The 111,262-nt window shown below is 64.8% G+C and carries 114 protein-coding genes and 1 pseudogene (2 of these 115 cut by a window edge); 53 read left to right on the top strand and 62 right to left on the bottom strand.

What is annotated here, in order from left to right; genetic code table 11:
• On the top strand, positions 1–1,458 hold the 3' portion of the coding sequence (locus HAP48_RS36085; RefSeq protein ID WP_166204544.1) for an ABC-F family ATP-binding cassette domain-containing protein. The gene continues 405 nt to the left of window position 1, outside the view; 1,458 of the gene's 1,863 nt are visible here — the last part of the coding sequence; its start codon lies beyond the left edge, outside the window; it ends in the stop codon at positions 1,456–1,458.
• 69 nt (positions 1,459–1,527) lie between these two features.
• On the opposite strand, the gene HAP48_RS36080 is transcribed toward HAP48_RS36085, so the two are convergent.
• The 3 genes from HAP48_RS36080 to HAP48_RS36070 all read right to left on the bottom strand — a co-directional run bounded on the left by HAP48_RS36080 (position 1,528) and on the right by HAP48_RS36070 (position 4,171).
• Entirely contained in the window at positions 1,528–2,088 is a 561-nt protein-coding gene (locus HAP48_RS36080) for a hypothetical protein (protein ID WP_166204543.1), read from the bottom strand.
• Between the two features lie 115 nt (positions 2,089–2,203).
• Positions 2,204–2,656 carry a DNA polymerase III subunit chi gene (locus HAP48_RS36075; RefSeq protein WP_166204542.1) on the bottom strand — a complete coding sequence of 151 codons (453 nt, stop codon included), beginning with the start codon at positions 2,654–2,656 and terminating at the stop codon, positions 2,204–2,206.
• 15 nt (positions 2,657–2,671) lie between these two features.
• On the bottom strand, positions 2,672–4,171 hold the full coding sequence (locus tag HAP48_RS36070) for a leucyl aminopeptidase (protein ID WP_166204541.1): 1,500 nt from the start codon (positions 4,169–4,171) through the stop codon (positions 2,672–2,674).
• Positions 4,172–4,529: 358 nt separating this feature from the next.
• Between HAP48_RS36070 and lptF the strand changes: the two genes are divergently transcribed.
• From lptF to HAP48_RS36025, 9 genes are all read left to right on the top strand, one after another.
• Complete coding sequence (gene lptF, locus HAP48_RS36065; protein ID WP_166204540.1) at positions 4,530–5,696, top strand: LPS export ABC transporter permease LptF; 1,167 nt, start codon at positions 4,530–4,532, stop codon at positions 5,694–5,696.
• Complete coding sequence (gene lptG / locus HAP48_RS36060) at positions 5,693–6,790, top strand: LPS export ABC transporter permease LptG (RefSeq protein ID WP_166204539.1); 1,098 nt, start codon at positions 5,693–5,695, stop codon at positions 6,788–6,790. Before lptF ends, lptG begins: the two co-directional genes overlap by 4 nt.
• A gap of 26 nt (positions 6,791–6,816) precedes the next feature.
• The gene (locus HAP48_RS36055; protein WP_166215480.1) at positions 6,817–9,285 is read left to right on the top strand and encodes an LPS-assembly protein LptD; all 2,469 of its coding nucleotides are present in this window, start codon (positions 6,817–6,819) and stop codon (positions 9,283–9,285) included.
• A 79-nt stretch (positions 9,286–9,364) separates the two neighbouring features.
• Positions 9,365–10,312 (top strand): SurA N-terminal domain-containing protein, encoded by a 948-nt coding sequence (locus HAP48_RS36050; protein ID WP_166204538.1) that lies wholly within the window; start codon positions 9,365–9,367, stop codon positions 10,310–10,312.
• 17 nt (positions 10,313–10,329) lie between these two features.
• Complete coding sequence (gene pdxA, locus HAP48_RS36045; RefSeq protein WP_166204537.1) at positions 10,330–11,334, top strand: 4-hydroxythreonine-4-phosphate dehydrogenase PdxA; 1,005 nt, start codon at positions 10,330–10,332, stop codon at positions 11,332–11,334.
• Positions 11,331–12,185 carry a 16S rRNA (adenine(1518)-N(6)/adenine(1519)-N(6))-dimethyltransferase RsmA gene (rsmA, locus tag HAP48_RS36040; protein ID WP_166204536.1) on the top strand — a complete coding sequence of 285 codons (855 nt, stop codon included), beginning with the start codon at positions 11,331–11,333 and terminating at the stop codon, positions 12,183–12,185. The genes pdxA and rsmA overlap by 4 nt, the downstream gene beginning before the upstream one ends.
• 19 nt (positions 12,186–12,204) lie before the next feature.
• Positions 12,205–13,263: an alcohol dehydrogenase gene (locus HAP48_RS36035; protein ID WP_166204535.1), complete on the top strand. Its 1,059-nt coding sequence runs from the start codon at positions 12,205–12,207 to the stop codon at positions 13,261–13,263.
• Positions 13,264–13,496: 233 nt separating this feature from the next.
• Positions 13,497–14,861, top strand: a complete 1,365-nt coding sequence (locus HAP48_RS36030; protein ID WP_166204534.1) for a caspase family protein — start codon at positions 13,497–13,499, stop codon at positions 14,859–14,861.
• Positions 14,862–14,903: 42 nt separating this feature from the next.
• Positions 14,904–15,398, top strand: a complete 495-nt coding sequence (locus HAP48_RS36025; protein WP_166215477.1) for a hypothetical protein — start codon at positions 14,904–14,906, stop codon at positions 15,396–15,398.
• A gap of 66 nt (positions 15,399–15,464) precedes the next feature.
• On the opposite strand, the gene HAP48_RS36020 is transcribed toward HAP48_RS36025, so the two are convergent.
• On the bottom strand, positions 15,465–15,923 hold the full coding sequence (locus tag HAP48_RS36020) for a hypothetical protein (protein WP_166204533.1): 459 nt from the start codon (positions 15,921–15,923) through the stop codon (positions 15,465–15,467).
• 201 nt (positions 15,924–16,124) lie between these two features.
• On the opposite strand from HAP48_RS36020, the gene HAP48_RS36015 reads away from it, so the two are divergent.
• Positions 16,125–17,198, top strand: a complete 1,074-nt coding sequence (locus HAP48_RS36015) for a hypothetical protein (protein WP_166204532.1) — start codon at positions 16,125–16,127, stop codon at positions 17,196–17,198.
• 54 nt (positions 17,199–17,252) lie between these two features.
• Here the strand turns inward: HAP48_RS36015 and gmk are convergent, their stop codons facing one another.
• The 9 genes from gmk to HAP48_RS35970 all read right to left on the bottom strand — a co-directional run bounded on the left by gmk (position 17,253) and on the right by HAP48_RS35970 (position 25,963).
• Positions 17,253–17,906, bottom strand: a complete 654-nt coding sequence (gene gmk / locus HAP48_RS36010) for a guanylate kinase (RefSeq protein WP_175612255.1) — start codon at positions 17,904–17,906, stop codon at positions 17,253–17,255.
• 3 nt (positions 17,907–17,909) lie between these two features.
• Positions 17,910–18,797, bottom strand: coding sequence for a YicC/YloC family endoribonuclease (locus HAP48_RS36005; protein WP_166204530.1), 888 nt, complete (start codon positions 18,795–18,797; stop codon positions 17,910–17,912).
• A 229-nt stretch (positions 18,798–19,026) separates the two neighbouring features.
• Entirely contained in the window at positions 19,027–20,286 is a 1,260-nt protein-coding gene (mltG, locus tag HAP48_RS36000) for an endolytic transglycosylase MltG (RefSeq protein WP_166204529.1), read from the bottom strand.
• Positions 20,287–20,413: 127 nt separating this feature from the next.
• Entirely contained in the window at positions 20,414–21,679 is a 1,266-nt protein-coding gene (gene fabF / locus HAP48_RS35995) for a beta-ketoacyl-ACP synthase II (protein WP_166204528.1), read from the bottom strand.
• A gap of 96 nt (positions 21,680–21,775) precedes the next feature.
• A complete protein-coding gene (locus tag HAP48_RS35990) occupies positions 21,776–22,015 on the bottom strand; it encodes an acyl carrier protein (RefSeq protein WP_011441358.1) in 240 nt (79 codons plus the stop codon).
• A 289-nt stretch (positions 22,016–22,304) separates the two neighbouring features.
• Entirely contained in the window at positions 22,305–23,042 is a 738-nt protein-coding gene (gene fabG, locus HAP48_RS35985; RefSeq protein ID WP_024581467.1) for a 3-oxoacyl-[acyl-carrier-protein] reductase, read from the bottom strand.
• Positions 23,043–23,063: 21 nt separating this feature from the next.
• Positions 23,064–24,017 carry an ACP S-malonyltransferase gene (gene fabD / locus HAP48_RS35980; RefSeq protein WP_166204527.1) on the bottom strand — a complete coding sequence of 318 codons (954 nt, stop codon included), beginning with the start codon at positions 24,015–24,017 and terminating at the stop codon, positions 23,064–23,066.
• Positions 24,018–24,224: 207 nt separating this feature from the next.
• Complete coding sequence (locus tag HAP48_RS35975) at positions 24,225–25,250, bottom strand: fatty acid desaturase family protein (protein WP_166204526.1); 1,026 nt, start codon at positions 25,248–25,250, stop codon at positions 24,225–24,227.
• Positions 25,247–25,963, bottom strand: a complete 717-nt coding sequence (locus tag HAP48_RS35970) for a TetR/AcrR family transcriptional regulator C-terminal domain-containing protein (protein WP_166204525.1) — start codon at positions 25,961–25,963, stop codon at positions 25,247–25,249. The genes HAP48_RS35975 and HAP48_RS35970 overlap by 4 nt, the downstream gene beginning before the upstream one ends.
• Positions 25,964–26,302: 339 nt before the next feature.
• Between HAP48_RS35970 and rpsF the strand changes: the two genes are divergently transcribed.
• The 4 genes from rpsF to rplI all read left to right on the top strand — a co-directional run bounded on the left by rpsF (position 26,303) and on the right by rplI (position 28,760).
• Complete coding sequence (gene rpsF / locus HAP48_RS35965) at positions 26,303–26,767, top strand: 30S ribosomal protein S6 (RefSeq protein ID WP_029083529.1); 465 nt, start codon at positions 26,303–26,305, stop codon at positions 26,765–26,767.
• 6 nt (positions 26,768–26,773) lie between these two features.
• Positions 26,774–27,013, top strand: a complete 240-nt coding sequence (gene rpsR / locus HAP48_RS35960) for a 30S ribosomal protein S18 (protein ID WP_016844287.1) — start codon at positions 26,774–26,776, stop codon at positions 27,011–27,013.
• Between the two features lie 126 nt (positions 27,014–27,139).
• The gene (locus HAP48_RS35955) at positions 27,140–28,108 is read left to right on the top strand and encodes a hypothetical protein (RefSeq protein WP_166204524.1); all 969 of its coding nucleotides are present in this window, start codon (positions 27,140–27,142) and stop codon (positions 28,106–28,108) included.
• A gap of 52 nt (positions 28,109–28,160) precedes the next feature.
• Positions 28,161–28,760 carry a 50S ribosomal protein L9 gene (gene rplI / locus HAP48_RS35950; protein ID WP_166204523.1) on the top strand — a complete coding sequence of 200 codons (600 nt, stop codon included), beginning with the start codon at positions 28,161–28,163 and terminating at the stop codon, positions 28,758–28,760.
• A 40-nt stretch (positions 28,761–28,800) separates the two neighbouring features.
• On the opposite strand, the gene HAP48_RS35945 is transcribed toward rplI, so the two are convergent.
• From HAP48_RS35945 to HAP48_RS35935, 3 genes are all read right to left on the bottom strand, one after another.
• The gene (locus tag HAP48_RS35945) at positions 28,801–29,262 is read right to left on the bottom strand and encodes a PaaI family thioesterase (RefSeq protein ID WP_166204522.1); all 462 of its coding nucleotides are present in this window, start codon (positions 29,260–29,262) and stop codon (positions 28,801–28,803) included.
• Positions 29,259–29,864: a TetR/AcrR family transcriptional regulator gene (locus tag HAP48_RS35940; protein ID WP_166204521.1), complete on the bottom strand. Its 606-nt coding sequence runs from the start codon at positions 29,862–29,864 to the stop codon at positions 29,259–29,261. The genes HAP48_RS35945 and HAP48_RS35940 overlap by 4 nt, the downstream gene beginning before the upstream one ends.
• Positions 29,865–29,956: 92 nt before the next feature.
• On the bottom strand, positions 29,957–30,928 hold the full coding sequence (locus HAP48_RS35935; protein WP_166204520.1) for a hypothetical protein: 972 nt from the start codon (positions 30,926–30,928) through the stop codon (positions 29,957–29,959).
• Positions 30,929–31,186: 258 nt separating this feature from the next.
• On the opposite strand from HAP48_RS35935, the gene HAP48_RS35930 reads away from it, so the two are divergent.
• Positions 31,187–32,440, top strand: coding sequence for an SAM-dependent methyltransferase (locus HAP48_RS35930; RefSeq protein WP_166204519.1), 1,254 nt, complete (start codon positions 31,187–31,189; stop codon positions 32,438–32,440).
• Positions 32,441–32,460: 20 nt separating this feature from the next.
• Here the strand turns inward: HAP48_RS35930 and HAP48_RS35925 are convergent, their stop codons facing one another.
• Positions 32,461–32,682 (bottom strand): hypothetical protein, encoded by a 222-nt coding sequence (locus tag HAP48_RS35925; RefSeq protein WP_166204518.1) that lies wholly within the window; start codon positions 32,680–32,682, stop codon positions 32,461–32,463.
• Between the two features lie 133 nt (positions 32,683–32,815).
• Between HAP48_RS35925 and HAP48_RS50235 the strand changes: the two genes are divergently transcribed.
• From HAP48_RS50235 to HAP48_RS35850, 17 genes are all read left to right on the top strand, one after another.
• The gene (locus tag HAP48_RS50235; protein ID WP_256372062.1) at positions 32,816–32,938 is read left to right on the top strand and encodes a hypothetical protein; all 123 of its coding nucleotides are present in this window, start codon (positions 32,816–32,818) and stop codon (positions 32,936–32,938) included.
• A 292-nt stretch (positions 32,939–33,230) separates the two neighbouring features.
• Positions 33,231–34,736, top strand: a complete 1,506-nt coding sequence (locus HAP48_RS35920; protein ID WP_166204517.1) for a replicative DNA helicase — start codon at positions 33,231–33,233, stop codon at positions 34,734–34,736.
• A 48-nt stretch (positions 34,737–34,784) separates the two neighbouring features.
• The gene (gene alr, locus HAP48_RS35915; protein WP_166204516.1) at positions 34,785–36,116 is read left to right on the top strand and encodes an alanine racemase; all 1,332 of its coding nucleotides are present in this window, start codon (positions 34,785–34,787) and stop codon (positions 36,114–36,116) included.
• A gap of 30 nt (positions 36,117–36,146) precedes the next feature.
• Positions 36,147–36,917, top strand: a complete 771-nt coding sequence (locus HAP48_RS35910) for an exodeoxyribonuclease III (RefSeq protein WP_166215475.1) — start codon at positions 36,147–36,149, stop codon at positions 36,915–36,917.
• Between the two features lie 403 nt (positions 36,918–37,320).
• A complete protein-coding gene (locus HAP48_RS35905) occupies positions 37,321–37,689 on the top strand; it encodes an outer membrane protein (protein WP_166204515.1) in 369 nt (122 codons plus the stop codon).
• A complete protein-coding gene (locus HAP48_RS50230) occupies positions 37,649–37,771 on the top strand; it encodes a hypothetical protein (protein ID WP_275948996.1) in 123 nt (40 codons plus the stop codon). The genes HAP48_RS35905 and HAP48_RS50230 overlap by 41 nt, the downstream gene beginning before the upstream one ends.
• A 130-nt stretch (positions 37,772–37,901) precedes the next feature.
• Positions 37,902–38,627, top strand: a complete 726-nt coding sequence (locus HAP48_RS35900) for a sulfite exporter TauE/SafE family protein (protein WP_166204514.1) — start codon at positions 37,902–37,904, stop codon at positions 38,625–38,627.
• A 363-nt stretch (positions 38,628–38,990) separates the two neighbouring features.
• On the top strand, positions 38,991–39,269 hold the full coding sequence (locus tag HAP48_RS35895) for a hypothetical protein (protein WP_224496750.1): 279 nt from the start codon (positions 38,991–38,993) through the stop codon (positions 39,267–39,269).
• A gap of 159 nt (positions 39,270–39,428) precedes the next feature.
• A complete protein-coding gene (locus HAP48_RS35890; RefSeq protein WP_166204512.1) occupies positions 39,429–40,040 on the top strand; it encodes a hypothetical protein in 612 nt (203 codons plus the stop codon).
• A 96-nt stretch (positions 40,041–40,136) separates the two neighbouring features.
• A complete protein-coding gene (radA, locus tag HAP48_RS35885) occupies positions 40,137–41,618 on the top strand; it encodes a DNA repair protein RadA (protein ID WP_166204511.1) in 1,482 nt (493 codons plus the stop codon).
• Positions 41,619–41,806: 188 nt separating this feature from the next.
• Positions 41,807–42,442 (top strand): CvpA family protein, encoded by a 636-nt coding sequence (locus HAP48_RS35880; protein WP_029083542.1) that lies wholly within the window; start codon positions 41,807–41,809, stop codon positions 42,440–42,442.
• A gap of 34 nt (positions 42,443–42,476) precedes the next feature.
• Positions 42,477–44,018 (top strand): amidophosphoribosyltransferase, encoded by a 1,542-nt coding sequence (gene purF / locus HAP48_RS35875; protein WP_166215473.1) that lies wholly within the window; start codon positions 42,477–42,479, stop codon positions 44,016–44,018.
• Positions 44,019–44,033: 15 nt separating this feature from the next.
• A complete protein-coding gene (locus HAP48_RS35870) occupies positions 44,034–44,177 on the top strand; it encodes a hypothetical protein (protein WP_166204510.1) in 144 nt (47 codons plus the stop codon).
• 89 nt (positions 44,178–44,266) lie between these two features.
• Positions 44,267–45,007, top strand: coding sequence for an SDR family NAD(P)-dependent oxidoreductase (locus tag HAP48_RS35865; RefSeq protein WP_166204509.1), 741 nt, complete (start codon positions 44,267–44,269; stop codon positions 45,005–45,007).
• A 192-nt stretch (positions 45,008–45,199) separates the two neighbouring features.
• A complete protein-coding gene (locus HAP48_RS35860; RefSeq protein ID WP_166204508.1) occupies positions 45,200–46,336 on the top strand; it encodes an NHL repeat-containing protein in 1,137 nt (378 codons plus the stop codon).
• Positions 46,337–46,407: 71 nt separating this feature from the next.
• Positions 46,408–47,538 (top strand): NHL repeat-containing protein, encoded by a 1,131-nt coding sequence (locus tag HAP48_RS35855; protein ID WP_420869914.1) that lies wholly within the window; start codon positions 46,408–46,410, stop codon positions 47,536–47,538.
• A gap of 148 nt (positions 47,539–47,686) precedes the next feature.
• Complete coding sequence (locus tag HAP48_RS35850) at positions 47,687–48,913, top strand: ABC transporter substrate-binding protein (protein WP_166204507.1); 1,227 nt, start codon at positions 47,687–47,689, stop codon at positions 48,911–48,913.
• A gap of 173 nt (positions 48,914–49,086) precedes the next feature.
• Here the strand turns inward: HAP48_RS35850 and HAP48_RS35845 are convergent, their stop codons facing one another.
• Together HAP48_RS35845 and HAP48_RS35840 are read right to left on the bottom strand one after the other, a co-directional pair.
• Complete coding sequence (locus HAP48_RS35845; RefSeq protein ID WP_166204506.1) at positions 49,087–49,653, bottom strand: DUF2147 domain-containing protein; 567 nt, start codon at positions 49,651–49,653, stop codon at positions 49,087–49,089.
• Positions 49,650–50,369, bottom strand: coding sequence for a DUF3313 domain-containing protein (locus tag HAP48_RS35840; RefSeq protein WP_166204505.1), 720 nt, complete (start codon positions 50,367–50,369; stop codon positions 49,650–49,652). Before HAP48_RS35840 ends, HAP48_RS35845 begins: the two co-directional genes overlap by 4 nt.
• 261 nt (positions 50,370–50,630) lie before the next feature.
• Between HAP48_RS35840 and HAP48_RS35835 the strand changes: the two genes are divergently transcribed.
• Complete coding sequence (locus HAP48_RS35835) at positions 50,631–50,969, top strand: DUF1493 family protein (RefSeq protein WP_166204504.1); 339 nt, start codon at positions 50,631–50,633, stop codon at positions 50,967–50,969.
• Here HAP48_RS35835 and HAP48_RS35830 read toward each other — a convergent pair.
• Positions 50,949–51,623, bottom strand: coding sequence for a TetR/AcrR family transcriptional regulator (locus tag HAP48_RS35830; protein ID WP_166204503.1), 675 nt, complete (start codon positions 51,621–51,623; stop codon positions 50,949–50,951). The two genes, HAP48_RS35835 and HAP48_RS35830, sit on opposite strands and share 21 nt — an antisense overlap.
• A 175-nt stretch (positions 51,624–51,798) precedes the next feature.
• On the bottom strand, positions 51,799–52,083 hold the full coding sequence (locus tag HAP48_RS35825; RefSeq protein WP_166204502.1) for a hypothetical protein: 285 nt from the start codon (positions 52,081–52,083) through the stop codon (positions 51,799–51,801).
• Between the two features lie 202 nt (positions 52,084–52,285).
• Between HAP48_RS35825 and HAP48_RS35820 the strand changes: the two genes are divergently transcribed.
• Both HAP48_RS35820 and HAP48_RS35815 read left to right on the top strand, forming a co-directional pair.
• On the top strand, positions 52,286–52,669 hold the full coding sequence (locus HAP48_RS35820; protein ID WP_166204501.1) for a YybH family protein: 384 nt from the start codon (positions 52,286–52,288) through the stop codon (positions 52,667–52,669).
• Positions 52,670–52,756: 87 nt separating this feature from the next.
• On the top strand, positions 52,757–53,908 hold the full coding sequence (locus HAP48_RS35815; protein WP_166204214.1) for an IS110 family RNA-guided transposase: 1,152 nt from the start codon (positions 52,757–52,759) through the stop codon (positions 53,906–53,908).
• A gap of 475 nt (positions 53,909–54,383) precedes the next feature.
• Here HAP48_RS35815 and HAP48_RS35810 read toward each other — a convergent pair whose 3' ends face one another.
• The 9 genes from HAP48_RS35810 to HAP48_RS35770 form a co-directional block, all read right to left on the bottom strand.
• Entirely contained in the window at positions 54,384–55,640 is a 1,257-nt protein-coding gene (locus HAP48_RS35810; RefSeq protein WP_166204500.1) for a TCR/Tet family MFS transporter, read from the bottom strand.
• Positions 55,641–55,689: 49 nt separating this feature from the next.
• Positions 55,690–57,072, bottom strand: a complete 1,383-nt coding sequence (gene der, locus HAP48_RS35805) for a ribosome biogenesis GTPase Der (protein ID WP_166204499.1) — start codon at positions 57,070–57,072, stop codon at positions 55,690–55,692.
• Between the two features lie 140 nt (positions 57,073–57,212).
• Positions 57,213–57,776, bottom strand: coding sequence for a hypothetical protein (locus tag HAP48_RS35800; RefSeq protein ID WP_166204498.1), 564 nt, complete (start codon positions 57,774–57,776; stop codon positions 57,213–57,215).
• 36 nt (positions 57,777–57,812) lie between these two features.
• Entirely contained in the window at positions 57,813–58,469 is a 657-nt protein-coding gene (locus HAP48_RS35795; RefSeq protein WP_166204497.1) for a tetratricopeptide repeat protein, read from the bottom strand.
• A 158-nt stretch (positions 58,470–58,627) separates the two neighbouring features.
• On the bottom strand, positions 58,628–60,220 hold the full coding sequence (locus tag HAP48_RS35790; protein WP_166204496.1) for a class I adenylate-forming enzyme family protein: 1,593 nt from the start codon (positions 60,218–60,220) through the stop codon (positions 58,628–58,630).
• A 10-nt stretch (positions 60,221–60,230) separates the two neighbouring features.
• The gene (gene panB, locus HAP48_RS35785) at positions 60,231–61,052 is read right to left on the bottom strand and encodes a 3-methyl-2-oxobutanoate hydroxymethyltransferase (protein ID WP_166204495.1); all 822 of its coding nucleotides are present in this window, start codon (positions 61,050–61,052) and stop codon (positions 60,231–60,233) included.
• 2 nt (positions 61,053–61,054) lie between these two features.
• Positions 61,055–61,639, bottom strand: coding sequence for an NnrU family protein (locus HAP48_RS35780; RefSeq protein WP_166204494.1), 585 nt, complete (start codon positions 61,637–61,639; stop codon positions 61,055–61,057).
• An 81-nt stretch (positions 61,640–61,720) separates the two neighbouring features.
• Positions 61,721–62,332 (bottom strand): hypothetical protein, encoded by a 612-nt coding sequence (locus HAP48_RS35775; RefSeq protein ID WP_166204493.1) that lies wholly within the window; start codon positions 62,330–62,332, stop codon positions 61,721–61,723.
• 391 nt (positions 62,333–62,723) lie between these two features.
• Positions 62,724–64,343: a peptide chain release factor 3 gene (locus HAP48_RS35770; RefSeq protein WP_166204492.1), complete on the bottom strand. Its 1,620-nt coding sequence runs from the start codon at positions 64,341–64,343 to the stop codon at positions 62,724–62,726.
• A gap of 155 nt (positions 64,344–64,498) precedes the next feature.
• On the opposite strand from HAP48_RS35770, the gene sugE reads away from it, so the two are divergent.
• Positions 64,499–64,813: a quaternary ammonium compound efflux SMR transporter SugE gene (gene sugE / locus HAP48_RS35765; protein WP_166204491.1), complete on the top strand. Its 315-nt coding sequence runs from the start codon at positions 64,499–64,501 to the stop codon at positions 64,811–64,813.
• Positions 64,814–64,876: 63 nt separating this feature from the next.
• Here the strand turns inward: sugE and HAP48_RS35760 are convergent, their stop codons facing one another.
• The 7 genes from HAP48_RS35760 to HAP48_RS35730 all read right to left on the bottom strand — a co-directional run bounded on the left by HAP48_RS35760 (position 64,877) and on the right by HAP48_RS35730 (position 71,426).
• Positions 64,877–65,881 (bottom strand): inorganic phosphate transporter, encoded by a 1,005-nt coding sequence (locus HAP48_RS35760; protein WP_166204490.1) that lies wholly within the window; start codon positions 65,879–65,881, stop codon positions 64,877–64,879.
• 103 nt (positions 65,882–65,984) lie between these two features.
• Entirely contained in the window at positions 65,985–66,629 is a 645-nt protein-coding gene (locus HAP48_RS35755) for a DUF47 domain-containing protein (protein ID WP_166204489.1), read from the bottom strand.
• Between the two features lie 146 nt (positions 66,630–66,775).
• Complete coding sequence (locus HAP48_RS35750; protein ID WP_166204488.1) at positions 66,776–67,744, bottom strand: branched-chain amino acid ABC transporter permease; 969 nt, start codon at positions 67,742–67,744, stop codon at positions 66,776–66,778.
• 1 nt (position 67,745) lies between these two features.
• Positions 67,746–68,609: a branched-chain amino acid ABC transporter permease gene (locus HAP48_RS35745; protein ID WP_050406473.1), complete on the bottom strand. Its 864-nt coding sequence runs from the start codon at positions 68,607–68,609 to the stop codon at positions 67,746–67,748.
• 64 nt (positions 68,610–68,673) lie between these two features.
• On the bottom strand, positions 68,674–69,894 hold the full coding sequence (locus tag HAP48_RS35740; protein ID WP_166204487.1) for an ABC transporter substrate-binding protein: 1,221 nt from the start codon (positions 69,892–69,894) through the stop codon (positions 68,674–68,676).
• Between the two features lie 40 nt (positions 69,895–69,934).
• Positions 69,935–70,678, bottom strand: coding sequence for an ABC transporter ATP-binding protein (locus HAP48_RS35735; RefSeq protein WP_166204486.1), 744 nt, complete (start codon positions 70,676–70,678; stop codon positions 69,935–69,937).
• Positions 70,671–71,426 carry an ABC transporter ATP-binding protein gene (locus HAP48_RS35730; protein WP_024581422.1) on the bottom strand — a complete coding sequence of 252 codons (756 nt, stop codon included), beginning with the start codon at positions 71,424–71,426 and terminating at the stop codon, positions 70,671–70,673. Before HAP48_RS35730 ends, HAP48_RS35735 begins: the two co-directional genes overlap by 8 nt.
• 327 nt (positions 71,427–71,753) lie before the next feature.
• Here HAP48_RS35730 and HAP48_RS35725 point away from each other — a divergent pair, with 327 nt between their 5' ends.
• The gene (locus HAP48_RS35725; RefSeq protein WP_166204485.1) at positions 71,754–72,368 is read left to right on the top strand and encodes a PAS domain-containing protein; all 615 of its coding nucleotides are present in this window, start codon (positions 71,754–71,756) and stop codon (positions 72,366–72,368) included.
• Positions 72,369–72,371: 3 nt separating this feature from the next.
• Entirely contained in the window at positions 72,372–72,989 is a 618-nt protein-coding gene (locus HAP48_RS35720; protein WP_166204484.1) for a hypothetical protein, read from the top strand.
• A gap of 16 nt (positions 72,990–73,005) precedes the next feature.
• Here HAP48_RS35720 and HAP48_RS35715 read toward each other — a convergent pair whose 3' ends face one another.
• The 4 genes from HAP48_RS35715 to HAP48_RS35700 form a co-directional block, all read right to left on the bottom strand.
• On the bottom strand, positions 73,006–73,374 hold the full coding sequence (locus HAP48_RS35715) for an ArsC family reductase (RefSeq protein WP_166204483.1): 369 nt from the start codon (positions 73,372–73,374) through the stop codon (positions 73,006–73,008).
• A gap of 97 nt (positions 73,375–73,471) precedes the next feature.
• Positions 73,472–73,981 (bottom strand): cytochrome P460 family protein, encoded by a 510-nt coding sequence (locus tag HAP48_RS35710; protein ID WP_166204482.1) that lies wholly within the window; start codon positions 73,979–73,981, stop codon positions 73,472–73,474.
• Between the two features lie 19 nt (positions 73,982–74,000).
• Positions 74,001–75,041, bottom strand: coding sequence for an alpha/beta fold hydrolase (locus tag HAP48_RS35705; protein ID WP_166204481.1), 1,041 nt, complete (start codon positions 75,039–75,041; stop codon positions 74,001–74,003).
• A gap of 31 nt (positions 75,042–75,072) precedes the next feature.
• The gene (locus tag HAP48_RS35700) at positions 75,073–75,372 is read right to left on the bottom strand and encodes a hypothetical protein (RefSeq protein WP_224497166.1); all 300 of its coding nucleotides are present in this window, start codon (positions 75,370–75,372) and stop codon (positions 75,073–75,075) included.
• Between HAP48_RS35700 and HAP48_RS35695 the strand changes: the two are divergent.
• Both HAP48_RS35695 and HAP48_RS35690 read left to right on the top strand, forming a co-directional pair.
• Positions 75,253–76,759: pseudogene (locus HAP48_RS35695) on the top strand (winged helix-turn-helix domain-containing protein). The gene HAP48_RS35700 and the pseudogene HAP48_RS35695 overlap by 120 nt on opposite strands.
• A 342-nt stretch (positions 76,760–77,101) precedes the next feature.
• Positions 77,102–77,584, top strand: a complete 483-nt coding sequence (locus HAP48_RS35690; RefSeq protein ID WP_166204480.1) for a lipocalin-like domain-containing protein — start codon at positions 77,102–77,104, stop codon at positions 77,582–77,584.
• Positions 77,585–77,674: 90 nt separating this feature from the next.
• Here the strand turns inward: HAP48_RS35690 and HAP48_RS35685 are convergent, their stop codons facing one another.
• From HAP48_RS35685 to HAP48_RS35675, 3 genes are all read right to left on the bottom strand, one after another.
• Complete coding sequence (locus HAP48_RS35685; protein ID WP_166204479.1) at positions 77,675–78,928, bottom strand: Spy/CpxP family protein refolding chaperone; 1,254 nt, start codon at positions 78,926–78,928, stop codon at positions 77,675–77,677.
• A gap of 427 nt (positions 78,929–79,355) precedes the next feature.
• A complete protein-coding gene (locus HAP48_RS35680) occupies positions 79,356–79,997 on the bottom strand; it encodes a glutathione S-transferase family protein (RefSeq protein WP_166204478.1) in 642 nt (213 codons plus the stop codon).
• Between the two features lie 411 nt (positions 79,998–80,408).
• Complete coding sequence (locus HAP48_RS35675; RefSeq protein WP_166204477.1) at positions 80,409–81,737, bottom strand: dicarboxylate/amino acid:cation symporter; 1,329 nt, start codon at positions 81,735–81,737, stop codon at positions 80,409–80,411.
• A gap of 143 nt (positions 81,738–81,880) precedes the next feature.
• On the opposite strand from HAP48_RS35675, the gene HAP48_RS35670 reads away from it, so the two are divergent.
• Together HAP48_RS35670 and HAP48_RS35665 are read left to right on the top strand one after the other, a co-directional pair.
• Positions 81,881–82,039 carry a DUF5993 family protein gene (locus tag HAP48_RS35670; RefSeq protein ID WP_165445965.1) on the top strand — a complete coding sequence of 53 codons (159 nt, stop codon included), beginning with the start codon at positions 81,881–81,883 and terminating at the stop codon, positions 82,037–82,039.
• Between the two features lie 8 nt (positions 82,040–82,047).
• The gene (locus tag HAP48_RS35665; RefSeq protein WP_166204476.1) at positions 82,048–82,602 is read left to right on the top strand and encodes a disulfide bond formation protein B; all 555 of its coding nucleotides are present in this window, start codon (positions 82,048–82,050) and stop codon (positions 82,600–82,602) included.
• Here the strand turns inward: HAP48_RS35665 and HAP48_RS35660 are convergent.
• Positions 82,599–83,303, bottom strand: a complete 705-nt coding sequence (locus HAP48_RS35660; RefSeq protein ID WP_166204475.1) for a glutathione S-transferase family protein — start codon at positions 83,301–83,303, stop codon at positions 82,599–82,601. The genes HAP48_RS35665 and HAP48_RS35660 overlap by 4 nt on opposite strands.
• A gap of 78 nt (positions 83,304–83,381) precedes the next feature.
• Here HAP48_RS35660 and HAP48_RS35655 point away from each other — a divergent pair, with 78 nt between their 5' ends.
• Positions 83,382–84,263: an SDR family oxidoreductase gene (locus HAP48_RS35655; RefSeq protein ID WP_166204474.1), complete on the top strand. Its 882-nt coding sequence runs from the start codon at positions 83,382–83,384 to the stop codon at positions 84,261–84,263.
• A gap of 177 nt (positions 84,264–84,440) precedes the next feature.
• Here HAP48_RS35655 and HAP48_RS35650 read toward each other — a convergent pair whose 3' ends face one another.
• Together HAP48_RS35650 and HAP48_RS35645 are read right to left on the bottom strand one after the other, a co-directional pair.
• Positions 84,441–84,791 (bottom strand): Lin0512 family protein, encoded by a 351-nt coding sequence (locus HAP48_RS35650; protein WP_166204473.1) that lies wholly within the window; start codon positions 84,789–84,791, stop codon positions 84,441–84,443.
• A gap of 63 nt (positions 84,792–84,854) precedes the next feature.
• Positions 84,855–85,433 carry an MFS transporter gene (locus tag HAP48_RS35645; RefSeq protein WP_224496749.1) on the bottom strand — a complete coding sequence of 193 codons (579 nt, stop codon included), beginning with the start codon at positions 85,431–85,433 and terminating at the stop codon, positions 84,855–84,857.
• Positions 85,434–85,539: 106 nt separating this feature from the next.
• On the opposite strand from HAP48_RS35645, the gene HAP48_RS35640 reads away from it, so the two are divergent.
• Entirely contained in the window at positions 85,540–87,456 is a 1,917-nt protein-coding gene (locus HAP48_RS35640; RefSeq protein WP_166204472.1) for a right-handed parallel beta-helix repeat-containing protein, read from the top strand.
• A gap of 30 nt (positions 87,457–87,486) precedes the next feature.
• Here HAP48_RS35640 and HAP48_RS35635 read toward each other — a convergent pair whose 3' ends face one another.
• Entirely contained in the window at positions 87,487–88,188 is a 702-nt protein-coding gene (locus HAP48_RS35635; protein ID WP_166204471.1) for a GNAT family N-acetyltransferase, read from the bottom strand.
• A 239-nt stretch (positions 88,189–88,427) separates the two neighbouring features.
• Here HAP48_RS35635 and HAP48_RS35630 point away from each other — a divergent pair, with 239 nt between their 5' ends.
• On the top strand, positions 88,428–89,087 hold the full coding sequence (locus HAP48_RS35630; protein WP_166204470.1) for a hypothetical protein: 660 nt from the start codon (positions 88,428–88,430) through the stop codon (positions 89,085–89,087).
• Between the two features lie 210 nt (positions 89,088–89,297).
• On the opposite strand, the gene HAP48_RS35625 is transcribed toward HAP48_RS35630, so the two are convergent.
• Genes HAP48_RS35625 through HAP48_RS35615 form a run of 3 tightly spaced genes read right to left on the bottom strand, consistent with a single transcriptional unit; the run spans position 89,298 to position 90,866 of the window.
• Positions 89,298–89,528 carry a hypothetical protein gene (locus HAP48_RS35625; RefSeq protein ID WP_166204469.1) on the bottom strand — a complete coding sequence of 77 codons (231 nt, stop codon included), beginning with the start codon at positions 89,526–89,528 and terminating at the stop codon, positions 89,298–89,300.
• A 34-nt stretch (positions 89,529–89,562) separates the two neighbouring features.
• On the bottom strand, positions 89,563–90,207 hold the full coding sequence (locus tag HAP48_RS35620; RefSeq protein WP_166204468.1) for an O-methyltransferase: 645 nt from the start codon (positions 90,205–90,207) through the stop codon (positions 89,563–89,565).
• 26 nt (positions 90,208–90,233) lie between these two features.
• Entirely contained in the window at positions 90,234–90,866 is a 633-nt protein-coding gene (locus tag HAP48_RS35615) for a PadR family transcriptional regulator (RefSeq protein ID WP_224496748.1), read from the bottom strand.
• Between the two features lie 185 nt (positions 90,867–91,051).
• Between HAP48_RS35615 and HAP48_RS35610 the strand changes: the two genes are divergently transcribed.
• The gene (locus HAP48_RS35610; RefSeq protein WP_166204467.1) at positions 91,052–91,405 is read left to right on the top strand and encodes an MmcQ/YjbR family DNA-binding protein; all 354 of its coding nucleotides are present in this window, start codon (positions 91,052–91,054) and stop codon (positions 91,403–91,405) included.
• Positions 91,406–91,527: 122 nt separating this feature from the next.
• Here HAP48_RS35610 and HAP48_RS35605 read toward each other — a convergent pair whose 3' ends face one another.
• Complete coding sequence (locus HAP48_RS35605; RefSeq protein ID WP_166204466.1) at positions 91,528–92,094, bottom strand: histidine phosphatase family protein; 567 nt, start codon at positions 92,092–92,094, stop codon at positions 91,528–91,530.
• 89 nt (positions 92,095–92,183) lie between these two features.
• Positions 92,184–93,149 (bottom strand): GlxA family transcriptional regulator, encoded by a 966-nt coding sequence (locus tag HAP48_RS35600; RefSeq protein WP_166204465.1) that lies wholly within the window; start codon positions 93,147–93,149, stop codon positions 92,184–92,186.
• A 206-nt stretch (positions 93,150–93,355) separates the two neighbouring features.
• On the opposite strand from HAP48_RS35600, the gene HAP48_RS35595 reads away from it, so the two are divergent.
• Positions 93,356–93,997, top strand: coding sequence for an HD domain-containing protein (locus tag HAP48_RS35595; RefSeq protein WP_166204464.1), 642 nt, complete (start codon positions 93,356–93,358; stop codon positions 93,995–93,997).
• A 49-nt stretch (positions 93,998–94,046) separates the two neighbouring features.
• Here the strand turns inward: HAP48_RS35595 and HAP48_RS35590 are convergent, their stop codons facing one another.
• Both HAP48_RS35590 and HAP48_RS35585 read right to left on the bottom strand, forming a co-directional pair.
• Positions 94,047–97,385 carry a DEAD/DEAH box helicase gene (locus tag HAP48_RS35590; RefSeq protein WP_166204463.1) on the bottom strand — a complete coding sequence of 1,113 codons (3,339 nt, stop codon included), beginning with the start codon at positions 97,383–97,385 and terminating at the stop codon, positions 94,047–94,049.
• Positions 97,386–97,546: 161 nt separating this feature from the next.
• The gene (locus HAP48_RS35585; RefSeq protein WP_166204462.1) at positions 97,547–98,005 is read right to left on the bottom strand and encodes an SRPBCC family protein; all 459 of its coding nucleotides are present in this window, start codon (positions 98,003–98,005) and stop codon (positions 97,547–97,549) included.
• A gap of 76 nt (positions 98,006–98,081) precedes the next feature.
• Between HAP48_RS35585 and HAP48_RS35580 the strand changes: the two genes are divergently transcribed.
• Positions 98,082–99,173, top strand: a complete 1,092-nt coding sequence (locus HAP48_RS35580; protein ID WP_166215467.1) for an adenylate/guanylate cyclase domain-containing protein — start codon at positions 98,082–98,084, stop codon at positions 99,171–99,173.
• Positions 99,174–99,178: 5 nt separating this feature from the next.
• Here the strand turns inward: HAP48_RS35580 and HAP48_RS35575 are convergent, their stop codons facing one another.
• Positions 99,179–99,427 carry a hypothetical protein gene (locus tag HAP48_RS35575; RefSeq protein ID WP_420869834.1) on the bottom strand — a complete coding sequence of 83 codons (249 nt, stop codon included), beginning with the start codon at positions 99,425–99,427 and terminating at the stop codon, positions 99,179–99,181.
• 92 nt (positions 99,428–99,519) lie between these two features.
• Between HAP48_RS35575 and HAP48_RS35570 the strand changes: the two genes are divergently transcribed.
• Both HAP48_RS35570 and HAP48_RS35565 read left to right on the top strand, forming a co-directional pair.
• Positions 99,520–100,740, top strand: coding sequence for a helix-turn-helix domain-containing protein (locus HAP48_RS35570; RefSeq protein WP_166204461.1), 1,221 nt, complete (start codon positions 99,520–99,522; stop codon positions 100,738–100,740).
• A gap of 125 nt (positions 100,741–100,865) precedes the next feature.
• Positions 100,866–101,510, top strand: coding sequence for a Vgb family protein (locus HAP48_RS35565; protein ID WP_166204460.1), 645 nt, complete (start codon positions 100,866–100,868; stop codon positions 101,508–101,510).
• A 16-nt stretch (positions 101,511–101,526) separates the two neighbouring features.
• Here HAP48_RS35565 and HAP48_RS35560 read toward each other — a convergent pair whose 3' ends face one another.
• From HAP48_RS35560 to HAP48_RS35545, 4 genes are all read right to left on the bottom strand, one after another.
• The gene (locus HAP48_RS35560; RefSeq protein WP_166204459.1) at positions 101,527–102,744 is read right to left on the bottom strand and encodes an MFS transporter; all 1,218 of its coding nucleotides are present in this window, start codon (positions 102,742–102,744) and stop codon (positions 101,527–101,529) included.
• Positions 102,745–102,886: 142 nt separating this feature from the next.
• Positions 102,887–104,053, bottom strand: a complete 1,167-nt coding sequence (locus tag HAP48_RS35555; RefSeq protein ID WP_166204458.1) for an ABC transporter substrate-binding protein — start codon at positions 104,051–104,053, stop codon at positions 102,887–102,889.
• Between the two features lie 16 nt (positions 104,054–104,069).
• Entirely contained in the window at positions 104,070–104,795 is a 726-nt protein-coding gene (locus tag HAP48_RS35550) for a site-2 protease family protein (RefSeq protein ID WP_166204457.1), read from the bottom strand.
• Entirely contained in the window at positions 104,792–105,721 is a 930-nt protein-coding gene (locus tag HAP48_RS35545) for a DUF2167 domain-containing protein (protein WP_224496747.1), read from the bottom strand. The genes HAP48_RS35550 and HAP48_RS35545 overlap by 4 nt, the downstream gene beginning before the upstream one ends.
• A gap of 550 nt (positions 105,722–106,271) precedes the next feature.
• Between HAP48_RS35545 and HAP48_RS35540 the strand changes: the two genes are divergently transcribed.
• Complete coding sequence (locus tag HAP48_RS35540; protein ID WP_166204456.1) at positions 106,272–107,612, top strand: RtcB family protein; 1,341 nt, start codon at positions 106,272–106,274, stop codon at positions 107,610–107,612.
• A 71-nt stretch (positions 107,613–107,683) separates the two neighbouring features.
• On the opposite strand, the gene HAP48_RS35535 is transcribed toward HAP48_RS35540, so the two are convergent.
• Together HAP48_RS35535 and bamA are read right to left on the bottom strand one after the other, a co-directional pair.
• Positions 107,684–108,235: a carboxymuconolactone decarboxylase family protein gene (locus HAP48_RS35535; RefSeq protein WP_166204455.1), complete on the bottom strand. Its 552-nt coding sequence runs from the start codon at positions 108,233–108,235 to the stop codon at positions 107,684–107,686.
• Between the two features lie 121 nt (positions 108,236–108,356).
• Complete coding sequence (gene bamA / locus HAP48_RS35530) at positions 108,357–110,867, bottom strand: outer membrane protein assembly factor BamA (protein ID WP_166204454.1); 2,511 nt, start codon at positions 110,865–110,867, stop codon at positions 108,357–108,359.
• 263 nt (positions 110,868–111,130) lie between these two features.
• Here bamA and HAP48_RS35525 point away from each other — a divergent pair, with 263 nt between their 5' ends.
• Positions 111,131–111,262, top strand: partial view of a response regulator gene (locus tag HAP48_RS35525; protein WP_224496746.1) — the start only. Its footprint extends 615 nt past the window's final position; the window shows 132 of its 747 coding nt (coding positions 1–132); its start codon is at positions 111,131–111,133; its stop codon lies off the right edge, out of view.

Raw genomic sequence — 111,262 nt, 5'->3', positions numbered from 1 at the left:
TCGACATCAGACCAGGCACGGCCATGCGCGGAATTTTCCGGCGGCTGGCGCATGCGCGTGGCGCTGGCGGCGACGCTGTTCTCCGCGCCCGATCTGCTGCTGCTGGACGAACCGACCAACTATCTCGATCTCGAAGGCACGTTGTGGCTGGAGAACCACCTCGCCACCTATCCGCGCACCGTGATCGTGATCAGCCACGACCGCGATCTGCTGGACACCTCGGTCGATCAGATCCTGCACCTCGATCGCGGCAAGCTGACGCTCTACAAGGGCACCTATTCCTCGTTCGAGGAACAGCGCGCCTCACGCGAATTGCTCGACGCCAAGCACGCCAAGCGGCAGGCCGACGAGCGCAAGCGCCTGCAGGATTTCGTCGACCGCTTCAAGGCCAAGGCCTCCAAGGCGCGGCAGGCGCAGTCGCGCGTCAAGATGCTGGAGCGGATGAAGCCGATCACCGCGCTGGTGACCCAGGATGTTCGCGAGATCTCGTTTCCGGCGCCGGAGAAACTGCTGTCGCCGCCGATCATCGCCGTTGATGACGTCTCGGTCGGCTACGAGCCCGGCAAGCCGGTGCTCAACCGTGTGACGCTACGCGTCGACACCGATGACCGCATCGCGCTGCTCGGCTCCAACGGCAACGGCAAGTCGACGCTGGTCAAGCTGCTGGCGGGCAAGCTCGCGCCGTTCTCGGGGAGAATCACCAAGGCGGACAAGCTGTCGGTCGGCTATTTCGCCCAGCATCAGGTCGACGAGCTCAATCTCGACGGCTCACCCTATGATCACATCCGCAAGCTGATGCCCGAAGCGCCGGAGAGCAAGGTGCGCGGCCGCGTCGGCGCGATCGGTTTCTCCGGCAAGGCCGGCGACACGCTGGTGAGGAGCCTGTCGGGCGGCGAGAAGGCGCGGCTGCTGCTTGGGCTTGCGACGTTCTACGGCCCGAACATGATCATCCTGGACGAGCCGACCAACCATCTCGATATCGACAGCCGCGCCGCGCTGGCGGAGGCGATCAACGACTTCCCCGGCGCCGTGATGATGGTCTCGCACGATCGCTATCTGATCGAGGCCTGCGCCGACCGATTGTGGGTCGTGGCCAATCAGACCGTGACCACCTATGACGGCGATCTCGACGACTACCGACGCATGATCCTGTCGGCCAATGACGGCCGCCCGGCATCACGCGAGCGCGTCAAGGAGCCGGCGAGGCCCGAACGCAACCGCAATGACAAGCGCTCTTCGCCGAGGCAACGGATCGCGCAGGCCGAGGCCGAGATCGAGCGCATCAACGGCATCATTGCCAAGATCGATACCGCGCTGGCGCTGCCCGATATTTTCACGCGCGATCCCAAGCAGGCCGCACAGCTGACCAAGGCGCGTGCCGGCGCGGAAAGCGCATTGCAGCGCGCCGAGGAAGAGTGGCTGGAAGCCAGCGCCGAACTTGACGAGGCCGCGAACTAATCTAGGTTGCGATGAAAGATCCCGGCCGGTTCGGCCGGACTACGGCGCCTGCCGATCCGGCGAACCGCCCTAGCTATGCGCGGTCTTTTTCTTCTTCGGCTTGACTGCCTTCGGCTCCGGCGCAGGATCCGGGCCACGCTCGACCGACGTCAAACGCCCCGAGCTGAACGTATAGATACCGGCGCGCGCGCCGCGCGACCAGGTCACGACGGCGACGCGCTCGCCGCCCGGCCCGCTCGACAAGTTCACGCTGTCCGGGGCGCCGATGCCGCGCACGACGTCGCATTCGGTGTGGCCAAGCGCGACGCTGCCGCCCGACGGCTGCGGCGGCGGTGCCGCGGCAGCACCGTCGGCCAGCGCGTTCGCACCGGCGGCACCGGCCGGCGGCACCATGCCCGGACAGCCTCCGTCAGCGCTGACGAGATCATCGTTGGTCACCGGCTTGTCCGGCGTCAGCGGCGGCGATTCGATCGAGATGTTGCGGATGAACACCCGCCCGGGACGCGAAAACCAGTCCGCGTCGCGCGAAAAAATGTCGGATGCACTCGAGCAGCCGGCAAGACCCGGCGCAAGTACCAGCAAGGCCAGCAGCGACTTCCGACTGAATGTTCCGTCTCGCACGATCGACAAGGCTCCTGACCCCTTTAGCTTAAGGGCTTGTCCGAACATCACTTTGCGGCATGACCGTGACCCGCCCAGGAAACCCCGAAGGAAACCTCGAATTATCATTAATTCGTCGATATCGCTATTGGCGGCGTTGCCAGCGCCCCCGCTCATCGGTCTGCCAATAGGTGACCTCGAAGCCGCGCGCTTTGCAAGCGGTCCAGCTTTCCCTGGCTGAAGCCAGCGCGTCGGGGTCGTCACCGTTGAACACGAGCACCACCCGCTCGTAGCTGTCGCAGTCGGCCGGGAGCGCCGCATTGTCGACCAGGAAGCGGACATTGGCCCGGTTCGGGTTACCCTCCTCGATCGACAGGATAATCGGCTGGTCCTGCGCGTCGGCGACCCGCGAGGTCGCGTGCGGCAGGAATGAATCGTCGCTGTAGGTCCACAAATGCGCGTCGAGCGTCTCGGCGCGCTCCTGCGACGTCGATTGCACGACCACGCGCCAGCCGCGCTCGAGTGACTTCTCGAGCAGCGGCGGCAGCACGCTTTCCAGCGTCATGTTCTGCAGATGGTAGAACAGAACCTCGGTCATGCGGCGGCTGACACTTTATTTCTTGGCCTCATAATACTCGGAGACCAGCCGCTCGAGCAGCCGGACGCCATAACCCGATCCCCAGCTCTGATTGATCTCGGTCTTCGGCGCGCCCATCGCGGTGCCGGCGATGTCGAGATGGGCCCAGGGCGTGCCGTCGACGAAACGCTGCAGGAATTGCGCTGCCGTGATCGAGCCGCCATTGCGCCCGCCGGTGTTCTTCATGTCGGCGAATTGCGAGTCGATCTGCTTGTCGTATTCGGGACCGAGCGGCATGCGCCAGACTTTCTCGCCGGTCTCGATACCGACATTGGCCAGGCGCTCGGCGAGCTCGTCATTGTTGGAGAACATGCCGGCGTGGTCGGTGCCGAGCGCGACCATGATCGCGCCGGTCAGCGTTGCGAGATCGACCATGAATTTCGGCTTGAACTTTTTGGCGACGTACCAGAGCACGTCGGCGAGCACGAGGCGCCCCTCGGCGTCGGTGTTGATGATCTCGATGGTCTGGCCCGACATCGAGGTGACGATGTCGCCGGGACGCTGCGCATTGCCGTCGGGCATGTTCTCGACGAGGCCGATGGCGCCGACCGCGTTGACGCGGGCCTTGCGCGCCGCGAGCGCGTGCATCAGCCCGACCACGCAGGCTGCGCCGCCCATGTCACCCTTCATATCCTCCATGCCGCCGGCCGACTTGATGGAGATGCCGCCGGTGTCGAAGCAGACGCCCTTGCCGACGAACGCGACCGGCGCCTCGCTCTTCTTGCCGCCGTTCCAGCGCATGATCACGGTACGACTTGGCCGCGCCGAGCCCTGCCCAACGCCGAGCAGCGCGCCCATGCCGAGCTTGGTCATCGCCTTGACGTCGAGCACCTCGACACTGACGCCGAGCTTGCGAAGCTGGCTGGCGCGACGCGCGAACTCTTCGGGGTACAGCACGTTCGGCGGCTCGTTGACGAGCTCACGCGCCAGGTTCACGCCGTCGACAATGGGCGCTTCGGGCGCGAAGGCCTTCCTCGCGGCAGCAACATCGTCGACCGCAATCGAGACGTCGGCCCGCACGGCGCCGTCCTCGTGCTTCTTCCTGGTCTTGTAGCGGTCGAACTTGTAGGCGCGCAGGCGGATGCCGGTGGCGATCGCCGCCGCCTGGTCCGCCGCCATCGCGGCATCGGGCAGTTCGGCGAAGACGGTCATCGCAGCGCTGCCAGCGTTGAGCTTGCCGGCCGCCAAACCGCCGAATTTGAGAGAATCCTTCTCCTTGAGGTCGGCCGGCTTGCCAGTGCCGATCACGATCAGCCGCTCGACCTTGATTCCCTCGGGCGCCAGGATGTCGAGCGTTGCCCCGCTCTCGCCCTTGAACTGGTTGGCGGCCGCGGCCCGCTTCACCGTCTCGGCGGCAGCTCCCAGCGCCTTCCGGGTGACGGCTCCCAGCTTCAACTGCTCGTCGCAAAAGACCACCAGGATGCCGCGAGCAGACGCGGAGAATGGGACAAAGCCGACCTTGACGGCGTCGGACATAGGAAAATCCTCCAGAACTCAGGGTGTTGCTCGGACCTGAGGCGGTCCTTCCGGCACGCGGGATGAGCATTGCGATAGCGGTCCGGAATGCCCCGGACCGGGCTTGTGACACACTATGACCTGTCGGCCGCGCCGCTGCCAAGCGCCGGAGTGGCCGGAAGGTCACAAAAGCGAATAATTAACCATAAATTAAGCGTGCCTTGGCTCGGCCATTTTGTTGAGGGATCAAAGGGATGGTAGTCAGAGTGTGAGCCGGACGGGTCCGCGGCTCGACCAAAGGGGAACCCGGGTTGACGGGATTGGTCGAAAGCCGTGCGTTTTGGCGTGCGAAGGGGGTCGTGGGGGTCGTGCGGTAGCAATGGGGTCGATCGACAAGTACATCTTCAAAACGACGCTGGCGTCGTTTGCGCTTGTCCTGGTCAGCCTCACCGGCGTGATCTGGATTACGCAGGCGTTGCGCGGCATCGACCTGATGACGAGCCAGGGTCAGACCATCCTGACCTTCCTCGGCATCACCAGTCTCGTGATTCCGGCCCTGGTCCTGATCATCGCCCCGATCGCGCTGATGATCGCGATCTCCCACACGCTGAACAAGCTCGCGACCGATTCCGAGATCATCGTGATGAACGCGGCGGGCTTCTCGCCGTTCCGGCTGTTCCGGCCGTTCTTCTTTGCCACCTGCGTGGTCGCGGCGCTGGTCGCCTTCATCGGCGCCTATCTCGCTCCCGACGGCATGCGCCGAATCAAGCAGTGGGATGCCGAGATCACTGCCGACGTGCTGACCAACATCCTGCAGCCCGGCCGCTTCGCCCAACTCGACCAAAATCTGACGATTCGCATCCGCGAGCGCCTGCCCGGCGGCGTGCTCGGCGGCGTCTTCGTCGACGACCGCCGCGATCCGCAGCAGCGCGTCACCATCGTTGCCGACCACGGCACCGTGCTGAAGAACGAGAGCGGCTCGTATCTCGTGCTGGAGGACGGCAATCTCGAGCGATTCGAAGTCGGCAAGCGCGATCCGACGCTGGTGGTGTTTCAGCGCTACGCCTTCGACATGTCGAAATTCTCGCAAGGCCGCGACGTCACGCTCGGGATTCGCGAACGTTACCTCTGGGAACTGATGTGGCCGGACGAGAACGATCAGACCTATCAACAGCTGTCGGGCCAGTTCTTCGCCGAGCTGCATGATCGCTTCATGGCGCCGATCTATCCGTTCGCGTTCGCGGCCCTCACCTTTGCCTTCCTCGGTGCGCCGCGCACCACGCGCCAAAGCCGCAATTTCTCGATCGGCGGCTCGGTGTTCGCGGTGTTCGGGCTGCGCATGGTCGGATTCGCCTGCTCCGTCATGGCGGTGAAGTCGCCGCTGGCGGCGCTCGTGCAGTATCTGATGCTGTTCGGTGGCATCGGCATCGGCATCTGGATGATCGTCGGCGGCGTAGTCGTCGAGCCGCCGGCGGCGCTGATGGAAGCGATCAACAGGAGCAACGAGCGCATTGCGCGCCTCTTCCGGAGGCCGGCAACCGCATGAGCATGGTGACAAACACGCTCGGGCGTTATTTCGCAGGCCGCTTCGTCGTCGCGGCGGTGGGCGTGTTCGCGGGCATCTTCGTGCTGCTCGTGCTGGTCGATTACATCGAGATGGTGCGCAAGACGTCGGGCCTCGTCGGAGCCTCCGCGATCACGGTCGCGGAGACCTCGCTGTTTCGCGTGCCGCAACTGCTCGAGAAGCTGATGCCGTTCTGCGTGCTGATCGGCGCGATGACCTGCTATCTCGCCTTGTCGCGACGGCTCGAGCTCGTCGTGGCGCGCGCCGCCGGCGTCTCGGCCTGGCAGTTCATCTCGCCGGCGCTGGTCAGTGCGATCGTGCTCGGCGTCTTCGCGACCACGGCCTACAATCCGGTGTCGGCCAATCTGCGCGAACTTTCTAAACGCATGGAGGCCGAGCTGTTCGGCTCGGCGCCGGGCGGCGGCATCCAGGATGCGGCCGGCTTCTGGCTGAACCAGATCAACGACGAGGGTCAGGCGATCATCAATGCCGCCCGCAGCGAGCAGCAGGGCGTCCGGCTGACCGGCCTCACCGTGTTTCGATTCGATACGGCGCTGCAGTTCAAGGAACGAATCGAAGCCCGCGAAGCGGCGCTCGAAGAAGGGCGCTGGGTGTTCAAGGGCGTACGCAGATACACCCTCGACAAGCCTCCGCAGGACCAGGACACCTTCTACCTGACCACCACCCTTACTCCGGCACAGGTGCGCAACAGTTTCTCCACCCCCGAAACTGTGTCCTTTTGGCAACTGCCGACCTACATCCGTTCGTCGGAGAGTTCGGGGTTCGCGACGGCGGGCTATCGCTTGCAGTATCAAAAGCTCATCGCGCAGCCATTTTTGCTGGCTGCGATGGTGATGTTGGCGGCTTCTGTGAGCCTTCGTTTCTTCCGGATGGGCGGCGTGCAGAAGATGGTTTTGAGTGGCGTGGGCGCAGGCTTTCTGCTCTACGTTCTGTCGAAAGTAACTGAAGATTTGAGCAAGGCTGAGTTGATGCATCCCATCGCTGCGGCGTGGTTGCCTGTCGTTGTGGGTAGCCTCACCGGCTTCTTAGCCTTGCTGTACCAGGAGGACGGGTAGTGGCTACCGTCGCCGCCCGCCAGTTGATGTCGCCTGCATTCGGGCGGCGCAGTGCCCTGCGCCGTCAACGGAGCCGCGTGGCCGCGTTTGGCGCCACCATCTCCGCCCTCCTCACCGCGTTCGTCGTGGTCGGCGCGCTCGACATTGTCGTGGCGACGCCGGCGCACGCGCAGTCCTTCACCTACAATCCGCGTCCGCCGAAGCCGACCCGCCCGCCGGCCAAGAACGACGGGCAGATGCTCGTTCAGGCGACCGAGGTCGATTACGACTACAACAACAGCCGCATCTCGGCCGTCGGCAACGTGCAGATGTTCTACAACGGCACCAGCGTGGAGGCCGACAAGGTCATCTACGACCAGAAGACCAAGCGTCTTCATGCCGAAGGCAACATCCGCATGACCGATGCGGAAGGCAAGATCACCTACGCCAACATCATGGATCTCAGCGACGACTACCGCGACGGTTTCGTCGATTCGCTGCGCGTCGATACTGAAGACCAGACCCGGATGGCGGCGACCCGCGCCGATCGGTCCAGCGGCAATTACACGGTGTTCGACAACGGCGTTTATACCGCCTGCGCGCCCTGTAAGGATGATCCGAAGAAGCCGCCGCTCTGGCAGGTCAAGGGCGCGCGCATCATCCATAACCAGACCGAGAAGATGCTCTATTTCGAGAACGCCCAGCTCGAGTTCTTCGGCGTTCCGATGGCCTATCTGCCCTATTTCTCGACACCCGATCCGACCGTGAAGCGCAAGAGCGGCTTCCTGATGCCGGGCTTCACCTCGTACACGGCCTTCGGTTACGGCGTCGAAATCCCCTATTATTGGGCGATCGCGCCTGACATGGACGCTACCTTCAATCCGCGCATCACGTCGCGGCAGGGCGTGCTGTTCCAGAGCGAATTCCGCCAGCGTCTGTCGAGCGGCTCCTATCAGGTTCGGCTCTACGGCATCGACCAGCTCGACCAGGGCGCCTTTACCGGCCAGCCCGGCGATCGCCAATTCCGCTGGGGCGTCGACACCAAGGGCCAGTTCGCGCTGAACGACAAATGGGTCTGGGGCTGGGACGGCGTGGTGCTGTCCGACTACTTCTTCATGTCCGACTACCGGCTCGCCCAGTACAAGGACCCGTTCGGATCCTTCCTGTCGCTGCCCACCGAGGCGATCTCGCAGCTCTATCTGACCGGTGTCGGCGACCGCAGCTACTTTGACGCGCGCGCGATCTACTACCTCAGCTACTCGGGCAACCAGAACCAGGTGCCCGTGGTCGCCCCAGTCGTCGACTACAACAACGTGATCAACAGCCCGATCCTGGGTGGCGAAGTCAGCTACAAGATGAACTTCGTCAACCTGACCCGCGAAACCGCGGTGTTCGATCCGATCACGACGATCGCCAACACCGCTGGCCTGTGCAGTTTGACGTCCGCCGATCCGCTGGCCCGGACGCCGTCGCAGTGCCTGCTGCGCGGCATGCCGGGCACCTACACCAGGCTGACGGCCGAGGCGCAGTGGCGCAAGTCCTACACCGACCCGCTCGGCCAGATCTGGACGCCGTTCGCCAGCATCCGCGCCGACGCCATCAACGCCGACGTCTCGAACCAGCCGGGCGTTTCCAACTTCCTGCCGGTCGGCGACACCCAGACGGTCCGCATGATGCCGACTGTCGGCTTCGAATACCGCTACCCGTTCATCAATGTGCAGCCGTGGGGCACGACCACCGTCGAGCCGATTGCGCAGGTCATCATCCGGCCCAACGAGCCTGATGCCGGCAAGCTTCCGAACGAGGATGCACAGAGCCTGGTGTTCGACACCAGCAACCTGTTCGCGGTCGACAAGTTCTCCGGCTACGATCGCGTCGAAGGCGGCGGCCGCGCCAATGTCGGCGTGCAGGCCACCACGCAGTTCGATCGCGGTGGTAGCGTCAAGACGATGTTCGGGCAGTCCTACCAGATGTTCGGGCTGAATTCGTTCGCGGTCACCGACATGACCAACACCGGTGTCGACTCCGGCCTGCAGAACCCGCGTTCCGATTATGTCGCGAGCGTCGCCTATTCGCCGAACCGCACCTATACGTTCAGCGTGCGCTCGCGGATGGATGAGGAAACCTGGAACATCAACCGGTTCGAGGCCACGGCGAGCGCGAATTTCGACCGCTGGTCGGTCGCCGTCACGTATGGCGATTATGCAGCGCAGCCGGAGCTCGGCTACCTGACGCGCCGCGAAGGCATTCTCACCAGCGGATCGGTCAAGGTGGCGTCGAACTGGGTGGTTCAGGGCGCGGCCCGCTGGGACCTTGAAGCGAACAAAATCAACCAGTATGCGTTCGGCGCGGGCTATGTGGACGACTGCTTCGTGCTGGCGGCCAACTATGTCACTTCCTATACCTATCAGGCGGGCTCGACACCGCCCGTCCTCAGCCACGCGTTCATGTTCCAGATCGGCCTGCGGACGATCGCGCAAACCTCCACGACCAGCAGTTCGGCTGGTGTGCAGTAGCGAGTGAGGGGCTTGGCTTGAATTGCCCGGGGGCCTGTGGCTCCGGCTTGAATTGGTTTAAACGGCTGACATGACAATAATGACGACTGCTAGCCCGCCGACGCGCCGCCATTCCCTGTTGTTGAGTACCGTGCTGGCGCTTGCCCTCCTGCTGGGAGGCGGTGCGCGATTGCACGCCCAGACCATCGCCGTGATGGTCAATGGCGAACCCATCACCAATTACGACATCGAGATGCGCGCCAAGCTGAACGCCCTCACCGGCGGCAAGGCCCCCGATCGAAAGGCCGTCCTCGACGACCTGATCGATGAGAAGCTGAAGATCAAGGAAGCCAAGAAATTTGGCGTCGATCCCTCCGCCAACGATATCGAACAGTCCTACGGCGGAATGGCGCAGCGGATGCGGCTTTCGAACGATCAGCTCACCAAGGTGCTGGAAAGCAAGGGCATCCGCCCGGATACGCTGAAGCAGCGCATCAGGGCCGACATGGTCTGGACCAGCCTGGTCCGCGGCCGCTTCAAGGAAAGCCTGCAGGTCGGCGAAAAGGACGTGAACAACGCGGTCAAGGAGACTGGGGAAGCCGCCGACGCCGAAGCCTTCGAATACAGGATGCAGCCGGTCGTCCTGATCATCCCCCGCGGCGCGCCGCAGTCGGAGTTCGAGGGCCGCCGCAAGGAAGCGGAGAGCCTGCGCGAGCGCGTGACCTCTTGCGAGGAGGCCAACACCTCCTTCAAGTCGATGCGCAACGCCGCGATCCGCGAAATCGTCGTGAAGACCTCGGCCGACCTGCCGCAGGCGCTGCGCGACATCCTGGACAAGACCCCGGTCGGCCACCTCACCCCTCCTGAAGTCACCAAGCAGGGCATCGAAATGGTCGCGCTCTGCGGCAGGAAGGCAACCACCGTGGACACGCCGAAGAAGCGTGAGGTGCGGGACAAGATGTACGTGCAGAAGTACGAGGCGAAGTCGAAGGCCTACCTGCAGGAAGTCCGAAAAGCCGCGATGATCGAATACCCAGGCGGGCGATGATCGACTATCGTTGACGCATGGCTCAACCTCTCGCACTGACATCCGGCGAGCCCGCAGGCATCGGCCCCGACATCACGCTCGCAGCATGGCTGCGCCGCCGCGAACTCGATCTGCCGCCGTTCTACGTGCTCGGCGACCGTGCCTCCCTTGCCGAACGCGCCAGGACGCTCGGGCTTGCCGTCGAGTTTGCCGAGGTCAGCGCCGAGGAGGCGTCCACGGCATTTGCACGCGCCCTGCCCGTCGTTGCGACCGGCAAGGCGGCGACGGCGCGACCGGGCAAGCCGGACGACAGCAGTGCCGCCGCCGCGCTGGCCTCGATCCGTCAGGCCGTCGCCGATGTTGCCTCCGGCAAGGCCGGCGCCGTCGTCACCAATCCGATCGCCAAGAACGTGCTGTACCGCGCCGGCTTCCGTCATCCCGGCCATACCGAATTCCTCGCCGAGCTGGCCGCCCGTAGCGGGCGCGCACCGCAGCCGGTGATGATGCTGTGGTCGCCGGCACTCGCCGTCGTCCCGGTGACGATCCATGTTTCGGTCCGCGAGGCGCTGGCGCAATTGTCGACCGATCTGATCGTGTCGACGGCGCGGATCGTGGTCGCGGACATGAAGGCGCGGTTCGGCCTCGCGGCCCCGCGGCTTGCCATCGCCGGCCTCAATCCGCATGCCGGCGAAGACGGCACGCTCGGCATGGAGGACGTCGAGATCATCGCGCCCGCCGTCGAGATCCTGCGCCGCGACGGCATTGCCGTCCGCGGCCCGCTGCCGGCCGACACCATGTTCCACGCAGCCGCGCGAAAAAACTATGATTGCGCGATCTGCATGTATCACGATCAGGCGCTGATCCCGATCAAGACCGTCGCGTTCGAGGACGCCGTCAACGTCACGCTGGGACTGCCCTTCATCCGGACGTCGCCCGACCACGGCACCGCGTTCGATATCGCCGGCAGCGGCAAGGCCAATCCCTCGAGCCTGATCGCCGCGTTGCGGCTCGCCGCGCGCATGGCAGCCGCGCGCACGACGTGAGCGCGATCGACGATCTGCCACCGCTGCGCGACGTCATTCGCGAGCATTCGCTGTCGGCGCGCAAATCTCTCGGCCAGAATTTCCTGCTCGATCTCAATCTCACCGCGCGGATTGCCCGCGCGGCGGGTCCGCTGGAAGACTCCACCGTGATCGAGGTCGGGCCCGGCCCCGGCGGGTTGACGCGCGCGTTGCTGGCGCTCGGCGCCAAGCGCGTGATCGCCATCGAGCGCGACGAGCGGGCGCTTGCCGCGCTCGACTACATCGTCAAGCGCTATCCCGGCCGCATCGAGATCGTGCATGGCGATGCGCAAGATTTCGATCCACGTCCCCTGCTTGACGGCGGCAAGGCCAAGATCATAGCCAACCTGCCCTACAACATCGCAACCCAGCTCCTGGTCGACTGGCTGTCGATCGAGCCTTGGCCGCCTTGGTACGACACCATGGTGCTGATGTTCCAGCGCGAGGTCGCCGAGCGCATCGTCGCCCATGAGGATGAGGAGGCGTATGGCCGGCTCGCGGTGCTCGCCAACTGGCGCGCCGAGACCAAGATCCTGTTCGACATTTCGCCCGCAGCATTCGTGCCGCAACCGAAGGTCACCTCCTCGGTGGTACGATTGATACCGCGCGCCGCGCCCGAACCGTGCGATCGCCGCATGCTCGAGCAGGTGGCGGCCGCCGCCTTCGGCCAGCGCCGCAAGATGCTGCGCCAGAGCCTGAAATCGCTGTCGGTCGATCCGGCGCGGCTTGCCGCCGCAGCCCATGTCGATGCGACGCGGCGCGCCGAAACCATTCCGGTCGCGGGCTTTGTTGCCATGGCTCGGGAATTGGCCGATATACGGTCCACAAAATAAAACATCAGGAGAAAACGTAATGGCGCGTATGGTCCGCCAATCCCTTGTCAAATTCGATGCGCCGCTGTGCGAAACCATCGTCGACACACCGAAGCCGCAAGGGCGCGAGGTGCTGGTGCGCATCGAACGCTGCGGCCTGTGCCATTCCGATCTCCACATCCAGGACGGATACGCCGATCTCGGCGGCGGCAAGAGGCTCGACACTACCCGCGGCATGACCCTGCCCTTCACGCTCGGCCATGAGATCGCTGGTGTCGTCGACGAGGTCGGTCCCGATGCGCCGAAGGATCTGGTCGGAACGAAGAAGGCGGTCTTCCCGTGGATCGGCTGCGGCCAGTGCCGCGACTGCCTTGCCGGTGACGAGAACCTCTGCGTCAAGCAGCGCTTCCTCGGCGTCTCGATCGACGGCGGCTTTGCCACCCATGTGCTGGTGCCCGACGCAAAATATTTGCTCGATTACGATCCGCTGCCGGTCAATCAGGCCGCCACGCTGATGTGCTCCGGCGTCACCGCCTATGGCGCGCTGAAGCGCCTGGTCGATCGCCCGCGCCAGCGCAATCTGCTGCTGATCGGCCTTGGCGGCGTCGGCATGATGGGCCTGTCGTTCGCGCAAGCGATGTTCAAGCAAAAGATCACGGTCGCCGATCTGAGCCCCGCGGCGCGCGAGACCGCGCTGAAGAACGGTGCCGCAGCCGCCTACGACCCCGCCGAGCCCGATGTCGTCAAGCGCATGCTGAAGGAGAGCGACGGCGGCTTCGACGGTGTCGTCGACTTTGCCGGCAACGAGAAGTCGATGGCGTTTGCGGTCTCCACGGTGGCGCGCGGCGGCAAGATCGTGGTCTCAGGCCTGATGGGCGGCCAGTTCGCGCTGCCGATGGTGCAGTGGGTGTACAAGCGCATGACCATCGAGGGCTTCATGGTGGGCACGCTGGCCGAAGGCCAGGAGCTGATGGCGCTCGCGCGTGCCGGCAAGATCAAGCCGACGCCGATGAAGGAAGAGCCGATGGCCGACGTCCAGAAATGGATCGACGAACTGCGCGCCGGCAAGGTCGTGGGACGCATCGTCCTGAAGAATTAACGCATGATCCGCAAAAGTGTGAAGCGGTTTTCCCTCGCGACAAACGCGGAACGCGTTTGCGCGGAGATCATGCGCACTTGACGAAGACGCCCCGCCGCCGCGCAAGCCCCCGGCGGGGTACTCCCTGTGCGATGCCACTGAGCGCAATTGGTCGCGCCCGGCCGGCCGGACTGCTGCTTTTGTCCTCCCGCGCACGCTGGTAGTCTGCCAGCGAGGCTGAGAGGATCACGGGGATGCACGGGGCTGTGCAAGGCAGGAGCCTGGCGGCAGCGGCGCTGCTGGCGCTGCTGTGGCAGGCATTGATTGGCGTGGCGCAGGCGGCGACCGAAAAGCGCGTCGCGCTGGTGATCGGCAATTCCGCCTACCAGAACGTCACCCGGCTCGATAATCCCCGCAGCGATGCCACGCTGATGTCCGAGACGCTGGCAAGCCTCGGCTTCACCCTGATCGGCGGCCGCGCCCAGCTCGATCTCGACAAGCCGGGCATGGACATCGCCGTCCAGAGCTTCGGCCGGCAGGTGCAGGGCGCCGACGTCGCGCTGTTCTATTACGCCGGCCACGGCATTCAGGTGTCCGGCGCGAACTATTTGGTGCCGGTCAACGCCAACGCCACGCGCGAGGCCGACGTCGATTTCCAGATGCTCGACGTCAACCTGGTGCTCAGGCAGATGCAGGGCTCCGGCACGCGCCTCAACATGGTGATCCTCGATGCCTGCCGGAACAATCCGTTCGGCGGGCGCGGCCTGCGCGCCGCCGACGGCGGCCTGGCGCAAATGCGCGCCCCTGAAGGCACGCTGATCTCCTACGCCACCCAGCCCGGCAACGTGGCGCAGGACGGCACCGACGGCCACAGCCCCTACACAAGGGCGCTGGCCTCTACGATCAGGCTCGCCGGGCTCGACATCTTCCAGACCTTCAACCAGGTCGGGCTTGCCGTGAAGCGCGCGACCGGCGGATCGCAGCAGCCCTGGGTCTCGTCATCGCCGATCGACGGGACCTTCTATTTCGTACCGCCGGCGGCCGCAGCCGAGCAGAAGGTTGCGGTCGCGCCGCAGCCCGAACCGCAATCGCCGGGCACGTTGCGGCCCGATCCCGATCGCATTCAGATCAGGGATCCGGCGTTGCTGCGCGAATTGAGCGACCGGCTCTATGAGCACAATTTCGATCCCGAGCCGATTGACAGCAAGAACGGCATGCGCGCGGCGATCAGCAAATTCCAGGAGAAGGTCGCGATGACGCCGACCGGCGAAGCGACCGAGGGCGTGCTGACACGGCTGCGCAAGATGGAGGACCTGCAGCCCTGGGGATCGATCGTCTATGGCCCCGACGTCGACAAATGGGGCATCTCCTGGAAGCATGCGTCACGGCGCGCCGCGGTCGACGACGCGCGCGCCAAATGCGGCGGCGCCAAATGCACCCTCGAGCTTTCATTCTACGGCTCGCGCTGCGGCGCGTTTGCAATCTCAAGCAAGTCCTGGTCATTGATCCAGCGCGACACGCTCGATCGCGCCAGGACCGCCGCACTTGACGAGTGTGGCAAGGCCGGAAAATCCTGTCGCATTATCGATGCCGTCTGCGCCGACGGCGCCGGACACTGAATTTGCCGACGATCATTTTGGACGAATTTGAGAATGACAAGCATGTTTCACTCGATGCCTCGATCCCTCCTGTTTTCCGCGTTGCTGCTTTCCGCCCTCGGCTCAACGGCTGCGCTTGCGCAGTCCGGCAGCTCGGGCGGCAGCATCGGCAATGACGAGAAGTCGCTGTCCGGCTCGCGCGCTGCGCCGCGCTCGGTCGAGACCGATCGACCGACCCGGCGCAGCAAGCCGGAAGCAGAAGAGCCGCGCCGCGCCGCGCGCAAAAGCGGTGGCGGTGGCGGTAGCGTTGACGGCGCCTGGGTCGTCACGTCAGTCGGTTGCGGCGGCACCGGCTCCGGCGCGGTCGTGATCACGAGCGGTAGGATCATCGGCGAGGGCCTCACCGGCTCCGTCAGCCCCAGCGGCGCGGCGCGCTCCGTCTTCCAGGCCAACGGCTTGACCTCGATCGGGTCGGGTCGTCTGTCCGGCCGCAGCGGCTCGGGCACGTTCCGCCGCTCCGACGGCTGCGGCGGGACCTGGTCCGCCACCAAACAATAGTGACGGCCCGGACCACTGAATTTGCAAATCAAGAATTTGGACACGCCCGACAATGCACACGATGCTTCAGCCGAACGTCCGAATGACCCTGTTCTCTGCCCTGCTCTGCCTCTCAGGTTCAACGGCCGCGCTCGCGCAATCCGGCAGCAGCGGCGGCAGCATCGGCAATGACGAGAAGTCGCTGTCCGGGACCCGACAAGCGCCGCGCGCCGTCGCGCCGTCGAAGCCTGCCCGAAGCTCGGAGGCGCCGCGCCGCGCGACGCGGAAAACCAGCAGCGAGGGCGGCGGTGGCGGCAATTTCGACGGTTCGTGGGTGGTTGTCGCCGAGGGGTCGCTTTGCGGCTCCAGCACCGAACGGCTGGTGATCTCAGGCGGCAGCATTTCGGGAGAGCTGAGTTCCGGACATGTCAGCCCCAATGGGTCCACGACGGGAAGCGGATCGGCCGGCGGCTTGAGCTGGACCAGCTCGGGCCGTTTCTCGGGCCGCAGCGGTTCCGGCTCGTTCGTGCGATCCGACGGATGCAAGGGCCGCTGGTCCGCATCAAAGCGGTAGGCCGTTCCCTATCGACCAGCGAGATTTTCTGGCCACCGGCGCGCCGCAATTGCGGGGTGCCGCAAGCCCCAATTAAGCCCTACCCGTTCCGGATTTGCGGCGCATTGCGACCCAACTCTTTACCGAGATTGGCGTCACCAGCGTTTGCGTAAAAAAGAATACCGGGGACGCGTATGTCAAATCGTTCAGCGAAATTCGCTGCGGCGCTTGCCGCCAGCATCCTGGCCGGCGCCAGCTTCAGCGCCATGGCCCAGACGGCCGCCAATACGGCGAGCACCAATACCGCGAATACGGCGGACACCTGTCTGTCCGCTCCCAAGGCAACCGCGCCTGCGGGAAGGCACTGGTTCTACCATCTCGACCGCACGAAGAAGAAGTGCTGGTATCTCGGTGAGGCCAAGAACGAGACCAAGAACAAGGCTGCCAAGACCGCGACCACGCAGCAGCAGCCGGCCGCCGCGCCCGACACGGCGACGGCCGACGCGGCGCCGCCACCGACCAAGCCGACGCCCCAGCCGGCGATGCGCAAATCGGTCTCCGATGCACATGCCGAATGGCCCTCGCCGCAGGCCGCGGCCGCGCCGGTCGCAGGCCCTGGTGCCGGTCAGGCCGGCGGCGCGGCGGCAACCGATCCGGCGGCGTCTGCTGCGCCGCCCGACGCAACCGCCCAGCCGTCAACCGTGAACACGAGGTGGCTGGATTCGTCGAGCATGGCCGGAACCCGGCACACCGCAGACCAGCCGACCGTGGTCGCGCAGGCGGATACAACGCCGCAACAGGCGGCCGCGCCCGCTCCTGCCGCCTCCGCCACGGCCGAGGCGCCCGCGGAGAAATCGTCGTCCTCGACGCAGATGCTGCTGATCGTGATGGTCGGCGCCCTGGCGCTGGCCGGCCTCGTCAGCGCGTTGGTGTTCGGCCTGACGCGCACGCGGACGCCGCCTTACGAGATCAAGGAGGAGTGGCGCGCGCCCTGGGATTCACTCCACACCGAGCCGGCGCCACCGATGTCCGTGGTCGGCCGGGACCGTCCGCTGCGCCTGTCGGAGGCGGCGCCGCGCCGCTCCGAGACACCGGTGCCGCGCCGCGCCGAAACGCCGGCGGCGCGCCGTGCCGAAACGCCGGCGGCGCGCCGTGCCGAGACGCCGGCTCCGCGCGGCGAGACCGCGCGTGATCTGAATCAAAGGGAGCAAGACAACCAGCAGATCGCAGCCATGCTGCAGCGGCTGGCGCGCAGCGCGGCGAACTAGCGAGGATATGAAGACGTGATGCGATCCCCGCGATCGCATCACGAGCGCGGTCAGCTACTTCTCCAGCTGACGCTGCAGGCCGCGCACGAATTCGGTGAGGCCGGTGCGGCGCTCGCGCTTGAGACGCTCGGCCTTCAGGATCGACTGCACCTCGGCGAAGGCGTCGTCGACGTTCTGGTTGACGACGATGTAATCGTACTCCGCCCAGTGGCTCAGCTCATGGGTGGCGCGGTTCATCCGCCCGCGGATGACCTCCTCCGAGTCCTGCGCGCGGGTATGCAGCCGCTTCTCGAGATCGGCGGCTGACGGCGGCAGGATGAAGACACTGACCACGTCGGCCCGCGCCTTCTCGCGCAACTGCTGGGTGCCCTGCCAATCGATGTCGAACAGCACGTCCTGGCCGGCCGCGAGCGCCACCTCGACCGGCGCGCGTGGCGTGCCGTAGCGATTGTCGAACACGGTGGCCCATTCCAAGAGCTCGCCCTGCTTGGCCATCGCCTCGAACTTCGCCTTGTCGACGAAGAAGTAGTCGCGGCCCTCGACCTCGCCCGGCCGTTTCGCGCGCGTGGTCGCCGACACCGACATTTTCAAATCCGGCATGCGCTCGATCAGCATGCGCGACAGCGTCGTCTTGCCGGCGCCCGAGGGCGACGACAGCACGAACATCAGTCCGCGCCGCTCAACGCCGTCAAAACCCTGCGCCGTCATCATTCACTCCAGATTCTGGACCTGTTCGCGGAACTGCTCGACCACGTTCTTCATCTCAAGTCCGGTATTGGTCAATTCGACGTCGTTCGACTTCGAGCAGCAGGTGTTGACCTCGCGGTTGAACTCCTGGGCGAGGAAGTCGAGCCGCCGTCCCACCGGCCCGCCCTTGCCGATCATCTCGCGCGCCTGGGCGATGTGGGAGGCGATGCGGTCGAGCTCTTCGCGGATGTCGGCCTTGGTGGCGATCAGGATCGCCTCCTGGCTCAGCCGGTCGGCATCGAAGCGATCGGAGGTCTCCAGCAGCGCTGCGATCTGCTCGGCAAGCCGCGCCTTGATCGCATCGGGCTTGCGGCCGGGCGCCGCCTCGGCGCGCCTGGCGAGCCGCTCGATCTCGTCCATCCGCTGCATCAGGATCGCGCCCAGCGCATCGCCTTCGCGGCGGCGCATCTCGACGAGGCTGCTAAGCGCCTGCTCGAACGCCTTCGCCGCCGCCTCGCGTGCCGCCTTGTCCTCGTCCTCGTTGCTGTCAGGCTCGACCACCTCGATGACGCCCTTGATGCCGAGCAGCCCATCGATGCTGGGCGCCACCGCGTCGATCCGCTGCGCGAGCTCACCTGCGACCTTCACGACGGCGGCCAGCACGTCCTCGTTGATGCGGATGGTCTGCGCCGCATCGGTGCGCTTGACGGTAAGATTGGCGTAGACCGTGCCGCGCGACAGCAGCTCGCCGGCGCGCTTCTTGGCGAGGGCTTCCAGTTCGTCCCAGCCCGGCGGCATCCGCAGCCGCAGGTCAAAGCCCTTGGCGTTGACCGATTTCAGCTCCCATTCGAACGTGTAGGGACCGCTTCCGCCATGGCTTCGGGCAAAGCCAGTCATGCTCGACAGCGCCATCGCGTGAAACTCTCCAACAGAAGGATATGGCACTCACCCGGAGCCTAACGAGACTCGGGGGGAGCCGGTGCGACCTTAAAACGGATTCCGTGAAAGTGGAATTACGTCCACCCCCGGAAAATGCAGAGCTGGGGCATGAACCGGAAAAGCGTGAAGCGGTTTTCCGGAAAGATCATGCCCAAACAAGAAGCTAAAGCGCGACGACGATACAGCCCAATCGCATCGGGCCTTAGCGCTGCACGACGGGCGGCGAATTGGTCTGCTGGGCTGCGCCCTGGCGACCGCTGCGCGGCGGCTTCTTCTGATTGGTGGGCTTCGGCGGCGTGGCCGCCGTGGGGTTGTTGTCGGCTGCGCCCGGCGCCACGGCGGCCGGCGCCGGATCATCCGCGGGCTCGACGGTGTCGTTCTGGATCTGCTTCTCCGAGGCGCGCAGCTTGGCGACGTTCTTCGCGTGCTGGTCGTAGGTCTCGGTAAAAGCGTGGCCGCCGGTTCCGTCGGCAACGAAGAACAGGTCGCGGGTGCGCGCCGGATTGGCGGTCGCCTCCAGCGAGGCGCGGCCGGGATTGGCGATCGGTCCGGGCGGCAGGCCGTCGATCACATAGGTGTTGTAGGGCGACGGCTGCGTGATCTCGCTGCGCTTGATCGGGCGCCCCAGCGTGCCCTTGCCGCCCACCAATCCGTAGATGATGGTCGGATCGGACTGCAGCTTCATCTTCTGGCGCATGCGATTGACGAACACGGCGGCGACGCGGCTGCGCTCGTCGGAGCGGCCGGTTTCCTTCTCGACGATCGAGGCCAGCGTCACCAGCTGGTCCGGCGATTTCAGCGGCGTGTCGGTATTGCGGCGCTCCCAGATTTCGGCAAGCACGCGCTTCTGCGCCTGCTGCAGGCGCTGGATCACCTGATCGCGCGTGGTGCCGCGCGGGAATTTGTAGGTCTCCGGCAGCAGCGTACCCTCGCGCGGAATCTCGCGCACCGAGCCGGTGAAGATGTCGTTGTCGGTGAGCCGCGTCACGATCTGCTCCGAGGTCAGACCTTCGGGAATCGTGATGGCGTGCTGCACCACCTTGCCGTCGACGATGGTGGCGATGACGTCGCGCAGGCTGGCGTTCTTCTGGAACGAATATTCGCCGGGCTTGAGGTCGGAGCTCGCCTTGAGCGCAAACACGCCGCCGATGAAGACCCACGGATTGACATTGATGACGCCCTCGCGCGAGAGCACGTCCGCGATGTCGCGCTTGCCGGCGCGCGCGGGGATGTTGACGATCTTGTCTTCCTGCAGCGGGCCCGGGGATTCCAGCGCCTGCTTGCCGTAGTAATATGTAGCGCCCGCGCCGATCATCAGGATGATCAGGATGGTGAAGATGGCATTGCCGACGATCACGAAGGGATTGCGGGCACGATCCGAGCGCTTGGGCGGCGGCGGAACCTGTTCGGGCTCCAACGCGGCACGTGGACTCCTCGGTGAAATGGGCGGCCTCTCACTCATCGATGCAAACCAATATCCTGCCGGTTGAATCGTGGCCAGGCAAACCCCTGCCCTGCCAATAGCATACGCCCGCTATTAGGAGTCACCGCGGAATACGGCAAAACGGTGGACTAGTTCTAAAGACCTACTAATTGGTCACGCGCTGCACGATCACGGAGGCGTTGGTGCCGCCGAAACCGAAGGAATTGGAGAGCGCCACATTGACGTCACGCTTGCGCGACGTATGTGGCACAAGATCGATCGCCGTTTGCACCGACGGGTTGTCGAGATTGATGGTCGGCGGCACCACATTATCGCGAATCGCAAGCACCGCGAAGATCGCCTCGATCGCGCCGGCCGCTCCCAGCAGATGTCCGGTCGCGGACTTGGTCGACGACATCGAAACCTTCGAGGCCGCATTGCCGAGCAGACGCTCGACCGCGCCGAGCTCGATCTCGTCGCCGACCTGCGTCGAGGTGCCATGCGCATTGATGTAGTCGAGATCGGATGCCGCGAGGCCGGCGCGCTTCAGCGCCATGCTCATGCTGCGGAAGCCGCCATTGCCGTCCGGCGGCGGCGAGGTGATGTGAAAGGCATCGCCCGACAGGCCGTAGCCGGTGACCTCGGCGTAGATCTTCGCGCCGCGCTGCCTGGCATGCTCGTATTCCTCGAGCACGAGGACGCCGGCGCCCTCGCCCATTACGAAGCCGTCGCGATCCTTGTCGTACGGCCGCGATGCCTTTTGCGGGGTATCGTTGAAGCCGGTGGACAGCGCGCGCGCCGCGCAGAAGCCGGCGATGCCGATGCGGGAGATCGGCGATTCGGCGCCGCCCGCGAGCATCACGTCGGCATCGCCGAGCGCGATCAGCCGCGCCGCGTCGCCGACCGCATGTGCACCGGTCGAGCACGCCGTGACGACCGCATGATTGGGCCCCTTCAGGCCGTGCTCGATCGAGACGTAGCCGGACGCCAGATTGATCAGGCGGCCCGGAATGAAGAACGGAGAGACCCTGCGCGGTCCGCGCTCCTTCAGCAGCACCGCAGTCTCGGCGATGCCGGTGAGGCCGCCGATGCCGGAGCCGATCATCGTGCCGGTGGCGAACTGGTCCTCATCGGACTTCGGATGCCAATCGGCATCGTCAAGCGCCTGCCTGGCGGCGCACATCGCGTAGAGGATGAAGTCGTCGACCTTGCGCTGGTCCTTCGGCTCCATCCACTGATCGGGATTGAAGGTGCCGTTGGTGCCGTCGCCGCGCGGAATGTAGCAGGCAACCTGGCTCGGCAGGTCGGAGACTTCGAACGTGTCGATCTTCTTGCCGCCGCTCTCGCCTGCGAGGATGCGCGCCCAGGTTGCGTCAACGCCGCAGCCGAGCGGTGTAAGCATGCCCAGCCCCGTGACGACAACCCGTCTCATTTCCACGCCTCCGGCCAGCAATGGGCGGCTAATAGTAAGAAACCGGGGGACCGCTCAACCGCGGTCCGTCCGGCTCCATCAACTCCGCGATCGGCGTCAGCTCTTCGCGTTCTTCTCGAGAAACTTGGTCGCGTCGCCGACGGTGAGAATCGTCTCCGCCGCGTCGTCGGGAATCTCGCAACCGAATTCTTCTTCGAAGGCCATCACGAGCTCGACCGTGTCGAGGCTGTCGGCGCCGAGGTCATCGATGAAGCTCGCGCCATCGACCACCTTCTCGGGTTCGACACCAAGGTGCTCGACCACAATCTTCTTAACCCGCTCGCCAATCTCACTCATCGTTCAACCTCGTTGTTCCATTGGACCCGACCCCAAGACGATACGAGCCATCGTGGTCGTCTCGATTACTCAGTCGCGCATAGTCTTGATTCGGCCCGGTCGTAGCCGACTAAAGCCCCGGCGAACGGCAGGCGTCGCCACGCCAATATACAGGGTTTCAAAATCCTGCAATGGCGTTCTTTGCCCATCCATGGGGGGTTCAGCTATCATACTTCCCAAGCCTTGACTACACGCCTGAACCGGCTCCCGAAAACGGCTTTTCGCCGCATTGCGAGAGCCAGTCAGCAGCTCAAATCATCGCCATCCCGCCGTTGACGTGAATGGTCTGTCCGGTGACGTAGGCAGCCTCGTTCGAGGCCAGATAGACCGCCGCCGCAGCGATGTCCTCGGGCGTTCCAAGCCGCGCCGCAGGAACCTTCGCCAGGATAGTTTCGCGCTGCTTGTCGTTGAGCGCATCCGTCATCGGCGTCTTGATGAAACCCGGCGCGATGCAGTTGGCGGTCACGCCGCGCTTGGCGTATTCGGCACCGAGCGTCTTGATCAGGCCGATGATGCCGGCCTTCGAGGCGGTGTAGTTGCCCTGCCCCGGATTGCCGGTGACGCCGACGATCGAGGTGATCGCGATGATGCGGCCGAAGCGCTTGCGCATCATCAATTTGGTCGCCGCGCGCGCGAGGCGGAATGTCGCGGTCAGGTTGACCGCAATCACGTCGTCCCAATCCTCGTCGCGCAACTGCACGAACAGATTGTCGCGGGTGATGCCGGCGTTCGCGATCAGGATGTCGACCTGGCCCATCGCAGCTTCCGCTGCGGGCACCAAGGCCTCGACATCATCCTTGCTGGAGAGATTGCACGGCAGCACGTGCACGCGCTCGCCGAGCTTGGCCGCAAAGCCGTCCAGCACCTCGCGCCGCGTCCCCGAAATCGCGACCGTCGCGCCCTGCGCGTGCAGCGCCTGCGCGATCGCGCCGCCGATGCCGCCGGTTGCGCCCGTGACGAGCGCCGTCTTGCCAGTCAGATCAAACATCGAATTCTCCTCCCGGCTGCTTCAAGCCGAAGCTGCAAGCGCGTCCTTGGCCGCAGCAATATCGTTCGGGCCGCTGACGGACACGCCGACCGCGCCATCGGCGATGCGCTTGACGAGGCCGCTCAGCACCTTGCCGGCGCCGATCTCGAAGAACCGCGTCACGCCCAGTCCAGCCATATAGGCGACCGACTCGCGCCAGCGCACCGTGCCCGTGACCTGTTCGACCAGGCGGCGGCGGATCTCGTCGGGATCGGTGATCGCCGAGGCCAGCACGTTGGAGACGAGCGGCGCCGCGGGCGCCTTGATCGTGACGCCGGACAGCGCCTCGGCCATCGCATCGGCCGCCGGCTGCATCAGCTTGCAGTGAAACGGCGCCGACACCGGCAGCAGCATCGCGCGCTTTGCCCCCTTGGTCTTGGCGATCTCGACCGCGCGGTCGACGGCGGCCTTGTCGCCGGAGACCACCACCTGGCCGCCGCCATTGTCGTTGGCGGCCTGGCAGACCTGGCCCTGCGCCGCCTCATTGGCGACCGCCACCGCCGCCTCGTAATCGAGGCCGAGCAGCGCGGCCATCGCGCCGGCGCCGACCGGCACCGCCTTCTGCATCGCCAGCCCGCGGGTGCGCAGCAGCCGCGCGGTGTCGCTGACGGTCAGGCTGCCGGCGGCGGCAAGGGCCGAATACTCGCCGAGCGAGTGCCCGGCGACAAAGGCCGCGTTGCGGCCGACCGAGAAGCCGGCTTCGCTCTCGAGCACGCGAAGGGTGGCGATCGAGACCGCCATCAGGGCCGGCTGGGCATTTTCCGTCAGTTGCAATGTCTCGCCCGGACCATCCCAGATGATCGCGGTCAGCTTCTCGCCCAGCGCGGAATCGACCTCGTCGAACACCACTTTGGCGACCGGAAAGGCGTCGGCCAGGGCCTTGCCCATGCCAACCGCCTGCGAGCCCTGCCCGGGAAACGTAAATGCTGCCGTCATCGGCGATCCCTACCTTGTTGAGCGTGATCCCCGCGCAGGCGCTGGCGCCCGCCGCAGGGGAAACGGTATCCGCGTCGCGCGAAACGCGCCACAGCGGGTCCGGGCCCTGCCGCACACCCGGCCCTGGACCGGGCCGTAAGACACTGATGGGGGGCGCGATGTCAAGCCGCGCCGGAGGAACCCTGGGGATGCCGGACGGGCTTCCGGCTAGAACCCGCCCGCGTTCTGGTCGGCGTTAACCTCGGCGCCGGCCCTCGCCCGGCGGGCGCTGTTGACCAGTTGTCCCGGACGATCCTCGTGGGCGGGCCTAGCCGTCGCAAGCCGCAGCACGGCGGCGTAGCCCGGCTGCACCTCCATCCGGTCGACATAGCGGCTTCCGCTCAGGATGCCGTGCACGCGCGGCAGGTTGTAACAGGGCACGTAGAACAGCAAATGATGCTCGAGGTGATAGTTCACGTAGTACGGCGCGATGAACAACCGCTCGACCACATTGGCGCGCGTGGTGCGGGTATTGCGCAACGGATCGGAGCTGTCGGGCACGACGGCATGTTCGGCAATGTTGCGGATCCGCGTGATCACCATCATCCAGGTGAAGAGCGGCACCAGCCACAATAGCGGATAGGCCCACCACACGCCGGCGGCGGCAAGGCCTGCGAACAGCAGCGCATTGGTGACGCATTGCGGCCCGAGCTTGTCCCAGAAATTCGCGGCACGCTGCGACAACGGCCAGTCCTTCGGCCCGAGTGCGTTGAGCAGTTGCGCCTTGCGCTGCTGGTAGCCGGTCTGTCCGGTGATATCGCGGAAGAATTTCCGGTGGTAGCTCATCTTCGTGATCGGAAACGGCGCCGACAGCACGAGATCCGGATCGTCCTCCTGCTGCGTCCGCGCATGATGCTGCAAATGATAGCGGCGATAGCCGCGGGTTTCGGCGAAGATCGGATAGGCACAGAACCATTGGCTCAGCGTGAGATTGGTCTTCTCGTCCGCCGAGAGACAGCCATGCGCGCCGTCATGCATCAGGATCGCAAGCCCGAGCTGGCGCGAGCCGATGATCGCGACTGCAAGCAGATAGGTCAGCGGATTGGGCCACCACGCGACCAGCGCGATCGCACCCAGGATCAAGGCCCAGGCATGCACGATCAGGGCTGCGCCCTTCCACGTGGTGCGCTCACGGACCGCCACCAGTTCGTCCTCGGTGAGAAAATCGCGGGCACGCATACGAAGCGCGGTCATGAGCTGGTCTCCCCGTCCGTGGAGGGTGAATTGTCGCGATCGCCGACCAGGCGCAGGCGCGATCCATCATTGGCCGACGTCGATGTTGCGGTCGCCTGCTCGCCGAGCGCGCGCAGCAATTCGCGGCACATCTCCTCGGAGCCGCGGCCCATGGCAAAGCCCTCGACGATCACGCCGATCGCAATCGCCCAGAAGCGCCGCGAGCTCTCTTCGGGGGCGCGCAGCGAGCGCCAGCCGTGCCGCTCGACCTGGCCCGCATAGGCGCGCGCGCCTTCGCTGTGCAGACGTTCGATGGTGCGCTCGACCAGCGGCGCGAGATCCTGCCGACGCCGCGTCAGCGTCAAAGCCTCGGCGAAGAAGGCGACCGTGTCGGTCGCCGTCACGGTCTCGGCCAAAGCGTGCGTGTACTCCCGCGGCGTCTGGGCCTGCAGCGCAGCCTGCTCGGTCGCGCGCGCCAGATAAAGCATGTCGCGGCTGGCGGCTTCGACGAACAGCGCCTCCTTGGTGCGGAAGTAATAGGTGATCTGGCTCGGAAAGGCGTCGGCGGCTGCGGCGATATCGGAGATCGACGTGCCCGAGAGCCCGCGCTCCTTGAACAGGCGGCTGGCGGCATCGAGCAGCAGCGAGCGCATCTTGCACCCCGCCGACCGTGTCGCGCGGACGGCGTGCTTCGGATCGGACGCGGACATGCCGCTGGCGGTCTCCGAACCCATTGATCGTCCTCCCGGAGATGTTTGTATGATATACAAACAAAGAAATCAACATGGAACTGCGAAAGTCGGCTATGGAGCGATGGAGGGCCCGCCTCCTCGCGAAATCCGAGGGACGACAACCCTTGCCTTCGCGGCCAAAATCCGTATAAAGCGCGCCATTCGTGGGCTCCGGCCGGGAGCTGAACGGACGGTCTCAGCAAATTCACCCGTTGATTTTGATGTGGCAGGGCCAGTCGGCCCGTCGTCCCGTGCTCCCGCCTTCTGAGCAGCTCGAGTCCTTTCCGAAGGTCTCGAAGGGCTTGTCGCCGGAAACCCGCGCCAACACAGGAAAGGACAACCATGCCTCTTTACGAGCATGTTTTTCTCGCGCGTCAGGATGCGAGCACCCAGCAGGTGGATGAGCTGACGGCCCAGATGACGGGGATCGTCGAACAGGGCGGCGGCAAGGTCACCAAGACCGAGAGCTGGGGCGTGCGCTCCCTCACCTACCGCATGAACAAGAACCGCAAGGCGCATTTCGTGCTGATGAACATCGACGCACCGTCGGCTGTCGTCACCGAGATCGAGCGCCAGGAGCGGATCAACGAAGACGTCATCCGCTATCTCACCGTGCGCGTCGAAGAGCACGAGGAAGGCCCGTCCGCAATGATGCGCAAGGCCGACCGTGATCGCGAGCGCGATGACCGTGGCGGCGGCTTCCGCGGCGACCGCGAAGGCGGCTTCCGTGGCGACCGCGAGGGTGGTTTCCGTGGCGACCGTGGCCCGCGCCGTCCGCGCGAAGAAGAAGCTGCGACCGAGGAGTAATGAATCATGGCTGATGCTGGTGCCCGCCGTCCGTTTTTCCGTCGCCGCAAGTCCTGCCCGTTCACGGGCGCGAATGCGCCGAAGATCGACTACAAGGATTCCAAGCTGCTGATGCGTTACGTCTCCGAGCGCGGCAAGATCGTGCCGAGCCGCATCACGGCCGTGTCCGCCAAGAAGCAGCGTGAGCTCGCCCGCGCCATCAAGCGCGCGCGTTTCCTCGGCCTGCTGCCCTACGTTATCAGGTAATTGTTTCCGGCCGGCGGCACGCGCCGCCGGCCGCTTATTCTCATAAGGCTTCCGGGTCGTCCGGTCGCCGATGGTTGGGGTTCTCGACAGAGCGCCTCTAACCGCTCGAAAGGAGCGGGACAGCTGATGATAGCTATACTCATCGTTGCACTTGCAGCCGGCGCCGCGTCGGCGCTGATGTTCGCCTCGATCAGTTCGGGCGCGCTGATCTCGTTGTTGCTGTATTTTCTTGCGCCGCTGCCGCTGATGGTGTCGGCACTCGCTTGGGGACCGCTTGCCGCGGCCATCGGCGGCGTCGCTGCCGCCACCGTTCTCGGCGCTATCTTCGGACTTCCCTATTGCATCGCGTTTGCCATGATGGTCGCCCTGCCCGGCTGGTGGCTCGGCCACCTCGCGCTGCTCGGACGGCCGATCGCGGGCGCAGCCGGCGACAGCATAGCCCAGCAGCCGCCCGCGCTCGAATGGTACCCCGTCGGCCGTATCCTGCTCTGGGTCGCGGCCTTCGCCATCATCACCACGACCGCCGCGCTGCTCACGCTCGGCTCGGATGCCGACACAATCACCGGTACTTTGCGGCGAGGCCTGCTCAAGGTGCTGAGCGCTGGCGAAGGGCTGCCAAGCGGTGAGATCGAACGATTGGTCGACATGCTGGTGATCCTCGCGCCCCTCGCCGCAACAATCCTCGCGATGGTCACGCTGACGCTGAGCCTGTGGCTCGCCGGCAAGATCGCACAAACCTCCGGTCGGCTGAATCGACCGTGGCCGGATTTCCGAACCACCGCGCTCCCCGCCATGACGCTGGTCGCGCTGTCGGTGGCGGTAGCAGTCAGCTTCGTCGGCGGCATGCTTGCGCTGCTGGCGCAGATCGTCACCGCGGCGCTCGTAATCGCCTATGCGCTCGTCGGCTTCGCCGTTTTGCACACCCTGACGCTGTCGCTCACCAATCGCGGTTTCTGGCTCGGCGGCGTCTATGCGGTCGTCGTCATGTTCGGCTGGCCAATCGTGGCGATGTTCGCGCTCGGCATCGCCGACGCCGTGTTCGGACTGCGCCAGCGCTATCTGCAAACAAGACCGCCGCCTTTGCCGGTGGCGTGACATTCGATCCAACCACTTCAACCCGATACTTTGCATCTAAAGGAGAACGAAAATGGAAGTCATTCTGCTCGAACGCGTCGCCAAGCTTGGCCAGATGGGCGAAGTCGTGCGCGTCAAGGACGGGTTCGCCCGCAACTTCTTGCTGAAGCGCGGAAAGGCGCTGCGCGCCACCGACGCGAACCGCGCCAAGTATGACGGCATGAAGGCCGAGCTCGAGGCCAACAACATCAAGGCCAAGGGCGAAGCCGCCGTGGTCGCCGAGAAGATCGACGACCGCGACATCGTCATCATCCGCCAGGCCTCCGAATCCGGCCAGCTGTTCGGCTCGGTCACGGTGCGCGACATCGTCGTTGCGCTGGCCGCCGACGGCGTCACGGTTGCCCGTCCGCAGGTCTGGCTCGACTCGCCGATCAAGACGATCGGCAAGCAGAAGGTGACGATCGCGGTTCACCCCGAGGTCGAGACCAGCGTCACCGTGACGGTCGCCCGCTCCGCCGAAGAGGCCGATCGGATCAAGCGCGGCGAGGACATCTCGACCCGCCAGGAAGACCAGGACGCTGCCGCCGAGGCGATCGCCGCCGCCGGCGAGTTCTTCGATCCGGAAGCCCAGCACGACGAAGCCGAGCCGGCCCCGGCGGCCGAAGAGAAGTAAGCTTCTCTTCATCACTCCACCGACTGAAGCCCGGCCTTAATCAGGCCGGGCTTTGGATTCGTGCCGCCGCCTGATCGTCGAGCATCGCGATCGACGCCAGTGCTGTCGCGGTGTGCTTCTCCTTGCCGTCGATGATGCAGAACACGTCGGCCGCAACGACGGCGACCTGACGTCCCGGCTTGATCACCCGCGCCCGGCAGATCAGGCGATCGCCCGACGCCGGCGACAGCAGGTTCAGCTTGTACTCCGCCGTCAGCGCCGGCTGGCCGCGCGACGTCGCCGCCGCGATCGTGGTGGCGTTGTCGACCAGGAAGGCCGTCACCCCGCCGTGAAACAGGCCGTGCTGCTGCAGCAGCTCCGGCCGCCGGTCGACCGCGAGCGTGCAGGTGCCGCGCGACAGCTCCGCCACTTCGGCGCCAACCAGCCCCATGAATCCCTGACGGCCGACATTGTCGCGGATCCGCGTCGCGATCGGCGCAAAGTCCGGATCGGTCTCGCTCATGACGTCCCTCCTGCTCGCTCCGGCGCCCCCGGCGCCACCACCGCGCGGATCGCGCAGGCGATCAGCGTCTCGACCTGTTCGCGCGGATCGCTCTGATGGCGGCCCGACAGATAGGCGCGGCAGAAGATCTGCGCCGGCCCGATGATCTGGCTGAAGAACAGCGTGGCGCTCATCGGCAGCAACTCGCCGCGCGCGAGCAGCGGCGCGCGCCAGCGCTCGATGCCGTCAGCGAGCCGCGAATTCTCGGTGCGCTGCGCGCCGCGCACCTCCTCGCCCCACTCGTTGCGCGAAATCTCGAACAGGAAGCGCGCCTCGCGCCTGAAGGTCACGACCCAATCGAGATGGGCGTGGATCAGCCGCGCGACGCCCTCGGCGGCGCCGCATCTGGCGTCGACCGAGGTGATGATCGCGGCGTGATAGGCCTGCAGGATCTCCAGGAACAGGGTTCCGGCGAGCTGCTTCTTGGAGGCGAAGAAATGGAAGAAGCTGCCGTTGGAGGCGCGCGCCCGGGAGCGGATCTCGGCCACCGTGGCGCCCTCGAAACCGTCGCGGTCGAACACCGCCAGTCCCGCCGCCAGCAGATCTTCGCGCGCCGTGGTCAACCTGTCTCCCTCCCGACTAGACTGTTACTCTAGAGTCTTGCTCTAATGACTGTCAAACGATAACGCCGGACCTCGCGGCCCGGCGTTGGCAATTACCTCGAGGTCGGAGCTTCCGGTGGACCGGAGCCCGGCGTCGTCGGGGGCGGTGGTGGCGGCGGCGCCGTCGCGGTCACCGGCGGTGCGGCGGGCGCCGGAGCGGGAGACGCGGCTGCAGCGGGCTCGGGTGATGACGAAGCGGCGGGCGCCGCCGGCGACACCTGCGGAACCGGATCGGGCCGCGCCGCGGCCGGCTCGCCGCTGCTCTTGGGCGCATCGACCTTGGCCGTGTCAGGCTCGCTAGCGGGCTTCGCCGGCTTCTCAGTCTCACCCTTGTCCTCGTGCTTGACGGCGGACTGGGCCTTCGGCTCGTCGCCCGTCGCCGCGCCCTTCGCCTCTCCCTTGGGCGCCTCGTCGGACTTGGGCTCGTCGACCGGCTTGCCGCGACGGCCGTGCTTCTGGCGCGATGGCTTGCCCTCGCCCGCGGCCTGCGGGGTCTGGCCGTCCTCCGGCTTGACGCCCTCCGGCGCCTCGCTCGGGCGCGCCATCCGCCTGCCGCGATGGCGTCCTTCACCTGGGGCCGGCGTCAGACCGTCCGCGTCGGGCTTCGACGCTTCCTTGGCGCCTTCCTCCGGCGCAGCACCCTGATGCTGGCGGCGCGACGGACGCTCAGCCGGCTGCTCCGGCTGGTTCGCCTCCTGCCGGCCTTCCCTGCCGCCTTTGGCCCCCTTGGGCTGATCCTTGGCCTGGTAGCGGGGGTCGTTGGCGCCGTTCGAAATCAGAAAGGATGAAAGCACCCCGGCCATGTCGCTTGATGTCGTGTAGTGCTGGCGCAGGAAGCCCGGCAGCGAACCGGCCGGCACGGTCTTCAGCAGGCCGCGCGGGCTCTTGTGGCAGGCTGTGCAGGTGTTTGCGAAGATCTGGGAGGGGCTTTTGCCGGCCTCGAGGTTTTGCGCTTGCGCCGATACGGCTGACAGGCAGCCAATCAGAAGCGTCACCGTCGCCAGACTGAGGGCTCGGCTCAACATTCCTTAAGTCTCCAGATTCCGGAAAAATCGCCGCATGAGCCTCATGGATCGGCCGCGGCGGTGACCTTTTAGCCGATTATCACGCGAATGGAAGCGCGCGCATGACGCATCCACGCAATTGTCACATTTTGGAATATCGGCTTTGACCACAACGCAATAGCGGCTTTTAATTCCCTGCCTATGTTGAGGATGGGGACACATTGGAGTGATCAGCTCCGGTGGTGTCGGTGTGCAGCTTGCCGTTCCGTTGGTGTTTCGATGGACCGATTGTTGCGATTCTTCTTCGGGCGCTTCATCCGCCGCGGCTCGATCACGTTCACGACCGCGAGCGGCGCTCAATTCATCTGCGGTGACGGCACCGGCGTCCCGGTTGCCGCGCGCTTCATGACCCGGGCGGCTGAAGTGCGCGTCCTGGTCGATCCCGAGCTCTATCTCGGCGAAGCCTTCATGGACGGTACGTTCGTGGTGGAACAAGGCACCATCGCCGAGGTGCTGTCTGTCCTGATGGGCCAGGCGGCGATGCTGCCGAACTTTGCCAGGCTGCAGGCCTGGGTGCGTTTCCTTGGACGGCGGGCCCAGCAGATCAATGTGCGCGGCCGCTCCAGGAGCAATGTTGCCAGCCATTACGATCTCGACGGCCGCCTCTATTCCCTGTTCCTTGACGCGGACAAGCAATACAGCTGCGCCTATTTCGAGACTCCGGACGCGACGCTGGACGATGCCCAGCTCGCCAAGAAGCGCCACCTCGCCGCAAAACTCCTGATCAGGCCCGGTGACCGCATCCTCGACATCGGCTCCGGCTGGGGTGGGCTTGGGCTCTATCTCGCCGAGATGAGCGGCGCCGACGTCACCGGCGTCACGCTGTCGACCGAGCAGCTGCAGATTTCGAACGCCCGGGCGGCGGAGCGGAACCTGTCGAATTCGGCGCGTTTCCTGCTCGAGGACTACCGCGACATCCCCGGCCCGTTCGACCGCATCGTCTCGGTCGGCATGTTCGAGCATGTGGGGGTCACCTACTATGAAACCTTCTTCAAGCGGTGCGCCGAACTCTTGAGCGACGACGGCGTGATGATGCTGCATTCGATCGGCCGCTCGACCGGGCCCGATGTCACCAGCCCCTGGATCCGCAAATACATCTTCCCCGGCGGCTACATTCCAGCGCTGTCCGAGGTCATGCCGGCCATCGAGAAGGCCGGCCTGCTGATCTGCGACATGGAGATCCTGCGCCTGCACTACGCCGAGACGCTGAAGGCGTGGCGTGAGCGCTTCATGGCGCGCCGCGAGGAGGCGGTGCGGCTGTACGACGAGACCTTCGCCCGGATGTGGGAATTCTATCTGGCGGCCTCGGAGATGTCGTTCCGGGTGCAGAACATGATGAACTTCCAGCTGCAGCTGACCAAGCGTCAGGGCGTGGTCCCGATGACCCGCGACTATATCGGGCATGAGGAAGCCCGGCTGCGGCTTAGGGAAGCCGGCGCCGCCAAGCCCCGGCTGCAACTCGCCGGCGAATAAGTCTGAAGGAACGCTATCTGCTAGTTGCGCAGGCTGTAGGCCGAGCCGCAATGGGCGAAGGTCGGGGCCGGACGCGCCAGATGGGCGGCAGCGGCCGCGATCAGACTGGCATCGCAGGGAACACTCCGGACCTCCGGACGCGCCGCCTGCTCCATGGCCTCGACAAGCGCCGCCAGCCAGCGGCGGTCCGTGCCACCTGCCCGGCCGATCTGGAATCGCGCTGTCTGAAACTCGTGAGCCATGGACCCCGTATCTTCCCTGAGCGAATACAACCCGGAATCCGCCGGGTCGTTCCCGCGATCCTGACGCAAAGAAAGTGCGCCAGGTGTGATCTGCTTCACAGAAGTCCGTTCCGGTCTGTCGTAGTGGTCCGGAATGACCCGAGAAACGCACCAGACGATGTTGGACCCGCAGCGCGACCTCGTGACCGACTACGCGCTGATCGCAACCGGCGTGGCGGCCGCCTTGATCGCACTGGCTTTCCTCATTCTGGTCTGAGGAACCGGGGCCAGCAGCGACTTCGCTTCGGATTGGGCGCGGCAGCCCGGCAAAAGGTTCAGGCCGCGTCGAATTTTTACCAACGACATCCCTGATCGGCCGCGCTCCCCCCCGGTTTCGGGCAAAACCCCGTCAAGCGGAATGCATCCGGCCGTGGCGGATTCACACATCGCGTTGTGTGAATCGTGCATAAGGCACATCCGTCCTTTCGCTTCGTGCCGGGCTGGCGCTTGATCGCCGCCCCGCATCCGAAAATCGCAGTAACGACGAAATCAGAAGAATAAGCTTGTCCATGGCCTTGATTGATTCGAACGTCCACAAGCTCGCGCCCGACGCCGCGTCCCCGACCTATCGGAGTGCGCCGCACAACATCGAAGCGGAACAGAGTCTTCTGGGCGCGATCCTGGTCAACAATGACGCGTTCTACCGCGTCTCCGACTTCCTGGAGCCGAAGCATTTCTTCGAGCCGCTGCATCAGACGATCTACGAGACCGCCAGTTCCCTGATCCGGATGGGCAAGGTCGCGACCCCCGTGACCCTGAAGACGTTCCTGCCGGCCGATACCGACATCGGCGGCATGACGATCAGCCAATACCTGGCGCGGCTCGCTGCCGAAGCGACCACCATCATCAACGCGCAGGATTACGGACGTACCGTCTATGATCTCAGCCTGCGTCGCGACCTGATCCGGATCGGCGAGGACATCGTCAACGTCGCGTTCGACGCGCCGGTCGACTTTGCCCCGCGCGCGCAGATCGAGGATGCCGAGCGGCAGCTCTACAGCCTCGCCGAAACCGGCCGCTACGATGGCGGCTTCCAGCGCTTCGCGCAGGCACTCACTGTCGCCGTCGACATGGCGGCGAAGGCGTTTCAGCGCGACGGCAAATTGTCCGGCATCTCGACCGGCCTGCGCGACCTCGACGCCAAGATGGGCGGCTTGCAATCCTCCGACCTCATCATCCTTGCCGGCCGTCCCGGCATGGGCAAGACATCGCTTGCCACCAACATCGCCTACAATGTCGCCAGGGCCTATGAGGGTGAGGTGCAGGCGGACGGTACCACCAAGGCGATCAACGGCGGCGCGGTCGGCTTCTTCTCCTGCGAAATGAGCGGCGAGCAGCTCGCCACCCGTATTCTCGCCGAACGCTCCGGCATCCCATCGAGCTCGATCCGCCGCGGCGGCATCTCCGAGCTCGATTTCGAGAAGATCCGCGACTGCTCGATCGAGTTGCAATCGCTGCCGTTCTACGTCGACGAAACCGGCGGCCTCTCGATCTCGCAGCTCACCGCGCGGGCGCGGCGGCTCAAGCGGCAGAAGGGTCTCGACCTGATCGTGATCGACTACATCCAGCTGTTGCAGGGCTCGGGCAAGAAGGGCAACGACAACCGCGTACAGGAAATCACCGAGATCACCACCAATTTGAAGGCGCTGGCCAAGGAGTTGAACGTCCCGATCATCGCGCTGTCGCAGCTGTCGCGTCAGGTCGAAAACCGCGAAGACAAGCGGCCGCAGCTCTCCGACCTGCGTGAGTCCGGTTCGATCGAGCAGGACGCCGACGTCGTGATCTTCGTGTATCGCGAGGAATATTACCTCGCCAACAAGGAGCCGCGCGCGGGTACGCCGGAATACGAGAAGTGGCAGATGGACATGGACCTCGCCCATGGCAAGGCCGAAGTCATCATCGGCAAGCAGCGCCACGGCCCGACCGGCACGGTCGACCTGCACTTCGAGGCCAGCGTGACTCGGTTCGGCGACCTCGCACCCGACGGCCAGGTTCCGGATCGCCCTTCTTACTAGTGGAGGGGCACAGTTGAACGCCGCTAGGGCCGCGCGTACAACTGCGCCATGAACATCGTGACCGACGCGAAATCGCAGCTGACGCCCGAAGCCAGTTTGCTGGCGACCCATCCGACCGCCAACGGTATCCTCACTGTCGACCTCGACGCCATCATCGCCAACTGGCGCAAGCTCGAAAAGACCGCAGTCCCGGCGGAATGTGCCGCGGTGGTCAAGGCCAACGCCTATGGCTGCGGCGCCGAGCAGGTTTCGCGGGCGCTGGCCAAGGCCGGCTGCAAGACCTTCTTCGTCGCCACCGTCGAGGAGGCCGCCGTGGTGCGCGCGGCCGTTCCCGAGGCCACGGTGTATTCGCTGGGCGGCTTCTTCCAGAACACCGGCGATGCTTACGCCAGGATCGATTGCAAGCCGGTGATCGGCGATCTCAACGAGCTCGCCGAATGGGACGTGTTCTGCCGCCGCTCCGGCTGGTCCGGCGGCGCCGCCATCCATATCGACACCGGCATGAACCGGCTCGGGCTCACCGTCAGCGAGGCCCAGGGCATCATCCCGCGGATCAATGCCGGCGACCACGGCATCACGCTGGTGATGAGCCACCTCGCCTCCGCCGAACTGCTCAACAGTCCCGCCAACGCCAGGCAGCTTGCGAGCTTCCGCGAAATCGCGAGCCTGTTCGCCGGCGTGCCGGCGTCGCTCGCCAACTCCTCCGGCGTGTTCCTCGGCGCCCCGTTCCAGTTCGAGATGGTGCGGCCGGGCTGCGCGCTCTATGGCGTCAACCCGACGCCGGAGGCCGACAACCCGATGCAGCCTGTGGTCGATCTCAAGGCACGCATCGTCCAGATCCGCAACATCGATCGTGGCGAGACCGTCGGCTATGGCGGCACCTGGACGGCACGCCGGCCGACCCGGCTTGCGATCGTCTCCGCCGGCTATGCCGACGGCTATTTCCGCGCCGCCAGCGCCAATGACGGCACCCGCGGCGCCGAGGTCGTGGTCGCCGGCAAGCGCTGCCCGATCGCCGGCCGCGTCTCGATGGACCTGATCGCGGTCGACGTCACCGACCTCGACAAGAATGCCGTGCGGCGCGGTCACATGGTGACGCTGATCGGCGAAGGCATCACGGTCGACGAAGTCGCGCATCATTTCGGCACCATCGGCTATGAGGTGCTGACCAGCCTCGGCCGCCGCTTCGTGCGCATCTACAAGGGCGGCGACGCCGTCGCCGCGCGAAGTGACGCCACAGCAGAGAAGAGCGAGCCAGCCGCCGCCGAGAAGAGCGAGACCGCTGCACCCGCCACGCCCGTGGCGCCTCCGGCCTTGCCGACAGCGGCACCAGCTGCGCCGCCACCGCTGCCCGCCGAACCAACCCCGCCATCCGCCTGACGCAATGAATCGTCGCGATTGCCGGTGCGCATGAAGATCGCGACCTTCAACATCAACAACATCAATCGCCGCCTGCCGAACCTGTTGCGCTGGCTGAAGTCGGCGAAGCCCGATGTCGTCAGCCTGCAGGAGCTCAAGGCGTCCGACGCCGAGTTTCCGGCTGCGGCGATCGAGAAGGCCGGCTACGGCGCGGTGTGGCAGGGACAGAAGACCTGGAACGGCGTTGCCATCCTCGCGCGCAAGGCCGAGCCGGTCTTGATCCGCACCGCCCTGCCCGGCGACGCCGGCGATCACGAGGCGCGCTATATCGAGGCCGCGGTGCGCGGCATCGTCGTGACCAGCCTCTATCTGCCGAACGGCAATCCGCAGCCCGGACCGAAATTCGATTACAAACTCGCCTGGTTCAAGCGGCTGCGCGCCCATGCCGCGAAGCTGCTCAAGCAGGATGTCCCGGTGGTGCTCGCCGGCGACTACAACGTGGCGCCTGATACTTTCGACATCTATCCGACCCGCTCCTGGGACAAGGACGCGCTGATCCAGCCGAAGAGCCGCGCCGCGTTCAAGGCGCTGGTCGATCAGGGCTGGTGCGATGCGATCCGCACGCTGCATCCGGATCGTCAGATGTTCACCTTCTGGGACTACAAGCGCAACCGCTGGCCGCGCGATGCCGGCCTCCGGCTCGATCATCTCCTGCTCAGCCCCCAAGTGGCGCCGCGGCTGTCGAAAGCCGGCATCGACCGCGACATCCGCGGCGAGGACGGCGCGAGCGATCATGCGCCGGCGTGGGTGGTGTTGAAGTGATGGATGGCGTGCTCTGCGTCCCACTCTCGCTGTCGTCCCTGCGAAAGCAACACGCGTCGCTATTCGCTCCCGTCATCCTGAGGTGGCCGCTTCTTCAGCGGCCCTCGAAGGATCGACGGCCACCAGCCGGGCCGTGCATCCTTCGAGGCTCGCTCCGCTTGCACCTCAGGATGACGGGATATGCGCTTGTCTTCTCGCGGCACGTTTCGCCCGAGCTTTGCATTTCGTTCCGCCCTCTCTTCACACAGAGGGCGCAGGGAAAGCCGGGTGCCGATTGCACCCATGGGTCCGGTGCAAAAAAAGCACCGGAGGTAGGACCACAGGTGTAACCGGAAACAACCCGGCTTTCCCTGCGCGATGGTTTTACGGCTTACTTCGTGCTCCCCGGCGAGACTGGGCTTGCTTGTCACCGCCCTCGCATAAGGGCAATTGGGCCGACCTCTCCGGCTCGAATCCGTCCGTCGTCCCGCTGTTCGCGGGCTTCGCCAACCGCTCGAAGATCGATGCCATCGGCCTGTTCACCGGGCAGATCGGCTATTCCTGGAATTCCTTCCTGCTGTACGCGAAGGGCGGCGCGGCCGTCGTGCGCGATCGCTACGAGAGCTTCATCACGCCGGCATTTGGACCCGGCGTGCCGGTCGGATTCATCGCCGATCGCAGCGACGAGACGCGCTGGGGCGGCGCTGGCGGTCGTATACGACCATCTGTTCATGGGCACCAACAATGTCCGCATGACCTACGATCCGGTTTTCATCGCCGCGCTCAACCATGACGAACGCATCCGCCAGGACGTCGACATGGTGACGGTGCGCGTCAACTACCGGTTCGGCGGCCCGGTCGTCGCGAAGTACTGACGCGCCTCACGATCGCATATTCGTGGTTCAGGAGCGCCCTTGCGCCGTCTCGAACCATCAGGTCACAGTGAGCTTCCGATCCCGAGACGCGCATCCAGCGCGGCTCGGAATCAGATCCCGGAGCGCGCAGGTGGGCTTCCTCTTCGTCCTCATCGTCGGCCTGGTCGCCGGCACCATTTCCGGCATCGTCGGCACCGGCTCGTCGATCATGCTGATGCCGGTGCTGGTCTATCAATACGGGCCGAAGCAGGCGGTGCCGATCATGGCGGTTGCCGCCGTGATAGCCAATCTGTCGCGCATCCTGGCCTGGTGGCGCGAGGTCGACTGGCGCGCCTGCGCGGCCTATTCGATCACCGGCATTCCGGCCGCAGCGCTCGGCGCGCGGACGCTGCTCGCTTTGCCCTCGCATGCGGTCGATATCGCGATCGGCGTGTTCCTGATCGCGATGGTGCCGGTGCGGCACTGGCTGGCGCGGCACGAGCTGAAGGCCAATCTCTGGCATCTCGCCATCGGCGGCGCCGTGATCGGCTATCTCACCGGCGTCGTGGTCTCGACCGGCCCGCTCAGCGTGCCGCTGTTCTTGTTTTACGGCCTCAGCAAGGGCGCGTTCCTCGCCACCGAAGCGGCCAGCTCGCTCGGGCTCTATGTCAGCAAGTCGGTGACGTTCGAGCGCTTCGGCGCGCTGACGCCTGATATCGCATTCAAGGGCCTGATTGCCGGGGCATCGCTGATGTCCGGTGCCTTCATCGCAAAACGCTTCGTGCTGCATCTCAAGCCCGACGCGTTTCGTCTGATCATGGACGGTATCATGCTGGCGGCGGGCGTGTCGCTGCTGTGGTCTGCAATCGCGTCGTAGGCTCGCGGGTATGTCGTAATTCTACGGGGGTTTTGCGCGTCGGAAGTTTGTGTACTCCGAAAGAGCCTAGTTGAGCGCTCACCTTCCGTTGTTATCCGGATTGCCGACATCCAGCCACTGCGTTTATGACAGCTTCATTACCTGCACTCGACCGATTGCGGACAAGAACTTTGCTCCAGCAGGCATCACGGGGTTGATCGACGACCCGGATGCGAATCCCGAGAGTCACATGGTGCGCAATCGAGCGCGCACCTCAGCACCTGATGTCGGCCTTACGGATTCGGGACCGCAAGTCGAAGCATTGGGAATAGCGGGTTGTCAGAACCCACGACTGGCGGGAAAGGCAGACGTGCGATGCGGAAGATGATGATCACAAGCGTGGCGGCCGTGACATTCGCTGTTGCCGGTGCGGCCTTCTGGCCGACAGCAAAGCCCGATGTCGAGCACTTCGGAGACAGCGTCTATGAGACGATCTGGGTCTGGCGAATTCCGGCCTACGCGAACAATCCGTCCTGGCGCGTTCGCTGGAGCTGGACCGATCCGCTGCGCGCGCACGCAAGATGCTGCCGGGCTTTGCCGACGGCTTCGGTGCCGCGCGAGAATTCGCCGCTGCTGCTGTCGGGACGAGATATCCGCGCTTGAACGCGGCCGTCGATCGGGCGGCCGCGCATTTGATTCAAATTCGCGCTGTAGTTGAACTTACTTTTTATCCTTAACCAGAAACCCGATCTTTAATTTACATCTGCAAGATGCGGTTTACCTTGTCTCCGCGAACACAGCGGATTCAGGGACAACAACAAGATGCGCCAGTTGAGCCTCACGCTGTCGTTGGCCTTCTTTCTTACAGCACAAGCCTTGAGCGTCGCCGCAGACGATACAAAACCGGGCCAACCGGGTTCGGCTGTCGCCGTCAATCGCGTCGCATGTTCCCTGCAACCAAAAGCTGAACCGTCCGATCCGTCATCGACCTCGGCTATTCCTCGCGCTGAAAAGTTCGTCGCACGGGAACATTTCAAGGAGGACATCGCGTCGAGCGCGTCGGTGAAAATCTCCTGGTTGGGTGCGACCTTCGCGCGCCGCTTCACCGACAAGGTCGAGGACGATACCGGCGGCGCATCGTTGCAAACCTATGTGCTGAGCGCCGCCGCAAGCGACAAGGAAATCCTCGCCAAACTCGGTCAAAGCCACGAGAGTAGACTGGCCGACGTCTGGTGCGCGTTGAAGCAGCAGCCCAACGGCAACGGCGGCCCTCTGGAGACCAACGCCAAGCCGAACGTGTTTTACGTCCGCGATATCGCGGGAGAGCTTGGTGCCGTCGACGTGCTCTGGGGAGGCGTCGGATGGGAGATCGGCGCAAGCCCGGTGGGAGACAAGCCGCGATGGTCGAGCGGAGCACGGATATTCTCTCGCTGAGCCCGTCGTCCGATCGGGCGCTCCGGCTTCGATGGATCGTGCGCGCCGGCCGAACCGTGCTATGCATCAAGCGCGATAGCGCGACTCACCTCACCCATGGCCAAATCGACCCTCTCCTTCGTCTGCCAGAACTGCGGCGCGGCGTATAATCGCTGGCAGGGCAAGTGCGATTCCTGCGGCGAGTGGAACACGCTGGCCGAGGAAGACACCACGGGCTCGGTGCCGGTCTCGATCCGCAGCAAGCGCAAGGGGCGGACGTTTGCGCTGGAATCGCTGTCCGGCAAGACCCAGGACGCGCCGCGGCTGTCGTCGGGCATGGCCGAGCTCGACCGCGTCACCGGCGGCGGCTTTGTCCGCGGCTCGGTACTGCTGGTCGGCGGCGATCCCGGCATCGGAAAATCCACGCTGCTGACCCAGGCCACCAGCATGATGGCGCGCGCCGGCCATCGCGCGGTCTATATCTCGGGCGAAGAGGCGGTGGCCCAGGTGCGGCTGCGGGCCGAGCGGCTCGGGCTCGCCGACGCGCCAGTGCAGCTGGCGTCGGAGACCTCGGTCGAGGACATCGTCTCGACGCTGTCGGAAGGCGCGGTGCCGCGTCTGATCGTGATCGATTCGATCCAGACCATGTGGACCGACACCGTCGAGTCCGCGCCCGGCACCGTGACCCAGGTCCGCGCCTCGGCGCAGGCCCTGATCAGGTTCGCCAAGAAGACCGGGGCAACGATCATCCTGGTCGGGCATGTGACAAAAGACGGCCAGATCGCCGGCCCCCGCGTGGTCGAGCACATGGTCGACGCGGTGCTGTCGTTCGAGGGCGAAGGCTCGCAGCAGTTCCGCATCCTGCGCTCGGCGAAGAACCGCTTTGGCGCGACCGACGAGATCGGCGTGTTCGAGATGACCGGGCTTGGGCTGCGCGAGGTCACCAACCCCTCGGAATTGTTCCTCTCGGAACGCGAGCTCGGCAGCCCCGGCACCGCTGTTTTCGCCGGCATCGAGGGCACCCGCCCGGTGCTGGTCGAATTGCAGGCGCTGGTGGCGCCGACCTCGCTCGGCACGCCGCGCCGCGCCGTGGTCGGCTGGGACCCGAGCCGACTGTCGATGGTGCTCGCGGTCCTGGAAGCGCATTGCGGGGTCAAATTGTCCGGACATGACGTCTATCTCAATGTCGCCGGCGGCCTGCGCATCCAGGAGCCGGCCGCGGACCTTGCCGCGGCGGCCGCGCTGGTGTCCTCGCTGGTGAACGCGCCGCTGCCGACGGACGCGGTCTATTTCGGCGAGATTTCGCTGTCGGGCGCGATCCGCCCGGTGGCGCAGACCCCGGCCCGGCTGAAGGAGGCGCTCAAGCTCGGCTTCGGCCGCGCCATCCTGCCCGAATCGGTCCGCGGTGAGAGCGGCGGCGATGCCGGACTTGTGCTGAACAGCGTCGGCAATCTGACCACGCTGGTCGCCGAAATTGCCGCACGCGGAACACCCCGAGGCGGCCGGAATCCGTCTTCGGGCGACCAAGACGGTTCTGGGCGCGCTGAATCGGCTGGGAAAAATGCCACACCGGCCCGATTCCGTCGCGACAACGGCTAAAGCGGGCGTGACGTCTCAGCCCCTCGCCGCTATACATCCGCCGCGCGGGACAGGTGGTGTTGCGGACTTGCCGGACGCCCCCGATGCGCCTCATTTAGGACGGCACCGACTTTGCCGATTCGCGAGAGCCATTAACAGCGTAAGCCCTTAACAGCGTACCGAAACGTACCAGCGGACCTGACCAGCCGATGCCCGTAACGATACTCGATCTTGTCCTGCTCGGCGTGATGCTGATCTCGGGCCTGCTGGCGATGGTGCGCGGCTTCATGCGCGAGATCCTGTCGATCGCGGCCTGGGGCGCCGCGGCGCTGGTCACGCTGTATGCTTTCTCGAAGCTGCTGCCGACCGCCAAAACTTACTTCAATAACGACACGGTCGCGGCCGTGGTGGTAGTGGCCGGCACCTTCATCGGCACGCTGATCGTGGTCTCGGTGATCACGGTGCGGATCTCGGACATGATCCTGGATTCCCGGATCGGCGCGCTCGACCGCACCCTCGGCTTCCTGTTCGGGCTCGCCCGCGGCCTCCTGATCGTGGTCGTGGCGTTCATGTTCTTCACCTGGCTGGTTCCGGACAAGCAGCGGCCCGACTGGGTCACCGGGGCGAAGTCCCGCGTGGTGCTGCAGGGAACCGGGGATTGGCTGATGACGCTCTTGCCTGACGACCCCGAGAACACCATCTTAAAGAAGTTCAAGAAGAATAAGCCAGACGACGATTCTGCGGCCGATACCAACGATCAGGCGACGCCGGCGTCGGGTGATGGCTATAGCAAACCTGCGCGTGACAGCTTGAAAAAGCTGATCGAGAAACCCGCGGGCCGATAAACTATTTGGGCCCTTACGAGAGGCGATGAACGAGATGCAGACCCCTTCGGATCAAGCCGACCAGATGGATCTCGACCTCGGCCCGATCGAACTGCAGGAACATCTCCGAGACGACCCTCTCAGATACCACCCAGATCTCGATGGCGACACGCTCCGCGAGGAATGCGGCGTGTTCGGCATCTTCGGCCATCCCGAAGCCGCCGCGATCACCGCGCTCGGCCTGCACGCCCTGCAGCACCGCGGCCAGGAGGCCGCCGGCATCGTCACCTTCGACGGCGGCCGCTTCCACAGTGAACGCCGCCTCGGCCTGGTCGGCGACGCCTTCTCCCGCCGCGAGGTGATCGAGCGCCTGCCCGGCAATGCCGCGGTCGGCCATGTCCGCTATTCCACCACGGGCGGCACCATCCTGCGCAACGTGCAGCCGCTGTTCGCCGAGCTCAGCGCCGGCGGCTTTGCGGTCGGCCACAACGGCAACCTCACCAACGGCCTGACCTTGCGCCGCGAGCTGGTCAAGGGCGGCGCGATGATGCAGTCGACCACCGACACCGAGGTGATCCTGCATCTGGTCGCGCAGTCGAAGCGCACCCGCTTCATCGACCGTTTCATCGAGGCGCTGCGCACCATCGAGGGCGCCTATGCGCTGGTCGCGCTGACCAACAAGAAGCTGGTCGGCGCGCGCGATCCGCTCGGCATCCGTCCGCTGGTGCTCGGCGATCTCGACGGCCATCCGATCCTGACCTCGGAGACCTGCGCGCTCGACATGATCGGCGCGAAATATGTCCGCGACGTCGAGCCCGGCGAGATCATCGTGTTCGACGAGCGAGGGGCGCACAGCCACAAGCCGTTCCCGCCGAAGCCGGCGCGGCCCTGCATCTTCGAATACATCTATTTCGCGCGGCCGGATTCCATCGTCGGCGGCCGCTCGGTCTACGACGTGCGCAAGGCGTTCGGCGCCCAGCTCGCGCGCGAGAGCCATCCCGAGGTCGACGTCGTGGTGCCGGTGCCTGACTCCGGCGTGCCCGCCGCGGTCGGCTACAGCCAGTATTCCGGCGTGCCGTTCGAGCTCGGCATCATCCGCAACCACTATGTCGGCCGCACCTTCATCCAGCCGACCCAGAGCGTGCGCGAGCTCGGCGTGCGCATGAAGCATTCGGCCAACCGCGCCGCGATCGAGGGCAAGCGCATCATCCTGATCGACGACTCGCTGGTGCGCGGCACCACCTCGAAGAAGATCGTGCGCATGATGCGCGACGCCGGCGCCCGCGAGGTGCATTTCCGCCTCGCCTCGCCGCCGATCCTCTATCCCGACTATTACGGCATCGACCTGCCGGACCGCGGCGGCCTGCTCGCCGCCACCCATTCGCTCGAGGAGATGCGCGACATCATCGGTGCTGACTCGCTCGCCTTCCTGTCGATCGACGGCATGTACCGCGCGATGGGCTATGAGGGGCGCGACCCGGCCAATCCGAGATTCGCCGACCATTGCTTCACCGGCGCCTATCCGACCCACCTGACCGACCAGAGCGAAACCGAGGCCCCGCCGCGCCAGCTCTCGCTGCTGGCCGAGGCGAGCTGACGCGGGAGCGCAGCGATGCAGCTGATCATTGGCATTTTCTGCGGCGTGCTTTTGGTCGGCTTCATCGTGTTCGCATTCCGGCAGGGCATGAAGGTGTCCCCCGACGGCTCGGGGAACGGAACGAGCAGCGACCACAACTCGTATCCGGGCGGTAGCTGAGACCGCAACAGCAAGGAATTCGTCGTGGCCGGGCTTGTCCCGGCCATTTCTGTCTGTAATACCCCCGGCAAAGATGCGGATAGACAGACATGACAAAACCCCTCGCCTCCCGAATTGCCCTCGTGACCGGCGCCTCGCGCGGCATCGGCTATGCGACGTCAGTCGCGCTGGCAAAGGCCGGCGCGCATGTCGTGGCGGTGGCGCGCACGCAAGGAGGGCTGGAAGAGCTCGACGACGCGATCCAGAAGGAAGGCGGCAGCGCCACGCTGGTGCCGCTCTCGCTCACCGATTACGACGGCATCGCGCGGCTCGGGCTCGCGTTGCATGAGCGCCACGGCAAGCTCGACATCCTGGTCGGCAATGCCGGCACCGCCGGTCCCTCCTCGCCGCTCGGCCATATCGAGCTGAAGCCGTGGAACGACGTGTTCGCGATCAACGTCACGGCGAACTTCCAACTGATCCGCTGCATGGACCCGCTGCTGCGCCAGTCCGACGCCGGCCGCGCGGTGTTCGTGACCTCGGGCGCCGCCCACAAGGCCAATGCCTATCTCGGCCCCTACGCAGCCTCGAAGGCGGCGCTGGACGCGCTGGTGCGTTCCTGGGCCAACGAGACCGCCAATACGGCATTGCGCGTCAATTTGTTCAGCCCCGGTCCGATCCGCACCCGGATGCGCGCGCAGGTGTTTCCCGGCGAAGACCCGATGACCTTGGATACGCCCGACATGGCCGCCGAATACATCGTGCCGATGTGCTCGCCCGCGTGGACCGAGACCGGCAAGCTCTACGACTACAAGGCGCGCACGCTGCGGAATTTTCAGCCGCCGGCTTAGTCCACCAATGAAGAACCGTAGCCCGGATGCAGCGAAGCGTAATCCGGGATAAGTCTCTCCGCCGAGAGGCTGCCCCGGATTTCGCTTCGCTGCATCCGGGCTACACACGGTTGGGCGATTGACTCGCCCCCATCCTCACGATTGACTGCCCTCCGTAGCGGGACGACCGCCAAAAAAATCTCGGGAGGCATCATGACGCCGACGTTCAATCGCGCGCGCTCCATTCTGTCCAGATTGTTTCTCTTCGCCGGCATCGCATCATCAGCCCTTTTCACTTCGCCCTCGCCCGCCAACGCCGGCGACGTCCCGACCTTTGCGGTCGACGCCTCCTGGCCCAAACAGCTTCCGAACAACTGGATCATCGGCCAGATCGGCGGCATCACCGTCGACTGGCAGGGGCACATCTGGGTCATCCATCGTCCGCGTTCGCTGACTGATGGCGAGAAGGCTTTGAGCCTCACGCCGCCGCGCGCGAAATGCTGCGTGGCGGCGCCGCCGGTGCTCGAATTCGACGTCGACGGCAATCTGCTGCGATCCTGGGGTGGCCCCGGCGACGGCTATCAATGGGTCGGCCGTGAGCACGGCATCGAGGTCGACGAGCGCGGCTTCGTCTGGATCGGCGGCAATGCCGACGACGACAGCGCGATCCTGAAGTTCACGCTCGACGGCAAATATCTCGGCCAGATCGGCAAGATCGGAGCCCGCACCAACAGCAACGACACCACCCAGCTCGGCCGGCCCGCCGAAATGGCGATCGACAAGGATGCCAACGAGCTCTACATCGCCGACGGCTATGGCAACCGCCGCGTCATCGTGTTCGACGCCACCACGCTGGCCTACAAGCGGCACTGGGGCGGCTATGGCAAGCTCCCCACCGACGACAAGCAGCCGCCCTACGATCCGAGCGCCGCGGTGCAGGAGCAGTTCGGCAATCCCGTGCATTGCATCAAGATCGCCAATGACGGGCTGGTCTATGTCTGCGACCGCAGCCAGGACCGCATCCAGGTCTTCCAGAAGAACGGCACCTTCGTCAGGGAATGGTTCTACGAGAAGAACACCCGTGGCGACGGCGCGGTGTTCGACCTCGCGCTGTGGCCCGATCCGAAGCAGACCTATCTGCTCAACGCCGACGGCGCCAATAACGAAATCCGCGTGCTCAAGCGCGACGACGGCACCGTGGTCGGCACGTTCGGACATAGCGGGCGCAATGCCGGCCAGTTCGCGCTGCTGCACGCCATGGCGGTCGATCAGAAGGGCAACGTCTACACCGGCGAGGTCGAGGGCAAGCGGATCCAGAAGTTCAAGCTGACCTCGGACGCGCTGAAGTGACGGCTCGCCGGACGGCGCATCGAGAGCGCCGTCCGGCCTCACACAACCCAACGAGAACAACCATGATGCCGATGCTTCCTCGCCTGAGCGCAACACTGTCCGCCTTCGCCATCTCCGCCTGTATCGCACCGTCGGCCCTGCTCGGCCTGCATGCGCCAGCGCAGGCCGGCGACATCCCGACCTTCACCGTGGATGCGTCATGGCCAAAGCCGCTGCCGAACAACTGGATCCTCGGCCAGGTCGGCGGCATTACGGTGGACTGGCAGGGCCATATCTGGATGATCCACCGGCCGCGCTCGCTGACCGACGACGAGAAAGGCGCCAGCCTCACTCCGCCGCGCTCGAAGTGCTGCATCTCGGCGCCGCCGGTGCTGGAGTTCGATGCCGACGGCAATCTGTTGCGCGCCTGGGGCGGCCCCGGCGACGGCTATGAATGGGTCGGCCGCGAGCACGGCATCGAGGTCGACGAGCGCGGTTTCGTCTGGATCGGCGGCAATGCCGACAACGACAATGCGATTTTGAAGTTCACGCTCGACGGCAAGTTCGTCTCGCAGATCGGCACGATCGCGCCGAGCAAGGGCAGTAACGACACCACCCAGCTCGGCAAGCCGGCCGAGACCGCCATCGACAAGGACGCCAACGAGATCTATGTCGCCGACGGTTACGGCAACCGCCGCGTCATCGTGTTCGACGCCACGAGCGGCGCCTACAAGCGGCACTGGGGCGCCTATGGCAACAAGCCCGATGACGCCAAGCAGCCTCCTTACGATCCGAAGGCGCCAGTCGCGCAGCAATTCGCCAATCCCGTGCACTGCGTGAAGATCGCCAATGACGGATTGGTCTATGTCTGCGACCGCATCAACAACCGCATCCAGGTGTTTCGGAAGGACGGCAGCTTCGTGAAGGAGTTCTTCTTCGAGAAAAACACGCTCGGCAATGGCGCGGTCTGGGACATCGCGCTGTGGCCCGATCCCAAACAAACCTATCTGCTCAGCGCCGACGGTGAGAACAACGAGATCCGCATCGTCAGACGCGACGACGGCACCGTGGCCGGCAGCTTCGGCCGCAACGGCCGCAATGCGGGGCAATTCCACTGGGTGCATGCGCTCGCGGTCGACGCCAAGCGTAACGTCTATACCGCCGAGGTCGACACCGGGAAGCGTATCCAGAAGTTCAAGCTGACCTCGGACGCGCTGAAGTGAGGATTACAGCTGGATGACGCTTCCCCGCGCTTCATTCGGCTTTATGCGGATTGCCGCTTCGCCTCGGACAGGGTAAGCGGAAACTCGAACGACCGGCACAAGGCTCCACAAGAGGGCCATCCGGAAAATGACAATGGAGGGAATTCTCATGACGACGACGCTCGTGCGGCGCCACGCCGTGCTTCTCGCTTGCGCTGCACTCTGCCTTGCAACGCCTGCCTTTGCCCAGGACAAGAACGTCAAGATCGGCGTGCTGAACGACATGTCGGGCCTCTATGCCGACATCGGCGGCCCGAACTCGGTGGCCGCGGCCAACATGGCGGTGGAAGATTCCGGCCTGCGTGCCAAGGGCTGGAAGATCGACGTGGTCAGCGGCGACCATCAGAACAAGCCCGACGTCGGCGTCAACATCGCGCGCCAATGGATCGACAACGAGAAGGTCGACATCATCACCGACACGCCGAACTCCGGCGTCGCGCTGGCGGTGAGCAACCTCGCCAAGGAGAAGAACTCGATCGTGCTCAATTCGGGCGCGGCGACCGCCGATCTCACCGGCAAGGCCTGCAACGCCAACACGATCTCCTACACGTTCGACACCTACATGCTCGCCCACGGCACCGGCAAGGCGCTGACCAAGGCGGGCGGCGACACCTGGTTCTTCCTCACCGCCGATTATGCGTTCGGCCATGCGCTGGAGCGCGACACTACGGCGGTCGTCACCGCCAGCGGCGGCAAGGTGCTCGGCGGCGTCAAGCATCCGCTCAACACCGCTGACTTCTCCTCCTTCCTGCTGCAGGCGCAGGCCTCCAAGGCCAAGGTCATCGGCCTCGCCAATGCCGGCGGCGACACCACCAACTCGATCAAGCAGGCCTCTGAATTCGGCATCACCGCGGGCGGGCAGAAGCTTGCGGCGCTGTTGCTGTTCGTCAACGACGTGCACGCGCTCGGCTTGAAGATTGCCCAGGGCCTCACCTTCACCGAGTCGTTCTACTGGGACATGAACGACCAGACCCGCGCCTGGTCGAAGCGCTTCCAGAAGGTCTCGCCGAAGAATGCGATGCCGTCGATGACGGTCGCCGGCGTCTATGCCGGCGTGCTGCATTACCTGAAGGCGCTGGACGCGATGGGCGGCAATCCGCATGACGGCGCCAAGGTCGTCGCCAAGATGAAGGAGATACCGACCGACGATCCGCTGTTCGGCAAGGGCCCGCTGCGGATCGACGGCCGCCGCATCATTCCGGCCTACCTGTTCGAGGTGAAAAAGCCGGAAGAGTCGAAATATCCGTGGGACTATTACAAGCTGATCGCCACCATCTCGCCGGATGACGCCGCCAAGCCGCTCGAGGCCAGCGAGTGTCCGCTGGTGAAGAAGTGACCGCGTAGCGGTCATTCCGGGGCGCGCAACGCGCGAACCTCAGGTGCGCAATTGCGCACCGGGGAATCTCGAGATTCCGGGTCTGGTGCTTACGCACCATCCCGGAATGACTCGCTCCTTCTCAGTGAGCGAGCAGCCGTAGCTGCGTAGCTAACCCACCCTACTCCACCTCTTCACTTCGCGGCCGCCTTCTTCGCCTGCGCCGGCAACGACGCCCATTCCCTGTCGGCGCGCGGGCCGCCGGGATCGCCGGTCAGACCGACGAGCTGTCCAGCCTGCACGTCGAGCGTCTGGGTCCAGGTCTGGGTCTGGCACAGCAGCTTGAGCAGGCAGCCCTTCAGCTTCAGCCGGTCGGAGGCGTCGCGCCACAGCGAGACCGAATAGGACTTGCCGTCCTCGGCATTGTAGATGTCGCCGTCGAACCGGCCCTCCGGCGTGACCTTCAATCCGAGGATCAGCTGATGGCCGAGCAGCGCGCGCGTTCGCTTGTCGGGATCGGGATTGAAGCTGTCGCGGAACGGCTGGCCGCGTGGATCCACCGGATCCTTCATCCACACGATGAAGCCGCAGATGCGGTCACGCGCGGTGCCGCAGCGCTCGAGGCGGATGCGGGCGCGCCCGTCCTCGGTCAACCAGGTGCCGCCGGGATCGACCGGAGCAATCGTCTCGGCGCGGCCAGTCGAGCTCATCAGCAAGGCGGCGACGAGGCTGCGCAGAAACATGCGAACCAGAAAGTTCATGGCAGAGGACCTTTCATTGCCGGGATGGTCTTAAGGACGCGCGACGCGCGCCTCACTTGAGTTTGCGCCATGAAGGCATCGGCGCCCTTGTCGATGCCGGCGGTGGCGGCGGCGAGATCGCCGACGCTGGCCTTGATGTCGTAGGCGTTGGGATATTGCTTGCTGACGTAGGCGCCGAGCAGCCGCGAGGTCGAGCTGTCGAACATCTCGACGGCATAAATCACCGAGCCCGTCATGGTGCCCTCGCCGTCGCGCGCCGCCTGCACGCCGTTGTAGACAGCGCCGGCCAGATCGAAGCGCGACAGCGTGCCGAGCACCGGCGTGTTGGCGACTGCGCCGGTCAGTGTCAGCCGCAGCCGAAACGTGTTCGGCCCGCGCGTGTTCACCAGCGTGAAGCGGCCGCGCAATTTGTCGGCGAAGCGAGTCTGCATGTAGGCGGCGAGCGTTTCCTTGTCCTTCTCGGACATGTCGCCGAACTGATGATCCGCGCCGCGATAGATCACGACCGGATCGAGCATCACCTTGTTGTAGCTCCGCCACTCGACCGGCGGCGCATAGCGATACGGCACACGGCCGGAAGAATCCGACGTGTCGGGCGTCATGTAGGCCGACGAGGCCACCTCCGAATAAGCCACCGGCGTGACGGCGGCACATCCTGTTGCGAGGACGCAAAGCGCCACCGCTCCCAGACCGCGCGCGGCGATCGAGCTCTCCATTCCAGTCTCCTCATCCGACCTGCGGAAAAAAAGCAGCTCGGCCGCAGCCGCGTCCGGGGCTGAAAGTGCGGCTGCGGCCGCCACTGCCGACCTGGCTCGCCGTCCGGGCGCCGCCAGATCTAGCCTCAGTGCGACAAACTATAAAACCGACCAGTTGGTTTGTAAAGCTGCAATCGCGAGAAACCCATGAGAAAAATGCGGCGGTCGAAAGTTCGGAAAATTCGGTACTGTCCTAGCTAGGAAGTCCTGCCTTGGACGCCGATGGAACGGCAGCAACTATTCAATGAAGTTCTAGAGAAGTTGTCGCGCTGGGGCATTACGCAGCGCTATCGCTTGCCCATTACCGCGGAAACGGAAGTCTTTCACGATCTCCGTATTTACGGGGACGATCTATTTGAGCTTGTAATATGGCTGCATAAGCGATTTGGAGTCGCGACCAACCTCGACCTTGGCCGATATGCTCCACCGGAAACGCCTTTCCCATTCCTGCGGCTCAATGCGCTGATCGCACGCCGACAGTACGATAGCCTGACGTTGCGCGACGTGATGGCGGCAATTCAAGCGAAGAGCTGGTTTCCTTCAGCGGGGCTTGCGGACTGAGACCGACTTTGCAGCGCGTGCGCCAGCAGTTCGCGGCGATGCGGCACGCGCCGCTGCGGTCCCGGCTGGCTTTGCAGCCTCGGTCGTACCCTGCTCGATCGGAGCCCACTTGCTGTCGTCGAGCAATCGTTCGAACAGGCGATCACGCTCGGCATCGCTCAGCGATGACAGGCCGAACAATGAACTCAGCAGCAGCCCCCTCGCCGCCGCCCAGCGCAGCAGCGCGAGATCGGGGTCGCGCGCCTCGGCCTTCATTAGCGCGATCTTCTTGACGTCGACATCGCGCGGCATCGCCATCAATTCGGGATTCTCGTTCATCGCCGCCAGCAGCGCGAACGCGCCGGCCCGCGGCGTTGAGATCGCCTCCCGCAGCGTGGCGATCTGCGCCGCGAGTTCGGGCTGGTCCGTGGTCTCGCGCGCCTTTTCGATGTAGCGCTTCGAGAACTCCTCGAAATGCGCCATCTGCTGCTCGAGCAACGCGCGCAGCACCGCTTCCTTGGTGCGGAACTGATGCATCACGCCGCCCTTGCTGAGCCCGCTCTCGCGCGCGATCGCGTCCAGCGTCAGGCGGCCCGGGCCATCGCGCGTCACGATGGTGATCGCAGCCTCGAGTGCGGCGTTGCGGGAGCGTTCCGAGCGAGAAGGATTATCCATGGGGTTACTTACTCAGGAAGGAGTCGCTTGAGCGCACAGTATCTCAGCGGCCTCGGTCAATCTCAAGCGCTGCATCTGATTCTGCCAGGCAGCGCGAACGACGTACCCGAAATGCCTGCGTCGGCCTCGGGTGGCGCATCATGCGAACGAATCGATCATCGAGCTATCTGATCGCTCACGCGCACGCGCGTACGGTACCGCGAACCGTCTGCAGCAAGCGGCGGCGCAGGCCGTGAAGGAAACCGTGCGCCATTCGGCCAATGACCTTCTCTCCCCGGCCCCGCCGGCGGGCGATCGATTCCGCATCGGCATAACTGGCGGCGACGATCGTGCCGTGCCTGTTCCCCTCGAGCTTCAGGTCGTCGGTGAGATAGACGAGGCCGCGCGACGTCAGCAGCGCCGCCTGCGCGTCGCTGAAGCGGCTCAATTCATCGCAGATATCAACAGCCTCGTCGTTCACCCTGCTCTCCTGCCGGCGCGGCTCCGGGCGAGGCGCGCGTCTTTGATCCAGTGCCACCTTCTTTACAAACCAACCGGATGGTTTGTAAATGGGCAAAATAGCGCAGTCCGCCAGATTCGGCCGATTGGGCGCATCGGCTTGTCGGATAGCTGCCCTCGCATTCGTCCTCGAAGCATCGATCAGCCAGCACTTGGAGCGAGCGATGTCACAAAGCCAGACAACCGAAATCAGGGCAATCATCGAATCCTGGGCGGACGCCGTCCGCAGGCACGACTATCCGAGCGTTCTCGCCCATCACGATCAGGACATCGTGATGTTCGACGTTCCCCCACCGTTGCAGTCGCGCGGATTGGATGAGTACCGGAAGACGTGGGATCTGTTCTTCAAATACAACCGCCCCTCCTACGCGTTCGATATCGAGGAGATCGCGATCACGGCCGGCGCTGACGTAGCCTTCGCGGTCGCAGTGATGCGGTGTGGCGCGCCGCAGAGCACCTTCCAGTTCAGGCTGACGATCGGATTGCGCAAGGTCGACGGCAGCTGGCGCATCACGCATGAGCACCATTCGGTGCCGGCGACCGACTAGAATGTAGAATTGTAGATTCCATGGGGCGGTGAGCGTGGCCTTTCCGATAGGTTTGGGTTTCCACACTCGAACCATCGGAGAAGTCAGATGCAAGCATTGACCACAGGCACGCCCACCGCCGACCATTGTGGCACAATTTTCGTTGCGGTCGAACTGAGTCAGAAGACGTGGCTTGTGACGTTGCACAGCCCGGACCGGGATCGGATTTCGCGCCACAAGCTGGAAGGGGGCGATCACACCGAACTACTGGCGTTGATCGAGCGGATCCGCGCCAAGGTGGCGGAGAAGTTCGGGTCGGCGCCCGGTGTGGTGAGCTGCTATGAAGCCGGCTATGACGGCTTTTGGCTGCACCGGCTATTGGAAGCAGCCGGGGTTACGAACTTTGTATTCGATCCGGCAAGCATTGCGGTGGAGCAGCGCGCGCGGCGGGCGAAGACGGATCGGATCGACGGCGAGCTTCTGTTGCGCACCCTGATGGCCTATCTGCGGGGCGAGCCGCGGGTGGTCCGGATCGTTCGCGTGCCGCGGGTGGAAGCGGAGGACGCCCGGCGCGCCAGCCGCGAACGCGACCGGCTGGTCACCGAGCAGACCGCCCACACCAACCGGATCAAGGCGCTGCTGCGCCTTCTGGGGATGGCGGTCGGCAACCCACGCCGACGGGACTGGCTTGCCTGGCTCGAGCGGCAGCGCGACTGGCAGGGCGAGCCGCTGCCGCCGCATCTTCTGGCCGAGATCAAGCGCGAGCACGCGCGGCTGATGCTGGTGCGTGAGCAGCTCGCGGCGCTGGAGCAGGCCCAGGCTGCGGACGCTTCTCCGGCCGTTACCACGCCGATGGTCGAGCGGCGGGATCAATTGCAGCGGCTCAAGGCGCTCGGCCCGGCCTTCACCGCAACGCTGGTGAATGAGCTGTTCTACAAGGACTTCCGCAATCGGCGCGAGGTCGCCAGCTATTGCGGATTGACGCCCAGTCCCTGGAAGAGCGGCGGCATCGATCGCGAGCAGGGCATCAGCAAGGCCGGCAATCGGCGCGCCCGACACAAGGCGATCGAACTGGCCTGGCTGTGGCTCCGCCACCAGGGCGACAGCGCGCTCAGCCGCTGGTTCCGTGCCCGCACCGCCGACGCCGGCAAGCGCGCCAAACGCATCGCCATCGTCGCCCTGGCGCGCAAGCTGATCGTGGCGCTGTGGCGTTACCTCACCACCGGCCTCGTTCCCGAGCTGGCAACCATGAAGGCGTAGAACAAACCACACCACCACGCACCGCGGCTTCGCCGCGCTCCGTGCAGGATGGATGATGACCGTGCCACCCTAGGGCTTCAACCGCCGTTTCGTAGATGGGTCTCATCCGCGCCAGGCTTCCTCGCCGCAAGCATGCGGAAGGTGGGTACGGACATTGGTCCGACCGGATATGAGGTGATGCAGTGAGCTGCAGAAATCTTCGGAAGCCAATCCTCGCCTCGGACCAGGTCGTCGCGCTGCGCTACGCATGGCTCCGCGCGCCGCCCTCTTGCCGTCAAACCCCAACCCTGACTTCTCGAAGAAGCTTGATTTACAAATCCCCATATGAGGGTGGGTGAGCCAACAGGTCCGCCCGCAGGGCGGCCCGATGACAGGCTCGGCGTAGCCCACCAACTTCGTGCGGCGAAGAAGATGGTGCGTTACGCCTTCCGCCTTCGCTCGTTGCGCTACAGCGGACGTAGTCGGCTAACCCACCCTACGCAGTTGTCTTCGCCGCCGTCGCGCGCCACGCAATCGCGAGCGCGAGCAGCAATAGCGTGCCCGCCAGATAGAACGGCGCGCCGGGCAACCTCACGGGCGCACTGTCGCCGATGAAATACGCAAACGTCAGCGTGAACAGGAACGGGCCGATCAGCTGCGAGACGCTCTGCACGCTTGATGTCGCGCCCTGCAGCTGGCCCTGCTGGTCTGCCGCAACGAGCCGCGTGGTCAGCGCTTGCGTCGCGGCGCCCGCGACGCCCCACAGCGCCATCACGGGAATGCCGATCCAGAATTCCGGCCCGGTCGGCGCCGCACCGAAGATAAAGAAGCCGGCCGCCCCAAAGCCGAGCCCGAGGAACAGCGTGTTGCGCTCGCCGAAACGCTTGACGATTGGGCCGATCGCCGCGCCCTGCACGATCATGGCGCAGACGCCGACCAGCGCCAGCGTCGCGCCGACGGTGCCGGTGCTCCAGCCATAGCGATAGGTCGCGTAGAGCACGAACACCGAGGGCAGCACGACATGGGCAAGCTGGGCGAAGAAATTCGCCAGCGACAGCCCGGCGAGCACCCGGCTCGAGCGCAACAGATGCAATGCGCCGACAGGATTGGCGCTCCGCCAGCGGAACGGCGAGCGGCGCCCGGCGGGCAGCGACTCCGGCAGGATCAGCAGGCCGTAGAGGCCGTTGGCGAAGCTTAAGGCCGCTGCGACCCAGAACGGCAGCCGCGGATCGAATTGGCCGAGCAAACCGCCGAGCGCCGGCCCGAGGATGAATCCCGCGCCGAACGCGACGCCGATCTTGCCGAACACGGCGGCGCGCTGCTCGGGCGCGGTGACGTCGGTGATATAGGCGAACGCGGTCGAGATGCTCGCCGAGGTGATGCCCGAGATCATCCGGCCGATGAACAGCCAGCTCAGCGTCGGCGCCAGCGCCATCACCACATAATCGGCGGCAAGCCCGAAGTTCGACAACAACACCACGGGCCGGCGACCGAAGCGATCGGACAGCGCCCCCAGGATCGGCGAGCAGAAAAACTGCATCAACGCCCAGATCGTACCGAACAGCCCGAAGATGCGCGCGGCGTTCGCGGTGTCGTTGTTGACGAAACTCTCGATCAGTTTCGGCAGGATCGGAATGACCACACCGAGCGCGAGCGTGTCGAGCAGGATGGTGACGAAGATGAAGATGACGGCGGCACCGCGCGCCTGCGGCGCGTCCGCTGCGTCTTTCTCGTTTTGACGCGTTTTCTTCACGCGAACCGGTACCCACGTCGCTCGAAAACGCTATGCGCCACCTCGCCGCTCATGACGGGCGTTTGCGCTTGTGGGCGAACGGATTGGCCTTCTCGCGCAGCGTGATCCTGATCGGCGTGCCCGGCAGATCGAAGGTCTCGCGCAGCGAGTTGGTGAGGTAGCGCAAATAGGATCTCGGGATCGCGTCGGCGCGCGAGCAGAACAACACGAAGCTCGGCGGGCGCGCCTTCACTTGCGTGATGTAGTTCAGCTTCAGCCGGCGGCCCGAGACGGCCGGCGGCGGGGCGGCCTGGATCGCCTGCTCGAACCAGCGATTGAGCGCGGCCGTCGGCAAGCGCCGGTTCCAGACCGCATAGGCCTCCTGGATCGCAATCATCAGGCGGTCGATGCCCTCCCCCATCAGGCCGGAGACGGCGACAACAGGCACGCCCTTGACCTGCGGCAGCCAGTGGTCGGCATCGGTGCGCAGCTGCGAGATCTGGTTCGGCTTGCGCTCGACGAGGTCCCATTTGTTGACCGCGAGCACGATGGCGCGGCCTTCGCGCTCGATCAGGTCGGCGATGCGCAAATCCTGCTCCTCGAACCGGTTCTGCGCGTCCATCATCATCACGACGACTTCGGCGAAGCGCACCGCGCGCAACGCGTCGGCGACCGAGAGCTTTTCCAGCTTCTCCTCGATCCGCGAGCGGCGGCGCAGGCCGGCGGTGTCGAACACGCGGAACTGGCGGCCCTGCCAGGTAATCTCGACCGCGATGGAGTCGCGCGTGGTGCCGGCCTCGGGGCTGGTCAGCAGCCGCTCCTCGCCGAGCAGGTGGTTGATCAGCGTCGACTTGCCCGCATTGGGGCGGCCGACGATGGCGACGCGGATCGGACGCTGCGCGATCTCCTCATCCGACCAATCCTCGACACCCTCGATCTCCTCTTCCTCCTCGACGGGCTCCGGCATCAACGCACTGAGCACATCGCGGAGATCCCCCATGCCCTCGCCATGCTCGGCAGATATCTGGACGGGATCGCCGAGGCCGAGCGCGTAGGACTCCATGGCGCCAATCTCGCCATGCTTGCCTTCGGCCTTGTTGGCGACCAGCACCACCGGCTTGTTGGCCTTTCGGGCGAAATCGGCGAAGGCGCGGTCGGTCGGCGTCAGGCCGACGCGGGCGTCGATCACGAACATCAGGGCGTCGGCAAGCTCGATCGCGGTCTCGGTCTGCTCCTGCATCCGCGCCGTCAGCGAGCCCTTGGCGCCCTCGTCGAGACCCGCGGTATCGATGATGGTGAAGTCGAGATCGTAGAGCCGGGCCTGGCCCTCGCGGCGGTCACGCGTCACGCCGGGCTCGTCGTCGACCAGCGCGAGCTTCTGGCCGACCAGCCGGTTGAACAGCGTCGACTTTCCGACATTGGGCCGGCCAATAATGGCGATGGTGAAGGACATGGATCATCCAGGCGCGGTCTGCGACGCGCGGGTCAAGGTGCTGGCAAGAACTACAGCAGGAATGTTGGTCGGTCGAAGCAAATGATCGGGCACCTTCCCCCTTCGTCGTAGGCGGGGGCGAGGTGGAACTCAGCTAGCGGTTAGCGTGTAAAGCCGCCGCTCGGTAGCGGCGCGGGGAAGCCGCCGCCGGATTGTTGCGAGGTCTGGGTCTGGGCCGGCGCCGCAGGCTGCGCCTGCTGGTCGTCGGCCGGCGGCGCGGTGGTACGGCGGCGGACGATCTTCTTCGGCTTCGGCTCCGGCGGCAGCGCGGCGGGCGCGCCCTCCTCCGGCGCGGCGTCGGGAGCCGCCGCCTGATCCGCCGCGGGGGCTGCGGCCGCCGCCGCCCGGCCCTTGGCGTTCTTCTTGGCGCCCTTCGGCGGCTCGGGCGGCGGAGCCGCCTGGGCCGCTGATGCCGCGGCGTTCTGCTGGTCGAGCTGTTCCTGCTGCGAGCCCTTGTACAATTCCTTCGGCACGCCCTGCTCGAGGCCGGGCACGCCTTCCGGGAATACTGGCTTGCGGTCGCCGGCCAGCTTCTTCTTGGTGTCGAGGAAGTCGAGCAGGTCGCTCGGGTCGAAATTGGACATGCCACCACCGCCGCAGCCCGCCAACACGCTGCAAAGCGCGACGAGAACTGCGGCTGCGATCAGGCGTTGCGAGCGGCGCATGGTCGATCTCTCACTCAGACTCGGGTTTCGCGCCGATCAGCTCTTGGCGACCGGCGGCAACAAGGCCTGCAGCGCTTCGGCACGCGAACGCAGGCTCGGCGGCGTCTCGCCGTCACTGGCTATCTGCTCGAGCCATTGCCGCGCGGCGGTGGCATCGTTGGCGCGCAAGGCCGACAGCGCCAGCAGCTCACGCGCGGAGTGGCGGAAGGTCGAATCCTTCGCCGTGGCCGTCGCCTCGAGCCGCTGCAGCATGTTCGGATAGGTCGTGGTTTCCATCAGGATCTGCGCGGCGCGGATCCGCGCCAGATCCTGCTCGGGACCGCCGACGCTGCGGTCGGCTGCGATCTCGTCATAGAGCTTGGCTGCGGCCGGCTGGTCGCGGGTCGCGACCTCGGCGGCCATGCGCAGCCGCGCCAGATTGCGGTAGCCGGACGGCGCCTTGGGGATGAGGTCGGCGAACGCGGCCTCCGCCTCGGCGTGCTTGTTCTGCTCGGACAGCTCGGCCGCGCGGTCGAACGCCGCACCGGCCTCGGCCGCCTTCTTGGCCTCGAGATATTGGTAGCCACGCCAGCCACCGACGCCGGCGACCACCAGGATCGCCAGGGCGATGATAAAGATCGAGTACTTGTCCCACAGCTTCTTGAGCTGATCGCGACGGACTTCCTCGTTGACTTCGTCAAATAATTCAGACACTTAAGGCTATCCCATCCCCTCGGGACCGCGAATCTCGGTGAGGCCATGCCCGCACCCGATCCCCACATCGCGGCGGCGTTACCCTAACGGTGTGGCGGAGGCAAGGCAAAGCGAGGCGGATCAAAGCGTTAACCGGGGAAGTTTGTCCTGCCCCGGGCTCACGCCCCCGCCAGACTCTCGCGCAGCTGGCGCTTGATCACCTTGCCATTGGCGTTGCGCGGCAGCGGCTCTGATGTCAGTGCCATCGTCTCGGGCACCTTGTAGTCCGACAGGCGCTCCGCGCACCAGGCGCGCAGGCTCTCCACGTTGACGTCGGTGCGGGTCACGATCACGGCGTGGACGCGCTCGCCGAGCACCGGGCACGACTTTGCGATGATCGCACTCTCGACCACGGCCGGATGGCCTGAAAGCACCGACTCGACCTCGGCGGAATAGATCTTCAGGCCGCCGCGGTTGATCATGTCCTTCTGGCGGTCGAACACGCGGACGAAGTTTGCGGTGTCGACCGAGCCGAGATCGCCGGAATGCCAGAAGCCGGCGGTGAAGCTCTCCGCGGTCGCCTTCGGATTGTTCCAGTAGCCCTTGATGACCGAGGCGCTGCGGATCCAGAGCTCGCCGATCTCGCCGCGCGGCACCTCGCGGCCGTCAGGCCCCATCACGATGATCTCGGCGCCGGGACACGGCAGGCCGACGCTGTCGATATGGGCCGCGGTCAGTTCGCCCGGCATCAGCGTCGAGGGCGACGTGGTCTCGGTCGCGCCGTAGCAATTGGCGAGCTTCAGCCCGGGAATCTTGGCGTCGAGTTTCTCGATGGTTGCGACCGGCATCGGCGCGCCGCCGAAGCCGCCGATCCGCCAGCTCGACAGGTCGTAGCTGTCGAAATCCGGCTGCATCAGGCAGAGATTGTACATCGCCGGCACCATCACCGTGTAGGTGACGCGCTCGCGGGCGGCGACCTTGAGATATTCCGCCGCCTTGAACTCCGGCATGATGATCAACGCACCGGCGCAGCGCGCCATGGTCGTGACGTTGGCGACCGCGCCGGTGACATGGGCGAGCGGCACCGCGGCGATCGAGCGATCGGCCCTGGTCAGCTTCAGGCAGGACGCGAACACCTGCGAGGAGTGGATGATGTTGCAATGGGCGAGCATCGCGCCCTTCGGCCGGCCGGTGGTGCCCGAGGTGTAGAGGATCATCGCGGTGTCCTCTTCCCTCACCTCCGCCGGCGCTCGCGCCGGAACATGGTCGCGCAGACCTGCGAATTGCGAGGCACCGTCGTCGCTGACCGAGATGCGATGCTTGAGGCCGGGAATATCGGCAACGTCCGGGATGCGACCGGCAAGCGACGCCTCGTGGACCAGCAGCGTCGCGCCGCAATCGTTCAGCACATAGGCGATCTCGGGCTTCTGCTGGCGGGTCGAGAGCAGCACCGTCACCAGCCCGGCATGGGCGGCGGCGAACATCGTCAGCACGAACTCGATGCGGTTGCCGAGCAGAATCGCGACGCGGTCGCCGGGCGCAAGACCAAGCGCGGCAAAGCCCGCCGCAACCTTCGCCGATTGCTCGGCCACCTCGCGCCAGCTCAGGCGTTGATCGCCGCAGACCAACGCCTCGCCGTCGCCGTTCTGCGCCACGGCCTCAGCGATCATCGCCCACAGGCTGCCCGGCCGCTCCGGGAAAGCCGGCACGACGCGGTCACCGAAGCGCGGCTCGAGCCGCATCGGCGGCAGTGCGTGTTGCGACCAGTCCATGCCCGCTCCGTCAGCTCTTCTTCATGCCGTAGACGTGCTCCGGCCCGGGGAAGGCACGGCTCTTGACGTCGCGCGCATAGCCCGCGATCGCTTCCTCGATCATTGGCCCGAGATTACCGTAGCGGCGCACGAATTTCGGCGCGCGCGGCGACAGGCCGAGCATGTCCTCCAGCACCAGCACCTGGCCGTCGCAGGCCGCACTGGCGCCGATGCCGATCGTCGGCACCGCGATCGATTGCGTGATCTTGCGCGCCAAGGGCTCGGCCACCGCCTCGACCACGATCGAGAACGCGCCGGCTTGCGCGATCGCGTGAGCGTCGTTCTCGATCGGCGCCCAGTTCTCCTCCTCGCGGCCTTGCGCGCGGAACGAGCCGAGCGTGTTGATCGACTGCGGTGTCAGGCCGATATGGCCCATCACGGGAATGCCGCGCTCGGACAGGAACGCAACGGTTTCCGCCATCCGCGCGCCGCCCTCGAGCTTGACCGCGCCGCACAGCGTTTCCTTCATGATCCGCACCGCCGATTGAAACGCCTGCTCCTTCGAGCCCTCGTACGAGCCGAACGGCATGTCGACCACGACGAGGGCCGCCTGCGAGCCGCGCATCACCGCGCGGCCCTGCAGGATCATCATGTCGAGCGTGACGGGCACCGTGGTCTCGAATCCGTGCATGACGTTGCCGAGGGAATCGCCGACCAGGATGGCGTCGCAATGACGGTCGACTAGCGCTGCGGTATGCGCGTGATAGGACGTCAGCATCACGATCGGCTCGCCGTTCTTGCGGGCGCGCAGATCGGGCGCGGTCTTGCGCTTGATGGCGGATTGAACAGACATTGTCAGGCTCCCATGACAGGCACGCCGATCACGACCGGGTGGAACGCAAACGCCAGCGCCAGATAAGCGATGACACCGACCGCGATCGCGATCAGGTCGTTGGTTGGGCCGCCTACCGGGATCGGCGGCGCGCCGGCATCCGTGCGGCGTTTCAGCGAGATGCGGTCATAGACCGCCCAGCCGAGAATCGAACCGAACAGGATGATCGAGCCGAGGTCGCCATTGGCCAGCAGATGCGCGAACGCCCACAGCTTCACGCCCGCCAGCATCGGGTGCTTCAGCGTGGTGTAGATGCGGCCGCGGATATAGGAGGCAACGACCAGGATCACGGCGGGCAGCATCAGCGCCACCGCGATGTGCTTCAACGCCGTCGGCGGCGTCCAGACGTCGATCCATCCGGTCGCGCGGTAGTGGCCGAAGCCCCAGACAATCAGGAACAGCCCTGCGGCGGCGGCGAGCGAATAGACGATCTTGTAGGCGCCCTCGCCCATCGTTTTGATCAGGCCGGCACGCAGGTCGCGCAGGCTGGTCAGCACATGGATGCCGAGGAACAGCACGAGACCCAGGATCATGACGAGCAGTCCCACGATGTTCCTCCCCTGATCGATTGAAGTCTTCGCGTAACATCTTCGCCGGGCGGGTGGCAATGCATCATGCCGGGCGGCGGATCAGGGGTTGCCGACCGGCCTGGCGAGCTCGCGGTTGTCGACATAGCGGATCATGATCGGGCGCCCGGCCAGCGCGCCGCCGAGCCCGCCGGTGAATTTCAGCGGCAGGCAGGCGCCCAGCGAGGCGTTGATCGCATTGAGGTAGGTCGTGCGGGTGTCCGCCGGGACGCCCCGCGTCGCGAATGTCAGGCGCGGCGTGCCGATCATCTCGCCCGTCCGCTTGAAGCTGAAGCGCACCGACATCTGCATGCCCTCGCGCGCGTCGTCCGGTGGCGGCGGTGCCCAGCAGGAACGCAGCGCCGCGAAGAGATCGCCGATGGTATCGAGATCATGGTCCGGCTTGTGGTACTTCTGGGCTTGCCCCTCGGGCGGCACGGTCAGGATCGTGAGCTGGAGATTTTCGCCGTACGGATAATCCATCTCGGGAAGGCACGGGCCGTGGTTGAACACGCTGCAATAGGATGGCGTGCAGGGCCCGCTGTCGAGCACGCTGCAGGGCGTGTGCGCGAATGGCACCGGGTTGGTCTGTTGCCTTTCCTGCGCGCCGGCCGCGCCCACGAGGCCGATGGCCAGCACGGCAAGAGCGAGGTAGATGATGACGCGTCGGAGCATGCAGCTGGATCCGGAAGGCACTCCGGAGAAAATGGTACCGCGGCCGGACCGGAGCAAGCGGGGACGAGTTCACGTCCTCGCGCTTTTCGCGTCACAACCCCATTGTCATCGCCCGGCTTGTCCGGGCGATCCAGTATTCCAGAGACGGTTGTGATCAATCGATGGGCCGCGGCGTACTGGGTCCCCCGGTCAAGCCGGGGGACGACAGCGGCAGGCTTGGCGACACTACGCCCGCTTCTTCACGTCCTCGCGCTTTTCGCGCCACAACCCAACTGTCATCGCCCGGCTTGACCGGGCGATCCAGTATTCCAGAGACGGTTGTGATCAATCGATGGGCCGCGGCGTACTGGGTCCCCCGGTCAAGCCGGGGGACGACACCGAGGAATGGGCCTTACGCCTTCTTCTTCACGTCCTTGACGTTGGAGAAGGTGATGCCCTCGGCGCGCTCGCGGGTGTAGCCGAGATAGAACTCGTTCTTGGCCATGAACACGGGATCGCCGTCGACGTCGTCAGCGATGCCGGAATTGTTGGCGGCAACGAAGGCGTCGAGCTTCTTGCGGTCGTCGGAGGAAATCCAGCGCGCCAGCGAGAATTCAGAGATCTCGAATTCGACCGGCAGCGAATATTCCGCATCGAGCCGCGCCTTCAGCACGTCGAGCTGCAGCGGGCCGACCACGCCGACCAGCGCCGGCGCGCCGTCGCGCGGGCGGAACACCTGCACGACGCCCTCCTCCGACATCTGCTGCAGGGCTTCCTTCAGCTTCTTCGCCTTCATCGCATCGGTGAGCCGGACACGGCGGACGATTTCCGGCGCAAAGCTCGGCACGCCGACGAAGGTCAGATCCTCGCCCTCGGTCAGGGTGTCGCCGATCCGCAAGGTGCCGTGGTTGGGAATGCCGACGACGTCGCCGGCAAAGGCCTCGTCCGCCACCGAGCGGTCCTGGGCGAAGAAGAATTGCGGGCTCGACAGGCTCATGTTCTTGCCGGTGCGCACCAGCTTGGCCTTCATGCCGCGGCTCAGCTTGCCCGAGCACAGCCGGGCAAAGGCGATGCGGTCGCGGTGGTTCGGATCCATGTTGGCCTGGATCTTGAACACGAACGCGCTCATGCGCGGCTCGGCCGCCTCGACCTTGCGCAGATCGGAATCCTGCGCGCGCGGCGCCGGCGCGAACTTGCCGAGGCCTTCCAGCAGGTCGCCGACGCCGAAATTGCGCAGCGCGCTGCCGAAATAGACCGGCGTCAGATGCCCTTCGCGGAACGCCGCGAGCTCGAACGGCTTGCACGCTTCCGAGGCCAGCGCGAGCTCGTCCCTGACCTCGGCGACGTCGAGATTGGGGTTGCGCTTGCCGAGATCGCCGATGTCGATCTGCTCGGTGGCGCCGGTCTTGGCGCCTCCGCCCTCGAGCAGCCGCACGCCGCCACTGACGACGTCATAGGTGCCGAGGAAGTCGCGGCCGCGGCCGACCGGCCAGGTCATTGGCGTGGTATCGAGCGCCAGCGTCTTCTCGATCTCGTCGAGCAGCTCGAAGGTGTCGCGGCTCTCGCGATCCATCTTGTTGATGAAGGTGATGATCGGGATGTCGCGCAGGCGGCACACCTCGAACAGCTTTCGCGTCCGCGCCTCGATGCCCTTGGCGGCGTCGATCACCATGACCGCGGAGTCGACCGCGGTCAGCGTCCGGTAAGTGTCTTCCGAAAAGTCCTCGTGGCCCGGCGTGTCCAGGAGGTTGAACACGAGGTCGTTGAACTCGAAGGTCATCACCGAGGTGACGACCGAGATGCCGCGCTCGCGCTCGATCTTCATCCAGTCCGAGCGTGTGTTGCGCCGCTCGCCCTTGGCCTTGACCTGGCCCGCGAGGTTGATGGCGCCGCCGAACAGCAGCAGCTTTTCCGTCAGCGTGGTCTTGCCGGCGTCCGGATGGGAAATGATCGCAAAGGTGCGCCGTCGCGCCACTTCCTCTGACAGTGGCGAGCGGGACGGCGATTCGGTTGTTGCAGCGGTATCGGACATGGCGGGGCAGCGTTTGGCAGGGAAAACGGGCGCAATCAAGGGCGTTTTGTCGCAATGCGGACGGGCGCACCATCCCCATATAGGTGCGAGAAGGACGACCTTCTCCTCACCATACCGTCAGCGGGGACGACCCTGCCTTATCTGGAGGGTTCGTGATGGCTTGGGCCATTCTCTTCACCGCTGGCCTGCTCGAGATCGGCTGGGCGATCGGGCTGAAATATACCGAGGGTTTCTCGCGGCTGGTGCCGTCGGCGCTGACGCTCGCGGCGATGGCCGGCAGCGTGATCCTGCTTGGTATCGCGCTGAAGACGTTGCCGATTGGAACCGCCTATGCCGTCTGGACTGGGATCGGCGCGGTCGGCACCGCGGCGCTCGGTATCATCCTGCTCGGCGAACCCGCGACCGCGATGCGGCTTGCCAGCATCGCCCTGATCGTGTCCGGCATCGTCGGACTGAAACTGGTCGGGTAGGTTCTGTCTTGGCCACGTTTTCTTAGCGCGAACCGGCTTCCACTTCGCTCGAAAACGCTATGGTCACTTCAATACCTGCACCACCCAATAGGTCGCGGCCGCGACCGCGGCCGACGCCGGGATCGTGATCACCCAGGCATAGACGATCGAGCTCGCCACATTCCAGCGCACGGCGGACAGCCGCCGTGCCGCACCGACGCCGACAATGGCGCCGGTGATGGTGTGGGTGGTCGATACGGGAACCCCGAGATAGGTCGCGATGAACAGGGTCGCTGCGCCGCCGGTCTCGGCGCAAAAGCCCTGCATCGGCGTCAGCTTGGTGATCCGCAGCCCCATGGTGCGCACGATCCGCCAGCCGCCCATCAGGGTGCCCAGCGCCATCGCGCTCTGGCAGGACAGCACGACCCAGAACGGAATTTCGAAGGTGTCGCCAAGATGGCCCTGCGAGTAGAGCAGCACGGCGATGATGCCCATGGTCTTCTGCGCGTCGTTGCCGCCATGGCCGAGCGAATAGAGCGACGCCGAGGCGAATTGCAGGATGCGGAAAGCGCGATCGACCGCGAACGGCGTCGAGCGCACCGAGAGCCAGGACACGATCGCAACCAGCACCAGCGCCAGCAGGAAGCCGACCAGCGGCGACAGCACGATCGCGAGCAAGGTCTTGGTGAGCCCGCTCCACACCGCCGCGGAAATGCCCGCCTTCGCCATGCCGGCGCCGACCAGGCCGCCGATCAGCGCGTGCGAGCTCGACGAGGGAATGCCCAGCGCCCAGGTGATCACGTTCCAGACGATCGCGCCGACCAGCGCGGCGAAGATCACGGTCGCGTCCACCACCGACGGCTCGATGATTCCGGTGCCGATGGTGTTGGCGACATGCAGTCCGAACACCAGGAAGGCGACGAAGTTGAAGAACGCCGCCCAGAACACCGCATATTGCGGCCGCAGCACGCGGGTCGAGACGATGGTCGCGATCGAGTTCGCGGCATCGTGTAGGCCGTTCAGGAAGTCGAACAGCAGCGCGACCGCGATCAGGATGGTGAGAACCGGAAGACCCAGCGTGGCGTCCACGTGATGGCCCCGCTCTACTGTGCTTCTTTGAGCATGATCTCCGCGCAAACGCGTTCCGCGTTTGTCGCGCCGGAAAACCGCATCACACTTTTCCGGATCATGCTCATACTTGCTCGATCACGATCGAATTGATCTCGTTGGCGACGTCGTCGAAGCGGTCGGCCACTTTCTCGAGGTGATCGTAGATCTCCGCGCCGACGATGAAGTCCATCGCGTTGGCGTTGCGGTGCTTCAGGAACAATTCCTTGAGCCCGATATCCTGGAGATCGTCGACCCGGCCCTCGAGCTTGGTCAGTTCTTCGGTGATCTGGGTCAGCATCGAGACGTTCTGGCCGATCGCCTGCAACAAGGGCAGCGCGCGGACCACCAGATTGGCGCATTCGACGATCAGGCCGCCCATCTCGCGCATCGGCGGCTCGAACTCACGCACCTCGAACAGCATGACCGCCTTCGCGGTCGCCTGCATCTGGTCGACCGCGTCGTCCATCGCGGTGATTAGGTTCTTGATGTCGCCGCGGTCGAACGGGGTAATGAAGGTGCGGCGAACCGCGGTCAGGACCTCACGGGTGACACTATCGGCGTCGTTCTCGAACTGATTGACACGCTGGCAGAAGACCGGGGTCTCCTCCCCGCCCTTCAGCATGTCCTGCAGCGCCAATGAGCACTGCACGGAGGTATGGGCGTGGCGGGCGAACAGGTCGAAAAACCGCTCTTCCCTGGGCAGGAAGGCGCGAAACCAGCGCAGCATGTCTCAGTTCCATCGTTCCGGGACAGCCCTTTTAGCGACTGTCACAAAACTGTCATAGAGCATCTGGCAGGAAAACCACCGATCGACCGCCCGAACGGGCGGTCGTCCACCGCTATTCAGCCGGAAATCGCAGGCCGCGCCCTGCCCTACAGCGACCGCCTGAGCATATGGGCCAGCTCGCCGACCAGGCCGCGCCGGAACAGCAGCACGCAGGCGACGAAGATCACGCCCTGGATCACCGTCACCCACTGGCCGAAGCCGGCGAGATATTGCTGCATGGCGATGATCACGAATGCGCCGACCACCGGTCCGAAGATGGTGCCGAGACCGCCGACCAGCGTCATCAGCACGATTTCACCGGACATCGACCAGTGCACGTCGGTAAGCGAGGCGTTCTGCGCCACGAACACCTTCAGCGAGCCGGCGAAGCCCGCCAGCGTGCCCGACAGGATGTAGGCGAGCATCTTGTACTGGTCGGTCTTGTAGCCGAGCGAGATCGCGCGCGGTTCGTTCTCGCGGATCGCCTTCAAGACCTCGCCGAACGGCGAGTTGATGGTCCGGTAGATCAGCAGGAAGCCGGCGAGGAAGCCGACCAGCACGACGTAATAAAGCACCAGCGGCTTCGAGAGATCGAAGATCCCGAACAGCCGCCCCTGCGGGATGCCCTGGATGCCGTCTTCACCATGGGTGAACGGCGCCTGCAGATAGATGAAGTAGAGCAGCTGCGACAGCGCCAGTGTGATCATCGAGAAATAGATGCCCTGGCGGCGGATCGAGATGAAGCCGGTGACGAGGCCGAGCAAAGCCGCGGCGGCGGTGCCGACCACGATGCCGAGTTCGGGCGGCAGTCCCCACACCTTCAGCGCATGCGCGGTCACGTAGCCGGCAGTGCCGAGGAACATCGCGTGGCCGAACGACAGCAGGCCGCCATAGCCGATCAGGAGGTTGAAGGCGCAGGCGAGCAGCGCAAAGCACAGCGCCTGCATCACGAAGAAGGGATAGATCCCCGTGAACGGCACCACTGCCAGCAGCGCCGCCATCACGGCGAATACGATCATCTCGTCGCGCATCGCGCGCGGCGTCACCGGAAGTGTATCGTCGGTCAATGCTGACATATCAGGCCGCCCGTCCCGTCAGTCCCGTTGGCTTCACCAGCAACACCACCACCATCAGGACAAACACCACGGTGTTGGAGGCCTCGGGATAAAAATACTTGGTCAGTCCCTCGATCACGCCGAGCGCGAAGCCGGTGATGATCGAGCCCATGATCGAGCCCATGCCGCCGATCACGACCACCGCGAACACCACGATGATGAGATCGGCCCCCATCAGCGGGCGGACCTGGTTGATCGGCGCCGACAACACGCCGGCGAGCGCGGCAAGGCCTACGCCGAGCCCGTAGGTCAGCGTGATCATGCGCGGCACGTTGATGCCGAAGGCGCGCACCAGCGTCGGGTTCTCGGTCGCGGCGCGCAGATAGGCGCCAAGCTGCGTCTTCTCGATCAGGAACCAGGTGGCAAGGCACACCACCAGCGAGAAGATGACGACCCAGCCGCGATAGATCGGCAGGAACATGAAGCCGAGATTGACGCCGCCCTTGAGCTGATCCGGGATCGAATACGGCAGACCGGAGGAGCCGAAATAGTTCTGGAACACGCCCTGCACGATCAGCGCGATGCCGAAGGTCAGCAGCAGTCCGTAGAGATGGTCGAGGCCGGCCAGCCATTGCAGCATGGTGCGCTCGAGGATCATGCCGAAGATGCCGACAATGACCGGCGCGATGAGCAGCGCCCACCAGTAGTTGATGCCGCCCAGATTGAGCAGGAAATACGCCACGAAGGCGCCCATCATGTAGAGCGCGCCGTGCGCGAAATTGATAATGTTGAGCATGCCGAAGATGACGGCGAGCCCCAGACTGAGCAGCGCGTAGAACGAGCCGTTGATCAGTCCCACCAGAAGCTGTGCGTAGAGAGCCTGCATCGAATGAGCTTTCGCTGGATAGATGAAGCCCGCCGGCCACGCTCATGGCCGGCGGGCATGACCGTCACTTCTTCAGAAGCGCACAGGTGCTCTTGTCGAGCGGCGTGAAGGCCTGGTTGCCCGGCACGGTGCCGACCAGCTTGTAGAAGTCCCACGGCCCCTTGGACTCCGAGGGCTTCTTCACTTCGAACAGATAGGCATCGTGGGTGACACGGCCGTTGGCCTCGACCTCGCCCTTGCCGAACAGCGGATCGTCGGTCGGGATGGTCTTCATCTTCGCGACCACCTTGGCGCCGTCATGCGGATTGCCGCCGAGCGCTTCCAGCGCCTTGAAGTAATGCGTGAGGCCCGCATAGACGCCGGCCTGCACCATGGTCGGGGGCGCGCCGCTCTTCATCCGCGCCGAGAAGCGCTTGGAGAAGGCGCGGGTGTTGTCGTTGAGGTCCCAGTAGAACGTCTCGGTGAAGTTGAGGCCCTGCGCAGTCTCCAGCCCGATCGCCTTGACGTCGGTGAGGAACAGGAGCAGCGCCGCGAGCTTCTGGCCGCCCTTGACGATGCCGAACTCGGCGGCCTGCTTGATCGAGTTGGTGGTGTCGCCGCCGGCATTGGCGAGACCGATGATCTTGGCCTTGGAGGCCTGCGCCTGCAGCAGGAAGGAGGAGAAGTCAGCGGTGTTGAGCGGATGCTTGACGCCGCCGACCACCTTTCCGCCGTTGGCGGTGACAACCGCCGCGGTATCGCGTTCGAGCGCCGCGCCGAACGCGTAGTCCGCGGTCAGGAAGAACCAGGTGTCCCCGCCCGCCTTCACCAGCGCCTGGCCGGTGGCGTGGGCCAGCATATAGGTATCGTACGTCCAGTGCACGGTGTTCGGCGAGCACTGCGCGTTGGTGAGATCGGAGGTCGCAGCACCCGAATTGATGTAGACGCCGTTCTTCTCCTTCACGATGTTGTTCACCGCGAGCGCGACGCCGGAATTCGGCACGTCGACGACCGTGTCGACCTTGTCGACGTCGAACCACTGGCGGGCGATGGTGGTGCCGATATCGGGCTTGTTCTGGTGATCGCCGGAGATCAGGTCGATGGTCCAGCCCTTGGCCTTGAGGCCGGAATCCTCGATCGCCATCTGCGCCGCCAGCGTCGAGCCGGGGCCGGCAAGGTCGGCATAGAGGCCGGACTGATCCGACAGCACGCCGATCTTGACCGTCTTGTCGTCAGCGGAGGCGACGCTTGCAGCTGACAGCACCATCGCGGTGCCGAGCAGGAACGCTGAAATCGTGTTCTTCATGTCGTATTTCCTCAGTCTTTAAATTTTCTGGCTGGCGATTTCAAACGCCGAGATAGGTATGCAGCTTGTCCATGTTGGCCGACAGCTCCGAATTCGCGAAGCCGTCGATCACCTTGCCGTGCTCGACGATGTAGTAGCGGTCGGCAACGGTCGAGGCGAAACGGAAATTCTGTTCGACCAGCAGGATGGTGAATCCTTGCGACTTCAGGCGCGCAATGGTGTGGCCGATCTGCTGAATGATGACCGGCGCCAACCCTTCGGTCGGCTCGTCCAGCATCAGGAAGCGCGCGCCGGTGCGCAGGATGCGCGCGATCGCCAGCATCTGCTGCTCGCCGCCCGAGAGCTTGGTGCCCTGGCTGGTGAGACGCTCCTTCAGGTTCGGAAACAGCGTGAAGATCTGGTCGAGCGGCAGGCCGCCCGGACGAACCACCGGCGGCAGCAGCAGGTTCTCCTTCACATCGAGACTGGCGAAGATGCCGCGCTCTTCGGGGCAGAATGCGATGCCGAGCCGCGCAATGCGGTCGGAGGTGGCGCGGATGATCTCCTTGTTGTCGAAGCGGATCGAGCCGGAGCGCTTGCCGATCACGCCCATCACCGACTTCAGCGTCGTGGTCTTGCCGGCGCCGTTGCGGCCGAGCAGCGTCACCACCTCGCCGGCCTTCACGTTGAAATTGATGCCGTGCAGGATGTGGGATTCGCCGTACCAGGCCTGCAGATCCTTGACCGTGAGCACCTCGGCGCCGGCCGCAGCCACGGGCTTCTCTGCCAATTGTGCCTCAGCCATGACCCGCTCCCAGATAGGCTTCCTTCACGCGCTCGTCCTTGGAGAGGTCGGCGTAGTTGCCCTCCGCCAGCACCTGCCCGCGCGTCAGCACGGTGATGATGTCGGAGAGGTTGGCCACCACCGAGAGGTTATGTTCGACCATCAGGATGGTGTACTTGGCGGAGATCCGCTTGATCAGCGCCGCGATCTTGTCGATGTCCTCGTGACCCATGCCGGCCATCGGCTCGTCGAGCAGCATCATCTCGGGGTCGAGCGCGAGCGTCGTTGCAATCTCAAGGGCGCGTTTGCGGCCGTACGGCATCTCGACCGCCGGCGTGTTGGCAAACTCGCTCAGGCCGACGTCGTTCAGGAGCTCGTGGGCGCGCGGATTGAAGCGGTCGAGCACGGTTTTCGAGCGCCAGAAATCAAACGACGAGCCATGCTGGCGCTGCAGCGCCACGCGAACGTTCTCGAGCGCGGTCAGATGCGGAAACACCGCCGAAATCTGGAACGAGCGGACGAGGCCAAGCCGCGCCACATCGGCCGGCGGCATCGCGGTGATGTCCTGGCCCTTGTAGCGAATCTGCCCTCCCGTCGGCTTCAGGAATTTGGTCAGCAGATTGAAACAGGTCGTCTTGCCGGCGCCGTTCGGCCCGATCAACGCGTGAATACTGCCGCGACGCACTTTCAAGGCAACGTCGCGAACGGCGAAGAAACCCGCGAATTCCTTGGTCAATCCGCTGGTTTCGAGAATGAACTCATCGGCCAAATAGAATCCCCCATACGCCATCGCCGCGAAGCCCGTCGCCCGCGTGGCCAGCTTTTTTCGTGTTCGACAGGTTGTCCGACCGTCTTGGAAACCGTCCGGGGCCCGTCGCCTCCGGGCCGGAATATGCCGTCATCTGCGGCGGTTACGCAAGGTCGAAAGCTGTGCGGTGCGGTATCGGCGCGACCAGTTCCGGTTGATCCTTAGTCGAATGGTATTTGAACGGGCTTTGCGCCTCGGGAAAGCGGCCGTTAACGGTGTTTTGCTCCGGACCGTCACTTTCATAGAATATTTCCGCCTGTCGCCGAAGCTCCGGCCATTGCATTGAGAATGGCCAGAGCCTTGCATTTCGAGAGCGCCAATTCTTCGGTCGTCAAGTCGATCCGGCAACGTGATTTCCTGAACACGTGGCTGCGGCTTTATGCCCGCAGCCAGACGATCCCGCGCATGGATGAATTTCAACCGGAGCGGATCGAGGAAGATTTGCCGGACACCGTGTTCCTCAGCGTCGACGCGGCTTCGCAACCGCCGCGATTGACGATCGAGAGCGACGGCACGCGGATGGCCACCGCCTACGGACATAGCGGCAAGGGCCGCCTGCTCGACGACTATCTCGGCCCGCGGCTCGCGCCGGTCGTGATGCCGGTCTACCGCGAATGCATCGCCCGCCGCCTCCCCGCCTACACCATCACCGACATCGACGACATCTACGGTCACGTCGTGGCCTATGAACGGCTGCTGCTGCCGTTCTCGGATGGCGGCCCTGTCACGCATCTGGTCGCGTCGCTGAAGACGATCAGCGACGACGGCCATTTCGAAATCCGCAATCTGATGCGCGGCAATGTCGTGCTGCCGAACTTCAAGCTGTGCGCGATCATCGACCGCGACCTGTACCACCGTGCCCCCGGCCGCATCCCGCTCGGGGATGTGCTTGAATTCGGCTAGCCGATGCCATTCGAGAGTGCCGATCCATCGGTGGTCAAATCGATCACGCAGCGGGTGCTGCTGAATGCCTGGCTGCGCGCGGTGCGCAAGCCGGACGCGCTTCCCAGGCTGAGCGACTTCCACACCGAAGGCACCGCCGACGAGCGCGCCGACATGATGGGTTTTGACGTGGTCGGCGGCGGCGAGGACGCCCGCTTCCTGATCACCCAACAAGGTGCAAGGCTGACCACCGCCTACGGCAACGAGCACGTCGATCCGCGGCTGCGCACCAACCGCTATCTGGATGATGCGATCGGCCAGGAGCGCTATGCCGGCGTGATCCTCTCGTATCGCGCCTGCCTGACGCGCAAGCGTCCGACCTATACGGTTGCGGAGGTCACGGACGCCGACGGCAAGGACGTCTCCTATGAACGGCTGCTGCTGCCGTTCGGACGTTGCGATACCGTCGAACACATCATCGGCTCGTACAAGGCGATCAGCATCGAGGGCGGATTTCGGCTGCAGAACCTGATGGGCGTGACGCCGAAGTCGGTCCCGGTCGTCACCGTGCGCGCGGTGATCGACCGCAGCTTCGTGCCGACGGATCATCCGGCGAGCCAGGATTCAGTCGAGCTGATCTAGACTCGTCCCTAACGCGTCAGCCCTTCTTGCGCGCCTTGGCCGGCACGTCCTTGGCGTAGACATCCGGCTTGAAGCCGACGACGCGCCTTGCGCCCAGGTCGAGCACCGGACGCTTGATCATCGACGGCTGCTCCGCCATCAGCGCCAGCGCCTTGCGCTCGTTCAAACCTTCCTTGTCGGCATCGGGCAGCTTCTTGAAGGTCGTGCCGGCGCGATTGAGCAGCGTTTCCCAACCGACCTCGTCGCTCCAATGCTTGAGCTTGTCCTTGGCGATCCCCGCGGTCTTGTAGTCGTGGAAATCATAGGCGACGCCATGATCGTCAAGCCAGGCGCGCGCCTTCTTCATGGTGTCGCAGTTCTTGATGCCGTAGATGGTGATGGTCAAAGCCGTTCCCCGCATGCGATTGCTGCGGGGAAACTAGCCCCGCAGCAACCACAGCGCCAGATCGGACCGCGCCGGTCTCCACACCGATATTGCTCGCCTAGTGCGCATAGTGCGTGAAGACGAAGTCGTGATCGCTGGCGTGGGCCTCGTGGCAGGCGAAACACGTCTCGTGCTGGGCGGCATCGACAGGCTTGCCGTCGATGAAGCGGCCAAAGCCCCAGCCGCCGGTCGCGGCATATTTGGCGGAGTCCTTCACCATCACCTGCACGGTGGTCGCCGGCCCGGTGATGAAGGCGCCATTAAGCCCGGCGACCGGCTTGCGCTTCCAGGCAAGCTTGACCAGCACGGTGCCGTCAGGGAATCGCGCTACGCCGTCCTGATAGGCCTTCACGGCAGTGGCGTTGCCGAGCACGCTGCGGAGTTCGTCGAGCCCGGTCTCCTCGCCGACCGCGATCAGCTTCCAGTCGCGATAGCCCTCGGGAATTGTCACGCCGAAGATCGGCGATGCCAGCGCCGCGTCATCAGCATGGCCGACAGCAAACGGCAATGCGGCACTGATGCAGGCTGCCGCGATCGCGGCAGCCGCCCATTTCACAACCTGTGTCATGATCCTTGGTCCGCGCTGCTCAGGCCTTGCTGACGTCGATGATGGCCTGGACGAAGGCCTGCGGCGCCTCCTGCGGCAGATTGTGGCCGATGCCGCCAGTCAGGGTCCGATGCTCATAATGCCCCGAGAACTTCTTGGCATAGGCCGCGGGCTCCGGATGCGGCGCGCCGTTGGCATCGCCCTCCATCGTGATGGTCGGGATCGCGATCACAGGCGCCTGGGCGAGCGTCTTCTCGAACGCGTCGTACTTCGCCTCGCCCTCGGCGAGCCCGAGCCGCCAGCGGTAATTGTGGATCACGATATCGACGTGGTCGGGGTTCTCGAAAGCCGCCGCGCTGCGGTCATAGGTGGCGTCGTCGAACTTCCACTGCGGCGACGCGAGCTGCCAGATCAGCTTGGCAAAATCGTGCCGGTTCTTGGCATAGCCCTCGCGCCCGCGCTCGGTCGCGAAATAGAACTGGTACCACCATTGCAGCTCGGCCTTCGGCGGCAGCGGCATCTTGCCGGCCGCCTGGCTGCCGATCAGGTAGCCGCTCACCGAGACCATCGCCTTGCAGCGCTCGGGCCAGAGCACCGCCATGATATTTGCGGTACGTGCACCCCAATCATAGCCGCCGAGCACGGCCTTCTCGATCTTCAGCGCATCCATCAGCGCAATGATGTCGGCAGCGACCGCGACCGGCTGGCCGCTGCGCATCGTGTCGCTGGAGAGGAAGCGCGTCGTGCCGTAGCCGCGCAGATGCGGCACGATCACCCGGTAGCCGGCCTCGGCCAGCGCCGGCGCGACGTCGGCATAGCTGTGGATGTCGTAGGGCCAGCCGTGCAGCAGGATCACCGCGGGACCGGACGCAGGCCCCATCTCGACATAGCCGGTGTCGAGCACGCCGGCATTGATCTGCTTGACCGGACCGATCGAAGTATGGGCGCCGACCTTGACCTCAGGCAGCACCGGCTGGGCCTGGGCCTGGGCCGATCCGATCAAGCCGAACCTGGAAGCGGCGAGGATCCCGCCGGCGATGCCCAGGAAGCGGCGGCGTTGCTGATTGATGGATTTGGACATGGCGATCTCCTGCGTCTGCTGTCGGGTTTGACTATTGCAGAGACCGACCGCGTCCGCTTTCAGAGGACGTGGATTTGTCCTTCAGAGCGTCGTGATTTTGGCTCCGGGCCAGCTGTGTTAGGTTCCGCCGCGCATTCAGCCGCCGGCCGCCCGACCATCGAATTTGACTTACCATTTCAACGACTTGATCCTCGACCCTGAGCGCCGGGAGCTGCGCCGTGGCGATGCCCTGGTGGCGGTCGAGCCGCAGGTCTTCGACCTCCTCGAGTTCCTGATCCGCGCCCGCGACCGCGTGGTCAGCCGCGACGAGGTGCTGGCAGCCGTCTGGCACGGCCGGATCGTCTCGGAAGCAACGCTAAGCAGCCGGGTCAATGCCGCGCGAACCGCGATCGGCGACAATGGCGAGGAGCAGCGGCTGATCCGCACCCTGCCCCGCAAGGGCCTCCGCTTTGTCGGCGATGTCAGGGAGGACACCGCATCAGATCATCCGATCGGCGACAACGTCACCCCGCCGCGGCCGATCGAGGGTCCGTCGATCGCGGTGCTGCCGTTCACCAATATGAGCGGCGATCCGGAGCAGGATTATTTTGCCGATGGCATTGCCGAGGACATCACCACCGCGCTTGCCCGCTGCAGCCGCCTCACCGTGATCGCGCGCAACTCCGCCTTCACCTACAAGGGCAAGGCGGTCGATATCCGCCAGGTCGGCCGCGACCTCGGCGTCGGCTATGTGCTCGAGGGTAGCGTTCGCCGCGGCGGCGATCGGCTGCGCATCACCGGGCAGTTGATCGACGCCGTCTCCGGCGCGCATCTGTGGGCCGACCGGTTCGATGGCGCGGCGACCGACGTGTTCGACCTGCAGGACCGCATCACCGAGAACGTGGTCGGCGCGATCGAGCCGACCTTGCTTATCGCGGAGGCCGAGCGGCTGCGCGCGGCGCCGCCGCACAAGCTCGACGCCTACGAACCTGCTGCTGCGCGCCTACAGTCTTCGCTACGAGTTCACGCCGGAGAGCATGACCGCCGCGCTCGCTTGCCTCGACCAGGCGTTGGCGCTCGACCCTTCTTACGCGCCGGCGCTGGCGGCGTCGGCCTATTGCCACGCGCTGCGCCATTTCCAGGGCTGGCTGAAGCCGAACGACGCCTACCGGGAACGCGCGGTCGCGCAGGCCTGGCGCGCGGTCGAGCTTGCGCCCGGCGATCCGCAGGTGCTGTGGATGGCGGCGTTCGCGATCTGGAACATGGCCGACGAGATCGAGCCCGCGCGCGAACTGTTCGAGCGTTCGCTTGCGATCAACCCGAACTCGGCGATGGCGCTCGTGCTCGGCGGCTGGATCGAGGCGATGCGCGGCAATCAGAAAACGGGCCGTGCCATGATCGAGCGCGCACAACGGCTCAACCCGCGCGACCCGCGCGGCTGGTTCGCCTCCGCGGCGCTGGCGATCTGCGCGGTGCTCGACCAGGATTTCGTCGAAGCCGTGACCTGGGCCGACAAGGCGCTGGCGCAGAACCGCCGCTTCGCAGTCGCCCTGCGCGTGCTGATCGTGGCGCTGGTCAAGACCGGCGAGACCGAGCGCGCGACCCAGACCGCGCGCGAGCTGCTCAAGGTCGACCCGGAGTTCACGGTGTCCGGTTTCCTGGCGCGGATCCCCTTCCCGGTGGAATCGATGTCCGCGACTTATCGTGAAACCCTCAAGGCGGCCGGCGTCCCGGACTGATGCTGCTCGGAGGACGCGACGATCATTCACCAGTGGTGCGCCGGGCGGCTTGTTTGGCAGCATCGGCCTGATGGCGGTGCATCCCTCGTCGTAGAGTTCGTAGCGCATGATTCGGCCCGCTTCGGTCAAAGATTTGAATCATGGCTCGGCAGTCAGGCTCAATGAGCCCGTGCCGACGGGAGCGGTTGCGATGTGCCCGAAAGCGGACGCATTATGCTCACTTTGAGTTTTGTCGAGTTTGACCCGAAGCGGACTTCCCTAAGCCTTGCTCTCGCGCGTTTCGTCGCTCAGGGCAGTCTGCTCATTACTTGATGCACTGGTTAGTGGTGGAGAAGGACGAAGATGATGCGTCTCGGTGTCCTTGTCGCTGTATGCTTCTGTTTTCAATCTGGATTTGCCCTTGCAGAGGATATCGCGGGACGACTTGCCGGTAGTTGGAAACTAACTTCATGGACGATTCAGATTATCGGCGGAGACGCTACAGAGCCTTTCGGTCCCAAACCCAAAGGTAGGGCGGTCTTTACGCCGGACGGGTTCTCGGCGTTCATGATCGCTAGGCCAGATCGCAAGCCGGCAACGAATGATGCGGACTCGGCCGCGCTCCTCAAATCGCTGATGGTCTACACCGGAAAATTTACCATCGACGGGGACAAGCTTACGACCGACGTCGATCTATCGTGGAACGAGCTTTTGACCGGTACGTCCCAAGTCCGGTTCTTCAAGCTGGAAGGAGACAAGCTCTCGATTCGAACAGCCGAACAGGCCAGCGCAGTTCTTCCCGGTAAGCGAGTTGTTGGCACCCTCAATTGGGAGCGTGAGCGTTAAGGGTCTTTCGGCAACTGACGGATCGCGCCGAAGGCAACTGTCTGCTGTTGGCCCTTTTTCGTGAAAAAGTCTCGTTTGGGGATGGAAAAATCATACCCCCCGCATCTTCGGCCCGAGCCCCTCGAACTGCGTCTTCTGCTCGTCACTCAGGTTCGCATGGAAATCGTCGACCGCGTCGTTCACGTTTCTGATCGCCTCTCGCATCGCTTCCAACCGCGCCTTTGCGGCCTTAAGGCGGGCCGGCGGGGTGAGCGCGTCCTTTGGCGGGCATGCGCTTAAGGCTTCCATAGTACCCGTTGTGGTGTCCTGCACCACTTCGAGAGCGGCGAGTTGGCTATCGTTCAGTTTCAGGCTGGCGGCGATGTCGTCGAGGGGCCATTGCTGGGCGACGAGCTCGCGGTATTGCTTTTCGGCCTGTTGCTCGTCCTGCAGTTCGCGGCTCGCCTGGCAGGCGGCGTCCTGCATCTCCTTCAGCTTCGCGGCCGCGGCGTTGGCGCGGCGGTCGCGTTGGGGCGCGTTGAGCCGCGCCTTCTGCTCATCGCTCAGGAGATCGTAGAATTTTTGGAACGGTGGCTGAACGGCCGCAACCGCGCTCAGCATCGCGTTGACGCGGCTCTGCATGGCCGCGAACCGCTCCAGCGCGGTGGTTGCGGCCTGTGTTGGACAGGAGGCGCGGATGGTGTCGCCGGCGGAAGTCCAGGCGCTCGCGAGCTCGTCGAAGGCTGTGCGCTGTGCCTCGTTCGCCGCGACCACCCGGCCGATCCGCTCGAAGGGAAGGCCGGTCATCTTGGCGGTGTCAGCGCCGCAGAGCTCCTGCACGGAGGGCGCTTTGCGATGCCGCCTCCCGGCAGGGCGCTCGGCCGCGAACGCTGAGAGATCGCTGGCAGCGTAAGGCGAGAAGATCGCGGCGTAGAGATCGCCGTAGCCATAGGCCCAGAAGCCGCTACCGTCACTGAGAAGCGCGTAGTCATAAAGATCGCTATAGGCGAACGGCCAGAACAGCGGACCGACCCAGCCGTATGAACCGTCGGCGTGCTGCCACCAGCCTTGCGCAGCTCGGCCGCCCCGCCAGCCGGCCAGCGCCGCCACGGCAGTGAGCTGCGCACGCGCACTCGGGTGGATCGACTCGGCGGCGGAGCGGAGATCTTGCGGTCTTAAGGCGGCGGTTCGGACGCGGCTGTGGCGTGCTGCCATGCGTGCGTGGCGGAGACCTGCGACCGACAGCATGCTGGCCATCGCGAAGCGCGCGACACCGACGGGGCCACCAACGCGCAGGCGGAAGCCCGCCTCGGCCGCGCTCGGCAGCGCGCCCAGAGCGACCATGGCAACGCCGGCCGCAGCCATTCCAATGCGGGACTTCGACATGATCCCTCCTCCGCGCCAAGCCGCATCGCGTTACAAATATGACTCGGAGCGAAACCGAAAGTTCCCTCCCGCGTCGACGCGGGGACCATATCGTTTCCATCCAAAATCGATCACGGACGTCCGTAGTGGCGATGAAAAGCTACGCAGAAGCAGAGAAGCTTTGCCGACGCCTCAGCCTAGCCCCCGAAGTTAATGCCCGAGTCTCCGCCCGGGCTGACGCCGGGGCATGATCGGCTCCGGCTGTATTGTCTGGATTGCTTCCGCTTCTGGCCCTTCGGCGATCTCGGGAGATGTCCGCTTTTCCGCCGCTGTTGCGGTTAAGCGGACGTCAGGCGCCGGCCGCTCAATGAGTACACGGCTTACGCAGTACTACTCCCGTCGCTTGGCCGCTCCGATGAAGCGAGCACTACAATCCCGGTGATCTTGCCGCCCAAGCCTTGGTGGCCTGGCAGCTTTGCATCGCTCGGGCGTAGGCAGGGCGTGCCGTCGTGCGGGCGAGATAGTCCCGCTCGGTAGAACCTGGGACGTAGTTGCCGGTTCGCAGGCCGAGCAGGAGGGCGTAGCTCACCGAGATATCGGCAGCAGTGAATCGGTCACCGGCGAGATAGGGGCAATCCGCGAGGCGGCGGATAACCAACCCCAGCCGGCTCTCGAAGGTCTCGAGTGCCCAGCGGGTTACCCGGGCATCTCGCTCGGCTTCGGGCGCCAGTTGGCGACCGACAATGACGGCGTTCATCGGCCCGGCAAGCCCGGCCTCGCCTAAGTGGAGAAATTGCAGATAGGAAGCGAAGGCGGGATCGTCCGGGGCGACGGCAAGCGAGCCTGAGCCGTGGCGCGCGAGCAGGTACTCAAGAATAGCGATCGATTCGACCATGATCGTCTCGCCGTCCTGCAGTGCGGGAATGAAGCCGGCGGGGTTGATCGCGAGAAAATCGCGATCCTTCTCGGCTGCCAGCAGATCGACCGGGCGCAGCCGATAGGCTAATCCTAATTCCTCGAGCAGCCAAACAACACGGAAGCCACGGCCTTCGCCATAGACGGTGAGCATAGTTAAGCGTTCCTGGATTGGGCTAGATGTACTCCTTCGCAGAGGTGAGCCTGTCGCGCAATGGACTATCGATGGCGCATAATGCGCTCAAGTCTTGGCGCATATTCCTACAGCGCAGGCCCTGCCCACTTTATGGGTTCACGGCCCAGGCTGCGGCCGCGAATAACGCGCGTTCCCTCTCCCGCCTGCGATGTGGAAACCTCAGTTGCAGAAGCCCGCAAATGCCATATGCGACAGCCTTGGCGCGAGGGGACATTTGGGCAATTTCTGCATATTAGAAATATATCCCTGAATTGCCCGACGTGTCAAGTTGCCTGGTCGAACGCCGGCCGCCGCCGGCTACTTCGCATGGGGTTGTTTTCGATATTTTGGCAGCGCCCCCCTGCGACGGCCCCATAACTTCATATTGCTTTAGCCCGCCCCGCCCGGCTCCAGCGCCTCGCCGAGCTCGAGCGGATGCGCCATGGCCTCGTGCAGCGCGTCCTTGTCGAGCTCGCCTTCGGAAAGGCTGATCACGATGCAGGCGACGCCGTTGCCGATCAGATTGGTCAGCGCGCGGCATTCGCTCATGAACTTGTCGATGCCAACCAGGATCGCGATCGACTGGATCGGAATGTCCGGCACGATCGACAGCGTCGCGGCCAGCGTGATGAAGCCCGCGCCGGTGACGCCGGAGGCACCCTTCGAGGTGATCATGGCGATGCCCAAAATGCCGAGCTCCTGCCAGATCGTCAGATGGGTGTTGGTGGCCTGCGCCAGGAACAGCGTCGCCAGCGTCATGTAGATGTTGGTGCCGTCGAGATTGAAGCTGTAGCCGGTCGGCACCACGAGGCCGACCACCGAGCGCGAGGCGCCGAGATGCTCCATCTTCTGGATCATCTGCGGCAGCACCGTCTCCGACGACGAGGTGCCGAGCACGATCAGCAATTCGTCCTTGATATAGGCGATGAAGCGGATGATCGAGAATCCGGCGAGGCGGGCGATCGCGCCGAGCACGATCAGCACGAACAGCACGCTGGTGAGGTAGAAGGTGCCGATCAGCGCGGCCAGATTCACCAGCGAGCCGAGGCCATAGGCGCCGACCGTGAAAGCCATAGCGCCGAAGGCGCCGAGCGGCGCAAGCCGGACGATCATGCGGATGATGCCGAAGAACATCTTGGATGCCTTGTCGATCGCCTCGGCGATCGGCTCGCCGGGCTTACCCATCAAGGCAATGGCAAATCCTGACAGGATCGAGATCAGCAGCACCTGCAACAGGTCGCCGCGCGCCAACGCGCCGAAGAAGCTGTCGGGGATGATCGCCATCAGGTGGGAAACGATGCCCTGCTCCTTCGCTTGCGTCACATAGGTGGAGACCGATTTCGGATCGATCGTGGAGGGGTCAATGTTGAAGCCGCGGCCGGGCTGCAGCACTTCGCCGATCAGCAGGCCGACGGCGAGCGCGACCGTCGACACCGCCTCGAAATAGATCAGCGCCTTCAACCCGACCCGGCCGACGCGCTTGAGGTCGCCCATCGAAGAAATGCCGTGCACCACGGTGCAGAAGATCACCGGCGCGATCATCATCTTGATCAGCGCGATGAAGCCGTCGCCGAGCGGCTTCAATTCCTTGCCGAGATTTGGGTAGAAGTACCCGATCAGGACGCCTGCCGCGATCGCGATCAGCACCTGGACGTAGAGGATCTTGTACCAGGGCTGATGATGGCGTTGGGCGGCGGGCCTGATCGCGTCTGTGGTCATGAGGTGCCCCGGGTTAGGATGAATTCAACTGGTGATGCCATCTTGGCCGAGCACTGCGCAAGCGACAATGCCCATTCAGGCCCGCCGCGAGCGCACACGAATCTGTCATAGACTACGGCCAAGCTCGCATCCGGAGGCTGAGGATGGAATTCACCGTGCTGTTTCTCGCCATCACCATCGCCATGCTGGTGGCCTGGCGTGGTCCGCGTCCTGTCGCGATTGGATTGTTCGCGGTGATCCTGGTCGCCTGCGTTGCGACCTTGCTGCACCACGCCACCGACCGTCTCACTTTGTCGTTCTGAGGCCAGCCATGAACGATACGCAGGCCGTCACCCTGAACGCGCTCGCACTTTACGGCCTTGCGCTGCTGCTGGCCGCAGCCTTTGCCGCGCAGCTCGTGCTGCACGAGCTGCCCTGCCCGCTGTGTTTGCTGCAGCGCATCCTTTTCGCCCTGCTGGCGATCGGGCCGATCCTCAACATCCGCTTCGGACCACGGCCGAGCCATTATGCCATGTCCCTGCTGACGGCCGTGCTCGGCGCCACGGTCTCGTCCCGGCAGGTGCTGCTGCACATCCTCCCCGGCGACGCCGGCTACGGTTCGGCGCTGCGCGGCTATCATTATTATACGTGGGCGTTGATCGCCTTCATTGCGGCAATCGTCCTGCTCGCCGCCATGCTGCTGTTCGACGGCCAGTTCAACCACCGCGCGGCGCCGGGCGCCTCGCCCGGCAAGTTCGCGCAAGGTGCCGTGTGGCTCGTGGTCGTGCTGACGGCGCTGAACGTGCTCTCCACCCTGCTCGAATGCGGCTTTGGCGCCTGTGCCGACAATCCGGTCGTCTATGAGCTGCTGAAGCGAGCGGCCTAAGGCCGCTTCGGAATATTCAACCCGCGTTCCACGGCCGGCCGCGCGAGACCGCGCTCCAGCCAGCCGGCGACGTGCTTGAACTGGTCGAATGCGACGAGCTCGCGCGCGCCGTAGAAGCCGATCAGATTGCGCACCCAGCCGATCATCGAGATATCGGCGATCGTGTATTCATCGTCCATGAACCACTGCCGCCCGGCGAGATGCATCTCCATCACGCCGAGCAGGCGCTTGGATTCGTCGACATAGCGCTGCAGCGGCCGCTTGTCCTCATAATCCTTGCCGGCAAATTTGTGGAAGAAGCCGACCTGGCCGAACATCGGTCCGATGCCGCCCATCTGGAAATGCACCCACTGGATGGCCTGGTAGCGGCGCGCCGGATCTGAGGGCAACAGCTTGCCGGTCTTCTCGGCGAGATATTGCAGAATGGCGCCGGACTCGAATAACGGCAGCGGCTTGCCGCCGGGACCGTTGGGATCGAGGATCACCGGGATCTTGCCGTTCGGATTGAGCGACAGGAACTCCGGGGTCTTCTGGTCGTCCTTGCCGAAGTCGACGAGATGGACCTCATAGGGCAGCCCGATCTCCTCGAGCATGATCGAGACCTTCACGCCGTTCGGCGTCGGAAGCGAGTAGAGCTGGAGGCGATCCGGATGCTGGGCGGGCCAGCGTTTTGTGATGGGAAAGGCTGACAGGTCGGTCATGTCGACATTCTTTGCAGGGTTGTTGTTGGGTGGCTAATGTACGGAGCTCAGTGAAAGCCGCAAGGTCTGCAACCGGCCATGAACGATCAACAGACAGACGCAAGAACGGTCGCAAGGCTCGGCCTCTCCGATGACGAACTCGCGACACACCGGACCGTGTTCGCGGCGGATGCGCTGGCCGGTCAGGTGGTCGTCGTGTCCGGCGGCGCCGGCGGCATCGGCCGCGCCATCGCATGGCTGTTCGCCCGGCTCGGCGCTCACGTCGTGGTGGTCGGCCGCAACGCCGACAAACTCGATGCACTGGTCGATCAGCTCGGCCATCGCGGCCTGAAGGCCTCCGCGCATGTCGCCGACATCAGGGATCCCGATGCAGTCAGCGCGATGTTCGACACGCTGTGGACCGCGCATGGCCGCATCGATCATCTCGTCAACAGCGCCGGCGGCCAGTTCCCGCAAGCTGCGATCGATTTCTCGATCAAGGGCTGGAATGCGGTCATCAACACCAATCTCAACGGCACCTGGTATATGATGCAGGCTGCGGCGCAGCTCTGGCGCGACCGCAAGCATCCCGGCAGCATCGTCAATATCGTCGTGGTCACGACGCATGGCCTCTACGGCATCGCGCACACCATCGCGGCGCGCGCCGGTGTGATCGGGCTGTCGCGCGCGCTCGCGGTCGAATGGGCGCCGCTGAACATCCGCATCAACTGCATCGCGCCCGGCGCGATCGAGACCGAGGGCTGGAACGTCTACAGCGAAGCGGCACGCGCCGCCTATCCACGCTCCAACCCGATGATGCGGCCGGGCACGCCCTGGGACATCGCGGAAGCCGCCGCCTATCTCGCCGCGCCTTCCGGCAAGTTCATCACCGGCGAGACGCTGACCGTCGATGGCGGCGGCCAGCATTGGGGCGAGACCTGGACGACCGGCAAGCCGGACTATTTTAGGGGCGGCGAGTAACGCCTCCAATTCCGTCGTCCTGGCGAAAGCCAGGACCCATAGCCACCGGCATCTGTTGGGTGAAAGATCGTCGTTGCAGCGCATACAACAATCAGCGTTCGTGGTCATGGGTCCTGGCTTTCGCCAGGACGACGCCGTGAGGGATGGCTCTCGATCCCATCGACCCACCGCGGTTGATCAGCCGGTCTTCCCGTCGTCGAAGCTGACGATGACGGCGGCATTCGCGATCAGGATCGGGTCGTTGCCGAGATCAGACGGGATTTCGAGCCCGCCCGCGATTGCCTTCACCGTCTTGGTGCCATAGGGCAGTTCCTTGGCGACCGCTGCGATATCGACGTCTTCGGGATTCGGCACGGCGATCGTGACGTCGACGAACATGTCGTTCGCGGTCTTGCCGAGCATGCGGAAGAAGCCGAGGCTGGAATGGCGGATCGCATCCGAGACCGCGCGCCTGGCGGCCTTGGTGGCGTCGCGGCCGTGAACGTCGACGCCCATGCCCATTTCGGTGATACAGCGCACGCGTGTCATGAAGCTTTCCTGTTGTCGTTGGCGTGAGAGACCGTCACTCCTTCGACCTCTGCGCCAGCGGCGTCAAGCCGGGTCCCTCGCCTCACCCACGCGCTTGTGATCGCCGCGCGCCAGCATCCAGGCCGCGAGCCCGGCGAGGATCGCCGCTGCAACCACCATGATACAGGCCGCGCCCCAGCCCCAGGTCGAGACCACAGCGCCGACCGCGATCGGTCCGGTCACCTGGCCGAAATTGCTGCCCGTCATCAACAGCCCCATCATGACGGGGACCATCGCCGCGGAACGCGCCGCGGCGGGTGCGGTCGCCAGCAACGTCGCCGGGATCAGGCCGCCGGTCGCGGAGAACAGCAGGCACAGAAAGAATGCCCCCCACACGCCGAGCACCGGCAGGAAGATTCCGAGCGCCGAGGCGCCCATCACGAAGGCCGCCACAGCAATCAACACGGTGCGGCAGACGCCGCGCGCGAGCAGATTGCCGGCGGCGAGATTGCCGACGACATTGCCCGCCGCCGCCAGCGCACTGAGCCCGCCGGCGCTCTGGCTGGACACACCGAGCCGCTCGGTCAGCAGGATCGGCAGGAAACTGAACAGCGCAAAGAACAAGCGTGGTCGCTGTCGCACGCTCCCGGCGGCGATATTCATCACAACGTCGAGAGCCCCTGCGCCACCTCCGCGTCGTTCGGCTCCAATTCATCTCCGCGGCCGGATAGTGCGCGGCGATCGATCGCGGTCGCGCAAGGAGCCATGCATGATGCCGATCAGCCGCCGGCGAGCGCTGACGCTTGCCTCGTTCGTCGTGGCGACCCCGCTGCTCGGCGCCGAAAGCGGCGCCGAACCGGCGCCGCGCCCTGGGTCTGCAACCTTCGACATGGCTACCTTCACGGTCACCTCCAGTGGCGACGCCGACGCGGCCTTCGCCAAGGCGCTGGCTGCCGTCGCCAAAACGGCGGCTGACGCCAGCAAGGCCGGACCGGTTCACATCGTCCTCAACCTCGAGAAGAACGCCAGCTACCGAATCAAGCGGCCGCTCGCGTTCCGGCAGTTGCACGGCTTCGAGCTGAACGGCAATGGCGCGCAGTTGATCAACACGACGCGCAGCGGGACCTTCGTGATCTCGGATTGCAGCCACCTCACGATTCGTGACCTCAGCATTGACTATGATCCGCTGCCGTTCACGCAGGGTACGATCGCGGCCTTCGACAAGGCCGCACTCGAGATCACGGTGAGGATCGATCCGGGCTATCCCGATGATGCCGCCCTGCTCGCCGCCATGGCCGGCGGATTCTTCAAGGTGATGGACCGCCACAACCGGGCGCTGAAGACTGGCGCCCGCGACTTCCTCTCACCGAGCCACGTCGCGCGCATCAGTGACGGGTTGATCAAGGTACGACTGCAGTGGGGCGCGAATGACCGCTCCCCGAGCCAGCTGCCGATCGCGATCGGCGACGTGGTCGCGATCTCCAACGGCGGCGCGCACGCCGTTACGGTGGACTCCAGCGTCGCAACCAGCCTGATCGACCTGAAGCTCCTGGCCTCGCCGGGCATGGGCATCATCGAGAATGGCGGCGAAGGCTCGATGATGCTGCAAAAAGTCTCGGTCGTTCCGGGACCTCGGCCGAAAAGCGCGACGACCGACCGGCTGATCTCGACCAACTCGGACGGTTCGCACTTCACCGCGCTCGAGCGTGGACCGACGTTCGAGGATTGCAGCTTTGCCAATACCTGCGACGACGCCATCAATGTGCACGGCTTCTACTACTATGTGGTCGCTAAGACGGCACCGCGGCGCTTTTTGCTCAGCCCGAAATGGGACATCGGCCTTGTGGCCGGTGACGACATCGAGAGCTGCGATCACGCGACGTTTCGTTCACTCGGACGCAGCAAGGTCGAGCAATTGACCAAGCGCCATGCGCCGGAGCTGAAGGCGAAGATCGCACAGCTCTGGAACAACCGGAGCCCGACCACCCAGCCGGACCTGATCTATGACGTCACCCTGCAGCAGGACCTGCCGCTCAGGGTCGGCGATGCCATCACCTCGCTGACGCATGCCGGGTCAGGCGCCACGGTGCTGAGGTGCAGCTTCCACGCCTGCGGCCGGGTGCTGATGAAGGCGCCGAACGCCATCGTCGAAAACTGCCAGTTCACCTTCTCGACCGGGGTGGCGCTACAGGCCGGAAGCGACATCGGCTTCTGGTCGGAGTCGGGATTTGCCGACAACCTCGTGTTCCGAGGCAACCGCTTCAGCCATTGCGTCAACGGCGCCAATGAGCTGACCAGCGGCAGCGGCACCCTCGGCACCATCTATGTCGGCATGGTGCCGCCGGAGAGCGCGAAGGGATTTCAGGACAATTTCGAGAACCGGCGCGTCATCATCGAAGGCAATCACATCGACGATTCCTGCATCTACGCGATCTTCGTCAGCAATGCGGATGGCCTCAAGATCGCCGACAATGTGATCGGCCAGACATTTGTGCGCGGCAATGCGTTCGGGGCCGGCGAGTTCTTCAGGATCAGGCCCGACAGCGCGATCTATGTCGGCCGCTCCAGGAACGTCGAGATCAGCAACAATGTCGCCGCACGCGGCCGGATCGCGACAGCCGTCGTCGCGATCGACCCCAGCTGCGACAAGCGCTCGGTGCATCAGGCAAACAACAGGCTGGCATGAGCGAGCGCCGAATTGAGCAGAGCCAACACTTCAGCCCTGCCCGTGCTTCTGCAACACCGTGATGTGCAGACGGCGGCGGATTTCCATGCCCTGGCGCCGGTAGAGCGCGATCGCCGAGACATTGCTGGTGAAGACGTGCAGGAACGGAATTTCGGCGCGCGCCACGATCTGGCGGGCGACCGCCGACAGCAGCGCCTGCGCGTAGCCGCGGCCGCGATGGTCCGGATGCACGCAGACCGCGGTCATCTCGGTATAGTTCCCCGGCTTCATGCGTTCCCCGGTCATCGCGACCAGCTCGCCGTTCACGCGAATGCCGAGAAAGGTGCCGAGCTCATGCGTCCGCGCGCTGAACGGGCCGGGCTTGGTCAGCTCCGTCAACGCCATCATCGCAGGCACGTCGGCGGCGCCGAGCGTGACGATCTCGACACCGGACAGCGCAAAGTCTGCGGGTGTGCCGATCATCTGCTCGCCGGTCTCGGCCAGCAGCACCTTGAACTCCGCCGGCACCGTGACCGGATCTGATGTGAACAGCACCGCTATCTCAGGTCCCGACAGCAGCGCACCGAGCGCGGCAAAGCTCTCGGACGACATGTCGACCATGTCGGCAAAGGGTGCGATCGCCAGCGGAAAGCGCCGGGCATCGGTGCCGCCTTCGGCCAGGCCGCGCTGCCTCGTGGTCAGTGCGCTCCAGATCGGGCGATCGAGCGGATGAATTGGCGAGACTTCGGACATGCGGCGCTTCGCTCCTGATTTTCCTCGAACAGAGCAAGAAGCGCCGGCAAAATCCAGCATGGCGATATAGTCGCGCAAACCCAAGGGGTCTGCCTGACTCGGGCGGTTATCCACTACCTGAAATTTTAGGGAATCCCGTTCCTAGGATAAAGTGCGAGAGGTGATTCCCATGCAGATATCCTTTGAGGGAAAGCTCGGCATTGCTTGGGCTGTTGGGCTTGGCTGGCGCGGGAGCAATCATGATTGCCCCTGACAAGCTATGGATCGGCTGGTCTCTCATAGGGACAGCAGCTTTGGGCGGGATCGGCCTTGGGCTTCATCATTTCGGCCGCAAGTTTTTTGTGGTGCCGGTCACTGCGTGCGGTCTGTGGTGGAACTATTGGTACTACACAAATGCTCTGCGCTCGATCGAGCCGATAAAGCCAACTTCCATCGTATCCGACACTCCAGCGCCAGCCGCCAAGCCGGTTGCTGTACTTCAGCCAGCAAAGCCGAGACTCATCTCAACCAATCGAGCCATGATTTTGGCTTGCGACAAGCCGAAACCCGAAAAGCCGCAGTCACGAAAGGAGCGACAGGCGGATTTGGATCGATATTTAGACCTTATGCGAAAGATTATCGGCCTCGACGTTAAGGGGAGCCTTGGGGGCGATGATGAAATACGCCTGCAAATATTTGAGCAGACGTCACCTTTGATTGTCGTTAAGTCCCAAAGCTATCTTCTCAAGAGAGTCGGCGATCAACTATACGTTCGGATTACGAAGGAATTTGTCGAAGGCGATTTTGTTTCTATAGTTGCCTCGCTTTCAGTGAATCCGGATGATCCGGCTGCGAAAGAAACAGCTACCAAGATTGAGCAACTTACCCACTCTGACCCCGGAAAATGCAAATTCCTCTAAGTTATCAATCTAACGTGCTCTTTCTGCCCCCTGTGTTGCGGCGCGTGAGATCGAGCAAGTCGCGCTGATGGAAATCTAGTTCCGATGCCCACTTGGTTTGATCTGCTTCGATTTTGCTGGGTTGTCAGTCTCCTGATCTTGGGATTCCGGATTTGGCTTCTCGGCGCCGAGATGTCACGGCATATCTTACCGGGCGTCAGCAAGTGGAAGCTACAATTGCTGAGAAGGATGCCGTCCGTCGACGAACTCGACGAAAGAGGGCAGATTTTGAGGCGCCAATGCGGTCGCCTCTTCTGGATCGTTATGCTCCCCTACTTTATTGGGGGAGGAATGCTCTTTGAATTTCTCAAAAAGCATTTGTAGATAGTTGCCTTGGTTGCCAGATGGCGTTTGCGCCATAGTACCGCAGCACGGCGTGATGTGGTTGCGGCTCACAATCACGCCAGCCGTCGATCAAATGGTGCCGTCCGCCGCCCTATGCCACCTTGAGGCAAAGCTCGGTGCCGCCCTTGAGCGGCAGCGTGATCGACACGAAGCCATTTTTGGGATCGCGCACGAACTCCAGAAAATCCGTCTCGGCATTGTCGTTCATGACATAGCCGCCGACCCGAAGCTGCGGGGCGACGATCTCGATCACTTGGCGCGCGAGCGTCGGTCCCTTGTCGCCCGGCCAGCCATCGATCAGGATGAAGTCGACGGGACCGCCGAGATCGCGCAGCGTCTGGCGCGCATCGCCCTCGCGGATCTCGGCGTAGTCGGCAAGGCCGGCATCAGTGAGATTGCGCTTCGCGGTTTGGACCTTGGCTGGCACGATCTCCGAGCCGATCACCGTGCCGCCGCCATTGTCACGCACCGCGGCGGCGAAATACAGCGTCGACATTCCGACCGAGGTCGCGAACTCGGCAACGCGTTTGGCGCGCAGGCCGCGGCACAAGAGATAGATCAGTTCGCCCTGCTCGGGATGGATCGAGAATCCCTGCCCGGCATAGTCGTGCGGATCGCGGCTGCCGCTCTGCATCGGATTGCCCCGCACGGGCGCCCGGCGCGTGGCCTGCAGGCGCTCGATGACGGCAGCAACGCGGGCGTCAGTAATCGCGCTGTGCGGTTCAGCGTTGTACATGAAAGGTGTCCTTCGCTGCGACTGTGTCATTGCTGCAGGATTTCGGCGGCAGCGCGCTCCAGGATTTTCGCGATGCGCCGCGCCTCGGCGGCATCGCTGCCGCGCTTCTGGCGCAGCGCGCTTTTCAGCGCGTGACGGGCGCGGTGCATTTCGTCGGACGCTTCGCCATCGAGATCGCTGACGCCGGCGAAGGCCTCACGCACCTCCTCCATGCGGCGGCCGATCCGCGACAGCGCCTCGAGAATGGTGTCCGCGGTGGCGCGGTTCTCGGCGAGATGCGCCTTGCCCTGCTCGGTGATGCTGTAGAGCTTGCGTGCCGCATCCTGCGTGACGTTGGCATGGCCGATCTCCTCGAGGAATGTCAGCGCCGGATAGATCACGCCCGGGCTCGGGCTGTAGAAACCGTCCGACTTCTCCTCGATGGTCTTGATCAGCTCATAGCCGTGCGCAGCCTGCTCGCCGAGCAGCGCCAGGATCACCAGTTGCAGATCCTGCGACGAGAGCCGCCGCGAGCCCGGAAAGTCGCCGCCCCCGCCACGTCCGAAGAAGCCAGGACCTCCGCGCCCAAAGCGGTGGCCGCCTCGGCCGTGCCGGCCCATGGCGAAGAACCCAAACCGGAAGCCATCATCGTCCCGGTCACGAAACATCTGTCTTCTCATTGCTTGCTCCTTACTGAAAACATATCTTACGATATATCTACAGATGAGAAAGCAACAACCCACGTTTTCGTGAGGAGCCCGGCGACCCGACGCCGCGGCAGCCACGCTCGCTGGGAATGACTGGGCTTGTCGGCGTTCGCGCAGCTGGCCTAAGGCTTCAGAAGGTTTCCCAACTTCTGCGACTCATGCGCCCCAAAACCTTCGAAGCTCATTGCCTGCGTCTGCCCGCCGCCACCAAGGTCGTGCAATGGGAGGGCACGTCGGTGTTCAAGGTCGGCGGCAAGATGTTCGCGCTGGCCGGCGGCTACATCGAGAGCACCGGCGGCTTCATGTTCAAGACATCGAACATGGCCTATCAGATGCTGATCGAGCAGGGCCTGGCGCGGCCGGCGCCGTATCTGGCGCGTGCCACATGGGTGCAGCTGGCGGCCAACGACGCCCTGCCCGACGCCGAGCTCACGGCCTATCTCGCGCAGGCGCATGCCCTGATCGCCGCGAAGCTGACGCGGAAATTACGCAAGGCGCTCGGGCTGGAGTGACCGGCAAAAGCGTTTTCGAGCGAAGTGGATGCCAGTTCGCGTGAAGAAAACGCGTCAAAACAAGAATCTGGAGCCCCGTTCCGATTCAATCGGAACGGAAAAGGCTCTGGCCGCAGCGCCGCTCAACCACCCAACGGCTTGTCGGAATCGCCCGACAGCAATTTCGGAAACAGCTCCTTGAAGGCGAACTTGTCGTCGCCCTTGGCGCGGTCGAAGCGCAGCACGACGTCGAAGCGGCTGCCCTCCCATTTGGTCGGCGGCGTGCCCTTGCTGACCGGGATCAGCGGAAGGATGTCCGAGATGATCGCCTTGTGCTCCCAGCACAACAGCACGACGCCCTTCATCGCCAGCACTGCCTGCATCAGCGCCGGCTCATCACCCTTGCCAAAGCCTATGTTCGGCGCCAGCGAGCGGCGCGCGGCGAGTGCCGAGATCGTCTCGGCCGGACGGCTGCTTGGCGGCTGGTTGGGCGTGGTGCCGGGCGTCGCGGCGTAGATCGCATCGGGCTTGGCATAGTCACCGCCGGTGAGATCGGTGCCGAACAATGCCGTCCATGCGCCGGCACGCTGCCAGCCGCGGAGCACAAGCGACTCGGTATCGGACACGCCGTCCGCGGTGAAGCCGGATCCCGGCCAGCCATCGCCAGGTTTTTCGGCATGACGGATGATGAAGAGCGTGAGCGCGTCCATGGTGGCCTCGTGGGGAAGGATATGCGGCGGGAAACGGCGTCGACGACGTCGATCCTACCCCCGATCAGGCGTCCGCTTCATGAACGGCGTCACAATTTGCGAAAACTCGCGCGGTACTGCGCAGGCGACACGCCGAGCCGCTCGGAGAACACGATCCGCATCCGATCGGCCGAGCCGAAGCCGCAGTCGAACGCCACCGCCTTCAGCGGCCGGTCCGAGCCCTCGAGCAACCGGCGCGCGGCGTCGACCCGCGCCCGCTCGACGAATTCGTGCGGCGTGATGCCGGTCTCCTGCGCGAAGGCGCGGCCGAAATTGCGCACGCTCATGCTGACGGCCTCGGCCAGCGACTGCAACGTGTGGCGCTCGCCGACGCGCTGCATGACATGCGCCTGCGCCCGCGAGATCGGCGAATCCTCGTCGACCGGCGCGGTGAGATAGGGACTGAACTGCGACTGCCCGCCCTGGCGCTGTGCCACCACGACGAGCCGCTTTGCCACCGCGACCGCAACCTGCGGCCCATGACGCTCGGCGACGAGCGCCAATCCAAGATCGATCCCTGCGGTCACGCCGGCCGAGGTCATCAGCTTGCCGTCGCGGATGTAGATCCGGTCGAAGATCACCTTGGCGGCCGGAAAGCGCGCCGCCAGCCGCTGCGCGTTCTGCCAATGCGTCGTCACCTTGTGGCCGTCGAGCAGCCCGGCATGGCCGAGCGCGAACGCGCCGGTGCAGATCGAACCGTACAATTCGGCGCGCTCGGGCGCCCCCCGCAGCCACTGCGTCAGTTCGGGATCAGGCTCGGCGTCGGGCAATGCCGGCCCGCCGGCGACCAGCAGGATGTCGAACTTCTCCCTTGCCTCATCGAAGCTGAGGTCGGCGGATATCTTCATGCCGTTCGATGCGCGCAGCGGTTCGCGGCTGGCACCGACCAGCACGGTCTCGTAGCCATTGCCGGCGGGTACAAAGCCGTTCGTCTCCGCGAACACATCGACGGGACCGGCGACATCGAGCGCCTGAACCCCTTCGTGAATCGCGATCGCGATCTTCTGAACCGCCATACCCTCTCCTTGCTCAGCTGGCGCGAAACGACGTCTCGTTGGCCCGATCCGGCGGCGCGCGATCGTTGCGAGATCAGGCCCAACGGGCGACATACACGCCACGGATCACGCCACCGGGCGATCCGAATCCACCGCAGAGACGAGCGCTGGCGGCAGCGTGTTCGCACGCTACGGCATCGTCTTGCCACATCGAGGAGCGTCTTGAAATGACCGAGATCATCGCCGGCATCCGCGTACCCGACAGCGCCCTGGCCCGCGCCGCCACCCAGTTGGTGCGCGATACCGAGGACGACCTACTCTACAATCACAGCCGCCGGGTGTTCTTCTGGGGCGCGCTGACCGGCAACCGCCGCATGCTGAAATTCGATTCCGAGCTGCTCTATATCGGCGCCATGTTCCACGACATGGGTCTCACGGCAGCGCATGCGAGCCCGGACCTGCGTTTCGAGGTCGACGGCGCCAACGCCGCGCGCGACTTCCTCAAGGGCTATGGCGTCGCCGAACGCGACATCGAGGACGTCTGGACATCGATAGCGCTGCACACCACGCCAGGGATCCCCGAGCACATGCGCCCGACCGTTGCACTGGTCACCGCCGGCGTCGAGATGGACGTGCTCGGCATCGCCTATGACGATTTCTCGCACGAACACCGCGACCACGTCTGCGCGCACCATCCGCGCGAGGCGAACTTCAAGGAGAACATCATCGACCATTTCGCTGCCGGCACGATCAAGAAGCCGCTCACCACCTTCGGCAACGTCAAGGCCGACGTGCTGGCGCTGAAGGACATGAACTACACGCGGGTGAATTTCTGCTCGATCATCCTCGGCTCGAAATGGCCGACGTGAGATGGCCAGTTCGGCCAAAGCCGTCGCCAAACCCGGACGAAGCTTTGTTTCAATCCACGAACAGTGCCTGCACGTCCTCTTCCGTGAGCGCAGCGCCGATGCGTCCTTTGGAATCGAAAATGCTGTCGGCCAGCGCGCGCTTGCGGGCTTTGAGCTCGTCCATTTTCTCCTCGATCGTGCCTTTGGCCACCAACCGATAAACAAACAGCGCCTTGTCCTGCCCGATGCGATGGGCGCGATCGATGGCTTGCTCCTCGACCGCGGGATTCCACCAGGGATCGAAGATGATCACGGTGTCCGCGGCCGTCAGGTTGAGCCCGACACCACCGGCCTTTAAGCTGATCAGGAAGAGGTCGCTGGCACCGTTCTGAAATCCGTCGATCGCGCTCCTGCGGTCCTTCGTTTCGCCGGTCAGCACGCTGTACCGGATCGCGAGCGCGTCGCAGCGCTTGCGGATCAGCGCCAGCATGGAGGTGAACTGCGAGAATATGATGATCTTGCGCTTCTCGCTTAGGAGTTCCTCCACCATCTCCATCAAGCGATCGAGTTTTGCAGACGGATGCTTGACGCCGTCGTCGAGATTCAACAGTGCGGGATCGCAGCAGGCCTGTCGCATCCTGAGTAGGGCTTCGAGCACGACGATATGGCTCTTGCCCAGGCCACGTTCCCGGATCGCCTTGCGGACCTTCTCCGACATCGACAAACGGATGGCGTCGTAGAGCTCCCGCTGGCTGCCTTCGATGACGACACTCTCTGTGAACTCGCTTTTCGGCGGCAACTCGGCGGCCACCTCCTGCTTGGTCCGCCGCAGCAAGAATGGCTTGATGCGGTGCGTCAGCACCCGGGCGCGTCCGAGGTCGGCGCGCTTCTCGATTGGCGTCCGCCAGTCGCGCACGAACGACGCGCGATCGCCGAGATACCCCGGATTGGCAAAGCTCATGATCGACCAGAGTTCGCCGAGATGATTTTCCATCGGCGTGCCGGTCAGGCAGAAGCGATGCCGCGCGCGGATGCCCTGGAGCCGTCGCGTTATCGTCGCGTTGGAGTTCTTGATGGTCTGGGCCTCGTCCAGCACTGCGACGTGCCACTCACGCGCAAGCAGTACCTCGTGGTCGCGCGCGATCAGCGGATAGGTGGTGAGGATGAGGTCGTGATCGGCAATCGCCTCGAAACTCTGCCTGCGGGCTGGACCATGCAGGACGAGAATTCTCAAGCCTGGCGTGAACTTGCGCGCCTCGTTGAACCAGTTGGTCATCAGACTCGTGGGAGCGACGACGATCGCAGGATCGGTCAAATGCCCGCGCGCCTTCTCCAGCGCAAGCAACGCCAGGATCTGAACGGTCTTGCCCAATCCCATGTCGTCGGCCAGCACGCCGCCCAGACCGCTCTCCGTGAGCAGTTCGAGCCAGGCAAGCCCCTGCGTCTGGTAAGGTCTCAAAACCGCGTTGAAATCGGGTGGCAGGACGGGAGCCGGCAATCCGCGGGCACCGAGCAATCCCGCCATACGACGAAGATTTTCCGCTCCCCTGAAGACGAAATGATCGGCTTCGAGACCGAGCAGCGGCACGATCTGGGCGCGCGAGAGCCGGATCTTTCCTGACGCATCAACGAAGGCTTCGCGCAACGCCAGGCTATGGAGAGCCAGTACGAGCGGAAGGAAGCGATCGGCCGCCATCGCCAGATAGCGGCCGTCAGCCAGCGGCAGGTAGATGCTAGCGCCATCGTCCGCAAGCTGCTTGACCGCCTCAGGCGCAAATCCGGGTTGCGATATCAGCGCGGCCAGTAGCGGGGCAAGATCGCGGCGTTCCCCGTCAATCTCGATCCCGAGCGCGAGCTCGAACCAGTCGATGCCGCTGCTTTCGAAGTCGGCATCGAACACCCCGGATGACGTCGCGAGCCGGTACGGGAAATCGTCGTCGATGCGAATTTCGAAACCAGCCGCCTGCAAACCGGCCGCATCGACGTTGAGGAAATCGAGCCAATCCGTCGACTGCGCGAAGGTCAGATCCTTCATATGCACGGCATCGAGCAGGGGGAACGCCGATCTCGCGTCGACCAGGCCGAGACTGGTCAGTCGTGCGGCCATCTCCTTCTCTTTGGCCTTGCGTCGCGCAACGACGTAAAGGCTTCCGTCGTGGAACGACTCCACGCGATGCGCGCTTTCCGACTGTTCGATTTCGACCGGGCCGTAGCGGAAGCTGACCCGGGCCACCGGTACCCGGTCGGGCGTACGGTCGCCATAGTAATAGGCATGAGCCATCTTGTGCCCCAGCATCAAGCGGAGCACCGGCTCGGGATCCACGTTGACCTTCACCGCGGCGGCGGGAGGCTCGGGCAACCAGCCGGGATCGAGGCCAGGTAATTTTTGGCCAAGACGTTGTACGACTTGCCCAACAAGGGCGTGCGGGATCGCAGGCGCCAACAGAATCCGGCTGCTCAGCCGCTCCGGAAGATTCAACCTGATCGGCCCAATCAATCCGGCGGCCGCATCGACATAGACCGGCGGCTCGGCGTTCAGCGCCGTTGCACCCTCGACGGTCAGCAGCGGACCGATGCCGTCCTTGCTGACCTGACGCCACGCGATGCGACCGTCGCGCGCCTCATCCCATTGCAGCGCTGCACCGCTGTGATCGCGCCAGAACGCCCGCCCCGTCGCGACGATCCGTTTCAGGACATCAGCCGAATACGCGCGTCGGCCCAGCGTGTAGCCGGACCGAAACTCGCTGGCCAGCCTGACGAGGACGTCAATGTCAGAGCCGAGATAATATTTCGGAGCACGATCGACCGAAAACTCGCCCAGAGATGGCTGCGACACCTTGCTGCCGAACTCGCCCGTCTTCAGGATTTTCACGGATACCAGCGACACATCCATGCAGGGAATGCAGCCCACCGCCAACGCAGGCTGCAGGTAGTAGAGCAATCGCTGCGTGACATCGGGCGGATAATCCGCGTCCCGTACCGACCGGCCGACCGTCTCGATCCATTCGGTGATTTGGTAGGGCAGCACCGCATCAGGCCGCAGCTGACCATTCCCCGTGGCGCCTCGCGACGCCAGCATTGCCGTACCGGCCGACCGCGCCGGCCGCTGCAAGGCTTCAAAGAGCGTCGCGGCAACATGCTTGCAGTTCACAGCCATTGGACAGCTGCAATCACCGTCGACGTCGACCAGTCGATCGCCGTCAAACTCCAGCACGATATCGACCCGGTAAGGCTTGCGTTCGGTTCCCCTCACCTGCGCTTGCACGCGAGTGAGATCCTCACTGATCTCCACCCCCGAGACGCGGCCCTGCGCACGGTAAACAACGGCCTTGTCGACGGCCGACCGGCTGAAGAAACCGAGCAAGTCCTTCTGTCTCAGTCGCTCGGAGAGATTCGGAACATCAGGCATCAAGGATTGCGGTTTCCACGAGAGCGGCGGCCCTGGACCAATCCACTATTAGCAGACGGAATATGTCGGCCAAACGGCATCGACCATCGCCTGCCCTGCTTCCACACCTTCCTTTGTTGTCGGCCGCGACAGATGGTGGTCGACGGACTCCCGCAGAAGGCCTAATTGCCTTGCGCCGGTCCGCGGTCAGGGCCTGGAGCTCGCCCACCGGCCGCGAGCGCGAGCCTGGCGAGGTAGTGCGTCCAACCCTTGTCATGGCTCGCGCACTGCGCCGCATTGGGCAGGCCGCTATGGGTCATCCGCAGCAGCGTGCCGTTGTCCTGTTCCATCAGGTCGATCTCGATCAGGCTCGATCCCGGCGGCACTTCGGCGCCGCCTTCCCAGCCGAAACTGTAGGCCAGACGATGCACCGGCACGACCTCGCGAAACGCGCCGCGCGCCGCCCGCGACATATCGCCGGAGACGCCCTTGAGCAGGTAGAGCCCGCCGGGATGCAGCTCGGTTTCGGCCTCGAGCCCCATCCAGCTGACGATCTTCTGCGGATCGGTCAGGAAGGCAAACACGGTCGCGGGCGGAGCTGCGATCTGCATCTCGCGTTGAACGATGAAGGCTTCGGTCATCGGTTGATCCTCCATGGGCGGTCAGGTTTCGGGATAATTCGTGACAAGGATGGCGCGTCAACCCCATGATGGGGTGATGCGATTGTCCTCGACACTGAGCTGGCTGGTCGACGCCGCCGCCGAGACCGCGGGCGCCAACCGGTTGCTGGCGGACCTCGGTAGCCACCTTATCACGGATGGCCTGCCGCTTGCCGGCGGCGCGCTGACGCTCGAAGTTCCACATCCCCTGATCGCAAGGCGCACCTGGCTGTGGCGCGCGGGCAATGGCGAGGTCATCGAGGCGCTCGGGTTCGCACCGGAGCAACCCTTTGCGATGCCCGAATTGGTGGGATCCGGCGATGCCGGCCGGCGCTGGCTCGGCAGCCTCGCGCCCGGCCCCATCCACGAGGATACGATCGGAACGCGACCGGATGGCCCGACCCTCGGCTGGATCGGGACCCGCCCCTTCACGCCCGCGGAGGCGGATCAATTGCGCGAGGCGGCGCGCTTCACGGCCGCACCGCTTGCTGCGCTCGCGGCGCGCGCGACACTCACCGCGGCGCTGGAAGCCTATCTCGGCCGGCGCAGCGCGGCGCGCGTGCTGGCGTCCCCCTTGCGGCGCAACACCGGCGAGACCATCCGTGCAGCCCTGCTGTTTGCCGATCTGCGCGGATTCACCGCGCTCTCCGAAAGCCATCCGCCTGCCGAGGTGATCGCGGCGCTCGATGCCTGGTTCGACCGCATCGCCGGCGCGATCCATGCCTTCGGCGGCGAGGTGCTGAAATTCATCGGCGACGGTCTGCTCGCGATCTTTCCGGTCACGACCAGCGCGCGCAGCGCATGCGAGGCGGCGCTGCGCGCGGTATCGGCGGCACGCGTCGGCATGGCGCATCTCGATGCCGAGCGGCTCAAGCAGGGCCTGCCGCCGCTGCCATTCGGCGCGGCGCTGCATCTCGGCGAGGTGCACTGGGGCAATATCGGCGCGGCCGACCGCCTCGACTTCACGGCGATCGGCGCCGCGGTCAATCTGGTCAGCCGGCTGGAAGGACTGTGCAAGCCGCTCGAACAGACCGTGCTGGTCTCGGGCGCGCTCGCCGCCGAGACCGAGATGCCGCTGATCGCGCTCGGCACCCATGAGCTGCGCGGCATCGCGCGGCCATGTGCGGTCTTCACCGTGCCGGAGGGATGAGCCGGTCATCGGAACAGCCGCAGCCACGGCGCCAGATGGAAGGCGCTCATCAGCGCATACATCGGCACCATCCCCTGCAGTGAAAGCGGCCCCTGCATGCCACCGCAGATCATGTCGGCCGGCGCCATCGCCGCAACCAGCGCCATCAGCGCGAAGGTCGGCGCTGACGCCAGCGAGAGCCAGCGCGCCACCATCGGACCGCGCCCGCCAAGCCGGCCCCTCGACCAATCGTCACGTGTTTCGATACCGGTCATCGTTCGATCTCTCTGGAGCTGATCCATCTCGTCATGTGCTAGGTTAGGACCGAGCCTCGGAGGGCGAGAGTGACAAGTGTGTCGGGATTCGGATGGACTCGCTGATTACAGCTGCGGCGCGCGCGCTTGCGGCGGGTGATCCCCTCGGCGCACTGAAGCGGGTGGCCCTGCGCGACGATGCGCCGGCGCTGGCGTTGCGCGGCATTGCGATGGCCCGGCTCGGCGATTTCGCCCGCGCCAAGGAGCTGTTGCGGCGCGCAGGCCGGGCGTTCGGTCCGCGGGAAGCCATCGCGCGGGCGCGCTGCGTGGTGGCCGAGGCCGAGATCGCGCTGGTGTCGCGCGATCTGTCCTTTCCGAAGAAGGCGCTGGCCGCGGCGCGCGCGACGCTGGCGGCGCATGGCGATGCGCTCAATGCCGCCCATGCCGGCTATCTCGAAATCCGCCGCCTGCTCCTGATCGGAAGCCTCGATGCGGCCGAGCGCATGCTTGACGACCTCGACCCGGCGCCCTTCCCGCCGGCGCTGCGGGTCGGCCATGAACTGGTCGTGGCCGGGATCGCGATGCGGCGGCTGCGGACCAAGCCGGCACGCGAAGCGCTGGCACGGGCACGGGATGCCGCGCGCCGCGCCGGCATCGCCGAACTCGCGGCCGAGGTCGAAAGCACCGCACATCTGCTCGCCACGCCGGCGGCGCGTCTGATCGCACGCGGCACCGAGCGGCCGCTGCGGCTCGAGGAGGTCGAGGCCCTGCTGGCGTCGAAGGCGCTCGTCGTCGATGCCTGCCGCTATGTCGTGCGCGATATCGGCACCACGATCTCGCTGACGCGGCGGCCGGTGCTGTTCGCGCTCGCCCGCGCACTGGGCGAAGCCTGGCCGCAGGACGTGTCGCGCGGCACGCTGATCGCGCGCGCATTTCGCGGCAAGCACGCCGATGAATCGCACCGTGCGCGGCTGCGGGTCGAGATCGGACGTCTGCGCCGGGCATTGCAGCCGCTCGCCGATCTCAGCGCGACGCCTGACGGCTTCGTGCTGGAGCCACGCGGCCGGCGCAACGTCGCCGTGCTGGCGCTGCCGGTCGAGGAGGAGCATGCGGAAGTGCTCGCCTTCCTCGCCGACGGCGAGGCCTGGTCGAGCTCGGCGCTGTCGGTCGCGCTCGGGGCGAGCCAGCGCACCGTGCAGCGCGCACTCGACGCGCTGGCCGCCACAGGCAAGGTGCAGTCGGTCGGCCGCGCCCGCGCCCGGCGCTGGATGACGCCGCCGGTGCCGGGATTCACGACGACGTTGTTACTCCCTGCCCCGCTGCCGAACGGCTAGCATCAGGGCGCAATCAGCGCGTTTCGGGCGAAGTGGATACCGGTTCGCGTAGCAATCAAGTTTACGCAGATTGCGTAGACTTATCTGCGGTAGAAAACGCGTCAAAACAAAATCTGGAGCGCCGCATGAAGAAGTCTGAAGCCGAGATCATCCGGGAATATGCCTTCGAAGGCGTCGAGAGCGTGGGCGGCGTCAGCTTCGACGGCGAGCAGGTCTGGTTCGCGGCCGGCGGCCGGCTGATCGCGTTCGATCCCGACACCGGCAAGACCACCCGCATCCTCGACATCGCGGCCCATGCCGGCACCGCATTCGACGGCAAGCACCTCTACCAGATCGCCGAGGACCGCATTCTGAAGATCGAGCCGGACAGCGGACGCGTGGTGTCCACCATCCCCGCGCCCGGCGGCGGCCGCGACTCAGGCATGGCCTGGGCGGAAGGCTCGCTGTGGGTCGGCCAGTATCGCGACCGTACGATCCACCAGATTGATCCGGAGACCGGCAAGATTCTCCGCACCATCGAAAGCAACCGGTTCGTCACCGGTGTCTCCTGGGTCGACGGCGAGCTCTGGCACGGCACATGGGAGGAGAACCACAGCGACGTGCGACGGATCGATCCGCAGACCGGCGAGGTGATCGAACGGCTGGAGATGCCGCAGGGCGTGTTCGTCTCCGGGCTCGAATCCGACGGGCAAGACCGGTTCTTCTGCGGCAGCGGTTCCACCAACAACAAGGTGCGCGCCATCCGGCGGCCGAAGCGCGACCGCAAGTGAAGCGATCCGCGCGACTTCACGCCGGCACCGGCACCGCATTGGGCCGCGCCGCCGGCATCGGCCTAAACGTCATCATGATCAGGAACGCGCCGATGCCCATGGCCCAGGAGCCGACATAGAGCCACGTGTAGCTCGCAAAGGCATCGTAGATCAGGCCGCCGACCAAGGGACCGGTTGCCATGCCGAGGCTGCCGGCCATCGACGTGCCGCCAATCACAGTGCCCATCATCCGCAGCGGAAAATTCTCGCGGACCAGCACGGCATAGAGCGGCATAGTGCCGGCATAGATGAATCCGAACACCGCCGCCACTGCATAGAATGCGGCAAGTTCGCGGACGAAGGCGTAACCGAGCGCGCCGAACGCCTGGGCGAGCAGGCCGAACACCAGCAGGCGCTTGGCGCCGAAACGATCGCCGAGCAGGCCGAAGGCGATGCGGCCGCCCATGCCGGCCAGTCCTTCGACACTGTAGATCGTCACCGCTGCGATCATCGGGACGCCGCAGGTGATGGCATAGCTCACGGTATGGATGATCGGACCCGAATGGGTGGCGCAGCAGAAGAAACTGGTCGCGGTCAGGATGATGAATTGCGGCGAGCGCAACGCCTGCGCCAGCGACATCGGCGGCTCCCCGTTCTCGGTGACCGCCTCAGCGTGCTCGCCTTGCAACGCCGGCGGACGGCGCACCAGGAACGCGACCGGGATCATGATCGCGCCGACCACGCCTGCTACGATCAGCATCGCGGAACGCCAGTCGTGGTGGGAGATCAGCCAAGCCGCAAGCGGCGACATCGTCATCGGCGCCATGCCCATGCCCGCCGACACCAGCGAGACGGCGAGACTGCGATGGGTGTCGAACCAGCCGGTGACGCAGGCCATCATCGGGGCGAAGATCGCGGCGGTGGCCCCGCCGACCAGCACGCCGAACACGAACTGAAACGCCAATAGCGACGTGGCCTGGCTTGCCAGCGCAAGGCTCGACGCCAGCACGACCGATCCGGTCAGCACCACCGGGAGCGGTCCGAACCGGTCAGACAGCGTGCCCCAGATCATGCTGGTGAAGGCCATCGCAAGGAAGCCGATCGTCATCGCGCTGGAGATGCCGGTCACCGACCAGCCGGTCTCCCGCGCCATGGGCTGGAGGAACACCGGCAGCGAAAACATGCCGCCGATTGCGACGCAGCCCAGGAGACCGCCGGCCGCGACGATCACCCAGCGATAGGTCGAATTGCTCATTCCGGAACTCCCATTCAGCTCGTTCTGGATGGAAGACGAGCGGGACGGCGAGGAACCGACAGCCGGCGACCCGCTCCGGCTCACTTTTTTGCGAACGTGGCAGCCTCCAGTGGCCGCAACCGCGCCCCTTCCCCCATGGCGCCTAGCGACCAGCCAAACTGCATCCGGGCTGCGGTGTGATCTCGCCGAGCGCACGGACCTGCACTAGCTCGCTCCCTTGCGTCCTGGCGATGAACATGTTCATCGCGGCGTGGTGATCCTGACCGAGCGTCACGGGACCGGTCGGCGACGCAATGGTGAGGCCGGCCATCGCATCGATGATGGCCTCCTTGTCGAGCTTACCGGCCTTTTCGGCCGCCGCCTTGAGCGCGATCAGGGTGTTGTAATGCGTCATCACGTAATTCGACACGGCCACACCGGCGCCCGCCGCGGCGCGCGCCTTGGCGACGAACGCCTTGACCGAGGGGTCGTCGCTCGCCGCGACCGCCGGCACCACGGTCACCATGTTCTGTCCCTTGCCGCGGAAGATGCCGAGATCGACCTCCGACAAGCCAAGGAAAGCGACCGTGATGTCCTTCAGCAACCCGGCCTCGTCGGCCTGCCGGATGAAATCCATGCCGTCGCCCTTCAGCGCGAACAGCAGCACCTTGGCCTTGCTCGCCGCGACCTCCTTGATCAGCGGCGAAAAATCGGTCTCGGTCCCCAGCGTGTATTTGGTCCCGACCACCTTGCCGCCGAGCTTCTCGATCAGGGGCTGTGCGATGTCGAACATCTGGTGCGGCCAGACCCGGTCGGCGCCGAGCAGGAAGTATGTGTTGCCGAAGGTCTGGGTCATGTAGGGCAGCAGCTGGCCGAGTTCCTGGTTCGGCACCGCGCCGAACGCAAACAGATAGCGGCTGCATTTGCCGCCCTCGTAATTGGTGGCGTAGAGCAGCGGCGTCTTCGAGCTCTCGGCCAGCGGCACCAACGCATTCAGATTGCGCGAGGTGATCGGACCGACCACGGCCAGTGCGCCGTCCTTCTCGACCAGCGAGCGCATCGCGTCAGCGGCGGCCTCCGGCCGCGTCTTGTCGTCGGCATAGATGATCTCGATGGGACGGCCGAGAATCCCGCCCGCCGCGTTGATGTCGCGCGCGGCGAGATCGAGCCCGAGCTTCGCCTGCTGGCCATAAAGCTCGACGCCCCCGGAAAACGGCAGCACCGCGCCGACCCGGATCGGTCCGCCGGCGTCCGCTGCGCGCGAAGGACACGCGCCCGCCGAGCAGAGCAGAAGAACCCACGCCATGCTGATGATCGACCGTCGCGGCATACCATTCTTCCTCCTGTCATGCCGGACGGGCGATCCGACTCAACATCTCGTGGACGTCATAGGTCATGATCGCAAGCAGCGCCGCAAGTCCCAGATAGGCGGCCCCGTATTCGAGCTTGGTCTGAAGCGGAACGCCGTAATAGGCGATGTTCTCGGGGGCGTGAGGATCGTATCGCCAAGCGTGAAGCAACTGAGGCGCCGCAAGAATCGCGACGATCAGAAGCATCGGGCTCGGCCGGTACAGCATCAACGCCAGCAGGATCGGCACACCGGCGAACCAGATGCGGGGACTGAGCACCGCCGTCACCCTGCCGCCATCGAGCGGCGACACCGGCAGCAAGTTGAACAGATTGAGGAAGAGGCCCGAATAGGCAATCGCCAGCAGACGGCCGCTATCTTCAGACCGTGCCCATAGATAGACCGCGAGTGCTGCGACCGTTCCGACCACAGGGCCTGCGATCGCAACATAGGCTTCGGTTTCGACATCCGCCGGGTGGTCCTTCAGCGCGATAAAGGCGCCCATGAATGGGATGAAGGCCGGCGCCCCGACATCGAGGCCGCGCTGGCGCGCAGCAACGTAGTGCCCCATCTCATGCGCGAACAGCAACGCGATAAAGCCCGCGGCGTAGCGCCAGCCCCAGATCGTCGCGTAGATCGCGAGCGACAGCAGCATGCTTCCGCCGCTGGCCGCGAGCTTGCCCCATTTGAGACCCGAGAGAAGAAGGACCAGCAGCGCCTTCACGTCGCATCACCACCCGGATCGGTGCGCGGCTTGCGCCGGAAGAACTTCATGATGCCGGCGCCGAACGCCGCCATGCCGAGCAGGATCACCTTGGCGAATTTCAGGACAAAGGCCATCACGATCGCAAGCAGCCCGAGCTTCTTGGCCGCAACCCCGCCGATCAGTGCAGCGAGGCCGTAGGCCGCGACGCGATCGGTGCTGGCGCTGAAATCCTCGTAGCGCTTGCCCGCATTGTAGGCCAGGTCAGCGAGCAATTCCCGCGCGACCGGCTTCTCCCGTTCGATGCGATCGGAATTCGACAGCAGGTTCAGGCTGAAATAGCCGTCTCGTCCCAGCGCGTAGGTATTGAAGTTGACACCCTTCGGCTCGTTATCGGGCTGCCCCTTGTCCTTGCCCAGCATCGACCACACCAGGCGGTGGGACGTGGCGTCATAGGCCGGCGGCTGGATCCATCCGACGACCTCCAGCTCAGGGAAGCCGCGCGCGACGCGATCCTTGTTACTCTCCTCCACGCCTTCCTTGATGCCGCTCAGGAGCTCGTCGGCCTTCCAGTTCTTCGCATCGTCATCCTTGATGTAGCCTTCCTTGACGTAGCGGATCACCACGATCCATTGATCGTTCTGGCGCGTCCCGACGACAAGGCCGACAAAGGTTGCATCGTTGACGAGATTGCCGAGCGCCCGCAACACGCGCGTGCCCTCGGTCTTCGGCACGAAGAAATAGCCCTCCGGCAGCTTGAGCTTGGCTTGATCGATCAACGTCACGTCTGCGGGGCCGGCGGTGCCGGCCTGGCTTGCAGCCTGCCAGGCGGCAACCAGTTCGGCCTTTCGTGCGGCTTCACTTGGCGGCGAACCCTGCCCGAATGCCGGCAGCGCCCCGAACAGGACGGCCAGCATGATGGCCACAATGGAAATCAACTTTTGCACGTGCGTGCCCCTTGAATATGAATCGGACCGACTTTCGGCAGAAACAACCCTAGATAGCAGCTTTACCCAACAAGTTACACAACACATTCGGCGCTTTTCCCCAAACGTCGACCGCGCCCCGCGGCAATTCCGATGGTCGTGCCAACGGCAATGCGGCATCGTTTCACATCACGACGGCCCGGTGCGGCCGCTACCGCCTCGGTACACCAGCTTGACATTCAGAGGTTGCAGGCGTATTTCCGCGATCCCGCGAATGCCATGTTCGCGAACAATGCGAGCGAACCGATGCAACCGAAACCGCAGCAAGGATACGAACGGATCCGCCGACCATCAGCCTGTCTACGGCTGAGCGTCTATGCATGCCCGGTTCATGGGAGCGGTCTCGCTTAGGCGCGATCGACAATCCGTACATCACGGACCCTCCCGAGCCAGCCGCTTCGGAGGGTTTTTTGTTGCCTACACGCGGTCTGGTCAGTTTCCGGCGAAGACAATTTCAATCAGACTGCGTGGACCGCTCGCGGCTCATGCAGCTTCAGCAGGAACCAAGACAATGCGACGAGCTGATCCCTACCAGGAGCGCGCCCGCGAACTCTGCCGCGCCGCAGGCATCGATCCGGATTCCCGTGTCGGCGCAGGCCGCGGCCAGCCGGCCTGGTGCCTGTATCGCGATGCCGCCCGCAAGGAGAAGCTTGCGCGCGAGGCCGAGGCGGCCTCGGCCGAGATTGCGATGCTGCGCCCGCAGGAAGAGCGCTTCAAGAACGCGCCGCTGAAGGTGTTCGGCGAGCACGACGCTGCGACCATCGCGCAGATGCGCAACTGCATGGCGGTCGGCAATGTCGTGTCCGGCGTGATCTGCGCGGACGGCCATCTCGGCTACGCGCAGCCGGTCGGCGGCGTGATCGCCTACGAGAAGCAGATCAGCATCTCCGGCGTCGGCTTCGACATCGGCTGCGGCAACATGGCCGCGCGGCTCGATGTACGCTTCGACGACATCCGCGAAACCGTTCCGACGATCATTCGCGACGTCGCCAAGGTGATCTCATTCGGCATCGGCCGGAAGAATATCGAGCAGGTCGAGCACGCGCTGTTCGATGACGGCGACGCCTGGCGCGAAAGCGACATGGAGGCGTACCGGCAGAAGGCGGCAGGCCAGCTCGGCACGGTCGGCTCCGGCAACCACTATGTCGACCTGATGCGCGACGAGGCCGGCTTGGTCTGGATCGGCGTCCATTTCGGCAGCCGCGGGCTCGGGCACACCAGCGCGACCCGCTACCTCAAGGCCGCCGGCGGCAAGGACGGGATGAACGTCCCGCCTGCCATCGTCGACGAGGACTCCGAACTCGGGCGCCGCTACATCGCGGCGATGCAGCTCGCCGGGCGCTATGCCTATGCGGGCCGCGAGTGGGTCGTGGACCGTGTCCGCCGGATCATCGGCGGCAAGGTCACTGATTCCGTGCACAACCACCACAACTACGCCTGGCGCGAGACGCATGACGGCAAGGATCTGTGGGTGGTGCGCAAGGGCGCGACGCCGGCTTTCCCCGGACAGCGGGGATTCGTCGGCGGGTCGATGGGCGATGATGCCGTCATTCTCGAGGGTGTCGATAGTCCGGAGGCCAAGGCCTCGCTGTACTCGACGGTGCACGGCGCCGGGCGGCTGTTCGGCCGCAACGAAGCCAAGCGCCGCTTCACGCGCGAGGAGATGGACCGCTGGCTCAACGCGCGCGGCGTCACGCTGGTTGGCGCCGATCTCGATGAGAGCCCGATGGCCTATCGGCGCCTGCCCGAGGTGCTGGCCCGGCACGCCGGAACGGTGAAGGTGCTGCACACGCTGCGGCCGTTCGCCGTGGCGATGGCGGGCGAAGGCGAGTTCGATCCGTGGAAGGACTGACGAAAGATGGGCGGGAGGTGCGAACCTCCTGTCCATCGGTCACCTGGCGTTCCTTCGCCGCAATCAGGCGATCACTCCGCGGCCTCGCGCTGCGGAATGCCCTGCTCGACATCGAGCTGCAAAATATCGTTGAAGCGGTTGAAGGCCCCGCACAACGCGATCCGCCAGGTCAACTCGACGATCTGGGCTTCCGAGAAATGCGCGCGCAGCCGCGCGAAGATCTCGTCGCGGGTCTTGTTCCAGTTGTTGGTGACGGCGATCGCATATTCGACCACGAGCTTGTCGAGCGCGTCGAGCTCGGGATGATCCTGATAGTCGAGCAGCCGTTCGGCGCCCTCCTCCGAGACGCCCTGGATCGCGAGCTTCGGCGCATGATGCGATACGCAATAATCGCACTTGTTCAACAGCGACACCGTCACCAGCGCGAGTTCGAGATGCCGTTTCGACAGCACCGCCTCGTCGACAAGATCGACCAGCAGCGACCACATGTGCTTGAAGATCGGCGGGCGCTGCGCCATGACGCCGGCCTGGTTCTCGAACGCGCCATAGGTGGTCATCTTGTCCCACAGCGGCCTGAGCTCGGCCGGCAGGTCGTTCTTGGTCTTGATGGACACGCGTGACATCGATTTTGCCTTGGATCTCGCCTCGGATCAGAACTGAACCGACGCAGCCTGCCCCGCTTCGGCAGGCGCCGCAAGCCGCGCGGCGGCATGGCAGACGTCACATCAGGTCGGCGCAACCATCTCAGAACGACGTTCCGCCGCCGAACCTGAACTCCTGCACGATGTCGTATTTGCCCTTGGTGATCGGCACCGCGTAGTCGAAGCGCAGCGGACCGAACGGCGACGCCCAGATCAGACCGACGCCGACCGAGGTTCTCACGACATTCTCATCGTCGTATTGGAGGCCGCATTTGCAAGCAGCCGTATTCACCTCGCCGGTCGCGGCCCACGACGTCGGTCCTTGATAACCCCAGAGCGAGCCGGCATCGGCATAGACCGCCCCCTTGAGCCCGACCTCCGACGGCAGGAACCAGAACGGCATCTGCAGCTCCATCGAAGCACCCCAATATTTGGTGCCGCCGAGCGCGTCCCCGATCGCCCCGAAACTCGCATAGGTGATGTCACGCGGTCCGATGCCGTTGGTGGCAAAGCCGCGCACGAGGTTCGGCCCCATCTGGAAATGATCCAGCATCCGCAGATCGTTGTCGCCGATCTTGGTGAGCAGGCCGCCCTGCAGGTGGATCAGCCCGATCAGATCGGACACCAGCGGCGTATAGTATTTGGCGTCGACCGCGCTCTTCAGATACGTCACGTCGCCGCCGACGCCGGCAAAGTCCTGCTTGAAGTCGATCAGCAGGCCGTCGGTCGGGTTCTTGTTGTTGTCGAGGGTGTTGTAGCTCAGGGTGTAGCCGAGCTGCGAGGTCCAGGTCGCACCGGCAGCCAGCTCCTTGCGCACGGGCAAGGTGGATTCGCCGTCACCGTAGCAACCATATCCATAGAGCCCTGATGAGACCGAGTTGGTCGGATCGACGCCGCCGAGCACACTCTGGATATAGGCCGGCGTCGGATTGAACGCGAGCGACGGGTTGGACGCGTTATTGTTGCAGTTCGCGTAGGCGCTATCGAGCGAGATCTCCTGCTGATAGAGCGAGTAGCGCAGCTGCAAGGTCAGGTCCTCGCGCAGTGCCAGACCCAACCTCGGCGAGAACCCGATCGTCTTCACGCCATAGGTCGTGTAATCGGTCGGCAATTGCTCCTTGTAATAGGCATCGAGCCCGAGCGCGACGCGATAGTCGAGCAGATACGGCTCGACAAAGGACAGCGACAGGCCGCGCGAGTACTGGCCGTAGCTGACCGTTGCCTTGGCAAACAGGCCACGGCCGAGCAGATTGCGTTCGGAGATGCTGACCTCGGCGAGCGCGCCGTCGGTCGTGGAATAGCCCCCCGAAACGGAGAAGTCGCCGGTCGACTTCTCCTCCAGATCGACGACCAGAACGACGCGGTCGCTCGACGAGCCGGGCTCCGTGGTGATCTTGACCGTCTTGAAGTAGTCCAGATTCTTCAGCCGCCGCTCGGCACGATCGACCAGCGCGCGGTTATAGGCATCGACCTCGGAGAGATCGAACTCGCGCCGGATCACGTAGTCGCGCGTGCGGCCGTTGCCGCGAATGTCGATGCGCTCGATATAGGTCCGCGGCCCCTCCTCCACGCGAAACATGATCCCCACCGTGTGGGCCTCGAAATTCCGGCTGCCGTCCGGACGGACCACGGCGAAGGCATAGCCGCGGCGCGAGGCTTCGATCTGCATGTCCTCGACCGATTTCTCGATGGCTTCGACATTGTAGAGCGAGCCTTCGCTGACCCGCGAAAGCGAGCGCAGGCTATTCGGATCGAACCCCGCGATGGTCGAGCGGAAGCTCACCGTCACAACGCGGTACTGCTGTCCTTCATCGATCTTGAACGTGACCTGAAAGCCCTTGCGTCCTGGATCGTATTCGGCGAGCGCGGCCACGACCTGCACGTCCGCATAGCCATGCTTCAGGTAGAAGCGGCGGATCAGGTCGCGATCGGCCTCAACCCGATCGGGGTCGTAGATGTCGCCGTTGCCGAGAAAGCTCAGGAGGTTCGACTCATGGGTCTTGATGATGTCCTTGAGGCGCGCCGCCGAGAAACTGTTATTGCCCATGAACTCGATGGTCTTGACGCCGGTCTTCTGCCCCTCCTCGACGGTGAAGACCAGATCGACGCGGTTGTTCGGCCGTTCGATGATCTCAGGCGTGACATGCACGTCGTAGCGGCCGGAGCGCCGGTAGATTTCGGCGATCCGCAGCGCATCCGACTGCACCATCGGCCGCGACAGCGTGCCTCGCGACTTCGACTGCACTTCCGCCGAGAGCTGCTCGTCCTTGACCTTCTTGTTGCCCTCGAACGCGACGCGGTCGATCACCGGGTTCTCGATCACCGAGACGACAATCCGCCCACCGGCGCGATTGATCTTGACGTTCTGGAACAGCCCGGTCGCGAGCAGCTCCTTGAACCCGTCGTCGATCGCGGCCTGATCGAGCTGGCCGCCCGGCCCCGGCCTGAAATAGGAGCGGACGGTCTCCGCCTCTATTCTCCGGTTGCCTTCGACCGTGATCGCATCGATCGATTGCGCCGCCGCCGGAGCCACCAACAGCCATGTCCCCGGCGTTCCCGGGATCGACAAACCCGAGAGCACGACCGCCACGACAAGGCTCCGCCACGTCTTCATTCCACACCTCGCGAACAAGTCACCCGTTGTGAAGGGACGGTGATGGCTGCGGTGTGGCTGCCAGGTTGCGGGTTTATTTCCAGTGATTTGGGACTGTAAGCGCGACGCGACGCCGCTCTTGCCCGGTTTGTTTCCGGCGGGCGGGCGCCGGTTACACTCCAGAAACACTATACTGACGAAAAGGCACAATGCCGCCCACAAGCGACGCGTATGCTGGTCGATTGATGGCTGAACGCGCACCGTAATGCGCGCCAGATGACATCATGACCAGGGCCCAGACACGGACCATGCTTGCACATACGCCAAAGATCCTGGTCGTCGAGGACGATCAGCAAACCAGAGACTTGATTGCCCGCTACCTGCGTGACCAATCCTGCCTGGTAGCCACCGCCTCG

This window comes from Bradyrhizobium septentrionale, assembly GCF_011516645.4.
Lineage (GTDB): Bacteria > Pseudomonadota > Alphaproteobacteria > Rhizobiales > Xanthobacteraceae > Bradyrhizobium > Bradyrhizobium septentrionale.
This window is presented reverse-complemented; position numbering and strand designations above follow the sequence as displayed.

Bases quoted from the DNA above. Each gene is read 5' to 3' on its own strand.
- HAP48_RS36075 (WP_166204542.1), bottom strand. From the start codon at position 2,656: ATGACCGAGGTTCTGTTCTACCATCTGCAGAACATGACGCTGGAAAGC.
- HAP48_RS36070 (WP_166204541.1), bottom strand. From the start codon at position 4,171: ATGTCCGACGCCGTCAAGGTCGGCTTTGTCCCATTCTCCGCGTCTGCT.
- lptF (WP_166204540.1), top strand. From the start codon at position 4,530: ATGGGGTCGATCGACAAGTACATCTTCAAAACGACGCTGGCGTCGTTT.
- lptG (WP_166204539.1), top strand. From the start codon at position 5,693: ATGAGCATGGTGACAAACACGCTCGGGCGTTATTTCGCAGGCCGCTTC.
- HAP48_RS36055 (WP_166215480.1), top strand. From the start codon at position 6,817: ATGTCGCCTGCATTCGGGCGGCGCAGTGCCCTGCGCCGTCAACGGAGC.
- HAP48_RS36050 (WP_166204538.1), top strand. From the start codon at position 9,365: ATGACGACTGCTAGCCCGCCGACGCGCCGCCATTCCCTGTTGTTGAGT.
- pdxA (WP_166204537.1), top strand. From the start codon at position 10,330: ATGGCTCAACCTCTCGCACTGACATCCGGCGAGCCCGCAGGCATCGGC.
- HAP48_RS36035 (WP_166204535.1), top strand. From the start codon at position 12,205: ATGGCGCGTATGGTCCGCCAATCCCTTGTCAAATTCGATGCGCCGCTG.
- HAP48_RS36030 (WP_166204534.1), top strand. From the start codon at position 13,497: ATGCACGGGGCTGTGCAAGGCAGGAGCCTGGCGGCAGCGGCGCTGCTG.
- HAP48_RS36025 (WP_166215477.1), top strand. From the start codon at position 14,904: ATGTTTCACTCGATGCCTCGATCCCTCCTGTTTTCCGCGTTGCTGCTT.
- HAP48_RS36015 (WP_166204532.1), top strand. From the start codon at position 16,125: ATGTCAAATCGTTCAGCGAAATTCGCTGCGGCGCTTGCCGCCAGCATC.
- gmk (WP_175612255.1), bottom strand. From the start codon at position 17,906: ATGACGGCGCAGGGTTTTGACGGCGTTGAGCGGCGCGGACTGATGTTC.
- HAP48_RS36005 (WP_166204530.1), bottom strand. From the start codon at position 18,797: ATGGCGCTGTCGAGCATGACTGGCTTTGCCCGAAGCCATGGCGGAAGC.
- mltG (WP_166204529.1), bottom strand. From the start codon at position 20,286: ATGAGTGAGAGGCCGCCCATTTCACCGAGGAGTCCACGTGCCGCGTTG.
- fabF (WP_166204528.1), bottom strand. From the start codon at position 21,679: ATGAGACGGGTTGTCGTCACGGGGCTGGGCATGCTTACACCGCTCGGC.
- HAP48_RS35990 (WP_011441358.1), bottom strand. From the start codon at position 22,015: ATGAGTGAGATTGGCGAGCGGGTTAAGAAGATTGTGGTCGAGCACCTT.
- fabG (WP_024581467.1), bottom strand. From the start codon at position 23,042: ATGTTTGATCTGACTGGCAAGACGGCGCTCGTCACGGGCGCAACCGGC.
- fabD (WP_166204527.1), bottom strand. From the start codon at position 24,017: ATGACGGCAGCATTTACGTTTCCCGGGCAGGGCTCGCAGGCGGTTGGC.
- HAP48_RS35975 (WP_166204526.1), bottom strand. From the start codon at position 25,250: ATGACCGCGCTTCGTATGCGTGCCCGCGATTTTCTCACCGAGGACGAA.
- HAP48_RS35970 (WP_166204525.1), bottom strand. From the start codon at position 25,963: ATGGGTTCGGAGACCGCCAGCGGCATGTCCGCGTCCGATCCGAAGCAC.
- rpsF (WP_029083529.1), top strand. From the start codon at position 26,303: ATGCCTCTTTACGAGCATGTTTTTCTCGCGCGTCAGGATGCGAGCACC.
- rpsR (WP_016844287.1), top strand. From the start codon at position 26,774: ATGGCTGATGCTGGTGCCCGCCGTCCGTTTTTCCGTCGCCGCAAGTCC.
- HAP48_RS35955 (WP_166204524.1), top strand. From the start codon at position 27,140: ATGATAGCTATACTCATCGTTGCACTTGCAGCCGGCGCCGCGTCGGCG.
- rplI (WP_166204523.1), top strand. From the start codon at position 28,161: ATGGAAGTCATTCTGCTCGAACGCGTCGCCAAGCTTGGCCAGATGGGC.
- HAP48_RS35945 (WP_166204522.1), bottom strand. From the start codon at position 29,262: ATGAGCGAGACCGATCCGGACTTTGCGCCGATCGCGACGCGGATCCGC.
- HAP48_RS35935 (WP_166204520.1), bottom strand. From the start codon at position 30,928: ATGTTGAGCCGAGCCCTCAGTCTGGCGACGGTGACGCTTCTGATTGGC.
- HAP48_RS35930 (WP_166204519.1), top strand. From the start codon at position 31,187: ATGGACCGATTGTTGCGATTCTTCTTCGGGCGCTTCATCCGCCGCGGC.
- HAP48_RS35925 (WP_166204518.1), bottom strand. From the start codon at position 32,682: ATGGCTCACGAGTTTCAGACAGCGCGATTCCAGATCGGCCGGGCAGGT.
- HAP48_RS50235 (WP_256372062.1), top strand. From the start codon at position 32,816: ATGACCCGAGAAACGCACCAGACGATGTTGGACCCGCAGCGCGACCTC.
- HAP48_RS35920 (WP_166204517.1), top strand. From the start codon at position 33,231: ATGGCCTTGATTGATTCGAACGTCCACAAGCTCGCGCCCGACGCCGCG.
- alr (WP_166204516.1), top strand. From the start codon at position 34,785: ATGAACATCGTGACCGACGCGAAATCGCAGCTGACGCCCGAAGCCAGT.
- HAP48_RS35910 (WP_166215475.1), top strand. From the start codon at position 36,147: ATGAAGATCGCGACCTTCAACATCAACAACATCAATCGCCGCCTGCCG.
- HAP48_RS50230 (WP_275948996.1), top strand. From the start codon at position 37,649: ATGACCTACGATCCGGTTTTCATCGCCGCGCTCAACCATGACGAACGC.
- HAP48_RS35895 (WP_224496750.1), top strand. From the start codon at position 38,991: ATGATGATCACAAGCGTGGCGGCCGTGACATTCGCTGTTGCCGGTGCG.
- HAP48_RS35890 (WP_166204512.1), top strand. From the start codon at position 39,429: ATGCGCCAGTTGAGCCTCACGCTGTCGTTGGCCTTCTTTCTTACAGCA.
- radA (WP_166204511.1), top strand. From the start codon at position 40,137: ATGGCCAAATCGACCCTCTCCTTCGTCTGCCAGAACTGCGGCGCGGCG.
- HAP48_RS35880 (WP_029083542.1), top strand. From the start codon at position 41,807: ATGCCCGTAACGATACTCGATCTTGTCCTGCTCGGCGTGATGCTGATC.
- purF (WP_166215473.1), top strand. From the start codon at position 42,477: ATGCAGACCCCTTCGGATCAAGCCGACCAGATGGATCTCGACCTCGGC.
- HAP48_RS35870 (WP_166204510.1), top strand. From the start codon at position 44,034: ATGCAGCTGATCATTGGCATTTTCTGCGGCGTGCTTTTGGTCGGCTTC.
- HAP48_RS35865 (WP_166204509.1), top strand. From the start codon at position 44,267: ATGACAAAACCCCTCGCCTCCCGAATTGCCCTCGTGACCGGCGCCTCG.
- HAP48_RS35860 (WP_166204508.1), top strand. From the start codon at position 45,200: ATGACGCCGACGTTCAATCGCGCGCGCTCCATTCTGTCCAGATTGTTT.
- HAP48_RS35855 (WP_420869914.1), top strand. From the start codon at position 46,408: ATGCTTCCTCGCCTGAGCGCAACACTGTCCGCCTTCGCCATCTCCGCC.
- HAP48_RS35850 (WP_166204507.1), top strand. From the start codon at position 47,687: ATGACGACGACGCTCGTGCGGCGCCACGCCGTGCTTCTCGCTTGCGCT.
- HAP48_RS35845 (WP_166204506.1), bottom strand. From the start codon at position 49,653: ATGAACTTTCTGGTTCGCATGTTTCTGCGCAGCCTCGTCGCCGCCTTG.
- HAP48_RS35840 (WP_166204505.1), bottom strand. From the start codon at position 50,369: ATGGAGAGCTCGATCGCCGCGCGCGGTCTGGGAGCGGTGGCGCTTTGC.
- HAP48_RS35835 (WP_166204504.1), top strand. From the start codon at position 50,631: ATGGAACGGCAGCAACTATTCAATGAAGTTCTAGAGAAGTTGTCGCGC.
- HAP48_RS35830 (WP_166204503.1), bottom strand. From the start codon at position 51,623: ATGGATAATCCTTCTCGCTCGGAACGCTCCCGCAACGCCGCACTCGAG.
- HAP48_RS35820 (WP_166204501.1), top strand. From the start codon at position 52,286: ATGTCACAAAGCCAGACAACCGAAATCAGGGCAATCATCGAATCCTGG.
- HAP48_RS35815 (WP_166204214.1), top strand. From the start codon at position 52,757: ATGCAAGCATTGACCACAGGCACGCCCACCGCCGACCATTGTGGCACA.
- der (WP_166204499.1), bottom strand. From the start codon at position 57,072: ATGTCCTTCACCATCGCCATTATTGGCCGGCCCAATGTCGGAAAGTCG.
- HAP48_RS35800 (WP_166204498.1), bottom strand. From the start codon at position 57,776: ATGCGCCGCTCGCAACGCCTGATCGCAGCCGCAGTTCTCGTCGCGCTT.
- HAP48_RS35790 (WP_166204496.1), bottom strand. From the start codon at position 60,220: ATGGACTGGTCGCAACACGCACTGCCGCCGATGCGGCTCGAGCCGCGC.
- panB (WP_166204495.1), bottom strand. From the start codon at position 61,052: ATGTCTGTTCAATCCGCCATCAAGCGCAAGACCGCGCCCGATCTGCGC.
- HAP48_RS35775 (WP_166204493.1), bottom strand. From the start codon at position 62,332: ATGCTCCGACGCGTCATCATCTACCTCGCTCTTGCCGTGCTGGCCATC.
- HAP48_RS35770 (WP_166204492.1), bottom strand. From the start codon at position 64,343: ATGTCCGATACCGCTGCAACAACCGAATCGCCGTCCCGCTCGCCACTG.
- sugE (WP_166204491.1), top strand. From the start codon at position 64,499: ATGGCTTGGGCCATTCTCTTCACCGCTGGCCTGCTCGAGATCGGCTGG.
- HAP48_RS35755 (WP_166204489.1), bottom strand. From the start codon at position 66,629: ATGCTGCGCTGGTTTCGCGCCTTCCTGCCCAGGGAAGAGCGGTTTTTC.
- HAP48_RS35750 (WP_166204488.1), bottom strand. From the start codon at position 67,744: ATGTCAGCATTGACCGACGATACACTTCCGGTGACGCCGCGCGCGATG.
- HAP48_RS35745 (WP_050406473.1), bottom strand. From the start codon at position 68,609: ATGCAGGCTCTCTACGCACAGCTTCTGGTGGGACTGATCAACGGCTCG.
- HAP48_RS35740 (WP_166204487.1), bottom strand. From the start codon at position 69,894: ATGAAGAACACGATTTCAGCGTTCCTGCTCGGCACCGCGATGGTGCTG.
- HAP48_RS35735 (WP_166204486.1), bottom strand. From the start codon at position 70,678: ATGGCTGAGGCACAATTGGCAGAGAAGCCCGTGGCTGCGGCCGGCGCC.
- HAP48_RS35725 (WP_166204485.1), top strand. From the start codon at position 71,754: ATGGCCAGAGCCTTGCATTTCGAGAGCGCCAATTCTTCGGTCGTCAAG.
- HAP48_RS35720 (WP_166204484.1), top strand. From the start codon at position 72,372: ATGCCATTCGAGAGTGCCGATCCATCGGTGGTCAAATCGATCACGCAG.
- HAP48_RS35710 (WP_166204482.1), bottom strand. From the start codon at position 73,981: ATGACACAGGTTGTGAAATGGGCGGCTGCCGCGATCGCGGCAGCCTGC.
- HAP48_RS35705 (WP_166204481.1), bottom strand. From the start codon at position 75,041: ATGTCCAAATCCATCAATCAGCAACGCCGCCGCTTCCTGGGCATCGCC.
- HAP48_RS35690 (WP_166204480.1), top strand. From the start codon at position 77,102: ATGATGCGTCTCGGTGTCCTTGTCGCTGTATGCTTCTGTTTTCAATCT.
- HAP48_RS35685 (WP_166204479.1), bottom strand. From the start codon at position 78,928: ATGGCTGCGGCCGGCGTTGCCATGGTCGCTCTGGGCGCGCTGCCGAGC.
- HAP48_RS35680 (WP_166204478.1), bottom strand. From the start codon at position 79,997: ATGCTCACCGTCTATGGCGAAGGCCGTGGCTTCCGTGTTGTTTGGCTG.
- HAP48_RS35675 (WP_166204477.1), bottom strand. From the start codon at position 81,737: ATGACCACAGACGCGATCAGGCCCGCCGCCCAACGCCATCATCAGCCC.
- HAP48_RS35670 (WP_165445965.1), top strand. From the start codon at position 81,881: ATGGAATTCACCGTGCTGTTTCTCGCCATCACCATCGCCATGCTGGTG.
- HAP48_RS35665 (WP_166204476.1), top strand. From the start codon at position 82,048: ATGAACGATACGCAGGCCGTCACCCTGAACGCGCTCGCACTTTACGGC.
- HAP48_RS35660 (WP_166204475.1), bottom strand. From the start codon at position 83,303: ATGACCGACCTGTCAGCCTTTCCCATCACAAAACGCTGGCCCGCCCAG.
- HAP48_RS35655 (WP_166204474.1), top strand. From the start codon at position 83,382: ATGAACGATCAACAGACAGACGCAAGAACGGTCGCAAGGCTCGGCCTC.
- HAP48_RS35650 (WP_166204473.1), bottom strand. From the start codon at position 84,791: ATGACACGCGTGCGCTGTATCACCGAAATGGGCATGGGCGTCGACGTT.
- HAP48_RS35645 (WP_224496749.1), bottom strand. From the start codon at position 85,433: ATGAATATCGCCGCCGGGAGCGTGCGACAGCGACCACGCTTGTTCTTT.
- HAP48_RS35640 (WP_166204472.1), top strand. From the start codon at position 85,540: ATGATGCCGATCAGCCGCCGGCGAGCGCTGACGCTTGCCTCGTTCGTC.
- HAP48_RS35635 (WP_166204471.1), bottom strand. From the start codon at position 88,188: ATGTCCGAAGTCTCGCCAATTCATCCGCTCGATCGCCCGATCTGGAGC.
- HAP48_RS35630 (WP_166204470.1), top strand. From the start codon at position 88,428: ATGATTGCCCCTGACAAGCTATGGATCGGCTGGTCTCTCATAGGGACA.
- HAP48_RS35620 (WP_166204468.1), bottom strand. From the start codon at position 90,207: ATGTACAACGCTGAACCGCACAGCGCGATTACTGACGCCCGCGTTGCT.
- HAP48_RS35615 (WP_224496748.1), bottom strand. From the start codon at position 90,866: ATGAGAAGACAGATGTTTCGTGACCGGGACGATGATGGCTTCCGGTTT.
- HAP48_RS35610 (WP_166204467.1), top strand. From the start codon at position 91,052: ATGCGCCCCAAAACCTTCGAAGCTCATTGCCTGCGTCTGCCCGCCGCC.
- HAP48_RS35605 (WP_166204466.1), bottom strand. From the start codon at position 92,094: ATGGACGCGCTCACGCTCTTCATCATCCGTCATGCCGAAAAACCTGGC.
- HAP48_RS35600 (WP_166204465.1), bottom strand. From the start codon at position 93,149: ATGGCGGTTCAGAAGATCGCGATCGCGATTCACGAAGGGGTTCAGGCG.
- HAP48_RS35595 (WP_166204464.1), top strand. From the start codon at position 93,356: ATGACCGAGATCATCGCCGGCATCCGCGTACCCGACAGCGCCCTGGCC.
- HAP48_RS35590 (WP_166204463.1), bottom strand. From the start codon at position 97,385: ATGCCTGATGTTCCGAATCTCTCCGAGCGACTGAGACAGAAGGACTTG.
- HAP48_RS35585 (WP_166204462.1), bottom strand. From the start codon at position 98,005: ATGACCGAAGCCTTCATCGTTCAACGCGAGATGCAGATCGCAGCTCCG.
- HAP48_RS35580 (WP_166215467.1), top strand. From the start codon at position 98,082: ATGCGATTGTCCTCGACACTGAGCTGGCTGGTCGACGCCGCCGCCGAG.
- HAP48_RS35575 (WP_420869834.1), bottom strand. From the start codon at position 99,427: ATGACCGGTATCGAAACACGTGACGATTGGTCGAGGGGCCGGCTTGGC.
- HAP48_RS35570 (WP_166204461.1), top strand. From the start codon at position 99,520: ATGGACTCGCTGATTACAGCTGCGGCGCGCGCGCTTGCGGCGGGTGAT.
- HAP48_RS35565 (WP_166204460.1), top strand. From the start codon at position 100,866: ATGAAGAAGTCTGAAGCCGAGATCATCCGGGAATATGCCTTCGAAGGC.
- HAP48_RS35560 (WP_166204459.1), bottom strand. From the start codon at position 102,744: ATGAGCAATTCGACCTATCGCTGGGTGATCGTCGCGGCCGGCGGTCTC.
- HAP48_RS35555 (WP_166204458.1), bottom strand. From the start codon at position 104,053: ATGCCGCGACGGTCGATCATCAGCATGGCGTGGGTTCTTCTGCTCTGC.
- HAP48_RS35540 (WP_166204456.1), top strand. From the start codon at position 106,272: ATGCGACGAGCTGATCCCTACCAGGAGCGCGCCCGCGAACTCTGCCGC.
- HAP48_RS35535 (WP_166204455.1), bottom strand. From the start codon at position 108,235: ATGTCACGCGTGTCCATCAAGACCAAGAACGACCTGCCGGCCGAGCTC.
- bamA (WP_166204454.1), bottom strand. From the start codon at position 110,867: ATGAAGACGTGGCGGAGCCTTGTCGTGGCGGTCGTGCTCTCGGGTTTG.